The following is a 115343-nucleotide window of genomic DNA, read 5'->3' on the forward strand; positions in this document are numbered from 1 at the left end:
GGCAGGTTCTGTGGGTATTGGCGGATCCCAAACGGGGGTCTATCCGCTTTCCACGCCAGGTGGATGGCAATTGATTGGCCGTACCTCCGTTGCGTTATTTGATCCAAAACGGCAGGAGCCGATTCTGTTACGGGCTGGCGATACCGTGCGTTTTGTCCCGCAGAAGGAGGGGATATGTTAAACATCATTCGCGCTGGCATGTACACCTCTGTACAGGACGGGGGACGCCATAGTTTTCGTCAATCCGGAATCAGTCACTGTGGCGCGCTGGATAAACCGGCGCTGAACGTTGCTAACCTGCTGGTGGGTAATGATGCGAATGCAGCTGCGCTGGAAATCACACTGGGGCAGTTGGTGGTGGAATTTGAAACCGATGGCTGGTTTGCCCTGACCGGTGCGGGATGTGAAGCGCACCTGGATCGTACTCCCGTATGGAGCGGATGGCGGCTACCGGTGAAAGCCGGGCAACGTCTGACGCTAAAACGTCCACATCACGGCATGCGCAGCTATCTGGCGGTAGCTGGCGGTTTTGATGTGCCCGAAGTAATGGGCTCGCGCAGTACCGATCTCAAAGTCGGAATTGGCGGGCTGGAAGGGCGTCTGCTGCGCGATGGCGATCGGCTTGCAATTGGCGCATCGACCCGGCAATTCAGCGGGCCGCAGGGCGTAAAACAGCTGATGTGGGGCAACCACATTCGTGCGCTCCCCGGGCCTGAATACCAGGAGTTTGACGAAGTATCGCAGGCTTCTTTCTGGCGCTCCCCGTGGCAGCTGAGTCCGCAAAGCAACCGTATGGGGTATCGCCTGCAGGGGCAGTCGCTGACGCGCACGACCGATCGCGAGCTATTGTCGCATGGTTTGCTCCCTGGCGTAGTGCAGGTTCCGCATAATGGTCAGCCCATCGTGCTGATGAACGATGCTCAGACGACGGGCGGCTATCCGCGTATCGCCTGTATCATCGAAGCAGATATGTATCATCTGGCGCAGATCCCGCTCGGCCAGCCGATCCATTTTGTGCAGTGTTCGCTGGAGGAAGCGCTTAAGGCGCGCCACGATCGGCAGCGTTATCTGGAACAGTTAACATGGCGACTTAACAATGAAAATTGATCTCAACGCAGACCTCGGTGAGGGATGCCCTAACGATGCAGCGCTGCTGCAACTGGTGTCATCAGCCAACATCGCCTGTGGGTTTCACGCCGGTGATGCGCAGACGATGCTTTTAAGCGTGCGCGAAGCGCTAAAAAATGGCGTAGCGATAGGCGCGCATCCGAGTTTTCCGGATCGGGAAAATTTTGGCCGTAGCGCCATGACCCTGCCTGTGGAAACGGTGTATGCGCAGACGCTGTATCAAATTGGTGCGCTGGCTGCCATCACGCGTGCGCAGGGCGGCGTAATGCGTCATGTTAAACCGCACGGTATGCTTTATAACCAGGCGGCGAAAGATCCTCAGTTGGCGGATGCTATTGCTAAAGCGGTGTATGCCTGCGATTCGTCGCTGGTTCTGGTAGGACTGGCGGGAAGCGAACTGATTCGTGCCGGAGAACGCTATGGTCTGGTAACACGTCAGGAGGTTTTTGCCGATCGGGGTTATCAGGCGGATGGCAGTCTGGTGCCGCGCAGCCAGCCGGGCGCATTGATTGAGGATGAAGAGCAGGCGCTGGCGCAAACGCTAGAAATGGTGCAATCCGGCAGAGTAAAAAGCCAGAGTGGAACGTGGGCGAGCGTGACAGCCCAGACGGTATGCATTCACGGGGATGGTGAGCACGCACTCGCTTTTGCCCGTCGCTTGCGAGCCGCATTCAATGCATGCAATATTCAAATTAGCGCATAAATTTATTCATAAAAAACAATAAGATATTACACAACAACATATACAGGACTGAATTATGGGAGAGGTAATTTCTCTCTGGCCATTGACGGGGATCGCCGTCATCGTGGTCGGATTTCTTTTACGTTTTAACCCGGTATTGGTGGTCATTATTGCCGGGATCGTCACGGGGCTGGCGGCGCATATGCCGATCGCCACTATCCTTGAGAAGCTGGGTGAAGGTTTTCTTAACACCCGCAACCTGCCATTTATCCTGCTGATCCCGCTGGCGGTTATTGGCCTGCTGGAACGCCACGGACTCAAAGAGCGTGCTCAGGCGTGGATTGCAAAAATCCGCAGCGCCACCAGTGGCCGTCTGCTTATTGTCTATCTGTTCATTCGCGAAGCGACCGCTGCGTTAGGGCTGACCAGTCTGGGGGGGCATCCTCAGATGGTGCGTCCGCTGCTGGCGCCGATGGCGGAAGGAGCCGCAGAGAAAAATCACGGCGAGATACCTGGGGCGGTACGCTATCGTCTGCGCGCCATGTCAGCTGCGACCGATAACGTCGGACTGTTCTTCGGTGAAGATATCTTTGTTGCCTTCGGTGCCATCATTTTTATGCACAACTTTATGTTGGAGTCTGGTGGGATCCAGACCGAACCGCTGCATATTGCCTTGTGGGGGATCCCAACGGCAATTTGTGCATTCCTGATCCACGGTACGCGTCTGTGGCGTCTGGATAGCTATTTGCAACGTGAGGTGGCGAAAGCGAATGCCGCAGCGAAAGGGGAAGCGAAATGAATTTTCAACAAAGCTATCTCTACTGGCTGGCGGGAGCGGTATTACTGATTGTGGCGCTGATGTCCTGGCAGGACAAAGCGAACCCGCGTCGCTTCACCACCGGCCTGTTTTGGGGCATATACGGCGTACTGTTTCTGCTTGGCGACTGGACATACTCGCTGTTTGGCGACAAACGCACGGTGCATATTGCCGTTGGCGTCGCGGTGGTCGTGCTGGCCCTGATCGCCGGTTTTGGCGGCGTGAAGCTGGGAAGCTACCATCAACGAACGCAGCAACAGCGCGAAGAAAGCGCCAGTCGTCTGGGTAATCGCCTGTTTTTCCCGGCGCTGGCAATTCCGGTGGTAACGGTTATTGGCGTGCTGATGTTCAACCATATTCCGGGCTTACAGGATGCGCTGTTTGGGCCGGGTAATCACGCCACTCTGGTGACGCTCTTTTCCATGACCGCAGGCTCGTTGATTGGTCTGGCGATGGCGATAAAAATGACCCATGAGCGGGTTCATCAACCGATTCAGGAGGCGCGCCGTCTGCTGGACTCCATCGGCTGGGCGTTCATCCTGCCGCAGATTTTGGCCACGCTCGGGCTGTTGTTTACGGCAGCGGGCGTAGGCAGCGGTATTTCCTGGCTGACGCAAGAATACCTGGCGGTGGATAGCCGCTTTATCGCAGTGGCGGTGTACACCCTCGGCATGGCATTGCTGACGATGGTCATGGGCAATGCGTTTGCCGCTTTCCCGATCGTGACCGCTGGAATTGGGATTCCGATCCTCGTGCTGCAGCACGGCGGCAATCCGGCAGTAATGGCGGCAATTGGTATGTTCTCTGGCTATTGCGGGACGTTAATGACGCCGATGGCGGCAAACTTTAACATTGTTCCTGCAGCGCTGCTGGAGCTGCCGGATAAAAACGCGGTGATTAAAGCGCAGGTGCCAACCGGCATACTGCTGCTGCTGGTCAACGTGTTCCTGATGTATTTCCTGATGTTCTTGTAAGGTGACAGGATGAAAACAGTACTCATCACGGGATTTGAACCCTTTGGCGGCGAGTCAGTTAACCCTTCCTGGGAAGTGGTCTCGGGCCTCGACAATGCTATCATCGGCGGATGCCGCATCGTTGCTCGCCAACTGCCGTGCGTCTTTGGTGAGTCTCTTGCCGTACTCAATGGTGCGATTGACGCGCTGTCGCCATCACTGGTGCTGGCGGTGGGGCAGGCGGGTGGACGCACGGATGTCACCGTGGAGCGCGTGGCGATCAACGTTGACGATGCGCGTATTGCGGATAATCAGGGTCAACAGCCGGTAGATGTGCCGATTGTGGCCGATGGTCCGGCGGCGTGGTTTAGTTCGTTGCCGATCAAAGCGATGGTTGTTGCCATGCGCAACGCGGGAATTCCGGCTTCGGTTTCCCAGACCGCGGGCACTTTCGTTTGTAACCACGTGATGTATGGCCTGCTGCATAAACTACGTGACGTTCCGGCGGTGAAGGGAGGATTTATTCATATCCCTTATTTGCCGCAACAGGCTGCACAGCACCCCGGGGCGCCAAGTATGGCAGCGGACACGGTGCGCCGGGCGCTGGAAGTTGCGATTGCCACCGCATTGCAGGTGGAGAGTGATATCGCAGTGACGGGCGGTGCAACACATTAAAAAAGGACAGTATTATGCCTGAAGGCCCGGAGATCCGCCGCGCGGCGGATAACCTGGAGGCGGCAGTCAAAGGCAAACCCCTGACCGATGTCTGGTTTGCCTTTGAGCAGCTAAAACCGTATCAATCTCAACTGATTGGGCAGAGTGTTACCCAGCTTGAAACGCGGGGTAAAGCATTGCTGACCCATTTTTCTAATGGATTGACGCTGTACAGTCACAATCAGCTCTATGGCGTGTGGCGAGTGGTGGATACCGGCAAAATACCGCAGACTTCGCGGGTTCTGCGTGTCAGGTTGCAAACACACGACAAAACTATTCTGCTCTATAGCGCCTCTGATATCGACATGCTGACGCCGGAACAGCTCGCTACCCATCCGTTCCTGCAACGGGTTGGGCCGGACGTTCTGGATTTACGTTTAACGCCCGATGACGTGAAAGCGCGTCTGTTATCCCCGCGTTTTCGCAATCGCCAGTTTTCTGGCCTGCTGTTGGACCAGACGTTTCTGGCGGGATTAGGTAACTACCTGCGAGTAGAGATTCTCTGGCAGGTAGGGCTGACCGGGCAGCATAAAGCGTCGATGCTCGGAGATGAGCAGTTGGATGCGCTGGCGCATGCGCTGCTTGATATTCCTCGTTTGTCCTATAACACCCGCGGGCTGGTGGATGAGAATAAACATCACGGCGCGCTGTTTCGCTTTAAGGTCTTTCACCGGGATGGTGAAGCCTGTGAGCGCTGTGGCGGAACCATCGAAAAAACGACGCTCTCTTCACGACCCTTTTACTGGTGTCCAGGATGTCAGCACTAAGCGGGATGCTTTGGCGCGTGTAGCGAAATAAACCGCGCCACCGCCGGGCCAGTCAATAAAATACTGAATAGCCGCAGGGTTTGCATCGCCATGATCAGCGCCATATCGGCGTGATTCCCCGCGGCAATCACCGCAACAGAATCCACGCCGCCTGGACTGGTCGCCAGATAGGCGGTAAGAAAATCTATCTGCATGTAATGCGCCAGTCCCCAGGCCATAGCGGCGCAGATCGCCATCAGTGAAAAAATGGACAAGAGGATTTGCGGTAAGGGGCGCAACGCCATTAAAAAGATCTGCTTGTCAAAGCCCAGGCCAATTTGCCAGCCGATGGCCATATAGGCAATCGCGAGCAACCATTCCGGTAGTTCGATCACCATCACGCCACCAGCATTCAGCAATGCGCCTGCCAACATCGGTAGCAACATGACGCCAGAGGGGATACGCAATAGACGCCCGGCCGTACCGGCAACGGCGGCCAGCGCCAGGGTACTGAACAGATTGCTGCTCAGCGGCGGAAACCAGACGATTTGCTCACTGACCGTTTGGGCCTGGTCGCCCATCATCACTCGGGTGACCAGTGCCGCCGCACCAACCACCAACAGTACGCGCAGATACTGCATAAACGCCACCAGCCGGATGTCGGCACCATATTCCTGCGCCATCGCCACCATTGCCGCCGCACCGCCAGGTGACGAGCCCCATGCACCAGTGTTTCCCGGTAGGTTACTGTAGCGAACCAGTAGCCAGCCGATTATCGCGCTGCTGATAAGGGTCGCCAGCAGGATGATAATCACCATCGGCCAGTGGGCCGTAAGGGTCGTTAAGATTGAGCCCGTCAGGTTTTGGGCAATCATGCAGCCGAGAATCGCCTGCGCGCCAAGAAATGTGCAGCGGGGAGGGTGCAGTGAGATGCCGCGCATACTGAATATGATGCCGACGATCATCGAACCGAGCAGCAGCGGTCCTGGAAGGTGTATAAACAAAAAGAACAGGGAAAGAAGGAGCGATAGCAGAAACAACAGGCTCCACTGCAAAACAGGCATCCCATGCTCCTGAGTGAAATGACGGAAATCTCAGTAAATCATAGAGAAAGCATGATGAGAATAAAATAATATGCATCAAAAAAAACAGGTCGGATTCTGGCTTCAATGCCTTGTCCGACCCGGGAGAATTAATGGCTGTAAGCCGGACAGGCGCTGGCGCCATCCGGCAGACAATTAACGCTTAATATCAGACTTAAAATCGCGCTTATCGTAGCCGGTGTACAGCTGACGCGGACGAGCGATTTTCATGCCGTCGGTGTGCATTTCGTTCCAGTGTGCAATCCAGCCCACGGTACGCGCCATGGCGAAGATAACGGTGAACATGGAGGACGGAATACCCATCGCCTTCAGGATGATGCCGGAGTAGAAATCTACGTTCGGGTAGAGTTTCTTCTCGATGAAGTACGGGTCGTTGAGCGCAATGTGTTCAAGTTCCATCGCCACTTCCAGCAGATCATCTTTGGTGCCCAGTTCTTTCAGAACTTCATGGCAGGTTTCACGCATGACGGTGGCGCGCGGGTCATAGTTTTTATAAACACGGTGACCAAAGCCCATCAGGCGGAAGGAATCATTCTTGTCTTTCGCGCGGCGAACAAATTCCGGAATGTGTTTAACAGAGCTGATTTCTTCCAGCATTTTCAGCGCAGCTTCGTTTGCGCCGCCGTGTGCTGGTCCCCACAGGGAAGCAATACCGGCCGCGATGCAGGCAAACGGGTTAGCGCCAGAAGAACCGGCGGTACGAACGGTAGAGGTTGAGGCGTTCTGTTCGTGGTCAGCGTGCAGGATCAAGATACGGTCCATTGCGCGTTCCAGAATCGGATTCACTTCGTATTTTTCGCACGGCGTGGAGAACATCATGTTCAGGAAGTTACCGGCGTAGGAGAGGTCATTACGCGGGTACACGAACGGCTGCCCGATGGAGTATTTGTAGCACATCGCTGCCATGGTCGGCATCTTGGACAGCAGACGGAAGGCGGCGATTTCACGGTGACGCGGATTATTCACATCCAGCGAGTCGTGGTAGAACGCAGCCAGCGCCCCGGTAACACCACACATAACGGCCATCGGGTGAGAGTCGCGGCGGAAACCGTGGAACAGGCGGGTGATCTGCTCGTGGATCATGGTATGGCGAGTGACTGTGGTTTTGAACTCGTCGTACTCTTCCTGCGTCGGTTTTTCGCCGTACAGCAGGATATAACACACTTCCAGATAGTTCGACTCGGTCGCCAACTGATCAATCGGGAAGCCGCGATGCAGCAAAATACCTTCGTCACCGTCGATGAAAGTAATTTTGGATTCGCAGGATGCGGTAGAGGTGAAACCTGGGTCAAAAGTAAACATCCCTTTTGAGCCAAGACTACGAATATCAATAACATCTTGACCGAGCGTACCTTTCAGCACATCCAGTTCAATAGCAGAGTCACCATTTAGAGTGATTTTTGCTTTAGTATCAGCCATTTACGGTCTCCTTAGCGCCTTATTGCTTAAGACTGCTGGAACTCACATTTGCCTTCGTACATCAATGAACCGTTACCAGTTTGTTATTTGGCTCGCCGCTCTGCGAAAGAGGGGATAACCTGGGTACAGAGCTATGGGCGCTTGCAGGTAAAACGGTCTTTTCATGGCGAATAAACTGCAAATCAAGAACTTAGCAATCCGAATTATTAAACCTGTCTATCACTAATAACTGTCCTGACTGTATTGGTCAATACTTCCACACTGTTACATAACTAAATGTCCGGTGAAAGAGTGACCCCATAACTTTTACGCATTATATGCTTTTTCTGGTGTCGTTTGTAACAACTTTGTTTAATGATTGTCAAATTAGATGGTTAAAAATTAAAATAATGTTGTTATCGTGACCTATGTCACTGTTCGGGATAAAACCCGACAAACTATATGTAGGTTAATTGTAATGATTTTGTGAACGTCCTATACTGCCGCCAGGTCTCCGGAATACCCTGCAATCCCGAGCCAACCAGCGTTGTAACGTGTCGTTTTAGCATCTGGAAGCAGTGTTTTATATGACGCGTAGTTATAGTAAGGACGCTGTCTGACCCGCACGCAGACCGGAGGAAGGAAATCCCGTCGTCTTTCAGGCTACAGGTGTCTTCATCTTCTGTACCCGAAGTCCAAAGGGAATAATAAGAACAGCATGTGGGCGTTATTCATGATAAGAAATGTGAAAAAACAAAGACCTGTCAATCTGGATCTACAAACGATCCGGTTCCCAATCACGGCGATAGCGTCCATTCTCCATCGCGTATCCGGAGTGATCACCTTCGTGGCGGTCGGGATTCTGTTGTGGTTATTGGGTACCAGCCTGTCCTCCCCTGAAGGTTTCCTCGCGGCGTCATCCATTATGAATAACTTCTTTGTGGAGTTAATTCTGTGGGGGATCCTGATTGCGCTGGCATATCACGCCGTAATGGGCATTCGCCATCTGTTGATGGATTTTGGCTATATCGAAGAAACCCTCGAAGCAGGGACACGTTCCGCCAAAATTTGTTTCGTTATCATTGTCGTGCTTTCACTTCTCGCAGGAGTCCTCGTATGGTAAGCAACGCCTCCGCATTAGGACGCAACGGCGTACATGACTTCATTCTGGTCCGTGCTACCGCTATCGTTCTGACGTTATACATCATCTATATGGTCGGCTTCTTCGCCACCAGCGGCGAACTGACGTTTGAAGTCTGGACCGGTTTCTTCTCATCGGCATTCACCAAAGTCTTCACCCTGCTGGCTCTTTTCTCCATCTTGATTCATGCCTGGATCGGCATGTGGCAGGTGTTGACCGACTACGTTAAACCGCTGGCCGTGCGCCTGATTCTGCAACTGGCTATCGTCGTTGCGCTGGTGGTTTACGTCATTTATGGATTTGTTGTGGTGTGGGGTGTGTAATGAAACTGCCAGTCAGAGAATTTGATGCTGTTGTGATTGGTGCCGGCGGCGCAGGTATGCGCGCGGCGCTGCAAATTTCCCAGAGCGGTCAGACCTGTGCGCTGCTCTCCAAAGTGTTCCCAACCCGTTCCCATACCGTATCTGCGCAAGGTGGCATCACCGTTGCGCTCGGTAATACCCATGAAGATAACTGGGAATGGCACATGTACGACACCGTGAAAGGGTCGGACTACATTGGTGACCAGGACGCTATTGAATATATGTGTAAAACCGGTCCGGAAGCGATTCTGGAGCTGGACCACATGGGGCTGCCGTTCTCTCGCCTCGATAATGGCACAATTTATCAACGTCCGTTTGGCGGTCAGTCGAAGAATTTCGGCGGCGAGCAGGCGGCACGTACCGCGGCAGCGGCAGACCGTACCGGCCATGCGCTGTTGCACACGCTGTATCAGCAGAACCTGAAAAACCACACCACCATCTTCTCCGAGTGGTACGCGCTGGATCTGGTCAAAAATGCCGATGGCGCGATTGTTGGTTGTACCGCGCTGTGTATCGAAACCGGTGAAGTGGTTTACTTCAAAGCCCGCGCAACCGTGCTGGCGACCGGCGGTGCTGGCCGTATTTATCAGTCCACCACCAACGCCCACATCAACACCGGTGACGGCGTCGGTATGGCTATCCGCGCTGGCGTGCCGGTGCAGGATATGGAGATGTGGCAGTTCCACCCAACCGGTATCGCTGGCGCGGGTGTTCTGGTAACAGAAGGCTGTCGTGGTGAAGGTGGCTACCTGCTGAACAAACACGGTGAGCGCTTCATGGAGCGTTATGCCCCGAATGCGAAAGACCTGGCGGGTCGTGACGTGGTGGCGCGTTCCATCATGATCGAAATCCGCGAAGGTCGCGGCTGCGACGGTCCGTGGGGGCCGCACGCCAAACTGAAACTCGACCACCTGGGTAAAGAAGTGCTGGAGTCCCGTCTGCCGGGTATTCTCGAACTGTCCCGTACCTTTGCTCACGTTGACCCGGTGAAAGAGCCGATCCCGGTTATCCCAACCTGCCACTATATGATGGGCGGTATTCCGACCAAAGTCACCGGCCAGGCGCTGACCGTGAATGAGCAGGGCGAAGATGTGGTGATCCCAGGGCTGTTTGCCGTCGGTGAAATCGCCTGCGTATCGGTTCACGGTGCTAACCGTTTGGGCGGCAACTCACTGCTTGACCTAGTGGTATTTGGTCGTGCTGTGGGTCTGCATCTGCAGGAATCTATCGCAGAGCAGGGTGACCTGCTGGATGCAACCGAAGATGAAATCGACGCTTCTCTGGCGCGTCTGAATCGCTGGAACGGTAACCGTAACGGTGAAGACCCGGTGGCAATTCGTAAAGCGCTGCAGGAATGTATGCAGCATAACTTCTCGGTATTCCGCGAAGGCGATGCGATGGCGAAGGGTCTGGAAGAGCTGAAAGCGATTCGCGAACGCCTGAAAAATGCCCGTCTGGACGATACCTCCAGCGAGTTCAACACCCAGCGCGTTGAGTGTCTGGAGCTGGATAACCTGATGGAGACCGCGTACGCCACTGCAGTATCTGCAAACTTCCGTACCGAAAGCCGTGGCGCGCATAGCCGCTTCGACTTCCCGGAACGTGATGACGAAAACTGGCTGTGCCATTCCCTGTACCTGCCAGAGTCGGAATCCATGACGCGACGTCAAGTCAATATGGAACCGAAGCTGCGCCCGGCATTCCCGCCGAAGATTCGTACTTATTAATGCGGAGACAGGACAATGAAACTCGAGTTTTCAGTTTATCGCTATAACCCGGATGTTGACGACGCTCCGCGCATGCAGGATTACACCCTGGAGGCGGAAGAAGGGCGCGACATGATGCTGCTGGATGCGTTGATGCAGCTGAAAGAAAAAGATCCGTCGCTGTCGTTTCGTCGCTCATGCCGTGAAGGGGTTTGCGGCTCCGACGGTCTGAACATGAACGGCAAAAATGGACTGGCCTGTATCACACCTATTTCTGCGCTGAATCAGCCGGGCAAGAAAATTGTCATTCGCCCGCTGCCAGGTTTACCGGTTGTGCGCGATTTGGTGGTAGACATGGGGCAATTCTACGCACAGTATGAGAAGATTAAGCCTTACTTGTTGAATAATGGGAAAAATCCTCCGGCTCGTGAGCATTTACAAATGCCAGAGCAGCGTGAGAAGCTCGATGGGCTGTATGAATGTATTTTGTGTGCATGCTGCTCAACGTCCTGCCCATCATTCTGGTGGAACCCGGACAAGTTTATTGGCCCGGCAGGCCTGTTGGCCGCGTATCGCTTCTTAATTGATAGCCGCGATACCGAGACCGACAGCCGTCTGGAAGGTTTAAGTGACGCTTTCAGCGTATTCCGCTGTCATAGCATCATGAACTGCGTCAGCGTATGTCCTAAAGGGCTGAACCCGACGCGCGCCATCGGACATATTAAGTCGATGCTGCTCAAACGTAGTGCATAAGTAGTTGTAGTTGCCGGGGAAGAGATTCCCCGGCCGTGCAGGGAAACCTCTAAAAACTGCCACATTGATAGCAATAATCGCAGCCTGAACGACGACGATTATTAGACAGTTTTTAAAGGTTCCTTAGCGGACGCAGATGACACGACAGTCCGCAACAAGTGAACCCCGGCACGCACATCGGTGTGCGTGGTAGTATCCACGGCGAAATAAGCATACAAATGCTTAAGGGATCACGATGCAGAACAGCGCTTTGAAAGCCTGGTTGGACTCTTCTTACCTCTCTGGTTCTAACCAGAGCTGGATAGAACAGCTCTATGAAGACTTCTTAACCGACCCTGACTCGGTAGATGCTAACTGGCGTTCGACGTTCCAGCAGTTACCTGGTACCGGAGTCAAACCGGATCAACTCCACTCAAAAACACGTGATTATTTCCGTCGACAGGCGTTGATTACCCCACGTTACTCTTCTTCTATTTCCGACCCTGATGCCAATGTGAAGCAGGTTAAAGTCCTGCAGCTCATTAACGCCTATCGTTTCCGCGGTCATCAGCATGCGAATCTCGATCCGCTGGGACTGTGGCAGCAAGAAAATGTGGCCGATCTGGATCCCTCCTTCCACGATCTGACCGATGCGGATTTCCAGGAAAGCTTTAACGTGGGTTCTTTTGCCGGTGGCAAAGACACGATGAAGCTGAGCGACCTGGTTGTCGCGCTGAAACAAACCTACTGCGGCCCGATTGGCGCCGAGTATATGCACATCACCAGCACCGAAGAAAAACGCTGGCTTCAGCAGCGTATCGAGTCTGGTCGTACTGCGTTCAGTAGTGAAGAGAAGAAACGCTTCCTCAGCGAACTGACTGCAGCGGAAGGTCTGGAACGCTACCTGGGCGCGAAATTCCCGGGCGCGAAACGCTTCTCGCTGGAAGGCGGTGATGCGTTAATCCCAATGCTCAAAGAGATGATCCGCCACGCCGGTAACAGCGGTACCCGTGAAGTGGTACTGGGTATGGCGCACCGTGGTCGTCTGAACGTCCTGGTTAACGTGCTGGGTAAAAAGCCGCAGGATCTATTCGACGAATTTGCGGGCAAACATAAAGAACACCTCGGTACCGGTGACGTGAAGTACCACATGGGCTTCTCATCGGATATCGAAACCGAAGGCGGTCTGGTGCATCTGGCGCTGGCGTTTAACCCGTCGCACCTGGAAATCGTTAGCCCGGTGGTTATCGGTTCCGTACGTGCACGCTTGGATCGTCTGGACGAGCCGAGCAGCAATAAAGTGCTGCCAATCACTATTCATGGTGATGCGGCAGTAACCGGGCAAGGCGTGGTTCAGGAAACCCTGAACATGTCGAAAGCGCGTGGTTACGAAGTGGGCGGTACCGTTCGCATCGTTATCAACAACCAGGTGGGCTTCACCACCTCTAACCCGCTAGATGCACGTTCTACACCGTACTGCACCGACATCGGTAAGATGGTTCAGGCGCCGATTTTCCACGTGAACGCGGATGACCCGGAAGCGGTCGCTTTCGTAACGCGTCTGGCACTGGATTTCCGTAATACCTTTAAACGCGATGTCTTCATCGATCTGGTGTGCTACCGCCGTCACGGCCACAACGAAGCCGACGAGCCAAGCGCAACCCAGCCGCTGATGTATCAGAAAATCAAAAAGCATCCGACCCCGCGCAAAATCTACGCTGACAAGCTGGAAGCGGACAACGTCGCTACGCTGGAAGATGCGACCGAAATGGTCAATCTGTATCGTGACGCGCTGGACGCAGGCGAATGCGTGGTGAAAGAGTGGCGTCCAATGAATATGCACTCCTTCACCTGGTCTCCGTACCTCAACCACGAATGGGATGAAAACTACCCGAACAAAGTTGAGATGAAGCGTCTGCAGGAGCTGGCAAAACGCATCAGCACCGTGCCTGAAGCGGTGGAAATGCAGTCGCGTGTTGCCAAAATTTACGGCGACCGTCAGGCCATGGCCGCAGGCGAGAAGCTGTTCGACTGGGGTGGCGCAGAGAATTTGGCTTACGCCACGCTGGTTGATGAAGGTATTCCGGTACGTCTGTCGGGTGAAGACTCTGGCCGTGGAACCTTCTTCCACCGTCATGCGGTTATTCATAACCAGGCGAATGGTTCAACGTACACTCCGCTGCAGCATGTGCATAACGGGCAGGGCACGTTCCGCGTATGGGACTCCGTGCTGTCTGAAGAAGCGGTGCTGGCATTCGAATACGGTTATGCCACGGCAGAACCGCGCACTCTGACTATCTGGGAAGCGCAGTTCGGTGACTTCGCCAACGGTGCGCAGGTGGTTATCGACCAGTTCATCTCTTCCGGCGAGCAGAAATGGGGCCGTATGTGCGGTCTGGTTATGCTGCTGCCACACGGCTATGAAGGTCAGGGTCCGGAGCACTCTTCCGCGCGTCTGGAACGTTATCTGCAACTTTGCGCTGAGCAAAACATGCAGGTTTGCGTCCCGTCTACCCCGGCACAGGTTTACCACATGCTGCGTCGTCAGGCGCTGCGCGGAATGCGTCGTCCGCTGGTAGTGATGTCACCGAAGTCGCTGCTGCGTCATCCGCTGGCGGTGTCCACGCTGGACGAACTGGCAAATGGCACCTTCCTGCCAGCCATTGGCGAAGTAGATGAACTTGATCCTAAAGGCGTGAAGCGTGTCGTGATGTGTTCTGGTAAGGTTTATTACGACCTGCTGGAGCAACGCCGCAAGAACGACCAAAAAGATGTCGCCATTGTGCGTATCGAACAGCTCTATCCGTTCCCGCATAAAGCGGTGCAGGAAGCGCTGAAACCGTTTGCTCATGTACATGATTTTGTCTGGTGCCAGGAAGAGCCGCTCAACCAGGGCGCATGGTACTGCAGCCAGCATCATTTCCGTGAAGTAATTCCATTTGGGTCAGCTCTGCGTTATGCAGGTCGCCCGGCCTCTGCCTCTCCGGCAGTAGGATATATGTCCGTTCACCAGAAGCAGCAACAAGATCTGGTTAATGACGCGCTGAACGTCGATTAAATAAAGGATAAATAATGAGTAGCGTAGATATTCTTGTTCCCGACCTGCCTGAATCCGTAGCGGATGCAACGGTTGCAACCTGGCACAAAAAACCGGGCGATGCAGTACGTCGTGATGAAGTACTGGTAGAAATCGAAACTGACAAAGTGGTACTGGAAGTACCGGCATCAGCGGACGGTATTCTTGATGCGGTTCTGGAAGATGAAGGGACAACCGTCACTTCTCGCCAGATCCTCGGTCGCCTGCGTGAAGGCAACAGCTCTGGCAAAGAGACCAGCGCCAAGTCTGAAGAGAAAGATTCTACTCCGGCACAACGCCAGCAGGCGTCTCTTGCTGAACAGAACAACGATGCCCTGAGCCCGGCGATCCGTCGCCTGCTGGGTGAGCATAACCTCGAAGCCAGCGCCATCAATGGCACCGGCGTCGGTGGTCGTATCACGCGTGAAGATGTTGAAAAGCATCTGGCCAAAGCACCGGCTGCGAAAGCAGAAGCCAAAGCGCCGGCCGCCGCGCCTGCGCCACAGGCTCAGTTGGGCGCTCGTGGCGAAAAACGTGTTCCGATGACCCGCCTACGCAAACGCGTAGCTGAGCGTCTGCTGGAAGCGAAAAACTCCACCGCCATGCTGACCACGTTCAACGAAGTCAACATGAAGCCAATCATGGATCTGCGTAAGCAGTACGGTGACGCGTTCGAGAAACGTCACGGTATCCGTCTGGGCTTTATGTCTTTCTACGTGAAAGCGGTTGTTGAAGCGCTGAAACGCTATCCGGAAGTGAACGCGTCCATCGACGGCGATGACGTGGTGTACCACAACTACTTTGATGTCAGCATGGCGGTCTCCACGCCGCGTGGCCTGGTCACGCCGGTCCTGCGTGATGTGGATCTGCTGGGTATGGCTGACATCGAGAAAAATATTAAAGAGCTGGCAGTTAAAGGTCGCGACGGCAAGCTGACGGTCGACGATCTGACGGGCGGTAACTTCACCATCACTAACGGTGGCGTGTTCGGTTCCCTGATGTCTACCCCGATCATCAACCCACCGCAGAGCGCCATCCTGGGTATGCATGCCATCAAAGATCGTCCGATGGCCGTAGACGGCAAGGTTGAAATCCTGCCGATGATGTATCTGGCGCTGTCTTATGACCACCGTTTGATCGATGGTCGTGAGTCAGTAGGCTTCCTGGTAACCATTAAAGAGTTGCTGGAAGATCCGACGCGTCTGCTGCTGGACGTGTAGTAAATAAGAGTATCACCTGCCCCGTAGGTCTGGAGGCTTATCAGGCCTACGGGTAAAAGATAACGATTACCTGAAGGATGGACAGAACACATGAACTTACATGAATATCAGGCAAAACAACTTTTTGCCCGCTATGGCTTACCGGCACCGGTGGGATATGCCTGTACTACTCCGCGTGAAGCTGAAGAAGCTGCATCTAAAATCGGCGCAGGCCCGTGGGTAGTGAAATGTCAGGTTCACGCTGGTGGCCGTGGTAAAGCGGGCGGTGTGAAGGTTGTGAACAGCAAAGAAGACATTCGCGCTTTTGCTGAACACTGGCTGGGTAAACGTCTGGTCACTTACCAGACAGACGCCCATGGTCAACCGGTAAATCAGATTCTGGTTGAAGCAGCGACCGACATTGGTAAAGAACTTTACCTCGGCGCAGTTGTTGACCGTAGTTCCCGTCGCGTGGTCTTCATGGCCTCTACCGAAGGCGGCGTGGAAATTGAAAAAGTGGCGGAAGAAACGCCGCACCTGATCCACAAAGTAGCGCTCGATCCGCTGGCCGGTCCGATGCCTTATCAGGGTCGTGAACTGGCGTTCAAACTGGGTCTGGAAGGTAAACAGGTTCAGCAGTTCACCAAGATCTTCATGGGTCTGGCGACTATCTTCCTTGAGCGCGATCTGGCGCTGATCGAAATCAACCCGCTGGTGGTGACCAAGCAGGGTGATCTGATCTGCCTCGACGGCAAACTGGGCGCTGACGGCAACGCGCTGTTCCGCCAGGCTGACCTGCGTGAAATGCGCGATCAGTCTCAGGAAGATCCGCGTGAAGCACAGGCTGCACAGTGGGAACTGAACTACGTCGCTCTGGACGGCAACATCGGTTGTATGGTTAACGGCGCGGGCCTGGCAATGGGCACCATGGACATCGTTAAACTGCACGGCGGCGAACCGGCTAACTTCCTTGACGTTGGCGGCGGTGCGACCAAAGAGCGTGTAACCGAAGCGTTCAAAATTATCCTCTCTGACGACAATGTTAAAGCCGTACTGGTTAACATCTTCGGTGGTATCGTACGCTGCGACCTGATCGCGGACGGTATCATCGGCGCGGTAGCAGAAGTGGGCGTTAACGTTCCGGTCGTGGTACGTCTTGAAGGTAACAACGCTGAACTCGGCGCGAAAAAATTGGCTGATAGCGGCCTGAATATTATTGCAGCGAAAAGTCTGACGGATGCAGCTCAGCAGGTTGTTGCCGCAGTGGAGGGGAAATAATGTCAGTTTTAATTAATAAAGATACCAAGGTTATCTGCCAGGGCTTCACCGGTAGCCAGGGGACATTCCACTCTGAACAAGCGATTGCTTACGGTACGCAAATGGTCGGCGGTGTTACGCCGGGCAAAGGCGGCACCACGCATCTGGGTCTGCCGGTGTTCAACACCGTACGTGAAGCGGTAGAAGCGACCGGCGCAACCGCCACCGTTATCTACGTTCCGGCTCCGTTCTGCAAAGACTCCATCCTGGAAGCTATCGATGCAGGCATCAAGCTTATCATCACCATCACCGAAGGTATCCCAACGCTGGATATGCTGACTGTGAAAGTGAAGCTGGATGAAGCTGGCGTACGCATGATCGGCCCGAACTGCCCAGGTGTTATCACCCCTGGCGAATGTAAAATCGGCATCATGCCGGGTCATATTCACAAGCCTGGTAAAGTCGGTATCGTTTCTCGTTCCGGTACGCTGACCTATGAAGCGGTTAAGCAGACCACCGACTACGGTTTTGGTCAGTCTACCTGTGTGGGTATCGGCGGCGACCCGATCCCTGGCTCTAACTTCATCGATATCCTGAAGCTGTTCCAGGAAGATCCGCAGACTGAAGCGATCGTCATGATCGGTGAGATCGGCGGTAGCGCGGAAGAAGAAGCGGCGGCGTACATTAAAGATCATGTGACCAAGCCGGTTGTGGGTTACATCGCGGGTGTGACTGCGCCGAAAGGTAAACGTATGGGTCATGCTGGTGCGATCATCGCAGGTGGTAAAGGTACGGCGGATGAGAAATTCGCTGCGCTGGAAGCCGCTGGCGTGAAAACCGTTCGTAGCCTGGCCGATATCGGCGAAGCGCTGAAAACAGTGATTAAGTAAGAAAAAAAACAGCCCTGACTCTCTGCATAGTCAAGGGCTGGTCCCGTTTCGACATGGTTGGCCATCTGATGATGGCCTTTTTTTTGGCCTGTAATTCAGCTTTCAGCCAGTGTTTTCAACCAGCGAATTCCGCTTTCCGGCGAGGTCATTACCGGCACCGGCGGGGAAGGGAGCTGCTGTAAAACGCGCGCCATCGAGGCTTGCGCCAGCATCACAACATCCGCCTGGGTAAAGGCGCTCTGTAACCCTTCACTGACGATACGGTCATGAGTATCCATGTCTCCCGCCAGCAGCGCGTGGAATGCCTCCTCCATTAATATAGGCGTGATGGTTCGCGATTTACCGCTCTGCTGCACTTTGCGCTGTACGTAATCCAGCGTTGGCTTCAGCGTGGTTGCCACGGTCGCCAGTACGGCGATCCGCTCACCTTTTTCAATCGCCTCTTCCACCATTGCGCAGTCAATGCGCGCGAGCTGCAGTGGGGTCATAAACTGGCATTGCTCCACCGCAGTACCAATTGAGGAGCAGGCGGTAATAAAGATATCGCAGTCCGCCTTTTCGGCAATATGTACATAGTCGGCGATGCGGGCGGCAATATTGGGCGTCACGCCCTGGGCCTTCATTACCTGCTTGATCATGGATTCTTCCACCAGGTGCATGACTTCAACATCCGGCATGATGTCGGCAATCAGCTGTTGCATCATCGTAAGCGTGGCGGCACTGGTATGCAGCATGGCGACCTTTTTCATTGGGCAATCTCCTTAAGTAACGTTTCCGCGACGGCCAGCGCCGCATCATGATCTTCCTGCGCGGATAAACCGCCTACCGCGACGGCCCCAAGGCATTTTCCTTGGTGCAGAATCGGGATCCCGCCCGGCAGCGCCGTAAACAGCGGGTCGGCAAAATAACCAATATCCAGTTGCTCTTTCTGCAGTCGCTGTAAAAATGCCTGCGTGGTACAGCCCAGGCGGCTACTGGTGCGTGCTTTGCGCTGGGTTAACTCGATGGTTAACAGTTTGGCGTTATCCATCCGCACAAAGCTGAGTAGTTCGCCATTGGCGTCGCATACGGCCACGCTTAACGGGCGTTTTGCGTAACATGTTTCGGCGAGGTCGAGCGTAGAGGCCACGGCGCGCAGGGCATGCCCCAGAGTGAGAGTTGTCATCGTGATTATCCTTTTGACAGATTTTCGCAAGCGGGTTGAACGGGATCTTTGGCTGCGGCGGCCTGCGCCTGTCTGGCGTCTTTCTTGCGCCAGTAGTTCGCGAGCAGCGAGCCGCTGACGTTGCCAAGCGGAGTCATCACCGCCGAGGCCAGGCCAACCGTTGCCAGTTTGCCCATCGCTGCGGCAAGCCCGGACGCCATGCCGCCGTTTTGCAGGCCGACTTCAAAGGCTACGGTGCGGGCAGACTGTACGTCCATGCGGAAGATCCAGCGGCTCATCAGATAGCCAATCAGGAAGCCGCCGAGGTTATGCATCAACATGGCGAAGCAGAGCAGGAAGCCGACCTGCACCAGGTTCTCGCGCCCGGCTGCGGCTGCGGTGGTCGTAAAGAAAATGATCCCCATCATTGAGATGGTCGGCATGATTTTCTTCACGCCCGCCACGCGGCCATACAGCCAGTTGTAGAACAATGCCCAGACGAGACCGCCTGCCACGAAGTTGAGCACCACCGCGTACATTTGCGCGTCGGCGCTGGCGTGACCAAACAGCGCGTCCCAGCCGCCAGCAATCATATACAGCAGCCAAAGAGCGCCGATCCCGGCCAGCATCTGGACGACACGGCGGCCTCGCACGCCCGCATAGGTTTTCAGATAGTCATGCAGAATTGCCGCGCCGATGGGGATTAATACGATTTTCACCACATCCATTACCATCGCGGTGAGCTGGATATCGATCATCGACCCCGCCAGCAGATTAACCCACAGCGGCGTCATCACCGTCGCCGCCAGCGTTGAGACTGCGGCGATCGAGACCGCCAGCGCCAGGTTGGCGTTCGCGATATAGACCATGACGGTAGAGGAGAGTCCGCTTGGGCAGGCGCCAATCAGCAGAATCCCGACCGCCACCTCAGGCGGAAAGTTAAAGATAAGCGTAATGCTCAGGCCGAGCAGAGGCATGATGACGAAGTGGCAGAAGGTGCCAATAAACACCGCCCACGGCATTTTGGCGACGTCAATAAAATCCTGGATCGTTAGCTTAGTGCCCATGCTAAACATGGTGGCCTGAATGACGAGGAACACGATCCATTTATGGGTGATATTGAAACCGCCCCAGACGATTAGATCCGTAGACCAGGTTATGGCGGCGACAAACCCTGCGATGATCCATAGCGTAAACTGATAGCTGCGTAGACCCGGCCAGTAGCCTGCACCGGCGGCGAATCCGGCGGTGAACATCACCAGCCCTGGCTGCCAGAGCGCCGCGGACTGGATTAACGCGCCGATAATCGCCAGCGCCGCGCCCGCAACGCTGACGCCGAGTCCGGTTTTGTGAATAACAGTGGTCATAGTCATGTTGAAATGTCCTTGCTGTTGTTATTGCTGCCGGGATGGAATAGATAACATGTGCCGCGCAATTTCTGGCGTGGCGACTTTTTTATCCATGCTGCGAATGAGCGTGGCGAGTTTGGCAACCTGCTGGTAATTATGCTGTGCTTTTTCTTCAGCGCTTAAATAATAGCTATCCTCAAAGCCGATTCGTACTTCACTGGCCCCCATGCCGACGGCGGCGGCAATAATATCGAAGTTCTTTCTGCCAAAATGAGTAATACCCCATAAGGCATCGCGCGGGATCATGCTACGCAGAGCAATTAAAGCGTCAATGGTTGCTGGCGTACTGCCGCGATGACCGAGGACGATATTAAAGAGCATGGGTTTTTGGAATTTTATTTTATCTTCAAGGTTCAGGATGTTATTAATCATGCCAATTTCAAAAACTTCAAACTCGGGAATGATATTGCGCTCGACTATTTGCCGGGAGCAATATTCCACGTCCGGACCGGGATTAAAGTACACCGCATCTCCGAGGTTGACGGAACCGACGTTCAGCGAAGCCATCTCTACGCCGGGGCAGGAGAGTGGCGCGCAGCGTTCGGCGATGGACATTGAAGAGACGCCGCCGGTAGATGCCTGAATAATCAGGTCTGAATGGCGCATGACGCTATCAATGGTCGCCTGAAAATCGGTGGTATCCGGCGTCAGGCGACCCTGTTTATCGCGAACGTGTAAATGCACGATGGACGCGCCATGCTCTACGCTGGCGAGTATTTCCTGCGCCAGTTCTGCGGGTATAACTCTGGGGCAATCCGCGGCAACGGGTGCCAGCGAAATAATAACAGTATCCGACATATTTTCCTCCGGTACAGAGATATTTAAATTATAGGTAAGGCGTTATCCAGTTTAATGAGTCGGGCCCTGATGTTGATGGTTGATATTCACAGCCAATCCAGCCCTGGTAATTCATTTTTCTAATAAAATCGAATAGCCATGTTTCATTTAATTCACCTGTTCCCGGTTCATGGCGATAGGGGACAGAAGCAATTTGAAAATGTTTAATTAAGGTGAAGTAGCGTTCAATATTTTTTGCCACATTGCCATGAATTTTCTGACAGTGGTAAATATCAAACTGTAAACCGATATTTTTCTTGCCAACCTCTTGAATAATAGATTCGGCCAACGGAAAGCTGTCAATAAAATAACCGGGCATATCCTGCGAATTTAACGGTTCAATCAGCACATCGATTTCCGCTTCAGCCATCATATCGCAGGCGATACGCAGCCGGTTGGTCAGGAGAGTGCGCTGAGCGTGAAGCGTCAGATCGCCGCAGCGCGAACCGGCCATAACGTGAACCCGACGACAGCCCAGCGCCGTGGCGTAATCACGCGCCACGTTGAGGCTATGGTGAAATTCCTGGTCTCGACCGGGCTGCGCGGCCAGTCCCCGCTCACCTTGTGCCCAGTTACCCGCCGGTGCGTTCATCAGCACCACCGGCAGGGACATTTCCCGCTGTGCAGCGTGCAAATGCGCCAGCGGGTGCTGCCAGAGAAATAGCCCTTCAACGCCGCGAAAACCAGCCGCCTGCGCCGCCGCAAATCGCGCCGCTATCGGTAAATCTGTAAACAACCAGTCGAGGTTAGCCGCTAACTTCAGCATGGCGCGCACCCTCCCGGTTATCAACCAGATGCAGCTTAACGCCCTGGCTGGCAATAGTTTGCTGGGCGTTTTCCGGTAACCGGTTATCAGAAATAATGTCGGTTAACTGTTCCAGCCCACAGATATGGAACATGCCGTATTTGCCAAACTTACTGCTGTCGCAGACCAGCACCCGACGCCGGGAAACGGTGAGTACCGCTTCTTTAACCGAGGCTTTCCCTTCGCTCGGCGTCGACATGCCGCGTTCGGTATCCCACGATGAGGAGCTCAGAAACGCCACGTCAATATTAATGGTGCGCAGAAAACTGGCGGCGCTTTTTCCAAGGCATGAGCGGTTACGCTGATCCACCAGACCACCGGTGTGATAGAGCGTGATGTGCGGCATATCCATCAGATAGTGGCTGATGGAAAAATCGTTGGTTACTACCGTCAGATTGAAACAGTGGCTGGCGGCGACCGCTTTCGCCACTTCAAACAACGACGTTCCGGCATCCAGATACAGCGTTTGTCCGGGCTCAATGAGCATGGCGGCGAGCTGGCCCATTTTACGTTTCACGTCATGATTCAACTCGGCTTTTTCCCGCCATGGCAGCTCGGATTTCAGCAGGTTATTCAGCTTCACTCCGCCGTTAATGGCGATAACTTTGCCTTCTTCTTCCAGCAACTGGATGTCGCGACGCACGGTCATATGCGACACGCTCATCAAATCTGCCAGTTCATTAAATGAGGCGGCATTTTTTTCGTGCACGTAGCGGTAGATAAAATCACGTCGTTGCTCGGGGATCATTATGTCACCTCACGCTTGCCGGGAATGTTCAAGTTCGGCCACCGCTTCTTCTGAGAGCGGAACATAGCCAAGCGGTTTTAACGTCAGCCAGATGCGGGCGCTGTCTTCCAGTTCTTCAGCGTTAAACACCGCCTCACGCAGCGAGCGACCGCTTACTACCGGCCCGTGATTGGCCAGCAGCGCGGCCGTATGGTCTGCCGCGATTTCACTCAGTGCGCTGGCAATGCCTTCATGGCCAGGCTTGAAATAGGGCAGCAGCGGTAACTGCCCGACGCGCATCACATAGTACGGCGTTAACGGCGGCAGGCAGTTTTTCGGCGTGGTGCACGGCAGGCAGGAGAGCGCGGTCAGCCATGGAGAATGCAGGTGCACGACAGCACCGCAGGATGGCCGATGTCGATACCACGCCAGATGCATGGGCACCTCTTTTGAGGGTTTGTCGCCGCTAAGATGAACGCCGTTGGCATCCAGTCGACTTAGCGTGGCAGGATCAAGCTCGCCCAGACAAGAGTTGGTCGGGGTCACCAGATAGCCGCCATCTGGCATTTTGACGCTAAGATTGCCGGAACCGCCGCTGCTGTAACCGCGCATAAACAGGGAACGGCCATAGTGGACGAGTAGTTCGCGCAGTTGGTGTTCACTCACCGAATTCATAATGCGTACTCCTGGGCAGTAAAAAAGAAATCGTCGTCACCAAAGTTGCCTGACTTCAGCGCCAGCGCCAGACCGGAGGAAAATACCCACGGCACGCCTGGCGCAATGGCTTTGCCGACGGACAGACGCTTCACCTGCAAGGCTTCCACAACGGTGCCGGAGGTTTCTCCGCCCGCGACGATAAAGGTGTTTACACCCGCAGTTCGTAGCTTTGAACTCAGCCGGGCAAAAGCGTGTTCGATTGCCTGGCTGGCGACCTGTTCGCCGTGCTCCTGTTGAATACGTTTGAGTACGTCTGGCGGCTGGGTGGCGTATATCAGTGGCGCTAATGAGTCGCTGATATGCGTCATCGCCCAGGCGCTCAGTTCATCAGTGTAGCGTTCGGCATCAGACAGGCAGCGGGACACATCAAGCAAACGAGAACGCTGCTGCGGCCTTATAGCGATTAACCTGACGATTGCTCATTGCCGAACAGCTACCGGAGAACACCACCGTTTTGGCAGGCAGTGGAAAAGAGTCCGGCGGCATGGATTGCTGGCCTCCGCTGCAGGCGGCCAGCGCGCCGCCGAGCCCGGAGCCACCGGCTAACAGAGGGCTGGCATGGAGAGCTTGCGCCAGCGTGTTGAGATCTGCTTCATCCAGCGTATCGACGATAACGTGACGCGTACCTTCAGCCTGAAGTTGGGCCAGGGCGTAAGTGACCGCTTCCACACCTTGACGCAGGGTCGTGAGGTTGATGCAACCAACCGCGCCTGGCGTTTGCGCGCTCAGCAGGCGCGGCAGGCTGGCATCGTTCATTGGATTGAGCGGATGCTTTTCCATCCCGGATTCGTTAAGCAGTATGCCGTGTACAAAAAGATGACCATGCACCACCGTGCGTCCGTTTTGCGGCAGAGCGGGGCAGTGGACGATCAGCGGAACCTGCAGGTCGTTCATCAATGCATCGCTGACCGGGCCAATATTGCCTGTTGGCGTGGAGTCAAACGTCGAACAATATTTAAAATAAATCTGGCGGACACCTGCATTTTGTTTCAGCCAGCGGGCACAGGACAGGGATTGGGTGACGGCCTGTTCTGCGGGTAATGAGCGGCTTTTCAGCGAGATGACGATAGCGTCAACCTCTTCATTCCAGCATTGCGCGGTATCGGGCATACCGGGCAGAAGCGCGACGCGCCACCCCTGCTGCGCCATAAAGCTTGCAATGTCCGTTGCGCCGGTAAAATCGTCGGCGATAACGCCTGTGGTGACGGCCATGGATCAACTCCGTTCAGATTGTTTGCTAATTGAACATATTATTCAGGAGGGCCTTTCACATTCACATGATGATTATCACAAATAAGCACATCATCGATTCAGATTAAAAACGGGTAATTTATTGAAAATAATGAGGTTAGGTGTTGAGTGTTGCGAAAAGAGTCTCACAAGAGAGTGTGAAGATTCGTTAATCTTTGAGAAAGCGGAGTCGGTGGTGTGCTGCAGAGTATTATCGTGGTCGCTATAATTTTCTTGCCAATTGATCATAATCATCTGCACAAATGAGATTATTTTTTGCGGTGAGCATCATTCTTTCCTGAGGCTAATTTTAGCATATTAGCGGCCTTAATATTATTAATGCCGGAGGATAACGTGCCGCTGAAAATCCAGGATGACTATTTACACCGTTTTTTCTCTATCGCAGAACTCTTCTCCCGAGCCACTGGGTTAGCCACAGTCGTCGTTGATATTAACGGTATAGCGTTGTCTGAACGTCATAATTTTAATTCGTTTTGCACATTAATGCGTGCGGATGAGCGCTATCGAGCAGGTTGCCAAAAGTGCGACAAGTACTGTGCTTTTGAGGCATTAAAACAGCTCAAACCCAGAATACTCACCTGTCATGCAGGGCTAAGCCTGTTCTCGATGCCATTAATCCATGAGGGACACCTTCACGGTTTTATTATCTGCGGGCAGGTGCGGGTAAAATATCAGGAATATAAAACTATCGCTATTGATAACAAAAACTCATGGATTAATAACCCCGAAATTAAAGCTGAGTGGGGCCAGTCTGCGGTGGTGGATAATAATGTACTGGTGGCGTCGGCAAATTTGTTAAGTTTTATTGTTGATAATTTTGAGAAAGAACAATTGATCTCTGAGAAGATTGTAGTTCCGGCAACCCGTTACGCTCATCATTATTTCACTGAGCCTTCACGTCACGAGAAAAAACTTATGGCGGCGCTGCGTTATATTGACGAGAATTTGTATGGTGAATTGTCTTTGGAATCTGTCGCGGCTCATGTGTGCTTAAGCGCGAACTATTTCAGCCGGTTTTTCAAGAAACGCCAGGGTGTTAATTTTAAAACCTGGGTGAGTCAGAAAAAAATGCAAAAAGCAGGGGAGTTATTACACGATCCGGTTCATTCCATAGACAGTATTGCCAGGAAATTGCAATACGCGCAAACCAGTTACTTTTGCCGCGTTTTCCGGGCGGCGCATCAAACGTCGCCCCAGTCTTTTCGTCACGCCAGACTTTCGCAGTAAAGATTGTCTGGCAGCGTGATGGCTTCAGGTATAAAAGAGAGCCGATCGCTCAGGGTCACCACATCTCCGATTACAATCAACGCCGGTGGAACAATATTAGCTTCCTGTGCCTTGCTCAATAATGAACCGAGCGTGCAGGTCAGGCGACGTTGATTTTCTCGGGTCGCGGACATAATTAGCGCGGCGGGCGTGTCTGCTGATTTTCCGCCCATCAACAGCTCTTCACAGATAAACGCCAGATTGGCGATACCCATGACGATGACCAACGTGCCGTTAAGTTTCGCCAGTTGACGCCAGTCCTGCTGCTGATTGCCTTCCCGCGTGTGGCCAGTCACCACGTGAAAGCCGGAGGCAAAATCGCGATGCGTCACCGGGATACCGGCATAGGTCAGGCCGCCAATCGTAGAACTAATACCCGGTACAACTTCAAAAGGGATGCCCATTTCAACCAGATCCTCCACTTCTTCAGCCCCACGGCCAAATACATACGGATCGCCACCTTTGAGGCGCACAATGTTGTGGTGTGTTTGGGCATACTGGACCAGCAGTGCGTTGATTTCATCCTGGGGAACGCAATGGAAGCCTGGATTTTTGCCGACATTGATAAGCAGGCAGTCAGGTAATGCCCATTCCAAAATTTTAGGATTGACCAGCCGATCGTAAATAATGACGTCGGCCTGTTTAATGCACATCATTGCTTTGAGGGTCAGTAATGAAATATCACCAGGACCTGCTCCAACGAGCCAGACCTTTCCGAAAGTTTTCACAATGTGTCCTTTATCACGTCTGTCAAAAAATGGCACAAACGACATCAATAAATGATTAAAAGCAGTCGTTTGCCCGTAAGTTATAACGTGAAATTATCCAGGATTAGCGCATGGATAATATTGATTAATCTCGCAAAGTTTTTTCTGCAATAAACAAGAAGACTTGAAAAATTATTAAGAACTTATTGGCACTATTTACTTAGGTTTAACCTTATTTAAATTGTGTTTATTGTTGTGCTTGAGTATTATTGGTTAATATTTATCCGCCATCAGTGTGAGCAAATCATGGATTGGATCAATGACATCAATGGAGAAAATAAAATATAACTCTCGGTGCTTATCTGGGTGCCTTGAATTATTTTTTATAAATTAAACTATTTTTGTACGCTGCATATGGAAGAGGTTATGAGAGGAAAAATACCCAAGACGGAGTTGCTGGTAACTTTTGAAGTGGTTGCGCGTCACGAAAGTTATACCCGGGCAGCTGAAGAGTTGGCGTTAACACAAAGTGCTGTTTTCCGCCAGGTGAATGCACTGGAGGATTTTCTTAATACCGCGCTATTTAATCATGCCAAAAAACGTATTTTTTTAAATGCGGCCGGCAAACACTATTTAAGTATCGTTAAAGAAACGTTAAATAAACTCGAGCGCGATACGACCACAATAATGACCTGGCAACCGACCGTACAGGTTATTGAGCTGGCGGTAAATCCGACGTTCAGTACGCATTGGTTGATCCCCAACCTGCGCGAGTTTAACAAACTCAATCCTGATATTATCGTGAACATCCATTCGCTGGCGAATATCGGTGATTTTCTTAATCGTGAGTATGATGCGGCAATTATGCGCGAAGATTTCTACTCACCGTGGTCAGAGGTTGAGTACCTGTTTGAAGAGGAAATTCTGCCAGTATGCAGCCGCTGTCTGCTGGCTGAACCGGAACGGAAACTGTCAGTCCACGAACTGCTGAACGAATACCCGCTGTTGCACCAGAGTACGCGAATCAAAGGCTGGCAGGAATGGTTTGCGCTGTCCAACGTCAGCAGCCCGCTGGTAAATAAAGGCCCGAGATTTGATCTGTTGTCGATGTTGATTGCGGCGGTCCGTTCTAATCTGGGGGTTGCGCTGCTTCCTCGTTTTGCCATTCAGCACGATCTGGACAATGGAGATATGGTCATTCCTTGCGATGTTCCGATGCGCACCGGGAACCGTTTCATTATGACGTGGCGTGAAGAGAAATCGGAGTCTGCGCATTTACAGACATTTCGTAACTGGTTGCTCAGCAAGTCCGTGGTGTCGGCTACCTGATGGTGGTTTGCGCTTTATCAGGCCTACAACGATTGGTAGGCCGGATAAGACGCGTTAGCATCGTTATCCGGCAATAGAACTGCTACCAGTCGATTCCAATCTGTGCCTGAATCCCGCGGTCAAACGCGTGCTTGACCGGGCGAATTTCACTGACCGTATCGGCCAGTTCCAGTAACAGCGCATGGCATCCGCGCCCGGTCACGATGACGCTTTGCTCCGCAGGGCGATTTTCGATGGCGCTGATAACCTCCTGGGTGTCCAGATAGTGGTAAGCCAGCATGTAGGTAAGCTCATCCAACACCACCAGATCGTACTGCGGATCAGCCAGCATGCGCTTACTTTCCTGCCAGACTACCGTTGCCGCCTCGATATCCGCTTGCCGATTTTGGGTTTCCCAGGTAAATCCGGTGCCCATAATATGAAATTCGACACCGAGCGGTTGCAGCGTGTTGTACTCGCCATTATCCCACTGGCCTTTAATAAACTGCGCGATGCCAACGGTTTTTCCGTGACCAACCGCGCGCGTTGCCGTACCAAAGGCTGCGGTGGATTTTCCTTTACCGTTGCCGGTGAAGACAATCAGGATCCCTTTCTTCTCCGTTGCTGCCGCCACGCGGGTATCAACCTGTTCTTTCAGTTTCTGCTGACGCTGGCGGTGTCTGTCATTATTGGCTCGCGCTTCCATGGTGACTCCTTAATGTCCTGCCGGACAGGTTGCGCAGCGGTGCTGCTGCTCAAACTGGCTAAAGAAGTTATTGCCTTTGTCATCCACTAATACGAAGGCCGGCATATTTTTAACTTCCATCATCCACACCGCTTCCATTCCCAGCTCGGGATATTCAAGGCAGTGCAGGCTCTTCACGTACTGCTGCGCCAACAAGGCTGCGGCGCCGCCAATGCTGCCAAGGTTAAAACCACCATGTTTGCGACACGCATCCGTGACTTGCGCGCTGCGGTTGCCTTTCGACAACATGATCAGACTGCCGCCCGCGGCCTGGAAAGCATCGACGTAACCGTCCATGCGCCCGCCGGTTGTAGGACCGAGCGAACCGCAGGCCAGATTACTGGGGGTTTTAGCCGGGCCCGCGTAATAGACGATATGGTTTTTCATGTAATCTGGCATCGGTTCGCCGTTATCCAGGCGCTCTTTGATTTTGGCATGCGCGATATCGCGAGCCACAACAATCGGGCCGTTTAACGATAAACGCGTCCCAATTGGCAGAGTGGTGAGATCCTGCAGGATCTCGCGCAGTGGACGATTCAGATCCAGTTGTACGGTCTGGGCGCCATTTTCCACCCGCTGTGAATCGGGAATAAATTTGCCCGGATTATGCTCGAGTTTTTCCAGCCAGATTCCGTGTTTGTTGATTTTGGCCTTGATGTTGCGGTCGGCTGAGCAGGAGAGAGCCATGGCGATAGGGCAGGAGCCGCCGTGGCGTGGCAGGCGGATCACCCGGATATCGTGGGCAAAGTATTTGCCGCCAAACTGCGCGCCGATGCCAAACTCGCGGCTGGCGTTGAGCAGCTCGGCTTCCAGCACCGTATCGCGGAATGCCTGACCCAATTCGTTCCCGCTGGTGGGCAGGTTATCGTAATATTTAGTTGAAGCCAGTTTAGCAACTTTCAGCGTCTGGTCGGCGGACAAGCCTCCAACGACGAAAGCGATGTGATACGGCGGGCAGGCGGCTGTACCCAGTGATTTCATTTTTTCGATCAGAAACGCGGTGAGCTTTTCCGGCTGCAGAATAGATTTGGTTTCCTGGAACAGCGCCGCTTTGTTAGCAGAGCCGCCGCCTTTGTTGACGAACAGGAAACGGTATTCGTTACCCGGCGTGGCGCTGATGTCGATTTGCGCCGGCAGGTTAGTCTGGGTATTGACCTCGGTATACATGTCCAGCGGGGCATTTTGCGAGTAACGCAGGTTGTTTTCGGTGAAGGTGGTGTACACGCCTTTGCTTAATGCTTCTGCGTCATCGCCGCCGGTCCAGACATGCTGTCCTTTGCAGGCCACAATGGTTGCCGTCCCGGTATCCTGGCAGTTGGGCAGGACGCCTTTGGCCGAAACCTCAGCATTGCGTAGCAGTTGCAATGCGACGTACTTATCGTTACTGCTGGCCTGCGGATCGTGCAGAATGCTGGCTATCTGTTTTAAATGTCCGGCGCGCAGGAAAAATGAAGCCTCATAAAATGCCTGCTGGGCTAATAAGGTTAGCGCTTCTGGCGCAACCTTAATCACTTCCTCTCCGTCTAACTCCGTTACCGCAACGTGCTGGTTACTCAGTAATTCATATTCGGTATTATCTTTACTCTGAACAAAGAGTTCCTGCCAGACAAATGGTTTAGACATGTTTACATCTCACCTTTTAGTTAATATGTCGGATGGCGCTCACGCCATCCGTAATTGCTTAATGCGCTAAAAAGACATTGGCTTTTGTCGCTTCGGCGACATATTCGATCGTTTTCTGGGCGCGAACGCTGTTACCGGCTTCATCCAGCGGCGGAGAATAGACGGCAATCGCATATTCGCCCGGGACAACGGCGACCATGCCGCCGCCGACGCCGCTTTTTGCCGGAATGCCCACGGTGTAGAGCCATTTACCGCTGCCGTCGTATAGTCCGGCAATCGCCATTTCTGCCAGCACCTGCGGAACATATTTTTCATTCAGCAACTGCTTGCCGTTGAATGGAGATTTGCCTTTGTTCGCCAGTACCGCCCCCATTTTGGCCAGTTGCTCAACGGTGATATCCACCGAGCACTGACGGGTATAAATTTCGACAGCTTCGTCGGTATTGCCATAGAAGCTGTTATAGGACTCCATCAGCTTCGCCAGCGCCTGATTGTGCTGGTTGGTTTCCATCTCGGATTTAAAGACCGGCTCATTAACCGTGAGCGTGGCGTCGGCCCAGACGTTCAGGTTGTCGAGGATTTTGTTCCAGCGATCGGTTTTGTCTTTAGCTTCAATCAGGCTAACGGTGCTCATCGCCCCGGCGTTTACCAGCGGGTTCTCAGGTGCGCCTTTGGTCAGCTCAACCGCTAAACCGGAGTTGAAGGGCATGCCGGTGGCATTGGCCCCGAGTTTATCCAGCACCACCTGAGGGCCGTGCTGTTCCATGGCGAGCGCCATGGTGAAGACTTTGCTCAGGGATTCCATGGGGAAGGGTTTGTTAACATCGCCAACCTGGTAGATCTTGCCGTCCACCGTGGCAATGGTGATGGCAAAGTTATTCGGGCTGTAGGTCGCCAGGGCAGGGATGTAGTCGGCGACTTTTCCATCGTGGTTACTTTTATATTTTTGATGTGCCTGGTCGATAAGCTTTGCGTAATCCGGCGTGGTTTGCGCGAGAGTCGTTGCGCTAAACAAAACGCTGAAGGAAAAAATACTCACGCCGAGAAGAGTTTTAGTCATGGTGCAATCCTGTTGGTGTGCTCATCATGGTGCCGGATGGCGGCTTACCGCCTTATCCGGCCAACGGATAGTTAAACGTTATGTAGGCCGGATAAGCGCAAGCGTCATCCGGCAATAACGTCGTATCAGGACAACGCGACTTCTGTTTCGGTAACCGGACGTTCTTGTTCCGGGGTCTTCACTGGTGCAGTGCCACGACAACCCTGGCCGAAGTGTTCACCTTCCCAGCGACCTACAATGGCAGCACCCATTGCGTTACTCATGACGTTGGTAGCAGAACGACCCATATCAAGGAACGGATCGACGCCCATCAACAGGATCAGACCAGCTTCAGGAATGTTGAACTGGTTCAGAGTTGCGGCGATAACCACCATTGATGCACGCGGTACGCCCGCCATCCCTTTAGAGGTCAGCATCAGGATTAACAGCATGGTAATTTGCTCGCCCATGCTCAGCTCAATGTTGCACGCCTGAGCAATAAAGACGGTGGCAAATGAGCAGTACGCCATGGAGCCGACCAGGTTAAAGGAGTAACCGATAGGCAGAACGAAGCTGGCGATTTTTGAAGAAACGCCGAATTTTTCCAGCTTGTCCAGGGTGCCCGGGAAGGCGGCTTCTGAGCTGGAGGTAGTAAAGGCCAGCAGTGCAGGCTCGAGGATTGATTTGGTCAAACGCGCGATGCAAGGCCCGACTATCATGGTTGACAGGCCAATCAGGATTGCCCACAGCATACCCAGGGTCAGATAGAATTCACCCATGAAGATCCCGGCGCTGACCATCACCCCCAGACCACGTTCGGCAATCAGACCAGAAATAGCGGCAAATACGGTCAGTGGTGCAAACAGCATGACGTAGCCCGTCAGCTTCAGCATCACGTGTACCAGTGAATCCAGAACCTTCACGATAGGCTCGGCTTTTTCACCAATCGCGGCCAGGCTGCAACCGAGGAAAATTGAGAACACCACGATCTGCAGAATTTCATTACGCGCCATCGCATCGACAATACTGGTCGGTACCGCGTGCGAGATAAACACTTTCAGCGTGAATGGCTCTGACTTAACGGCGGCAACAGCCCCGACGTCATGTGGCACGAAGTTGATCCCCGCGCCTGGCTGGAAGATGTTCACGATAACCAGACCCAGTGCAATTGACACCAGAGAGGCGCAAATAAACAGGAAGAAGGTTTTCGAAAATATACGTCCCAGCGTTTTGGCATCGCCCATTTTGGCAATACCAACAACCAGAGTTGAAATAACCAATGGCGCGATAATCATTTTTACCATGCGTAAGAATATGGTGGTAAAAATAGAAATATCTGCTGCATAGGATTTTGCGGTTTCAGCCGCGGCCATATTATTTATGGCCACCCCGGCAATCATGCCGAGTATCAGGCCTAATATGATCATCTTCGTTAAACTTATTTTCTTCATGTGTACTCCATCGGATAAAGGCTGGTAATTGGAATTGTGTAGGGTGGTGTGCGCCTGAGCCTGGACAGCAGCTCAGACGCACGCCTGTTGTGACCAACCGCATGAATAATTCGAAGCACTGTGATACCGCTGAATTCTGTGCTCCAATGGTTGTTATTGTGTTTTTTGTTACAAGTCGAACTCAATACTTAATAATGGAGCGTGTTGCTGAGCACCATAAACATCATTATCACCGACGTTGCCGGAAATAATATCGCGCGGCATGACGATTTTTACGGCATTCGCCGGATCGAACCACACGATATTGTGAATGAAGTCAGGTTCAACATTATATAAACTGGCAATGAGCTGCGGTGTTAATTGCTCGCAGGCTTTTACCCGCTGATAGTCTTCCCTGGTTTTAAATAAAATATCTAAAACCAGTTCGTACGGTCCGGCGTTTTTGGAGCGAATAACCTGCGCCAGTGAACAAATTGAGTGTTTCATGCCTGAACTCCTTCTGGCGTCACCTGTTCAATGTGGAAATCAAATCGCAGCGCATCGCTCGCTTCAATCAGGTGATAGATCGAGAACTCATACACCGGTCCACTTTGAATATCAGATGGCGAGAACGGGAAGGCGAGGTTGCCCGCAGTCGCAATGCGATTTTCATAGCCGTAGTGCAGCAGGGTAGAGCGTACCAGCGAGCAAACGCTGTTGGCGATATCCTGCGTCGGCGCAACGACATCCAGTAAAATCCCCAGCTCATGACCGGCGGTTTTCATCGGTTCATGGTTGCCCATCACACCGTTCTTACCATACAGGTGGAACGTCATGCGGATACTGTCGTCATTCAGTGAGAGGTTACGCGCCACGCTTGCCTGTACCTCTTCGAGAATGGTGTCAATCCCGGCAATCATAATTGGGTCGCGCGTTCCGGCGATGGTCAGGCAACGGAAGCCAACCTGACGCGCGCCTTCCAGTTTCAACGCATACGGTGTTTCTTCATGACGTGAACCACTGACATACACTTCGCCCTCGTTAACCTGGGTAAAGGTGCACGCTTTCAGGTTCAGCACGCCGCCTGGTCCTGGCAGGAAGTACGGATCGGACTTCTCATACAGGGTGTGCGCCGCAGCGGAAGTTTCAGTGAACTTACGCTTGGGATTGAACGCCTTCAGCGTAAAGCCGTTGTCATCAATGATCCCCATCGCACAATCTGAGCCGGAGCCAGGGGTGGCGGCAATGGCAGCACACTCAAGGATCTTCCCGCAATGAAGTGCCAGACCTTCATCAAAGCCCTGCATTATTGGCAGCGCGGCGAAGCAGGCCGGATCGTAGGCACGTCCGCCCAGCACCACCTGCGCGCCAGCTTCGAGCGCACGCTGAAAAGGCTCGACGCCCATCTGCGCGACAATGTAGGTGCTCTCTTCAATTGCATCGTGAGTCAGTTCAGGCACAAAATCGAGCGCGGTGATTTTGCCGTTATCCAGCGCTTGATGAACGATTTCTTTGTCGACATCAGACGGGATTAACGCCATTGAGAAGGACAGTTTTTCTTCCTGTGCGATCTCATGGATTATCTGGCGACACCACTCCAGATGCGGAGCTGCGCCAGAACCACCGGCCGTGCCGATCACTACCGGGATGTTGTTCTTCACGCCTGCCACGATCATATAGCGCAGATCGCGTTTCACACCGGCCCGGTCGGTAAAGGGTTTACCCGCCCCCAGATAGTGGGGGCCTGGATCGGAGGAACCTGCGTCAACAGCAATAAGATCCGGTGACTCTTCCATGGCTTTACGAAAACTTTCTTCCGGGAAGCCATAACCCAGGATAGCCGTAGGCGATAAGATCTTAAATGTGCGTGCCATCTCTTAATCCTTAGTTTGCAACAGCGCGATGGTGCGGTTCATTTCGTTAAACACGATGTTGAGACCTTCATCGAAACCCATACCTGGCTTGATCAGCATGCGCATTGGACGCGCAGCCAGCGCGACGTGTACGCAGGTACGCGCACTGATTTCCGTTTCGTTACAGGTACCGCCCTGATAGGCTTCCATTCCGTGTTTGTTGCAATACAGCACCGCATCGACGATGTTGTGAATACCGCCCAGATCCGGGGTCTTGATCTGCACCATGTGGCAACTGCCCGCGTCGGTGAAGTCCACGATATCCTGATAGGTGTTACACCATTCATCCGCAACAATTTTCACGCCGGAACCCAGACGGGTGAGCTCCTGAGTGATCTCGGTGAGCATGCGGATCTGATCCGGCTTGTTACCGGCATCTACCGGGCCTTCAATGTACAGCGGCAGGCCTTGAGCTTCGGCTTCCAGGCTGGCGATGTATTCGGCGCAACGCACCGGATCCATATCGAAGATCAGACCGATGGTGCCGTAGACATCAATATGCAGCGTCGGGTGATAGGTTTCGTTGGTGCGCAGGCTCAGGATGCGGTTTGATAACCAGCGGACGTACTCACGCAGTTTTTCGCCTTTGAAGCCCAGCTTCTCTTCTACGTTATTGATCAGCGCATGCGGCAGGACGTCCACACCTTTGAGGATCATCTTGTCGACGGCGATATAACGGTCGTCGCCGCTCTGGCCAAATAATGGAATGGCTTCCGGGACGCACGGCAGTTGCCATTCATCACAAACCACTTCTGCTTTCAGACGACCGGTAGCCAGTGCCGCCGCGTCGAGCAGCGCCTGAGACAGACCATAACGTACGGCGGTATGCAGCAGATGGCCGTCAATACGCAGTTCGTCAAAGAAACGGGCGTTGGTCAGGAACGAATCAACGTCGCGGCCTTCCAGCAGCGGTTTGATGTGATCGTTAAGGAACGGAATGAAGTTTTCAGCCAGGAACAGCGGATCGCGTCCACCTGCACCTGAATATTGCACCGCTGCACAATCGCCCACTGCTACTGCGCCGTTTTCCAGAATCAGCTGTACGGATACGCATTCACCCGCCTGACGAACAGACGTAAATCCAGGCGTTACCGGAGCGCCGGTATAGATAAACCCGTCATGACCGGCGCCGTTTTTGATGGCCTGCTGATCGTCAAAATAAAATGAGGAGTAGCCAGCTGTGAAAAGGGCCTGTTTAATTTTCATTATGGTCTTCCTATTAATTTACTGTGGGATACGGCGTTGATGTCATCAATGACCATCTGGAAAGAAGGCTTGCGGCCTTCGAAATGCGCGCGCTCTGCGACGTAGTCGTGGTGCAGGGCGAGAATGTCTTTCGGCAGCGGAACGGAGCCAGCTTCGAGAATACGGATGGCGCCTGTGTTATCGCGAACAGGCAGGATCTTACCGGCGTTACAGGCGGCGGGCGCGAAAGGTACATCCAGTACGCCTGCTTCAAAGGCCAGCACTGTACCGCGCGCAATGTCGCCATTGCCCAGTTCGAAGACTTTCTTCAGCACCGCGCGGACTTCGCTCTTAATCAGATCAACTTCCTGCTCCACGGCAGCGCACTGCGGGAATTTCTGGTCGCTGACCATGTTGAGCATCTGGCGTGAAGCTTTCAGACCCTGGGCGTTCGCTGCCGCCGTTGGGATACCGAACGCTTCGTGCGGGCTTTTGGTGATCACTTTGGTGGCACCTGACATACCGGCAACCGCTGCGCCCCAGGCGATAACGGAGAAGGCTTTTGCTTCATCTTCCGGGAATCCGCCCATCCACTGGTGGAAAACGGTACTCAGTTCGTAATCGTCGAAGCCGTGGTTATGGAAATATTCGTGGGAAAGTTCGCGCAGCGCCTGAATCGCTGCAATATCCTGCGTTAGGCTACCGACCTGGCCGTAGCCAACGGTAATTGACTTCACGCCTTGTTCCAGAGCCAACAGACCTTCGATAATCGCCACCGAGTGGGACATAAATGGCGGGATCAGGGTGCCGGTCAGTGGGCCAAATGGTTCACGGTTGATACGAATACCGTTCTCTTCGTACAGGCCCATCAGGCGGTCGCAGTACTGCCAGTCGCGGATGGATTTTTCCAGAGTGACACGTTTAGCGTAAGGAATGTTGTAGGAGATGCCGCCGCCTTCGTAGCTGGTAAAGCCACTGGCCATGGCGATTTCTGCCAGCAGGCGCGCATCCGGCGTGCCGTGACGAACCTGGATCGGTTTTTCCAGCGCTTCAGTCATACGACGGCAGGCAGCAACCCCGTGATTGACGACCGGTAAACCATTCAGCTTGGAAGTACCTGCTTCGATAGATTTCTGGATCCCGACGGCGGCTTCTTCATAGCGGTTCAGACGGGTATAGGCATCGATCGTACTCGGCAGGAGGTCGCACTCTTCCTGCAATGTTTTGAGCAGCGCAATATGCTCATCCATTAATGCTACGCCTGCGCGCGGCTGGCTCAGGGTTTTCCCTTCCTGATCGGCCTTCAGCAGAGCAAGGGAGAAGCGCTTTTTATCCGGAATTGATTGCTGGTACTTCACGCCATCTTCGAAGTTCTCAACGTCTTTGCCGGTTTCCCAGGTTTGTAATACCTGATGCCTTTCGGTCATGAATTCGTCATGGGTCAATTTTTTATTTCGAAGTTCCATTCGTAGCTGCCTTAAGTTTTATAGGGTTAAACACTGAATGCTGGTGCGAGCAGCGGCTTGCGGGTACAGCCTGGCGACGTTTGCCAGTAGCGGGAGCAGGCCATTTGAATCGCGGTAATACTCAAACTGATTCGGTAACAAAATTCTTTTACCCTGGTCGTCCAGCTCCCGGTATTTGAGCCAGTTATGGATATCGAACTGACTGGCGCGAGAGAGCCATCCCCCTGAACCGACGACTTTGCGTACGGTGGTGAGATCGCGACCCATCTGTAAATCCACGTTACCCACGCAGGTGCAAACCTGCTTTTTAGTGCCCGCGTGGCGCTCAGCGGCATAGCCCACGCACAAACCTGCCAGCAGGGTGTCGAAATATTTCTCCTCCTCGCTGAGCGGCAGGTAATCCGGTTGCCCAACCAGATGACGCAGGTAGCGGTAAAACGCTTCCTCGCGCTGCGGTTGTTGGGCGAAGATGACTTTCACCATATCCTGCGTACTTTCTCCCACCACGACGGCGGAAACGCGCATTCCCAGGTCGCCTTCAACGGTACGTTTGACGAACGGTTCAGGAACACCATGCAGGACGGTATCGGGGGAGAGGGTATTCGCGCTGGCCGAATAGACATCCGTGGTGGCTCCGCCCATATCAATCAGCATGAATTCCTTCCATGCGCTGTCGTAATCGCTAATGGCTTTGACTAACTCATATACCGTCCATGGCGTCGGCATTGGCTCTTCGCCGGTTTCGCCGACGATGACGTCCAGACCTTTACCTTTGACAATGCGTGACAAGAACACATCGCAAATCGCCTTGCGCGCGGCAAACGGATTCGGGTGATCGAGGTCAGGCAGAATGTTGTCTACCGTGGTCAGATCTTTATGTCCCAGAATCGTTTGTATTTCGTCCTGAATGTCCCGATTTCCAGCGTAGATAATGGCGCAATCAAGCGTTGAGCCTGCCAGCGCGTGCGCATTCGCCAGGCCGTAGCTTTCTTCGCCACCGTCTGTACCGCCGGTAAACAACAGAATATCTGGCGGTGATGATTCCAGCTCTTGGATGTCATGCCGGTTCAGTTTGTACGAATAATATTGCGCGATTTTCGCTCCTGCCGAATGGGCGGTAACTTTTGCTGATTCCAGCGTAATGGAAGGCACCAGCCCCATTGCTGCAACGGCGAGTCCACCCTTGGCCGAGGAGGAGTATTTCAACTGCACTTCACCACTTTTCAGTAACGGGCGAGCATCGGCAACGTTCAGCACCTGATTCAGGCTGGCAAAAAAACCGTCTGCCAGATGATGTGTGGTGGTTGGGGTCAGGACATGGTTTACCAGGGTTAATTCCTCGCCTTCATGGGCGAAGAGGGCAGCCTTGGTCCATGTCGAGCCGATATCGACAGAAACTGTTTGCATCAGATAGCCTCTTCCAGGCAACGCTGCTCGAGGCCATTGTGTTGGCGAATATCATTGGTGATAAGCGCGCAGACATCTTCCAGGTCGTGGCTCGGTGCGAAGACGCGGTTAAAACCCATCTCCTTAAACTTCACTTCCACATCGCCGAAGTCATGTTTACCAACTACCAGGTTGCCACCGACGTACAGCAGAATGTCGCCGAGGCCACGTTCGATGCAGCGCTCACGTAACCCGAGGCAGTCAATGTCGCCATGACCGTAGATAGAGGACACCACGATGGCATCGGCGCCTGTTTCAATCGCGGCATCAATATATTCATCCTGGCTCACCATCACCCCGAGGTTGATTACGTGAAAATCATGAGCAGTAAAAACGCGATCCAGAACTTTATTACCTACTGCATGGCAGTCAGCACCGATGACGCCAATAACAAGTGTAGATTTCTTCATGGGTAATCCTCTGTAGGGCTGATGGTCAATAAGTGAAAATTATTTTCTAATATTTAGAACATGGTTTGTGACAACCTCTTAATAGGGTCGGAGTTTCTGTGTAAGCGGAAAAGGAAGCAATTGATCTATTTTCAAAATATCCTGCGCAAAATGATTGTTATATTTTTTATTTATAAAAATCCTTGTTTATTAGGTAGTTGAATGTTGTTTTTGCGGATTTTTTTAATTTTCCAGGAAAATGACGAATAAATGACTTGCCATGTTTGTGATCGAAATCTTATTTTGTTGTGCGTCTCATTCATGTGTCATTTTTTATAATTTAAAAAATTATCTTTACTAAATAACTTGTGAACGGGATAACGGTTTTTTATTTTTTAATCTTATATGACATAATTATATTTTGTTAAATTTAAGATAAAAATGATAATGAATTGTTTGTGGCATATTTAAACGTTGCCACATAAGAGAAAAAGAGAAGTGAGTGATAACTTTCAGTGATGCTTTAAGCGAAACGCCTGCGCTGTGCTGAGGAACGTCAAACCCAATGCGTCTGTCAATGAGGGACGCTTTCGCTTCCATTTGAGATAGTTACATCTTGGTGTTAATTATAAGTAAAATTTAAATGAATAATTTGTATGAAATAACAATTCCATGACTTGCTAAACAAAAAACTGTGAGCTACCCAGCAATAGTGACTCTTTATCTGCTGGCAATTTTGTCAGTCGGGCGGGTTAAAAGATCGTGTAGATTTAAATAAATATCCTATCATTTGTAGTAACGGCAATTACTCATTGAAAAACATACCGTTAACATGGCGTTCACTAGTCGCCTGACTGTTAAACACTATTAACATTAAATTTGAAAATTGATTTAAATCAATGTTTAAAACTTGGTAAACAGCCTCAAAAGAGGTTAAATTGCTGCAGATCAAATTGGTCTGAAAGTGATAAATTAGCTATAAATTGATCACTATCGAAAAATGCAAATTTACCTCGATAAAAACCTGTTTATTGTAAGGATTTTACGGCGTAATATAATTGCGGGATCAATTTGAGTGTTTTATTAACATGTTTGTAACCTTTCATCATTGTCCTTTCTTCAAATGAGAAGAAAGAGCAGCGGCGGAGGGAAGCAGATAAATTTGTATTGGGGCATGCGTGTGACCCTTTCTAACGGGGTTCACTCTCGGAGTCTTCATGCGATGAGCAAGGAGTCATGATGTTAGATATAGTCGAACTGTCGCGCTTACAGTTTGCCTTGACCGCGATGTACCACTTCCTGTTTGTGCCACTGACGCTAGGTATGGCGTTCTTGCTGGCCATCATGGAAACGGTCTACGTCCTTTCCGGCAAACAGATTTATAAAGATATGACCAAGTTCTGGGGCAAGTTGTTTGGTATCAACTTCGCTCTGGGTGTGGCAACCGGTCTGACCATGGAGTTCCAGTTCGGGACTAACTGGTCTTACTACTCCCACTATGTAGGGGATATTTTCGGTGCGCCGCTGGCGATCGAAGGTTTGATGGCCTTCTTCCTCGAATCCACCTTTGTAGGTCTGTTCTTCTTCGGCTGGGACCGTTTGGGTAAAGTCCAGCATATGTGCGTCACCTGGCTGGTGGCCCTGGGTTCTAACCTGTCCGCACTGTGGATTCTGGTTGCGAACGGCTGGATGCAAAACCCAATCGCTGCGGATTTCAACTTTGAAACCATGCGCATGGAGATGCTGAGCTTCTCTGAACTGGTGCTCAACCCGGTAGCACAGGTGAAATTTGTTCACACTGTGGCATCTGGTTATGTTTGTGGCGCGATGTTCGTTCTGGGGATCAGCTCCTACTATATGCTGCGCGGTCGTGACTTCGCGTTTGCTAAACGTTCTTTTGCAATCGCCGCCAGCTTTGGTATGGCTGCTATTCTGTCTGTTATCGTTCTGGGTGATGAATCCGGTTACGAAATGGGCGACGTGCAGAAAACCAAACTCGCTGCTATTGAAGCAGAATGGGAAACGCAGCCTGCACCGGCTTCCTTTACCCTGTTCGGTATTCCGGACCAGGATGCGCAGGAAAACCATTTTGCGATTCAAATTCCTTATGCGCTGGGCATCATTGCCACCCGCTCTGTTGATACACCGGTCATTGGTCTGAAAGACCTGATGGTGCAGCACGAAGAGCGCATCCGTAACGGGATGAAGGCGTATCAACTGCTGGAAGAACTGCGTGCGGGTACTACCGATCAGGCCGTTCGCGACCAGTTCAACAGCATGAAGAAAGACCTGGGTTATGGTCTGCTGCTGAAACGCTATACGGATAACGTCACCGACGCGACCGAAGCGCAAATTCAGCAGGCAACGAAAGATTCTATTCCTCGCGTTGCGCCGCTGTACTTCGCTTTCCGTATTATGGTGGCGTGCGGCATTCTGATGCTGGCAATCATCGCAGTGTCCTTCTGGACCGTGATTCGTAACCGTATCGGTGAGAAAAAATGGCTGCTGCGCACCGCGCTGTATGCGATTCCTCTACCGTGGATTGCCATTGAATCCGGTTGGTTTGTTGCAGAGTACGGCCGCCAACCGTGGGCGATTGGTGAAGTGTTACCAACAGCCGTAGCGAACTCTTCGCTGACCGCTGGCGACCTCATCTTCTCGATGCTGTTGATTTGCGGCCTGTATACCCTGTTCCTGGTGGCTGAACTGTATCTGATGTTTAAGTTCGCACGCCTTGGGCCGAGTAGCCTGAAAACCGGTCGTTATCACTACGAGCAGTCCACTGTGACTTCTCAGCCGGCACGCTAAGACAGGAGTCGTCAAATGATCGATTATGAAGTATTGCGTTTTATCTGGTGGCTGCTGGTTGGCATTCTGCTGATTGGTTTCGCGGTCACTGATGGCTTCGACATGGGGGTGGGCATGCTCACCCGTTTCCTCGGTCGTAATGATACCGAGCGTCGAATTATGATTAACTCCATCGCCCCGCACTGGGACGGTAACCAGGTTTGGCTCATCACCGCGGGTGGCGCACTGTTCGCTGCCTGGCCGATGGTGTATGCCGCTGCGTTCTCCGGTTTCTATGTGGCGATGATCCTGGTACTGGCGTCTTTGTTCTTCCGTCCGGTCGGTTTTGATTACCGCTCCAAGATTGAAGACATGCGCTGGCGCAACATGTGGGACTGGGGCATCTTCATTGGTAGCTTCGTTCCACCGTTGGTTATTGGCGTGGCGTTCGGCAACCTGCTGCAAGGGGTTCCGTTCCACGTAGACGACTACATGCGTTTGTACTACACCGGTAACTTTTTCCAGTTGCTGAATCCGTTTGGTCTGCTGGCGGGTGTCGTGAGTGTTGGGATGATCATCACCCAGGGCGCGACCTATCTGCAGATGCGTACGGTAGGTGAACTGCATCTGCGTGCGCGTGCAACGTCGCAGGTTGCCGCACTGGTCACTATGGTCTGCTTCGCGCTGGCTGGTGTGTGGGTGATTTACGGTATTGACGGTTATGTTGTGACCTCAGCACTGGATCATCATGCCGCCTCTAACCCGCTGACCAAAGAAGTGGCTCGCGTGGCTGGCGCATGGATGGTGAACTTTAACAATGCACCTATCCTGTGGCTGGTTCCTGCACTGGGCGTGGTTCTGCCGCTGTTGACCATCCTGACTTCTCGTATGGAGAAAGGGGCATGGGCGTTCGTCTTCTCTTCACTGACGTTAGCCTGCATCATCCTGACGGCTGGTATCGCAATGTTCCCGTTTGTGATGCCATCCAGCACCATGATGAACGCAAGTCTGACCATGTGGGATGCAACGTCCAGCCAGCTGACGCTGAATCTGATGACGTATGTAGCTTGTGTGTTCGTTCCGATCATTCTGCTGTACACCGGCTGGTGTTACTGGAAGATGTTCGGTCGCATCACCAAAGAAGATATTGAAAGCAACACCCACTCTCTGTACTAAGTAAGGAGCTTAAAATGTGGTATTTCGCATGGATTTTGGGAACGCTTCTTGCCTGTGCATTTGGGATAATCACAGCGCTGGCGCTTGAGCACGTTGAATCAGGCAAAGCCGGACAAGAAGATAGCTGATGACCAACATTATCGCGATGCAGTATAACGCGATGGACAAGCGCCCCTTGCGGGCGCTTTCCTTTGTGCTGGCAATCGTGTTGGCTGGTTGCATATTCTGGGATCCGTCACGTTTCGCGGCCAAAACCAGTGAGCTGGAAATCTGGCATGGTCTCCTGCTGATGTGGGCGGTCTGCGCAGGCATCATTCACGGCGTTGGTTTTCGTCCTCGCGCCGTACACTGGCAGGGCATTTTCTGCCCGCTAATCGCAGATATCGTCCTGGTTGTTGGTCTGATTTTCTTCTTCTTTTGAATAAGAAACATCCTTAAATATTTATGGGCTTGCATAAGCCCATAAATTTTTACTCTCCGTTTACTTTCCCCCATTCCAAACCACCATTCCCGCGCGTATAGTAGCGAAGTTTGAAAGCATTAACCTAAGGTTGTGCCCTGGAGTTGTGTGCGGTGGCGACACTGGACCATCAGGACGCAACTTAATTGCATTACCGGGATGTAAAGTGAATACAGCGCGATATACAACGACATTCTTGAAGCATCGCGGCGGCAAGAACGCGAGTCACCAGGCGCTTACAAAGTTAAGCGACCGGTGTGAGTGGGCGAAGCCAACAAAGAGGCAGTAAGAATGAACAAGTATATGTTTCGATGGCCGGTTCGTGTCTACTATGAAGACACCGATGCCGGTGGAGTGGTTTACCACGCCAGCTACGTCGCTTTTTACGAAAGAGCACGCACAGAAATGCTGCGTCATCATCACTTCAGTCAGCAGGTCCTGTTGGCCGAACGTGTAGCCTTTGTGGTGCGCAAGATGACGCTGGAGTATTTTGCGCCTGCCCGGCTCGACGATATGCTCGAAGTCCAAACCGAAATTACGTCAATGCGTGGCACCTCATTGGTTTTCACGCAACGCATTGTCAACGCAGAGAACACCGTGCTGAATGAAGCCGAAGTTCTGATTGTTTGCGTTGATCCACTCAAAATGAAGCCTCGTGCGCTTCCCAAGTCTATTGTCGCGGAGTTTAAGCAGTGACTGACATGAATATCCTTGATTTGTTCCTGAAGGCAAGCCTTCTGGTTAAACTTATCATGTTGATTTTGATTGGTTTCTCAATCGCATCCTGGGCCATTATTATCCAGCGGACCCGTATTCTTAATGCGGCTTCACGTGAAGCCGAAGCATTTGAAGACAAGTTCTGGTCCGGCATTGAATTGTCGCGCCTGTATCAGGAAAGCCAGGGGCGTCGTGATAACCTGGTGGGCTCGGAACAAATTTTCTACAGCGGATTCAAAGAGTTTGCGCGTCTGCATCGAGCGAATAGTCATGCGCCGGAAGCGGTCGTTGAGGGGGCATCCCGTGCGATGCGTATCTCGATGAACCGTGAACTGGAAACGCTGGAAACGCATATTCCATTCCTCGGCACCGTCGGCTCCATCAGCCCGTATATCGGTCTGTTCGGTACCGTTTGGGGGATCATGCACGCATTTATCGCGTTAGGCGCGGTAAAACAGGCAACGCTGCAAATGGTCGCACCGGGTATCGCGGAAGCGTTGATTGCAACGGCTATCGGTCTGTTTGCGGCAATCCCGGCGGTTATGGCTTACAACCGACTGAATCAGCGCGTGAACAAGCTGGAACTGAATTACGACAACTTTATGGAAGAGTTCACCGCGATTCTGCACCGCCAGGCGTTTACCGTTAGCGAGAGCAACAAGGGGTAAGCCATGGCCAGAACGCGTGGACGAGGTCGTCGCGAACTCAAGTCCGAAATCAATATTGTACCGCTGCTCGACGTACTACTGGTGCTGTTGCTGATCTTTATGGCAACCGCGCCGATTATTACGCAGAGTGTGGAAGTCGACCTGCCGGATGCGACCGAATCGCAAGCTGTCAGCAGTAACGACGAACCGCCGGTCATTATTGAAGTTTCCGGGATAGGGCAATACAGCGTGGTCGTTGAGAAAGATCGTATGGATCAACTGCCGCCGGAGCAGGTTATCGCGGAAGCGAAAAGTCGCCTGCAGACCAATCCGAAAACGGTCTTTTTAATCGGTGGTGCGAAAGACGTGCCTTATGATGAAATAATTAAAGCGCTGAACTTGTTACACAGTGCAGGCGTAAAATCGGTTGGCTTGATGACGCAGCCAATCTGATGACTGCGTTTTGCTGGCTTGAAAGATAGCGCGTAACAGGCGAACAGTTTTTTGGGAACCGAGAGTGTCAAAGGCAACCGAACAAAACGACAAGCTCAAAAGGGCGATAATTATTTCAGCGGTGCTGCATGTCATTTTATTTGCAGCGCTGATCTGGAGTTCGTTCGATGAGCACATTGATGCTTCAGCCGGCGGCGGTGGCGGTTCGTCCATCGACGCCGTTATGGTCGATCCTGGCGCCGTTGTGCAACAGTACGACAGGCAACAGCAACAGCAGGCAAGTGCTAAACGTGCAGAAGAGCAGCGTGAAAAACAGGCGCAGCAGCAAGCTGAGGAACTTCGCGAGAAGCAGGCGGCCGAGCAAGAGCGACTGAAGCAACTTGAAAAAGAACGTTTAGCCGCGCAAGAAAAAGTGCGCGAACAGGCGGAACAGCAGAAACAGGCCGAAGCCGCCGCCGCGAAAGCGCAAGAGCAACAGAAACAGGCTGAAGAAGCTGCGGCGAAGGCTGCTGCAGACGCGAAGGCCAAAGCTGATGCTCAGGCGAAACAAGCGGCAGATGCCGCGAAGAAAGCCGCTGCGGACGCACAGAAAAAAGCAGAGGCTGAAGCCGCTAAAGCCGCCGCTGATGCGAAGAAAATTGCCGAAGCACAAGCTGCTAAGGCTGCCGCAGACGCTGCGAAGAAAGCTCAGGCTGAAGCCGCTAAGCAAGCAGCAGCCGAGAAAGCTGCTGCGGAGAAAGCAGAAAAAGCCGCTGCCGCGAAAGCTGCCGCTGCTGAAAAGGCTGCGGCTGATAAGAAAGCCGCAGCGGAAAAAGCAGCAGCAGATAAAAAAGCTGCAGCCGAGAAAGCCGCTGCCGATAAGAAAGCTGCGGCAGATAAAGCGGCGGCTGCGAAAAAGGCTGCGGCCGAAAAAGCAGCTGCAGCCTCTGGCGTTGACGACTTGTTGGGTGACTTAAGCTCCGGTAAGAATGCACCGAAATCAGGTGGTGGAGCGAAAGGAAACGGTCAACCGGCGAAAGATAGTGGTACAAGTGGTGCAAATGGCGGTGCATCTGGCGCTGATATCAGTGCTTACGCATCTCAAATTCGTAATGCGATCCAGAGCCGTCTGTATGGTGCCGATTTGTATGCGGGTAAATCTTGCGTATTACATATCAAGTTAGCACCCGATGGTCTGTTACTGGATGTGACCGAAGAGGGCGGAGATCCGGCATTGTGTCAGGCTGCGCTGACGGCTGCGAAAACAGCCAGAATTCCTAAACCGCCTAGCCAGGCTGTTTATGAAAAAGTAAAAGATGCCAAGCTGGACTTTAAACTGTAATAACGTCCCTGAGAATTCAGGGGAAACGGTCTAAGGTTGAGACAGTGTTCTGGTAGTTTTGTGTATTTGAGTTTGTTAACATTCTGCTAAATTATCGTGGGCTTTCCGTCCAGATAAGGGAGATATGATGAAGCAGGCATTACGAGTAGCATTTGGTTTTCTGATGCTGTGGGCAGCGGTGCTGCACGCAGAAGTACGTATCGAGATCACCCAGGGGGTGGACTCGGCACGCCCGATTGGTGTTGTCCCCTTCCAGTGGGCAGGGCCGGGTGCTGCACCTGAAGATATCGGTGGTATCGTAGGCGCTGACCTGCGTAACAGCGGTAAATTTAATCCGTTAGACCGTTCTCGCCTGCCGCAGCAGCCGGGTACCGCACAGGAAGTTCAACCTGCCGCATGGTCTGCGCTGGGTATTGATGCCGTGGTAGTAGGTCAGGTTACGCCAAATCCTGATGGTTCCTACAGCGTTGCTTATCAACTGGTAGATACCGGTGGCGCACCGGGTACCGTACTGGCACAGAACACCTATAAAGTGAACAAGCAGTGGTTGCGTTACGCGGGCCATACTGCAAGTGACGAAGTGTTTGAAAAACTGACCGGTATTAAAGGTGCATTCCGTACCCGTATCGCTTATGTTGTTCAGACGAACGGCGGCCAGTTCCCGTACGAATTACGTGTATCCGACTACGATGGCTACAACCAGTTCGTGGTACACCGTTCTCCGCAGCCGCTGATGTCTCCGGCATGGTCTCCGGACGGTTCGAAACTGGCATACGTCACTTTCGAAAGCGGTCGTTCTGCGCTGGTTATTCAGACGTTGTCTAATGGCGCGGTTCGTCAGGTAGCGTCGTTCCCACGTCACAACGGTGCACCTGCGTTTTCTCCGGATGGCAGCAAACTGGCGTTTGCCCTGTCTAAAACCGGTAGCCTGAACCTGTATGTCATGGACATTGGTTCCGGTCAGATCCGTCAGGTGACGGATGGTCGCAGCAACAACACGGAACCTACCTGGTTCCCGGACAGCCAAAACCTGGCCTTTACCTCTGACCAGGCCGGTCGTCCGCAGGTATATAAAGTTAACGTCAACGGCGGTGCTCCGCAGCGTATTACCTGGGAAGGTTCGCAAAACCAGGATGCGGATGTGAGCAGCGACGGTAAGTTTATGGTAATGGTAAGCTCAGCCAATGGTCAGCAGCACATTGCCAAACAAGATCTGGTAGCGGGTGGCGTACAAGTCCTGTCGTCAACGTTCCTGGATGAAACGCCAAGTCTGGCACCTAACGGCACTATGGTAATCTACAGCTCTTCTCAGGGGATGGGATCCGTGCTGAATTTGGTTTCTACAGATGGGCGTTTCAAAGCGCGTCTTCCGGCAACTGATGGTCAGGTTAAATTCCCTGCCTGGTCGCCGTATCTGTGATAATAAATAATTGATTAATAAAGGAATCATTGAAATGCAACTGAACAAAGTGCTGAAAGGGCTGATGATTGCTCTGCCTGTTATGGCTATTGCAGCGTGTTCTTCTAACAAGAACGCCAGCAATGACGGCAGCGAAGGCATGCTGGGTGCCGGCACTGGTATGGATGCAAACGGCAGCGGCAACATGTCTTCTGAAGAGCAAGCGCGTCTTCAGATGCAACAGCTGCAGCAGAACAACATCGTTTACTTCGATCTGGACAAGTACGATATCCGTTCTGACTTCGCTGCAATGCTGGATGCTCACGCTAACTTCCTGCGTAGCAACCCGTCTTACAAAGTCACCGTAGAAGGTCATGCGGACGAACGTGGTACTCCTGAGTACAACATCTCCCTGGGTGAGCGTCGTGCGAACGCCGTTAAGATGTACCTGCAGGGTAAAGGCGTTTCTGCTGACCAGATCTCCATCGTTTCTTACGGTAAAGAAAAACCTGCAGTACTGGGTCATGACGAAGCGGCTTACGCCAAAAACCGTCGCGCCGTACTGGTTTACTAAGAGAATTGCATGAGCAGTAACTTCAGACATCACCTGTTGAGTCTGTCGTTACTGGTTGGCATAGCGGCCCCTTGGGCCGCTTTTGCACAGGCGCCAATCAGTAGTGTCGGCTCAGGCTCGGTCGAAGACCGTGTCACTCAACTCGAGCGTATTTCTAACGCTCACAGTCAGCTTTTAACCCAACTCCAGCAACAACTCTCCGATAATCAGTCCGATATCGATTCCCTGCGTGGTCAAATTCAGGAAAATCAATATCAACTGAATCAGGTTGTTGAGCGACAGAAGCAGATATTGCTGCAAATGAATAATCTTGGCAGCGGTAGTGCGCCTGCGGCACAGTCTACAGGTGGCGATCAGAGTGGGGCGGCAACCCCTGCACCTGATGCGGGAGCAGCAGCAACGTCAGGGGCTCCCGTGCAAACTGGCGATGCGAATACCGATTACAATGCAGCGATTGCTCTGGTGCAGGATAAATCCCGCCAGGATGACGCAATTGAAGCATTTCAGAACTTCATCAAAAAGTACCCGGACTCTACTTACCTGCCCAATGCGAATTACTGGCTGGGTCAGTTGAATTACAACAAGGGTAAAAAAGATGATGCTGCGTTCTATTTTGCTTCGGTAGTTAAAAACTTCCCAAAATCACCTAAGGCTGCAGACGCGATGTATAAAGTCGGCGTCATCATGCAGGACAAAGGTGACACAGCAAAAGCTAAAGCGGTTTATCAGCAGGTTATCACTAAATATCCTGGCACTGATGGCGCGAAACAAGCGCAAAAACGCCTTGGCGCGATGTAATGACCACCATGCGACCAGAAATCGTGTTATTTCTGGTCGTGTCGTGTGATTCCTAAGCAGTTGAGTTATTTACATCGAAATTTTTGTTGCGCTAAAATCTGAAATCAGTAATATATGCCGCCGTTGCCAAGGGATATCAAACAGCCCGAAAGCGGCGAAAAAAGTGGGGCGTTAGCTCAGTTGGTAGAGCAGTTGACTTTTAATCAATTGGTCGCAGGTTCGAATCCTGCACGCCCCACCACTTAATGCAGTATCCAGCGTAGTATCGGGTGATTAGCTCAGCTGGGAGAGCACCTCCCTTACAAGGAGGGGGTCGGCGGTTCGATCCCGTCATCACCCACCACTCGGGGCGTTAGCTCAGTTGGTAGAGCAGTTGACTTTTAATCAATTGGTCGCAGGTTCGAATCCTGCACGCCCCACCAACTTTAACATTGTACTTAGGTGTTAAACGTGAAGGATAACGTTGCTTTAGCAACGGCCCGTTAGGGCGAGACGAAGTCGAGTCATCCTGCACGCCCCACCAATTCTTATATTGGTGTCGAGTAAAGAATTTTTCAGGTGACATCCGAGCGGGTCGTTAGCTCAGTTGGTAGAGCAGTTGACTTTTAATCAATTGGTCGCAGGTTCGAATCCTGCACGACCCACCATCCTGAATAATTGAAGCAGTAAACCCCATACGGGGGCGTTAGCTCAGTTGGTAGAGCAGTTGACTTTTAATCAATTGGTCGCAGGTTCGAATCCTGCACGCCCCACCAGTGTAAAAAGGCGCTCTAAAGGCGCCTTTTTGCTATCTGCGATTTATAAGATTCGAACCTGCAGCAGGTTCGGGTCGAACGCAGTGAGACAACGGAGCCGTTCACGGCGACGGCCCGAAGGGCAAGCGAAGCGAGTCATCCTGCACGCCCCACCAGTGTAAAAAGGCGCCCTAAAGGCGCCTTTTTGCTATCTGCGATTTATAAGATTGCCTGATGTCCTTTGCTTATCAGTCTACAGACGACACTACTCGCGTTGGCCGGATAAGACGTCAGACGCCATCTGGCATTTATCACACGCAATTATTGTGACTTTTCTGCGCCAATCCGCTATCTTGTTTAGCATACAAAACAAATCAAACCGAATATGGCGTGCGTCACGCTTTTAATCGGTCATTTCGTTAAGCCAGTGAAACGAGAAAGCAAATGAGCGTGATGTTTGATCCAGAAGCAGCAATTTATCCGTTTCCGCCGAAGCCAGTACCGCTAAGTGTGGATGAAAAGCAATTTTATCGTGAAAAAATCAAGCGCCTGCTGAAAGAGCGTGATGCCGTTATGGTCGCGCATTATTACACCGATCCTGAAATTCAGCAGTTAGCGGAAGAGACCGGGGGCTGTATTTCTGATTCTCTGGAGATGGCGCGGTTCGGTGCAAAGCATTCTGCCTCTACGCTGCTGGTTGCGGGCGTGAGGTTTATGGGAGAAACCGCCAAAATTCTCAGCCCGGAAAAGACCATACTGATGCCGACCTTACAGGCGGAATGTTCATTAGATCTGGGCTGTCCGATTGACGCGTTCAGCGCATTTTGCGACGCGCATCCGGATCGTACCGTGGTGGTTTACGCCAATACCTCTGCTGCCGTTAAAGCACGTGCGGACTGGGTCGTGACTTCCAGTATCGCGGTTGAACTTATTGAGCATCTTGATAGTTTGGGTGAAAAAATCATCTGGGCTCCGGACAGACATCTGGGCAACTACGTGCAAAAACAGACCGGCGCAGACGTGCTCTGTTGGCAGGGCGCCTGCATCGTCCACGACGAGTTTAAAACCCAGGCCTTAACACGCATGAAAGGGCTTTACCCTGATGCCGCGGTGCTGGTGCACCCGGAGTCCCCTCAGTCTATCGTTGATATGGCAGATGCGGTTGGCTCAACCAGCCAGCTCATCAACGCGGCTAAATCGTTACCGCATAAGCAGTTGATTGTGGCGACTGACCGGGGCATTTTTTACAAAATGCAGCAGGCCGTTCCGGATAAAGAGCTGCTTGAAGCTCCGACGGCTGGCGAGGGGGCAACCTGTCGCAGCTGTGCGCATTGTCCGTGGATGGCGATGAATGGCCTGAAAGCGATTGCTGAGGGCCTGGAACATGGCGGCGCGGCTCATGAGATACATGTTGAGGACTCGCTGAGAGAAGGGGCGCTTTTGCCGTTAAACCGTATGTTGGAATTTGCGGCTACACTTCGAGCGTAATTATTTATTTTTGCTCTGGGGGAAAAGATGGACTTTTTTAGCACGCAGAACATTCTGGTACATATTCCGATTGGCGCGGGTGGTTACGATTTGTCGTGGATCGAAGCCGTGGGAACGATCGCCGGGTTGCTGTGTATTGGCCTGGCGAGCCTTGAGAAAATCAGCAATTACTTCTTCGGTCTGATAAACGTCACGCTGTTTGCAATTATCTTCTTTCAGATCCAGCTCTATGCCAGCTTGTTGCTGCAAGTTTTCTTCTTTGCCGCAAATATCTACGGCTGGTATGCCTGGTCCCGGCAAACCAACCAGCATGAAGCGGAACTGAAAATTCGCTGGCTACCGCTTCCAAAAGCGATCGGCTGGCTGGCGGCTTGCGTGGTGGCGATCGGCCTGATGTCGATCTATATCGATCCGGTCTTTGCGTTCCTGACAGGCATTGCAGTGAATATTATGCAGACATTGGGATTACAGGTTGTTGTGCCTGAACTACAACCCGATGCATTCCCGTTCTGGGACTCCTGCATGATGGTGCTGTCGATTGCGGCGATGATCCTGATGACGCGCAAATACGTTGAAAACTGGTTGCTGTGGGTGATCATTAACGTCATTAGCGTGGTGATCTTTGCCCTGCAAGGCGTATATGCCATGTCGCTGGAATATATGATCCTGACGGTTATCGCCTTGAACGGTAGCAGGATGTGGATTAACAGCGCGCGTGAGCGGGGTTCCCACGCGCTTTCTCATTAATGGTGATGATGTGAATGGCCGGACACGCCCTGATACAGGTGACAGTCCGGCCCATTGCACGGCTGATACTCCATCTGGATTGTGGCGTGTTCAATCTGGTAGTGATGGATAAGGAAATGTTGAATACGCTCCAGCAACGCATCGTGATCGTGTGGCGGGATCACCTGAACATGCAGCGTCATTACCGGTTTTTCGCCCACCATCCAGACATGGACATGGTGAACGTTGCGGACTTCAGGGATATCCCGGCTGAGATGGCGCTGCAGTGCGGCGATATCCAGCGTCAGCGGGGCACCTTCCAGTAATTCATTAACGCTATCTTTTAGCAATCGCCAGGCGCTACGCAGCACCAGCACGGAAACCAGAATCGAGAGAATTGGGTCCGCGGGTGTCCAGCCCGTCCAGATAATAATCAGCGCAGCGATGATTGCCCCGACAGAGCCGAGTAAATCGCCCATCACATGCAGCGCCGCGGCGCGGACGTTCAGATTTTTCTCTTCACTGCCGCGATGTAAAACCCAAAAAGCGAGCACGTTGGCCAGTAGACCCGCGACAGCAATAACCATCATCATGCCGCCAGCCACGGGGCGAGGTGTCTGGAAGCGCTCAATCGCCTCCCAGACGATTAAAATGGTGATAACGACCAATGCGATGGCATTAACAAATGCGGCCAGCGTCGTGAGCCTCAGCCAGCCGAAGGTGTGTCGTATTGTGGGCGGGCGACGGGAAAACCGGACGGCCAGCAGCGCGAAAAGCAGCGCCGCAGCATCCGTGAGCATATGCCCTGCGTCGGCCAGCAAGGCCAGTGAACCAGAAAGTATTCCACCCACCACTTCAACCAACATAAATCCGGCTGTAATGCAGAATGCGAACATCAGTCGGCGGGCATTATTGTCCTTGGGTTGCTCAGAGGAAGTATGAGTATGTGCGTGCGCCATTATGCCATCCCTTTGTTATTCTCATCTTTACTGTATGCCATCATACCGTTTTTGGGATGATAAAATTAAAAAGGAGAGCTATTGCTCTCCCGTTATTAGCTTTAATTTCAGCGTTACTGCGTGGTGCCATCAGTTTTTGTGTCAACATCATTGTTGATGCCGTTTCCGGTCTCAACCTTCTTATTCACATCAGGGCAGCGACCGTCCTTACACATCGTGTTTTTGTGCATCTCATCTTTGGTCATCCCTTCATGGTTCATTGATGAACCGTCCGGGTGCAGCATTGTGCCACCTGAATTCACGTTACTGTTGTCGACATTATTTGGCGCCACGTTTTCGCGGGCGTCTGGGGCGATTTGTCCTGCATCAGCCGAGGAATTTGCCTGACCGTTATTGGACTGCGCGTTGCTTTCAGCAGCCAGTGCCGCGCCGCTGGCGAGGCTGAGTGTAGCGGTAAGGAAGAGTGAAGCCAGCTTTGTCATATGCATAATATGCTCCTGTTAAGGTCGATATGTCGGATAACGTCTTCCAACAGTGCATGTGCCAGTTACATCATTAATATGTGGTTAATCGTTTTGCTATGGAAATTAAAACCAGCATAGAATCTTGAAATCTATGAAAATTAAAGCTGTTACAGTTAGAAATTGTAGTTTGGATCTCGTTTTTCGCTACTTTATTGCGTTTTTTTGGCCAATTCCAGGATTAATCCGTCCAAAGTGTAAAACCCCGTTTACACTTTATGATTGAAGATATAGATTGGAGGGATTGCATTCATTTATATAAGTATGGCAACGCTGGAATAATCATGAATTATCAGAACGACGATTTACGCATTAAAGAGATCAACGAGTTATTACCACCAGTCGCACTGCTGGAAAAATTCCCCGCTACTGAAAATGCCGCCAATACGGTGGCTCATGCCCGTAAGGCGATTCATAAAATTCTGAAAGGGAGCGACGATCGCCTTCTGGTGGTGATTGGGCCGTGCTCTATTCATGATCCGGCAGGTGCCAAAGAGTATGCCACTCGTCTGCTGGCGCTGCGCGAAGCGTTAAAAGGTGAGCTTGAAATCGTCATGCGCGTCTATTTTGAAAAACCGCGTACCACCGTTGGCTGGAAAGGGCTTATCAACGACCCGCACATGGACAACAGCTTCCAGATCAATGATGGGCTGCGCATTGCGCGTAAACTGCTGCTGGATATCAACGACAGCGGATTGCCGACTGCGGGTGAATTCCTCGATATGATCACCCCACAATATCTCGCCGATCTGATGAGCTGGGGCGCGATTGGGGCACGTACAACAGAATCTCAGGTGCACCGCGAGCTGGCATCGGGTCTGTCCTGCCCGGTTGGTTTTAAAAACGGTACCGATGGCACCATCAAAGTGGCGATTGATGCAATCAACGCTGCTGGGGCACCGCACTGCTTCCTGTCTGTCACCAAATGGGGTCATTCAGCGATCGTGAATACCAGTGGTAATGGCGATTGCCATATCATTCTGCGCGGTGGCAAAGAGCCGAACTACAGTGCTCAGCACGTTGCGGACGTGAAAGAAGGCCTGGTCAAAGCAGGACTCTCTGCGCAAGTGATGATCGACTTCAGCCATGCCAACTCCAGCAAGCAGTTCAAAAAGCAGATGGATGTTGCTAAGGATGTTTGCGGACAAGTCGCCGGTGGCGAAAAAGCAATTATTGGCGTGATGATCGAAAGCCATTTGGTGGAAGGTAATCAGAATCCGGATAGCGGTGAGCCGCTGACCTACGGTAAGAGCATCACCGACGCCTGCATTGGTTGGGAAGATACCGATGCGGTGTTGCGTCAACTGGCGGATGCGGTAAAAGCGCGTCGCGGTTAACCAAGTCCCGTAGGCCTGAGAAGCGTAGCGCCATCAGGCATTCCGGTGCAGACTATCGGATGGGGCGATGCCTTATTTGGCCTACATTTTCTGGTAGGGCCGAAATAAAAAAGCGTGGAGAAATCCACGCTTTGTCTTCAACTTACCGCGAAAATTACTTCGCTTTACCCTGGTTCGCTACGGCCGCCGCTTTTGCTGCGATCTCGTCAGCGTTACCCAGATAGTAGTGTTTGATCGGCTTGAAGTTTTCGTCGAACTCATACACCAGCGGTACGCCGGTCGGGATGTTCAGTTCAAGGATCTCATCTTCGCCCATGTTATCCAGGTATTTAACCAGCGCACGCAGAGAGTTACCGTGAGCGGCGATAATTACGCGCTCACCGCTTTTCATGCGCGGCAGAATGGTTTCATTCCAGTAAGGGATAACGCGATCGATGGTCAGCGCCAGGCTTTCGGTAACCGGTAACTCTTTGTCGGTCAGCTTCGCATAACGCGGATCGTGACCCGGGTAACGCTCGTCGTCTTTGGTCAGTTCCGGCGGGGTAACCGCAAAGCCGCGACGCCACTGCTTAACCTGCTCATCACCGTATTTTTCCGCGGTTTCTGCTTTGTTCAAACCCTGCAGCGCACCGTAATGGCGTTCGTTCAGTTTCCAGGATTTCTCAACCGGCAGCCAGGCCTGATCCAGTTCGTCCAGTACGTTCCACAGGGTGTGGATGGCACGTTTCAGCACGGAGGTATAAGCAAAATCAAAGCTGTAGCCTTCCTCTTTCAGCAGTTTTCCTGCCGCTTTTGCTTCGCCCACGCCTTTCTCGGACAGATCAACATCATACCAACCGGTAAAACGGTTTTCGTTGTTCCACTGACTTTCACCGTGACGTACCAGAACCAGCTTAGTTACAGCCATACATTCACTCCTATAAATCATATCGAATGATAATAATTCTCATTATATTGCCGTAATGTGTAAGCGGCAATGCTTACGCATAACCATAGCGAAAATAGCGCTACAGTGTAAGGTTCTTGTGAACTCAAGGTTGCGATTTTGTCTTTGAGTGGTGGGGATTTGAGCGGTTCTACTGTGATTAACAAGCACCAGGCCCGAAAAGATACGTCATCGGGCCTGGGAGGGGAAACGATCAAGCTGGAATAAACTGATATTCCGTCACGCTGGCATACTCTTCACCCGGACGCAGGAAGCAATCCGCCTGTGGCCACTCAGGGTGGTTCGGGCTGTCCGGCAGAAATTCACTTTCCAGTGCCAGGCCTTGCCAGTCTTCGTAGGCCTCTGGCCCGCGGGAAGGCGTACCACCGAGGAAATTACCGGAGTAAAACTGCAATGCCGGGGCCGAGGTGTAGACCACCATCTGCAGTTTTTCATCCTGCGACCACAACTGAGCGACCGGCGTACGCGCATTGCCCTGTGCCTGAAGCAGGAAGGCGTGATCGTAACCTTTCACCTTACGCTGATCGTCATCGGCCAGAAATTCACTACTGATGATTTTAGGGGTGCGGAAATCGAACGTGCTACCGGCGACGGATTTCAGTCCATCATGCGGGATACCCATTTCGTCAACCGGTAAGTACTCGTCCGCCAGAATTTGCAGCTTATGCTGGCGCACATCCGTTTTATCGCCGTCGAGGTTAAAATAGACGTGATTTGTCAGATTCACCGGGCAGGGTTTATCGACCGTGGCACGATAAGTTATCGAAATACGATTATCATCAGTCAGGCGATACTGCGCGGTGGCGCAAAGATGGCCTGGGAAGCCCTGATCGCCATCGTCAGACGTTAAGGCGAACAGCACCTGACGGTCATTCTGATTGACTATCTGCCAGCGACGTTTGTCGAAACCGTCTGGTCCGCCGTGCAGTTGGTTATTGCCCTGACTCGGCAGTAATTCAACGGTTTCGCCAGCAAAGGTATAGCGGCTGTTGGCGATACGGTTCGCGTAGCGGCCAATCGAAGCCCCCAGAAATGCAGCCTGTTCCGGGTATTGTTCCGGACTGGCGCAGCCGAGTAATGCTTCGCGCACGCTACCATCGCTAAGCGGAATACGCGCAGAGAGCAGGGTCGCGCCCCAGTCCATGAGCGTGACTACCATCCCTGCGTCATTGCGCAGGGTGAGCAGGCGAAACGGTTGACCGTCCGGAGCCTGCACGGGGATTTCGTTTAACATTGTCCGGCTCCTTGTGAAGGTTTGCAGACGTAGAATGTTTCTTTAATACCGGTTTTTGCCTCGTACTGTGCGGCGACAGCCTGCTGTACGGCAGGAACCAAATCTTGCGGGATCAGCGCCACGATGCAGCCGCCAAAACCGCCGCCGGTCATACGCACGCCGCCTTGATCACCGATGGTCGCTTTGACAATCTCTACCAGCGTATCAATTTGCGGCACCGTGATTTCAAAGTCATCGCGCATTGAGGCGTGAGATTCCGCCATCAGCTGGCCCATGCGCAGCAGGTCGCCTTTTTCCAGTGCCTGTGCGGCTTCAACGGTACGCGCATTTTCCGTGATGACGTGGCGCACGCGTTTGGCAACAATCGGATCCAGCTCGTGGGCGACAGCGTTAAACGCTTCGAGGCTGACATCACGCAGCGCTGGCTGCTGGAAGAAACGCGCGCCAGTTTCACACTGTTCGCGACGGGTGTTGTATTCGCTACCGACCAGCGTGCGTTTAAAGTTGCTGTTGATGATCACCACCGCTACACCCTCGGGCATAGAAACGGCTTTGGTGCCCAGCGTACGGCAGTCGATCAGCAGCGCATGATCTTTCTTGCCAAGTGCGGAGATCAGCTGATCCATGATGCCGCAGTTACAACCGACAAACTGGTTTTCAGCTTCCTGGCCATTCAGGGCAATCTGCGCGCCGTCGAGCGGCAGATGATAGAGTTGCTGGAATACCGTACCAACAGCGACTTCCAGTGAGGCAGAAGAGCTTAAGCCCGCACCCTGCGGGACGTTACCGCTGATCACCAGATCCGCGCCGCCAAAGGCGTTATTGCGCTTTTGCAGATGCTTTACCACGCCACGCACGTAGTTTGACCACTGCTGGCTGTCGTGGGCGATAATCGGCGCATCGAGAGAGAACTCATCAACCTGATTGTCGTAATCAGCGGCGATGACGCGTACTTTTCGATCGTCGCGTGCCGCGCAGCTGATGACGGTTTGATAGTCGATGGCGCAGGGCAGAACGAAGCCGTCGTTATAATCGGTATGTTCGCCGATCAGGTTTACACGACCCGGTGCCTGAATAGTATGGGTGGCAGGGTAGCCAAACGTTTCTGTAAACAGAGATTGTGTTTTTTCTTTCAGACTCATTATTTACACTCCGGATTCGCGAAAATGGATGTCGCTGACCGCACGCAGTCGCTCAGCCGCTTGTTCTGCAGTCAGATCTCGCTGGGTTTCTGCCAGCATTTCATAACCGACCATAAATTTACGCACGGTCGCGGAACGCAGCAGCGGCGGGTAAAAGTGCGCGTGCAACTGCCAGTGTTCGTTTTCTTCACCGTTAAACGGCGCGCCGTGCCAGCCCATGGAGTAGGGGAATGAGCACTGGAACAGGTTGTCGTAACGACTGGTCAGTTTTTTCAACGCCAGCGCCAGGTCAGCACGCTGCTCGTTGGTCAAATCGGTAATACGCAGCACATGCGCTTTCGGCAGCAGCAGCGTTTCGAACGGCCACGCGGCCCAGTAAGGGACAACCGCCAGCCAGTGCTCAGTTTCAACGACCGTACGGCTGCCGTCTGCCAGTTCACGCTGGACGTAATCAACGAGCATCGGCGCGCCCTGTTCGGCGAAGTATGCTTTCTGTAGGCGATTTTCACGTTCAGCTTCGTTGGGCAAAAAGCTGTTGGCCCAAATTTGACCGTGCGGGTGCGGGTTCGAGCACCCCATCGCCGCGCCTTTATTCTCAAATACCTGCACCCAGGGATAGGTTTTCCCTAAGTCTTCGGTCTGCTCCTGCCACGTTTTTACGATTTCTGTCAGCGCAGGGACGCTGAGTTCTGGCAGCGTTTTGCTGTGATCGGGCGAGAAGCAAATTACGCGGCTGGTACCGCGCGCGCTCTGGCAACGCATCAACGGATCGTGACTGTCTGGCGCGTCCGGGGTATCGGACATCAGCGCCGCAAAATCATTGGTAAAAACATAGGTTCCGGTGTAATCCGGATTTACATCACCGGTAACGCGCGTATTGCCAGCACACAGGAAACAGTCCGGGTCATGTGCAGGCAGTACCTGCTTAGACGGGGTTTCCTGTGCGCCTTGCCACGGGCGTTTGGCGCGATGCGGTGATACGAGGATCCACTGCCCGGTGAGCGGGTTAAAACGGCGATGTGGATGATCGACAGGATTGAATTGCGTCATGATTGGTCCTTAATCCGAATATCCTTGCGGGTGGCGTGACTGCCAGTGCCAGGTGTCTTGTGCCATTTCATCCAGTGTGCGGGTCACGCGCCAGTTGAGCTCGCGATCGGCTTTGCTGGCATCTGCCCAGTAAGCCGGAAGATCGCCGTCACGGCGCGGGGCGAAATGGTAATTAATGGGTTTACCGCAGGCTTTGCTGAAGGCGTTGACCACGTCCAGTACGCTGCTGCCGATGCCTGCTCCGAGGTTGTAAATATGCACACCCTGTTTGCCCGCTAGTTTTTCCATCGCGACGACGTGGCCGTCGGCGAGATCCATCACGTGGATGTAGTCGCGAACGCCGGTGCCATCTTCAGTTGGGTAGTCGTTGCCAAATATGGCAAGCGACTCGCGGCGGCCCACGGCAACTTGTGCGATGTAAGGCATCAGGTTGTTGGGAATACCTTGCGGATCTTCCCCCATATCGCCCGACGGATGAGCACCAACCGGGTTAAAGTAGCGCAGTAAGGCGATACTCCAGTCGGGGTGTGCTTTTTGCAGGTCGGTCAGGATTTGTTCTACCATCAGCTTGCTTTTGCCGTACGGACTTTGCGGCGTGCCGGTGGGGAAGCTTTCAACGTAAGGAATTTGTGGCTGATCGCCATAGACGGTCGCGGAGGAACTAAAAATGAAGTTTTTCACGTTGGCAGCGCGCATTGCATTCACCAGACGCAGGGTGCCATTGACGTTGTTGTCATAGTACTCCAACGGCTTGGCAACCGATTCACCAACGGCTTTTAAACCCGCAAAATGAATGACCGTGTCAATGGCATGATCGTGCAGAATCTCGGTTATCAGCGCTTCGTTACGGATATCCCCTTCCACGAAGGTCGGCTGCTTGCCACCTAAACGCTCAATGACGGGCAAAACGCTGCGTTTGCTGTTGCAGAGATTGTCCTGGATCACCACCTCGTGACCGTTTTTCAACAACTGCACGCATGTGTGGCTTCCAATGTAACCGCTACCACCTGTAACCAATACTCTCATAATTCGCTCCGTTAAGCCTATGGTATGCAATAACCATAGCATAACAAAGATGCGAAAAGTGTGACATGGAATAAATTAGTGGAATCGTTTACACTCCATAAGTTTCACGCATTTTTAATGGTTATTTTATTTTAAATCATTATGTTAGGTTGCTATTTCAGCGTTTGTCTGAAAAAAAGCAGAAAAAAAGGGCGTGATAAACGCCCTGCAATGAAAACTAACGCAGAGACGTTAGTCGATAGGCGTAGATGTCGTTCTCGGGCACAAACTCCAGTCGATGGGTTATGCAGGCTGGGGCATCTTCGGCGTGGTGAGAGACGAACAGCAGTTGAGTTTCACCTTCACCGATTAGCACATCCACAAAACGGCGAATCAGTTGGCGATTGAGCGGATCTAACCCTTGCAAAGGCTCGTCAAGGATCAACAACGTCGGGTGTTTAACCAGCGCGCGAACAATCAGTGCCAGCCGCTGCTGTCCCCAGGAAAGACTATGAAATGGCGCATCCGCGGTACGTTTATCGAAGCCAAGAATATCCAGCCACTGTTGCACCAGCTTGTGCTGCCTGTCGGAAACGGCCTGATAGATGCCGATTGAATCAAAATAACCAGAGAGAATAACGTTGCGAACTGTGGTACTCACCCGGTAATCCAGATGCAGACTGCTGCTGACGTAGCCGATGTGTTTTTTGATATCCCAGATAGTTTCACCGCTGCCACGGCGACGGCCAAACAGGGTCAGGTCGTTGCTGTAGCCCTGGGGGTGATCGCCGGTGATTAAACTGAGCAGAGTTGATTTTCCCGCACCGTTGGGGCCGACGATTTGCCAGTGTTCCCCCGGATTTACCTGCCAGCTCAAATGGTGAAGGATAGGGCGATCGTTATACGAGACCGTGCCATCGTTAAGCACAATTCGCGGCTCGTTATCTGACAACGTACGGCGCACCGAAGGCTCGTCCGGTTCAGGTAACTGAATTCCTTCCAGCCGCTCGCTATGGGCAAGCTGAGCGATTAATGCCTGTTGCAGAAGGTCGGTTTTTGCGCCGGTTTCTGTCAGCGTGCAATCGGCAAGTACGCCAGCAAACTGCACGAATTCGGGAATTTCATCAAAGCGGTTAAGTACCAGCACCAGCGTAAAGCCGGCCTGATGCAACTCCGCGAGCAGTTCTGCTAACTGACGGCGTGACGCCACGTCCAGCCCGTCAAAGGGCTCATCAAGGATCAGTAAATCCGGCGCGGACATTAACGCCTGACAGAGCAGGGTTTTGCGTGTTTCACCGGTGGAAAGGTATTTGAAACGCCTGTTGAGCAGGGAAGAAATGCCAAACTGCTGCGCCAACGCAGCGCAGCGGGCGGGATCGTTGACCTCATCCTGGATGATTTCGGCGGTGGTGCGCCCGGTGTCGTCTTCACCGGGACTAAGAAGATCGGTGTTGTTTCGCTGCCACTCGTCGCTGACTAGCTTTTGTAGCTGCTCAAAGGAGAGTCGGGTAATACGCGTGAACTGACAGTGACGCTCGCCTTTCAGAAGCGGCAGCTCACCCGCCAGTGCGCGGGCCAGCGCGGATTTCCCGCTCCCGTTAGCGCCAACAAACGCCCAGCTATCACCCGCGTTTAACGTCAACGCATCTAACTGGAGCGTTTTTGTGTCGCTAAGACGAAACGTGCCTTGCGAAATTTGCAACGATGACATTTTGTATCCCATTATTTGCAGCGATTAATAACAGGGATACGTGTTCTTCAGGCTGATGTCAATCTACTCAGCACAGCGTGGCGATAATCACTCTGTCTGCATTAAACCAGGCGGTGACGTTAGCGCCTTCTTGCAGTGTTGCGGCGTCTTGGGCCGGAACGGTGGCGCACAGCGTCTGGCCGTCTGGTAACGTCATCAGCACTTCACACTGTTCCGCACCGCGTTCAATATGGCTAATCGTGCCCTGCAACTGGTTATCGGCGGCCTGAGCGATGGCGTCGTCCTGAGTGATTCCCACCCACGGCGCTTTCAGCAGAATCAGTACTTCTTTACCTTCCTCAAGACCCAGACGCTCGCCGCTTTGCGCAGTGATCGCCACTTTCAGGCGCGTTTCGCCATCGGCCAGCAGGACGTCGACATGCTGCTGGACCTGATCGTGGTCGCGGGCGGTGATTGTGCCAAACCATTGGTTACGGGCGCTGGTTTGCAGTGAAAATCGAGAGATAGCCGCCAGCAGGCTATTGAGCGGTAGCGCATCGTCATCGCTCAAAACATCAAAGGCTTTTTGTTGGATCTGCGCCAGCAAATCATACAACTGGATTAAGCGTTGGCCGTAGCGCGTTAACACTGCGCCGCCGCCGCCTTTGCCGCCTGTGGCGCGCTCAACCAGCGTCTGCTCGCTGAGTTGGTTCATTTCGTTAATCGCATCCCAGGCGCTTTTGTAGCTAATACCTGCATCCTTCGCGCCCTGACTGATAGAGCCGGAAAGCGCAATATGCTTAAGCAGAGAAATGCGACGGGGATCGGCAAACAGTTTTTGCTGAAGTTTCAGCGTAAGAAGGATTTCGGCCTGCATCACAAGCTCCTGGCAAAAAAGGGTATTGTGACGGAAAACCGTGCCTGAGCAAAGCCGACCGCACAAAAGGGGAGTGCTTTTCTGCGTTATGTGGTTAGAATACAGCTAAGGACTACATCTGGAGTTGACCATGTTAGAGTTATTGAAAAGTCTGGTATTCGCCGTAATCATGGTACCTGTGGTAATGGCCATCATTCTGGGTCTGATTTACGGACTGGGTGAAGTGTTCAACATTTTCTCCGGTATCGGTCAAAAAGACCAGTCCAGACAGAATCATTGATTCCCCAAACGCCCGCTCAGTCGGGCGTTTATATTTTTTATGCCTTCCAACCCGTTTTCTCTGTCTACCGTTTCTCAAGATCCTGCTTTCCCTGCCGATATTTTCTTCGTGTAACCTCAAATTGGTATCAATAACCACTGGGAAAATCCTTGTTTACTCGTTATATTTGCGACTACATAACGAAACGCAAAGGAGTTACAGATGGCACGTACATGGTTACGCTTGTTTGCCGGGGCAACACTTTCTCTTACTGTTGCCGGGCATGCGCTGGCGGATGAAGGAAAAATTACTGTTTTCGCAGCGGCTTCACTGACTAACGCGATGCAGGATATTGCGACGCAATACAAAAAAGAGAAGAACGTTGACGTTGTCTCTTCTTTTGCGTCTTCTTCCACGCTGGCGCGCCAGATTGAAGCAGGCGCTCCGGCCGATCTGTTTATCTCTGCCGATCAGAAATGGATGGATTACGCAGTAGACAAAAAATCGATTGATACCGCCACGCGTGAAACGCTGTTGGGTAACAGCCTGGTGGTTGTCGCACCGAAAGACAGTGCGCAGAAAGACTTCACCATCGACAGCAAAACCAACTGGACCCGTTTGTTAAATGGTGGGCGTCTGGCTGTTGGCGATCCGGAACATGTTCCGGCGGGCATTTATGCTAAAGAAGCGCTGCAAAAACTGGGGGCATGGGATACCCTGGCCCCGAAACTGGCACCTGCCGAAGATGTGCGCGGTGCGCTGGCGCTGGTAGAGCGTAACGAAGCGCCGCTGGGGATCGTCTATGGTTCCGATGCTGTCGCCAGTAAGGGCGTAAAAGTTGTTGCGACTTTCCCGGAAGATTCACACAAAAAAGTGGAATACCCTATCGCAATTGTTGATGGGCACAAAAACGCAACGGTCAGAGCGTTCTATGATTACCTGAAAGGACCGCAGGCTGCTGAAATCTTTAAACGTTATGGATTTACGACCAAGTAATGATACTGACCGATCCTGAATGGCAGGCCGTCATACTGAGCCTGAAAGTTTCCTCCCTGGCTGTGTTGTTTAGTCTGCCGTTTGGGATCTTCTTTGCCTGGCTGCTTGTGCGATGCAAGTTCCCGGGCAAAGCGCTGCTCGACAGCGTTCTGCATTTGCCGCTGGTACTGCCGCCGGTCGTGGTGGGCTATCTGCTGTTGGTCGCCATGGGACGCCGCGGATTCATTGGCGAATGGCTGTACGACTGGTTTGGCATTACCTTTGCCTTTAGCTGGCGCGGTGCGGTACTGGCTGCGGCGGTGATGTCTTTCCCGCTTATGGTACGGGCTATTCGTCTGGCGCTGGAAGGTGTCGATGTCAAGCTGGAGCAGGCGGCCCGCACGCTGGGCGCTGGACGCTGGCGCGTATTTGTCACGATTACTTTACCGCTGATGCTACCTGGCATTATTGTCGGTACGGTGCTGGCGTTCGCGCGTTCCCTCGGGGAATTTGGCGCAACGATTACCTTTGTCTCCAACATTCCTGGCGAAACCCGCACTATCCCATCGGCGATGTATACCCTGATCCAGACCCCCGGCGGCGAAAGCGCGGCGGCAAGGTTATGTATCATTTCTATTGTGTTAGCGCTGATTTCACTGCTGATTTCTGAATGGCTGGCGCGTATTAGCCGTGAACGGACGGGGCGGTAATCATGCTGGAACTTAATTTCTCCCAAACGCTGGGGACGCATTGCCTGACGCTCAACGAAACGCTGCCAGCCAGTGGGATCACCGCTATTTTTGGCGTTTCCGGTGCGGGTAAAACCTCGCTGATTAACGCCATCAGCGGCCTGACGCAGCCGCAGTCCGGGCGCATCGTGCTTAACGGACGGGTTTTGAACGACGTCGAGAACGGTATCTGTTTAACGCCCGAAAAACGCCGGGTGGGCTATGTTTTCCAGGATGCGCGCCTGTTTCCGCATTATAAAGTGCGCGGCAACCTGCGTTACGGTATGGCGAAAAGTATGGCCGGACAGTTTGATAAGCTGGTGGCCCTGTTGGGCATTGAATCGCTGCTTGACCGTCTGCCCGGCGGGCTTTCTGGCGGTGAAAAACAGCGCGTAGCCATCGGTCGGGCGCTGCTTACCGCGCCGGAACTGTTGTTGCTTGATGAGCCGTTAGCCTCGCTGGATATCCCGCGTAAGCGCGAACTGTTGCCTTACCTGCAACGCCTGGCGCGTGAAATTAATATTCCGATGCTGTACGTCAGCCACTCGCTCGATGAAATCTTGCACCTGGCAGACAAAGTGATGGTGCTGGAAAACGGGCAGGTCAAAGCGTTCGGTTCGCTGGAAGATGTCTGGGGCAGCAGCGTGATGCACCCGTGGCTACCAAAGGAACAGCAAAGCAGCATTCTGAAAGTCAGCGTGCTGGAACATCATCCACATTACGCAATGACTGCACTGGCGCTTGGCGATCAGCATCTATGGGTCAATAAGCTGAATCAACCGCTGCAAACTGCGCTGCGTATTCGTATTCAGGCATCTGATGTTTCGCTGGTGCTTCAACCGCCGCAGCAGACCAGTATTCGTAACGTGCTGCGGGCGAAAGTCGCGCAGTGCTATGACGATAATGGTCAGGTGGAGGTTCAGCTTGAAGTGGGCGGTAAAACGCTGTGGGCGAGGATCAGCCCGTGGGCCAGGGATGAACTGGGTATCAAACCTGGCCTGTGGCTGTACGCGCAAATTAAGAGCGTATCGATTACCGCGTGATTACAGCAGGTGGGAGTAGATAAATTTCGCGATGCTGTCGGTGGTGTTGTCACCAATTACGATGTTGGCGCGCGCTTTGACCGCGTCGTCCGCATTACCCATCGCCACGCCGGTACCTGCGGCTTCCAGCATGCTGATATCGTTAAAGTTATCACCAAAGGCAATGACGTTTTCCATTGACCCGCCCTGTGCTTCAATCCACTGGGTAAGGCGTCGTCCTTTGCTGTTGCCTTTACGGGCAATGTCGACCTGATCGTGCCAGGACCATTCACACTCCAGCCCCAACTGTTGTTCAACATGCTTACCAAACTGCTGCAGTTTCGGAATATCTTCGTCGGTGAGGGCAAATTTCCAGACGGCGTTAACGTCATGTGCGGCCTGCGCCAGCGAAGGGACCTGGGTGAAGGTCGGGCGCTGTTCCGGCGGCAGGGTTTGCGCCCAGTTAGCTGTACGCACCACATGCCCGGTTGGGCGCTCATACAGCATGGCCTCATCCACATACATCAGCCCGTGGATCTGATGTTCATCCAGCATTTCGATCAGCTGTAATGCCTGGTTTACCGGAAGGGGATCGGATTCCAGTACCGTTTTTGCCTGATAATCATACAAGTAGGTGCCGTTGCAGCAAATTGCAGGTGTATCCAGCGCCAGTGCCTGATAAAAAGGATGAATAGCAACGTGATGGCGACCTGTGACAATGATAAGTTGGTATCCTGCTTCTCTGGCGCGCGCGAGCGCTTCAAGAGAGGATGGCAGTAAGGTTTTTTTCGGAGTCAACAGGGTACCGTCTAAATCCAGGGCAATCACGCGTGCGGTCATAGTTATTTCCAGATTAAGGTTGAGAATTTTATCTGCTGGAATGGTACACCGAGACGGGAGCCGGACAAAATTCTGCGCCTTAATTAAGCATTCACCGTTAAAAGCGTCTACCTTAGGCGTGTGTCAGGCAATTGCAGCCACCTGCCAAAAAGCAAAGGAGTATTCATGAAGCAAACCGTTTATACCGCCAGCCCTGAAAGTCAGCAAATCCACGTCTGGAGCCTGAATCATGATGGTTCTTTGACGCTGACGCAGGTGGTTGATGTGCCGGGTCAGGTACAGCCGATGGTCGTCAGCCCGGATAAGCGCTACCTCTATGTTGGCGTGCGCCCGGAGTTTCGCGTGTTGGCTTACCGCATTGCGCCTGATGACGGTGCGCTGACCTTCGCGGCGGAGTCTGCGCTGCCGGGTAGCCCGACGCATATTTCTACCGATCATCAGGGACGTTTCGTGTTTGTCGGCTCTTATAACGCCGGGAGCGTGAGCGTCACGCGTCTGGAAGATGGCCTGCCGGTGGAACAGGTTGACGTGGTTGAAGGTCTGGACGGCTGCCACTCGGCCAACATCTCACCGGATAACCGTATCCTGTGGGTTCCGGCGTTGAAACAGGATCGTATCTGTCTGTTTGAGGTAAGCGATGATGGACATCTGGTGGCGCAGGAACCGGCGGAAGTGACCACCGTTGAAGGTGCTGGCCCGCGTCATATGACGTTCCATCCGAATAAGCAATTTGCCTACTGTGTGAATGAGCTGAACAGCTCCGTTGACGTCTGGGCGCTGAAAGATCCGTACGGCAAGATTGAGTGTGTGCAGACGCTGGATATGATGCCGGCTGATTTCACTGATACCCGTTGGGCAGCGGATATTCACATTACACCGGATGGTCGTCATCTGTACGCCTGTGACCGCACCGCAAGCCTGATTACGATCTTTAGCGTGTCTGAAGATGGCAGCGTGCTGACCAAAGAGGGTTTCCAGCCTACTGAAACTCAGCCGCGCGGTTTTAATATCGATCACAGCGGTAAGTACCTGATTGCCGCCGGGCAAAAATCGCACCATATCGCGGTGTATGAGATTGCTGGCGAGCAGGGGCTGCTGGCAGAGAAGGGGCGTTATGCAGTGGGGCAGGGACCGATGTGGGTCGTGGTGAACGCCTACTAACGCCATCAGTCAGAGCAGGAAAAGCCTGTTTAAAGATAAAAGCGAGGTTTACATCCGTGTGAACCTCGCGGGTAACAAATTAACTCATACGGCGCAGACGCCGCCGGTCAGCTATTAATAGCGCGTCTTGTAGGCACATATCTTCTTCAGATAACTTTCACTGGTTTCCCCAGCAGGGACGACTACATATTCAGGGAGTTCCTTAGGGCCTGATGAACATTTCCAGTCATATTTGCGAAGTTTAACCCCTACTCCACCGATACCCGAACCCATGTAATTATCCCTTGCCATGGGGGCGCGGGTGCCACCATCATGTATCTCCATATGGGCGACAGATTTAATGTCCACCTCCAGATAGTCAATATTTCTGAAATCCAAAATGCGACCGTATCCGTCGCTGTCGTTACGTTCCGGTTCATTCAAGTGGAGGTCGGACGCCACTGGGTTCATGTTTCTGAAAGAGGTAAAACCTTTCTCATAAAACGATTTCAGAATAGGGGGCGGATTCGAATCACCCGAGTCATTCGTTGAGGAGTCATTCGTTGAGAGAAATTCCATCTCATAGTTTTCTGGACTCACGCTGGTATATTTTATCGCTATAATGGGGAAAGTATAAAGAGAACCCGGATTACCCCGTTGAGCTTCAAACCCCATTACCTCAATAACCATATACTCCAGATTATTACTGGGGATATAGATATAGCCGCTGGGTTTACCTCCCGCAGCACCAGGACGTTGATAACCACCACAGTACAAGGAACCCGCATCTTCGCAGAGTTCTGGATCTTGCGTATTGAACATAGCAGAAAGCTGGACATCATTATCAGGCTCAGGCATGTCTGCTTTGTCCTCTATGTTATTTCCGCAATCTTTATATCCCAAATAAAACCCCCGAAAAAATCGCGTTCTCCTACTATAATCAGTTCTATAATACTTTGGGTCGTAGCAATATATGTCATCGTTAGCTTTGGGTGAACCAAGCCAAGTGGATCCAGTAGCCGCACCGGTGTTAGAATAAACCCAGACTAACCCTTCCAGATGCTCCGATGATCCTAGTTGAAACAGTTTTCTATTACGGGCTGTGCTCTCATCATCGCCTTCAGCATTAGCCAAAGTAACGCTACACGGCGCACCGAACGAAAATGGACAATTTGGCAGATTCGGTCCAATAAAAGAAAATCGCGGACGCCCCCGCTCCTGATCGACGCCCTTGGTTTTCCAGTAAACATTCACGCCTGTGGTCTGATAGCGACCAAGCGATGGCATACCCAGACTGTTAAAATCACTCGAAACCTTAACGAGAAAATAATGTGATCCCGGCAGTTTCAGCGGTGGCTGCGGAGGCAGAAAGCCAAAATGCCCTTTGCTGTTCTCTGGCTCCTGAGTGTCGTCACTTGCCAACACTCCTGGGTTAAAAAGCAGCGCTGCCGCCAGCAACCCCGCCGATAAAGCGATCCTTTTCTTTTTTTCCATTGTGTAGCTCCTTGTTATACAGCGGAAATAATCTGATATTTACCACTGCGCAACAGCACGACCTGATAGTCGCCAAACACCATACTGCCTGGTGCCACGGTGCGCGTTTTGTTGTTAAACCGGACGGTAATCCGGGTTCCGCCCGGTCCCTGAGAAACCAGCACGACCCGAGGCTGAGCGTCGGATTTTTCTTCCGTGGACGCCCGCCCGGCGCGCGCCAGCATCGGGGTGTTGTTCAGCAAGGGCTGCGGGTCGAGCGCCACGCCCCGCCAGGCAATTTCCAGATGCAGGTGCGGGCCGGTGCTAAAACCGCTGCTGCCGGATGCGGCGATCTCTTCGCCCGCCGTCAGCTTTTCGCCCTTACGCACCCGCGCAGAGGCGAGATGAAAATAGCGACTCAGCCAGCCGTCTGCATGACGGAGAGTGATAAAGTATCCGGTGCCGCGACCGTAGCCGCTCTCCACCACTTCGCCGTCGGCAATTGCATGCACGCTGCTGCCGAATGGCACAGGAATATCCATCCCTTTATGCTGCATCATGCGCCCCAGCACAGGGTGCAGGCGTTGTCCAAATCCTGAGCTGATCTGGCGCTTCGCCACGGGCCAGATAAAGCGTACCGGCGCGTTATCATCAACCACCGCCGCAGCGCTGGACGGCATCCTCAGGTTCTCTTCTGACCACACTTGCGCCGCCTGTAATGACGGAACGAAAGCCTGCTGCCAGGCCTGCTCGCAGCTGGTCGTCGCCAGCGGCGACATTGTCAGCCATATGCTCCATATCAGACACGACACGATCGACCCCCGTCAGAGCAGCAGTAAAAACGCGACCAGCGCGATAGCCGGACCGAACGGAATATAAAAGCGATGTTTGTCATCCTCTTGCGTATAAAAGCACCGCACGCAGGCGTAAAACAGCAGCCCGGCCAGCGCCGAAAAACAGAGTAATTCCGGCAGGCGCTGCCAGCCAAGCCATGCCCCGCAGGCGGCGTAGAGCTTGACGTCGCCGTAGCCCAGACCGTCGCGTTTGCACAACGTCTCCCACAGCTTCATCACGCCCCACAGCAGCAGCCAGGCGACGGCGACGCCATAAACCGCGTCCTTCACCCGCACCATGGAGTAGCCCGATGCGGCAAGCAGTAGCCCGCCCCAGAGCACGGTGAAGACCAGCGCGTCCGGCAGAATCAGATGTTTAAAATCGATAACCGCCGCGCTGTAGAGCACCATAAACAACAGTGCATACGCCAGCGCGAGCTGAGGAGACCATTGCGGCAGGTAAAACCAGGCCAGCGCCCCCCATACCAGCCCCATCGCCAGTTCAGAAACCGGATAAATAACCGGGATCGCAATGCCGCACTGGCGGCATTTGCCCTTCAGTAACAGCCAACTGAGAACCGGAATATTATCCCAGGGCTTAATATCCGATTTACAGGCAGGGCAGTGCGACGGCGGCCACCACAAATTAACAGCCGCCCCTTCTGAATCATCCTCATCTATTACGCCAAGCATCAGCGGCAGACGATAAATAATCACGTTGGCTAAGCTGCCAAACAGCAATCCAAGTGGGATAAAAATAGCCACCATCCATGGCATTAACAGATCCATGCTTTAATTTTCCTAAAAAGAACCGCTGGCACCCATCGCCGCCAGCTTGTCGCTGAGCGAAAACAACGCGGCAAAAACCCAAATAACGCAACCGCCTAATATCAGCGTGGAGAGCGCTTTTAATAACCCGGAAAGTTTAGTGATATATTCCCGAATGTGTTCACGTGATTTATTTGATACCGCCAGCAGCACCTCATTAAACGAAGGTAGCGCGGCGTAAAGGCTGATATTGAGCAGCGTTTCCGTGTTCAGTAAACCCGAATTGAGCGCCTCCCCATAGCTGACGCCTGCCGCCATTTTCTTCTGCATCCCGGCCAGGTGCCAGCGCAGCCAGCGGCTGGAGTTCAGGTTAATAATGCTGAGTGCATCATTGAGCGGAATGCCGTTTTTTAACATCAGCGCCAGGTTGTTGAGAAAAATAGAGGCGGTCAACTGCTTATACGTTGAGAACGGCATAATTCGGTCAAGAAACTGATTACGAATATTCCCGGTCATTTTACCCATCGCCGTTTTTATCACGGTAACCAGCGCAATAAAACCAATGAGGATATATATCCACAGCCCATTACACAGCGCCATCCCCAAAATATAGAGCGCGCTGGTGACGCCAGGCCATTTTTCAACCGGTACAACGCCTTCAAAAGCCGGGAACACTTTATAAGCATAACCCGCAATTACCACCAGCGACAGGACCAGCATAATGAGCGGGAAGGTGATGGCGCCGACGATTTTCTTGCGCAGTTCATCGTTATAATTAATCACGTTTACCAGGGTGATAAAACCGTCGGCCAGGCTGCCGCTGCGCTCCGCCGCGTTAATCACGCTCAGTTCTGATTCAGGGACCAGCCCCTCGAAAACCATTGCAATGGAGGTGGTTTTCGCCATTTTCGCGGTCAGCTCTTCCAGACGTTTAGCAAATCCTTTGCCGAGCAGTTTTTCCCCTTCCGCGCGTAATTTTTGCAACGCGTCATACAACGGAAGTTCAGCGTTAATCATGTCCGCGCAAAACTGATAAAGATAAATACGCTGTTTCTTACCGAATTTTTTCAACTATTACCTCCAGCTCTTCCTGAACGATTTGCCCAAACTCCATTTGAAACCAGGTCGCGCACACGCGTCCCTGAAGTACCGCCGCCATCGTTTTTTCTTTAATTTCGAATCCTTCGCTCAGGCCGGTCTGTTTTAATCGCTTCGCGCGCCAGACGGTATAAACTTTAAGCCACCTCTGTTCAGCAATGGCCTCCAGCTCGTCATACACCGGCAGCAAATACTCCATCACCAACTGGCGTCCGCCAATACCGGTATGTTTGCAGGCCGGACAGCCTTCAGCGTTTTTTTCATAAAGCTGGAATTCGCGTCCCTTAATGGCGGTGGTCCGTAACGACGTTTTACACTGCGGGCACAGTACCGGTATTAGCTTCTGGCACTGTAAGCCCGCAATAAAGCCCGGCGTTGAAAGCTTATCGCTGGTAATACCGAGCGCGGATAAGCGTTGTAATAACGAAACGATGTTGCCTGCGTGCACGGTGGTAAAGCAGTAGTGACCACTTTCCACCGCCCCGGCCAGCGCGTTAGAAGAGATATTGTCGCGAATTTCCCCTACCATCAGTACGTCCGGGTCGCGACGCAGCGAGGATTTGATCGCCGAATGGAATCCTCCGGATTCGCCGCTTAATACCGAACTTTGCGTCGCGCCATAGATCTGATATTCGACCGGATCTTCTACGGTCAGAAAACAGCCGCGATTGTCATAGCGGTTGATCTGCATCCACTCCATCAGATTTTTCAAGGTAGTGGATTTTCCCGAACCGGTTGTTCCGGCAATAATATAAGCCCCGTAGGGGTTGCTCAGGATCCTTTTGAGGTCGCTAATTTCCTCATCGGAAACGCCAAGCTTATCCAGACTCGCGACGCTGGCTCTGTCCAGACCCGATGGAATTATTCGCAATACCGCGTGGTAGCAATCGCTGGTCTCGCCAAATATCGGATAGTGCGCATAGCGGAAGCGGTAGCTTTTCCCCGCCAGCGAATAGAGGATATTGGCGTTTTGCGCAATATTGCGGTTCCAGGTGGTGTCGCGGGTGCTTGCCTCAACGTTGTAGAGCACGAACACCAGCTCATCGCAGCGTGACGCCTTCATCTGTATAAACGGACAAAGCACGCCGTTAATGCGCAGCTCAATATTCGCCACCATATCATTACGCGTGATATGCAGGTCGCTGGCCTTCAACGCCACGGCCTTTTTCAGCATCTCTTCCAGCGCAAGCTGTGTGTTACTGCTTTCCTGTTCAAGCAGCTTACTTCCCGCCGACAGCAGTTGTTCAACGATCAGGTAATAATTTTTCTCAGTAACCTGCGCTATTCCCTTAACCTGAATATTATGGGAAACCTGCAGGCGGTGGCACACCGCCTGCATTGGTGCCAGATTATCAATCAAAGGCGTGGATACCAGTAACCAGGCTTCATCCGCATGTTCAGCAACCAGAATATCGCCGTCATACTCCTGGAATTGCCACTCCTGAGAATGAATGTTCTCCTCGTTAAACTGGATATAATCGATCACTTACCCACAACCTCGACCGTCACGTCATTTGCCTGGTTATGACGCGCAATATAGTCATAACCGCCGTAGCTAAAACGCTGATTCAGCGGCACCATCTTCACGCCGCCGTCGGCGCCGGCAATCGCCACGCGTTTTTGACCCGCGATTTCGGAAATCAGCAGCGGCCGCAGCCCAGGCGCAGATTCTGACGTTGCTCCTGGGGAAGCGCTAATATCATCCATTGTGCTGGCGGTGCTCACCGGCATAACCGCTGCGCTATCCGCCTTTTTCTCACCGCGCAGCTTACGCAGCTCGCTGCGGACTTTTTCCAGCGCAAGCTGATTCGCCAGCTCGCGGTACTGGCTCTCGAAGTTGAAATCTTTTTCTATCATCTCAACAACGTGATCCTGCATCGGCGATACGTCGCTTAACGGCGGCGTGCCTTCCGCTTGCACAACCTGCTGCGCGGGGATGATTTCTGCCGTATCTGCGGCGTAAAGAGCAGGTGAAAGCGTCAACACTATTCCCGCAATGATTAATTTCCCTTTTTGCATGCCAGTCCTCCGGTAACGAGCGTTGAGTTTTCATTGAATACGATTGATTTGATAATAAACGCGTCGGCAAAGGGTTGTTTATTCAACACCAACGACACGCCTGAGAAATCCATTTTAGTCGGTGAGGTGATCGTCCAACCGGCGAACAGCATGCCGAATGACGTTACCGCACTTTTCAGCGCGCTTTCATTTTGCCCAACGGCAGAGGAGGGCATTCCCGTTAATACCAGTTCGGTATTTCGTCCGCCTAATGAGTTCCAGGTGCTGATATAACTTAATACATCGGTACAGACCGGCAGATTGACCGTATTTTTACTCTGCCACGCGCTGAGCCATGGGTGTTTATTCATCCCGGACTCAACGCCCGTATAGTCCAGCGTGTTTTTTGAAAAACTGGGCGACCAGGTTTTGCCCCAGAGATTAATATCGGCCACGCTAAATATCCGCCCTGGATTCAGCGCATAGCTGAGTGAACAGCCCGTACTGGTACATTCAATACTTTTTGGCGCAAAGCCTACCTGCGACAGTTTTTTATTCGCCAGCAAGAGCTGCTCCAGCAGCAGGCTGGCATCAGAAATGCTGCCGCCCGTGAGCGAGTTGCGATAAAAATCTTCGATAGCTTTGATTTTTTGCTGGCGGGCAGCCTGTTCAGCCTGGACTCTGGCCAATCGTTCCTGCTCCGGTTTCCAGATAAAATAGTAATAGCCCGCCCCGCCGCCGCCAGCTAATAAAATCAGTAGCGTAACGACCCAGACGATAATATTACCTCCTCGCCCGGTAGAACCGCCCCCTATAATATTACGACGTTTCCAGAAATAGAGATTTTCAGAGACCGCCACGTTCTCATCCTTTTATAAATAATTTCAGCAGTGTCATAAACACCAGTAAAAATACGATGCCGCCTGCTAACAGAGCGCCGATCATCATCTGTCGCCGTTTTTTCTGCCGCCGCTGATGTTCAGTACAGCCTTCAATCACCGCCTCAAAGTGCTGTTCCGTTAACTGAATTAACGGTAGCTCCGCATACTGTGACGATTCTTTCAGCTGCTCTTTCAGCTTCATCCAGAAGCGTCTGGAGACCTGACGATCGCTGCCCGAAACGGGAGCACCGCGCGAGATAATCAGGAAATAGTAGCTTTCCGCCTGCTCATAGTAATAAATACCGTCACCGTACAGGGCTTTCATCCACAGGGCGAAAGGCTCATATAAGGTGGAGTGTTTAGTACAGAAACCCGTAACCATTTCCCCTTCATCCGACAAGATCGTTAACTGGCGATGGGTTCGCCGTATATGTGCCAGCCAGTCAAGATAATAAGGTTCGTGAGAGGTGGGCTCGTAGCTCCAGACCAGATCAATTAATACCCGATTTTCTGATAAGTGCTTAAGCATGATGCCCTCATCGGGTCTGCGTTGGGGCACGGTAATTATCAATACCGACTACCATAACCACCGTTTCGACATGATCGTTGTTGGTGACCGAGCCTGCCAGCACCGACCATCCCTGACCGTCAGAATCCTCTTTCGCTTCGTATTTGCTGACCAGCAGCAGGCTACCCGGCGTAATTGTGGAAATGTTAAACATTTCCGTCGTGCTTACCGACGGCAACTGAACTTCATCAAAGGTATCGATTGAGTTGAGGTAGCGCTTGGTAAAGCCGCTGGCCACTTCAATTCGCCCGTCGGTTAAGATACGCGGGGTAAGAATAAAGCTGGTGCCGGTGACCAGTTCCGTGGTTTCCACCTCCGTACTGACGTCTCCTGTATTGGAATCTTGTTCCCTGGTACGGCTGGAGACATAATATTGCGACGTGGTCATGTTGAGCGGAATAGGGATGTTATTACGGGTAATAAACGAACCGCTCTGGATCACCTTACTGCCGGTGAGTTCGTACAGGGCATCCAGTTGAGAGCTGATATTCATATGCTGATTGGTCCAGCCTGCGGTTAAGCCGCCGGAGAGCTTCATCAGCATTTCTGAGCTGTCGATACCAAAAGAGGAGGTCCCGTCGTTGAAGGTCATATTGACCCCACCGCCCAGCTCTTTCGTTTTGCGCTTATCAAGGGTAAATATTTTGTAAGTCACGACAAACTGTCGGGTATTATCCGCCTGGAATTTCTTCAGCGACTCATTCAGCGCGTGATATTCCGAAGGACGCGCGGTGATCGTCAGAATCGAGGCGTCTTTGAAAATACTGTAAACGCCGCTGGAGACAAATTTTTCCGCCATATCCTCAACGTCGTCCCAGAAGCTGGATTCAAACTTGGTTTCGGCTTTGCCTTTCAGACCGCCGCCGGAAGTGGCTTCATTACCGGACAGATCGAGACTGGTCTCAAACTTGTTGTCTTCGCCGTAAAAATCGAGCTTCAGCACATAGTTCTGGAAATAAGAGACGACCAGCACGCCGTTGTTATCCAGCAGTGGATTCACGTCATACAGCGCGGAAATATAGCGGGTAAATTCCTCAAACGTTCCGTTGAACTTAACGCTGCGGAACTCCGGTTCCCCCGCATCCGATTTTCCACCGGGAACGGAAGTATTAATACGGTAGCTAATACCGGTTTGCGCGGTTACCGCCTCAAGGATTGTCGCCAGATCGGTAGGCTCGTAAGACTGAATACTCACCTGCTTACGCAGCAGCGCCTGTTTACGGGAGTTATATTCAACCTTTTTGCCCAGATAGGGCTCGTTATATTTCATATAACCGGTCGTTTTCATCTCATCCGGAGTGGTCGGGTTGCCGGTTTCCTGCTGGACAATACTTTTATCGTACTTGGTATCAATAGACGTACAACCCTGAAGAGCCAGCGTCAACGCCAGAAGCGAAACTTTAATTTTCATAGCATTATTCCCTTGCGTAATTACTGCTCATCAATGATCAGTACGTTATTCGCCTGGTAGTCTTTAATCACCAGCCCGTAGTTTTCTGACGTAAATACTTGTCCAAGTTTAACCAGCACATCCTGTATTGATTTACCCTGCAAATGAATTGCCTTGTAAATAACAAAATCAGTTGAGCTGTTCCAGAGCAGCTTATAGCCATTTTGCTGCGCCCATTTTGAAAGCTGCTGGCTTAATAACTCCTCTTCCAGTAAATCAATTTTTATTTCCACCACTGGCGCACTGACAGGCGCGACGCTTTTCACCGTATCATCTCCGGAAAAGGGATTTCGCGGCGTGGTTGTACTTTCTTTCACTGGCGTGGTGGTTAACATCCCTGCGTCAATTTTTTGCCCGGCTGGCGCGCTGGCGGCAAAACTTCCCTGGCTGCCTAATAATGCGGACACGGCAGCCCCAATTATCCATGTTTTTTTCATCTTACTCTTCCAATGATTAATAGGTGTTTCTTTCATGGTCCGGAATCTTAAGTTCATCACCGTTTTCTTTATAAAATTTAAGATCGTTATCTTCCGCAACAAGAGAATGGAGCACATACTTATTCGGCTCCGCCTCAGTCCAGGCGTAACCTTCGGATGAAATCATTCCCCCCTGCGGGATTGTGCTGCACCACTGGTTAATTACCACCGAGAGAGACTGTGGGTTTATTTTATTCACATCTTTTTTGCCACCTGGGGTAATTGTTGCCGACGCGGCGCTGATTAACCAGAAGGGCTCGTCCAGATTATTACCTGTGCCTTTAAACCATTTCTCCGCGATCCAGTCCTCAAAGATTCCGTTTACGTCCACTTTATCCGGGACGTTGGCAGAGACAATATCTTTGTTCACCACGATGTTGGCCTGGATCGCCACAGCGGCTACCGCGCCCAAAGGTTTCGGATCGTTCTTACTCTTGTAGCTATTCGTCCGGGTTGCCCCCTGCTGGGTATAGTCGAAATAGCCACCGGTTTTGTTTGCCCCATCATCCTCATCTGCCGCGACAGATGATATGGCGACCGACAGGCGGGGATAGAGGCTACGCAGCTTGGTTTTACGGTCTTTATCGATACTGGTGACTTTAGGACACGTTTGCAACGGTAAACGAATCACGCCCGGCTCACTTAAGAGCTTGTTGTAATTTGTACTATCATTTGCGGCTGTATAAACAGGATCAGCTCCTGTCGGACCTTTACCCTGCGGGTAATCGTTTTTGAATGACTGATAAAAGGTGGTGGTGGGCGTCACCAGCTCATACTGACCATGGAAAGCATCTGCAAATTGGTTAGGTAAGCTACTGGTATCATCATCATCCTGGGTACCGTTTTTAAGCCTGTCAGCATCAGTTCCATTGTAAGCCACATACCATTTTTCCGGATGCTTGCGCGAGGTATTTTCCATCACGATATTGGCGTACAGCGTGCCGGTGGTGCCTTTGAGCGAGCTCGGCGAAGCAGGATCTACTTCGCTACCGTCTGTTTTATCCGCGCTGGTACGCAGATGCAGAATGCGATCGTCCGGATTATACGGCGTGCCGTCTGGATTAAGCCTGCCATCCGGATTGACGCCGTTGCTGTTCATTGCCGCCAGGCACAGCGTGCTCTTGTTTTGCTCTCTGCTCCAGCACATCGCCGGTTCGTTTTTATCTTTGCCCGTTGCATCGCTGCTGGTAATCAGCAGGCGGTCTTCATCAATCGCCGTAATACACGGTCCGGCCTCGCCTTTGGCATCGTTCCAGCACAGTTTGGCAGCCGGAACAGAACCATCGGCCGCAATATCTTCACTGTTTTTGTCTAAGCTTAAGCGAATGCCGTAACGTTTATTCGCATCGAGCTTGTCCAGATTATTGGGAACGTCCCCCATCTGCAGCGGTTGGTCTGCGGCCGTTGTTACCAGGTTAAAATTACCGCTATTGTTGACTTCAAACACCACCGCCTGCAGATAACCGAGATCGACGCTTTTCAGCGCTTTTTCCAGCGGCTTAATAAATCCGGCAAAATGGAGGCCTTCGTTCTCGACCTCGTTCTGGTAGACGAGATAGAAGTCGACACGTTCAATGCCCAACCCGCTGGTGCGATTGTTGTTGACGAAGTCCACGCGTTCCAGCACTAGCTCCAGCGATTCTGCTCCAGGGCGTAGTTCACACGGCAGCATGGATTCCGTCAGCTTGAAGGGCAGTTTCCCTTTCTCAATATTGCCATTTCTACATTCGCTACCCAGAAACAGATAGCGAGAACCCCGGGTGGGCGATACATCGGTTTGTGTTGACACAGCAGCAGACCAACCGGAATAAAAATTATTATCATCCCTGTCGGGTGAATCCTGTAATGTCCTGTTAGTGACGCGGTTATCATAATTCGCGATATTGACGTGAGTATTTTTTCCGTATAGTGGGTTGGCTTGTTGTGCGCTATTTGTGGTAGCCAGCTTGTCTTGTGCCACAAAGCGCATCACGCCGGAAATATCACGGGCGATCATATCAGCGACAATCAGTTGGTGACTTTGCTGGGCTTCTTTTCGTTTATAATTGGCATAAGTCATCAGGCACATGCCGATAATGGCAAGCACAACAATCATTTCAAGAAGGGTGACGCCTGCCTGACGGCCGTGAGCATTCGTGCTGTGCTTACTTATCATTTATAAAGTCCATTTAGAAGGACTGCCCTCTAATAAAGAGGGCAGAATAAGTACAACAAATTAAAAAAATATTGCCAGTATTTATTAACGGCTACCTAAAACGATAGCGTTAGTTGGACCAGTTGGATCAGTGTCACAGACACCAGTTGCGACGATATTGGCAGGCGTTAACTGATCAGCAGTCGTTGTTTTCAAAATACCACTAGCAGGGTTAGCAGCAACACTGATATCAATTGCTGCAGCACCTACACCAGACATTGCACCTGCAGCCGCTGTAGTGGTCGCCACATAATCCCATTGAGAACCAACCTGTGACACAATGTTACGGCAATCTTCCATCTCCAGTCCGTTGATTACCATAAAGAAAGCCTTATTCTTCGTGGCATCAGCGGCAAGTTTTGCAGGTCCAATTTCAAAAGCATCGTTAGAGAATCCATTGAACGCTTCACTAGGACCGATTTTACCCATCTTGACCAGACCAACGATTGCGGATAATCCAGTTGATGTCTCGATCCCAGCTTTTGTTTCTGCATTTGAATCCTGGCGAGCCGGATATTGATCGGAGTCTTTATACGCCTCTGTCATCGCAACACGGACAGAGTTCGTATTATCGGTCAGGTCTGAAATATCCTGAGATGTAAACGCACGCTGTGCCAGAATAACCACGCCTGCGGCAATAATACCGATAATGCCCAGTACAATGATAATTTCAAGCAGCGTTACGCCTTTCTGCTTTTTCAGCTCACGATACTGCGCTGATTTCCTTTTCCATGAATGAATCATGCTTTTCATATCCATAAATCCTTAGATATTAGTTGCTGTAAAAAATTAACCCTGCACACATTGTGCCAAAACATTATATGCGGCATTTTTCGTAAAGCACCAGAAGCTAAAGGTTGTGACGGGATAATTAGGAAAAAAGGTGACTGGTCAGATGAGTTTTTTTTGAATCATTTTTTTCATATATATTTTATATATAACAAATATCCTAAGTTTTTTTGAGTTATTTTTAGATAACGTTACGGTAATTTTCCTTTTCCGGAGAGTGATATATATTGATGGGGTTAATGTATTAAAATTAATATAGATTGGCTTTTATCTATTTTGGGTTAAAAATTGAGTTTAGCGGCAGAATAATATTTATCCAGTTAAGCGTTTCTGTAACTTACTTATGTTAGCGCCTGGGCTTGCCTTCATACAACTCGAATTATTTTGGCTATAAATAAATTGATTCACGCGATCGATTTCAAACCTGCGTTGGTGAAAATATGACCTGTGTGAAGAAAAGACGTTGAAAGCGGTGAAGGGGGCTGGCGGGAGTGTTCCCGCCAGCGGTTTGATGGCTGTGATTACTGCTTCGGTTCGGCAACCACTTTGCTACCGATACCGCGGTTGTTGTATTCCCACATGCGGTTGAAGTTGGTGTCGTTCAGGTTGCGCTGGATTTCACCTTTGTCATCTTGTGCACCGGTATTACCGGCAAAAGGACGCTTCGAGATAACGCTGTCAGCCCATGGTTTTGCCATGTTAAAGCCTTCGTTGATCACGCTGTCGCGGATAACGACCTGACCGTTTGTGTTTGAATCGACATCCAGCGAGCGGCCCAACTGTGCCACGCCATCACCACTCGCCGTGAAGCGGCTATTTGTGGCGAGGAAGCCGTAGTAGATGTTTGACAGCGTCGCTGGTGCAAACACATAGGCTTCCTGCTGCGTACGGGAGTTCACAACGCGGAAATCGGTGTTATCGAACACCACGGCGCCGCGACCGGAAACAATATCCACATCCCCTTCAATGTAGCTGTTGGTTACCAAAGTACGCGGTTGACGATCGTTTTCCAGACGGTTTTGTACGCCGCTGTTAGTCACGAAAAACGTATTCTGGCGACCGAGGATGTTGACCTTATTGATCTGCACTTTATCGCCATCGGTACGTAGCGCAACGGCCGGGTGATTACCCGCATCAACGCTGTCACCCAGATTGTTTTCGATGGTCAGGTTCTGCAATTGCAGACCGTTATTTTGCGACCAGACGACGGCAGAACACATCACGCCAATATTTGTGCCGCGCTTGTTCTGGCAATTATCAAACATATACCACGCCGGTTTACCCGGCATGTATTTACCGCCCGGGTTCACCGTACGACGCCAGTCTGCGGTGCTCATGTCACCATCAATAGCCTGGCCAATTTTCACATCCAGCGGTTTTTCGCCCATACCGTACAGCGTCAGACTCCCCGTTGCTGCCGGGATATATACCGTGCCCTGATACTCGCCCGGCATAATCGCGATGTACTGACGTTTGTTAGTACGTTTGATGATTGCCGCATCAACCGCAGCCTGAATGCTGGTATGGGTGACGCCCTGAGTCCCAGCCGGGCCAACCACGAAGTCAGGCTGTGCAGGCAGAGAAATAGCAGAAGGGCTCCACGGCGCGGTGTTTGGCGTCAGCGCGGAAAAATAGTGTGCAGCAACGAAGTTATTCGCTTCATTGGCCGACAAGATCGGGCGCGAAGAGGTACCTGGCGCGGTCTGATCGGAAGGAATTTGATCGGGCGGCGTAGAGCTACAGGCGGTCAGCGTCACGCCAAAAGCCATTGCCAGCGCCAGACGGGAAACTGATGATATGTTCACAGGTTGCTCCGGGCTTTGAAAGTTATCCATTGAAGCCTGCTTTTTTATACTAAGTTGAGCGAAACGGGAAGGTTAAAAGGTAAAAAGTTGTTTTTATCGCCGTAATGCCCGGTGCGGAGAGTTCTTATATCACAAATACATAACAATTACGGTCCTTCAGGTTGACAACATCCGTATAATCAAAAATAAATGTCTATACAACCTATGACAAGTGGTGAGTCGAATGCAGCAATTCTTCCCTGATGATGTTATCTGGCGCAATGTTCGTCTGGCGACCATGGATCCCGAACGTAACACCCCGTATGGGCTGGTAGAGGGTCATGCGCTGATCGTCCGCCAGGGGAAGATTCGCGATATCGTCCCGGAGTCATCGCTCTATCTCACACATGACAACACCTTTGATATGCAGGGCAGGCTAATTACACCTGGCCTGATTGACTGTCATACGCATCTGGTCTTTGGTGGAAACCGCGCAGGTGAATGGGAGCAGCGGCTAAACGGTGTCTCCTACCAGCAGATAAGCGCCCAGGGCGGGGGTATCAATGCCACGGTATCAGCAACCCGCAGCGCCAGTGATGAGCAACTCTTACATCTAGCGCATCAGCGTATGGAACAGCTGATCAAAGAAGGCGTTACGTTGCTGGAAATAAAATCCGGTTACGGCCTGGATTTGCAGACAGAAGAGAAAATATTGCGCGTGGCAGCAGCGCTGGCGGCGGAGAATATCATTGAAATAAGCCCCACGCTGTTGGCTGCCCATGCGACTCCAGCAGAATACCGGGATGATCCTGACGGCTATATTACGCTGGTGTGTGAGACCATTTTGCCGCAGCTGTGGGAACAAGGGCTGTTCGAGACCGTCGATCTGTTTTGTGAAAGCGTGGGTTTTACGTTGGCGCAGAGCGAGCGGGTGTTTCAGGCCGCGCAGGCGTTGGGCATCCCGATTAAAGGTCATGTTGAACAGCTGTCATTGCTGGGTGGCGCACAGCTGGTAAGCCGCTACCACGGGTTATCCGCCGATCATATTGAATATCTCGATGAAGCGGGCGTAGCGGCGATGAGCCAAAGCGGTACGGTCGGCGTGCTGCTGCCCGGCGCATTCTATTTCCTTAAAGAGCAACAGCGTCCGCCGGTGGCATTGCTGCGTCAGTATCAGGTACCGATGGCGGTGGCGACAGATTTTAACCCAGGTACCAGCCCGTTTATCAGCCTGCACTGGGCGATGAATATGGCCTGCGTTCAGTTTGGCTTAACGCCGGAAGAAGCATGGGCGGGCGTCACCCGTCATGCGGCCCGGGCGCTGGGACGTCATGCCACTCATGGTCAATTGAAGGCCGGGTTTGTGGCCGATTTTGTGGTGTGGGATGCAACTCTCCCGGTCGAGATCCTGTATGAACCGGGGCGTAACCCGATCTACCAACGCGTATTCAAAGGACAAATAGTATGACTCACTGGCAACCTGTTTCACCTGCGCTGTGGCAGGGACGTGATGACCGCGCCGAATCGCCGAATGCGCTGCGCCTGTTTCAGACTATCACGCTGAGCCCGACATTTAGCCCAGAAATGTATCGCGAGCAGATAGCGCTGCTTGGGTTTGCCTGCGACGAAGGCGTGAAACGTAATCAGGGCCGGACGGGAGCCGCCGGAGCGCCTGATGTGCTGCGCAAGGCGCTGGCGAATTTAGCCAGCCACGATGGGCATCATCGGCTGGTGGATCTGGGAAATATTGTGGCCCAAGCCCCCGACCTTGAGGGCGCGCAGCAGGCGCTACGCAATGCGGTGCAGCGCTGTCAGCAGGAGAATATACGTACCTTTGTTCTGGGAGGAGGACACGAAACCGCATTTGCGCACGGCGCAGGCGTGCTGGATGCGTTCCCGCAGGCGAAAGTGGGGATCGTCAACTTCGATGCGCACCTCGATTTGCGCCATGCCGATCAGGCTACTTCCGGCACACCGTTTCGCCAACTGGCGCAGCTTTGCGATGAACAGCAGCGTGAATTTCACTATGCCTGTATCGGCGTCAGTCGGGCGGCAAACACCCTGGCGTTATGGGATGAGGCGCAGCGGCTCGGTGTGACCGTGGTTGAGGATCTGTACTGTGCAACGGCGCAGGCGCAGTTAGCGCAGTTTGTCGCCAACCTGGATGTTATCTATCTGACTATCGATCTCGACGTGCTGCCGGTGTGGGAAATGCCCGGCGTGTCGGCACCCGCTGCGCTGGGCGTACCGTTGGCGACGCTGCTGAATCTGATTGAACCCCTGTGTCGTAGCGGTAAACTGCAGGCGGTGGATATGGTTGAATTTAATCCACGCTTTGACGATGATGGCAGAGCGGCGCGCGTTGCGGCGCGATTAGGTTGGCAAATCGCGCACTGGTGGCACTGATATACCTGATGGCGTTGCGCTTATCAGGTTCGGGTAATGTCTGTAAACTGTACCCACTCACATTCTCAGCTTAAGGAAGGCTTACGCATGCTCCCATCCCGTTCTGCTCCGGCACCTTTTTACGAAAAGGTCAAACAGGAGATCAGCGAAAAGATTGCCAGCGGTATCTGGCAACCTCACGATCGCATTCCCTCTGAGGCGGAGCTGGTGGCGCAGTATGGTTTCAGCCGCATGACCATCAACCGGGCGCTGCGTGAGTTAACGGATGAAGGGTTACTGGTTCGTTTGCAGGGCGTAGGGACGTTTGTCGCCGAGCCGAAGGGCCAGTCTGCGCTGTTTGAAATTCGCAGCATCGCGGATGAAATCAACGCCCGTCAGCATCAGCACCGCTGCGAGGTGATCACGCTGGAACGAACCCAGGCAAGCGCGCAGCAGGCTTTGGTGTTAAACGTCAAAGAAGGCACCTCCATTTTTCACTCTGTCATGGTGCACTACGAGAACGAACTGCCGGTGCAGATTGAAGATCGCTGCGTGAATGCCGAAATTGTGCCGGCGTATCTGGCGCAGGATTACAGCCAGACTACGCCGCACGCGTATCTGTCGCTGATAGCCCCTTTAACGGAAGGCGAGCATATTGTTGAAGCGGTCCGCGCCAGTGCCGAAGAGTGCGCGCTGCTGAATATCAAAGAACACGATCCCTGCCTGTTGATCCGCCGTAAAACCTGGTCTGCGTCATCCATTGTCTCTCATGCCCGTTTGCTCTTCCCGGGTTCCCGCTATCGCCTGCAAGGGCGGTTTATGTCCTGAAAAGCGTGATTGCTGCCGCAGTATAATAAAATTGTATCTTTTTTGTTAAAAGCACGCTTGCGACAACTTGTATAGACAAGTATATGTTGCTTATCTGTCCGATCGTTCGCGAGGAGTGCTCTACCATGTCTCATAGCAAGTACCGTCAGCAGGATATTCGTGCCCCACGCGGCACTACTTTAACGGCCAAAAGCTGGCTGACCGAAGCGCCGCTGCGCATGTTAATGAACAACCTGGATCCCGATGTGGCGGAAAATCCGCATGAGCTGGTGGTATACGGCGGGATTGGTCGCGCCGCGCGGGACTGGGAATGTTATGACGCCATCGTCAACGCGCTGACCAAACTGGAGACCGATGAGACCCTGCTGGTCCAGTCCGGTAAACCGGTTGGCGTTTTCAAAACCCATGACAATGCGCCGCGCGTGCTGATTGCCAACTCCAACCTGGTGCCACATTGGGCTACCTGGGAACACTTCAACGAGCTGGACGCCAAAGGGCTGGCGATGTATGGCCAGATGACCGCCGGGAGCTGGATCTACATCGGTAGCCAGGGCATCGTGCAGGGGACTTATGAAACCTTCGTTGAGGCCGGGCGTCAGCATTATCAGGGTAACCTGAGCGGACGCTGGGTGCTGACCGCCGGGTTGGGCGGCATGGGTGGGGCGCAACCGTTAGCCGCAACGCTGGCAGGTGCTTGCTCGCTGAATATTGAGTGCCAGCAAAGCCGGATCGATTTCCGTCTGCGTACCCGCTACGTGGATGAGCAGGCGACATCGCTTGACGACGCGCTGGCGCGTATCGAAAAGTACACCCGTGAGGGGAAAGCGGTCTCCATTGCGCTATGCGCTAACGCCGCCGACGTTGTGCCGGAACTGGTGAGGCGCGGTGTGCGCCCGGATATGGTCACTGACCAGACCAGCGCCCACGATCCGCTGCATGGTTATCTGCCGTCCGGCTGGAGCTGGGAAGCGTATCAGGAGCAAGCGGTGTCCGATCCGCAGGGCACGGTACAGGCGGCGAAACGCTCAATGGCAACGCACGTCGAGGCAATGCTGGCGTTCAGCAAAATGGGCGTGCCGACGTTTGATTACGGCAACAACATTCGCCAGATGGCCAAAGAGATGGGCGTGGAAAACGCCTTTGATTTCCCCGGTTTCGTCCCTGCTTATATTCGCCCTCTGTTCTGCCGCGGCATTGGCCCATTCCGTTGGGTGGCGCTTTCCGGCGATCCGCAGGATATTTATAAAACGGATGCCAAAGTGAAAGAGATCGTCGCTGACGATAAACATCTGCACCACTGGCTGGATATGGCGCGTGAGTGGATTAACTTCCAGGGATTACCGGCGCGTATCTGCTGGGTCGGTCTGGAATGGCGTCAAAAACTGGGGCTGGCGTTTAATGAAATGGTGCGCAGCGGCGAAGTGTCTGCGCCGATTGTTATTGGCCGTGACCATCTGGATTCCGGCTCCGTCGCCAGCCCGAACCGCGAAACCGAAGCCATGCGCGACGGTTCTGATGCAGTATCCGACTGGCCGCTGCTGAACGCGCTGCTTAACACCGCCAGCGGTGCAACCTGGGTGTCACTGCATCACGGTGGCGGGGTAGGAATGGGCTTCTCCCAGCATGCCGGGATGGTGATTGTTTGCGATGGCACTGATGAAGCCGCAGCGCGTATCGCCCGGGTATTACATAACGATCCGGCTACCGGGGTGATGCGCCACGCCGACGCCGGGTATGACATTGCGGTGGAATGCGCCGTCGAAGAAGGGCTGAATTTGCCGATGGTCGCGGCGACGCAGGAGAAACGTTGATATGAACACCATGACATTAACGCCGGGTCATCTGAGCTTTGCGCAACTGCGCGACATCTGGCAGCAGCCGGTCAAACTGAGCTTGGATGCCGGGGCGATTGATGCGATCAACGCAAGCGTCTCCTGCGTCAATAATATTGTCGCTGAAGGCCGTACGGCGTATGGCATTAATACCGGCTTTGGCCTGCTGGCTCAGACCCGTATCGCCACGGAAGATTTGCAGAATTTACAGCGTTCGCTGGTGCTTTCCCATGCGGCAGGCGTTGGTGAGGCGCTCGATGACGCGATGGTTCGCCTGATTATGGTGCTGAAAATCAACAGCCTGGCGCGGGGTTTTTCGGGTATTCGTCTCAGCGTGATTGAAGCGCTGATTGCGCTGGTGAATGCCGGGGTGTATCCACTGATCCCGGCGAAAGGGTCAGTGGGCGCATCGGGCGACCTGGCACCGCTGGCGCATATGTCTCTGACGCTGCTGGGCGAAGGTAAAGCGCGCTGGCAGGGGGAATGGCTTCCGGCGACCGAAGCGCTGAAAAAGGCCGGGCTGGAGCCGATTACGCTGGAGGCGAAAGAAGGGCTGGCGCTGCTCAATGGTACCCAGGCTTCCACAGCCTTTGCGCTGCGCGGGTTAATTGAAGCCCAGGAGCTGTTCGCGTCTGCGACGGTGTGTGGGGCGCTGACCACCGAAGCCGTATTGGGCTCTCGTCGTCCGTTTGATGCCCGTATTCATGCCGCACGAGGACAGCGTGGGCAGATTGATGCCGCAACGCTGTACCGCCACGTGTTGACCGACACCAGCGCGCTTTCCCAGTCGCATCATAACTGTGAAAAAGTGCAGGATCCGTATTCTTTGCGCTGTCAGCCGCAGGTGATGGGGGCGTGCCTGACGCAAATGCGTCAGGTAATGGAGGTCCTGCTGGTAGAAGCCAACGCGGTTTCCGACAACCCGCTGGTGTTTGCCGAAGAGGGCGATGTCATTTCCGGCGGCAACTTCCATGCTGAACCGGTGGCGATGGCGGCAGATAATCTGGCGCTGGCGATTGCGGAAATCGGGGCGTTATCAGAGCGACGGATTGCGCTGATGATGGACAAACATATGTCGCAGTTGCCGCCGTTCCTGGTGAAAAACGGCGGGGTGAACTCCGGCTTTATGATTGCTCAGGTAACCGCGGCCGCGCTGGCGAGCGAGAACAAAGCGCTGGCGCATCCGCACAGCGTTGACAGCCTGCCGACCTCCGCCAACCAGGAAGATCATGTGTCTATGGCACCGGCAGCGGGCCGCAGGTTGTGGGAGATGGCGGCGAATACGCGCGGCGTGATTGCCGTGGAGTGGCTGGCGGCGTGTCAGGGGATTGACCTGCGTGAAGGGTTAACCTCAAGCCCGCTGCTGGAGCAGGCGCGCCAGGCTCTGCGCGAGCAGGTTGCCCACTATACGCAGGATCGCTTTTTTGCTCCGGATATTGAGTGCGCAACCGAACTGTTAGCCCAGGGGGCATTGTTGAAATTGTTGCCTGAATTTCTGTAGATAAGCCTTGTTTAGTAGGCCGGATGCGGCGAAGCCGACATCCGGCACAACACAGCTTAACTGAACATCGCTGTAATCGAGGCGCTGGCGAGCGAGTGGAAGTGAACGTTAAAGCCAACCATCGCGCCGCTGGCGTCCTCATCGACATCAATACGCTCCACATCCAACGCGTGAACCGTAAAGATATAGCGATGGGTTTCCCCCTTCGGCGGCGCAGCACCGCCATAACCTGCTTTCCCAAAATCCGTACGGGTATGAATCACCCCATCCGGCAGCGCAACCAGCCCGGAGCCGAAGCCTTGCGTGAGTACGCGGGTATCTGCTGGCAGATTTACCACCACCCAGTGCCACCAGCCGGAGCCGGTTGGCGCATCAGGATCGTAGCAGGTCACGACAAAGCTTTTGGCCCCTGCTGGCACGTCATCCCACGCCAGATGCGGGGAAATATTATCCCCGTCATATCCCATGCCGTTAAAGACGTGGCGATGCGCAAGCTTTTCGCCATCGCGCAGATCGTTACTGATTAGTTTCATGCTGACTCCTCTCGTAAGCCAAAAAGTGTAGCCAGGAACCGTATGTAGCGTGGCGAAATATTCTGGACTGTTTTGCGTTCAATCAAGGGTGGCAAATCCGGTTTCGTGCAAACCAAGGTATGTGAGAATGTCGGCAATAGTGTTCTTGCTGATAATGTCACGACCAACAGAAGTTAAATCAGCCAGCGCTGCCTTATCCTCTCCGGTGAAGTAGGGTACTTTATTCGCACTGGTGACCAGTCCAGCCAGTGCGGCATCGAGTAAACTCCAGATACTCCTTCTCGGCGGTGTCAGGGAAAATCTGGCGAATAATCCAGCCCTGATAGGCGTAGAGATCGTCCGCCACGCCTGATACAGCATTAGCCCGGACGGCGTAGTCGCTGTCGCTGCTGGTGTCGACGTTCTCATCGGGTAGCGTGTTCTGCATATCGCGTAACTGGCGGTCGGTACTTTCCGCAACGGTCGGGACGGGAAATGTCATTAAATAATCCTTACTGGGTGCCGGAACGTGTGCGGGGTGCCGGTGCTGTCGGTTAAACCCACTGCATGAGCGGTTATTGTGTGGTGTTGAGTATTCAGGGAGCGGCTGCGGCACGAAAAATCAAAGGGAAGCGGAGGAAAGGACCCGGCCATATTGACCGGGTTAATTATCTTACTTAACCTGACGGGCTTTGTCTGCTTTCCATTCCTCATATGTTGCTTCGAGGAACCACAAGCAGCGAGCGCCCTTATCAGTGCTTAACAACGCAGGACGTGTCCGCTGATAAAAATCCTCAACGGTTGCTGGAGCTTCAACAGGCACTCCGCAGACAATATCAGTCCCGATCATGTGCGGCCATTTTCCCGCGTCAATGACGCTGAGCGCATCAAGAGCGCCGGTTGTATTTGCTGTTAGGGCAGCAGATAAAGCATCTTCCAGTTTAATGGCCTGCTTAACATCTGCCGCAGCCGCGAGTTCTGGCGTTTTATTCAGCCACGCTTGATCGCCCGTAGCCACGCCTTTCAGCGCATCGGGCCAGTTCACTTCGCCAACTGCTGAAGTGGCCACAATAAACGGAAGTAGTAGCAATAATGCGAGCCGTTTCATCGTACAACCTCAAGCGGGCCGTCTTCACGTCCATGAACATCGACGGAACCTTTGATATCAGCGCCGCCGTCATCTTTGAGCCATAAATAAGCTGGAATAGCCATTTTCTTAAAACTCCATTTAAGGAAAATCTCATAAAATCCTTTCACTTTAATCACTTACGTGACAAATTCACGCTATCGCTTATTAAATCACCCGTCAATTTTTGCTCAGCATCGATATAAAACGATTTACAATTTCTTTGATGCAAATAAAAAAAGGCCGGAATAATCCGGCCTTCATGTCTAAATATTGTTACTTAATCAGTCATCGAATAATCCGGGCTGTACCACTTTTCCACGTCCGGACCGGGCGCTGATTACTCGCTAAAAAATGTTGCACTGCGCACAGCCTCGTTTACGGCCTGGGTCAGACGACGCAACTGATCGGGCTGAATAATGTACGGCGGCATCAGATAGATCAGTTTGCCAAACGGTCGTACCCACACGCCCTGTTCAACAAAGAACTTCTGTAACGCCGCCATATTCACCGGATGCGTGGTTTCGATCACGCCGATGGCGCCGAGTACGCGCACGTCGGCTACCCAACTGGAGTCTGCCGCCGGGGCGAGTTCTGTCCGCAGTTGCGCTTCAATAGCCGCTACCTGTGAGCGCCACTCGCCGGTTTCGAGTAACGACAGGCTGGCGGAGGCGACGGCGCAGGCCAGCGGATTACCCATAAAGGTTGGACCGTGCATGAAGCATCCGGCTTCACCGTTGCTGATGGTTTCCGCGACCTGACGCGTGGTCAGGGTGGCGGAAAGGGTCATCGTTCCGCCGGTTAACGCTTTGCCGAGGCACAAAATGTCCGGAGTTATGTTGGCGTGTTCACAGGCAAAAAGCTTGCCTGTACGACCAAATCCGGTGGCGATTTCATCGGCAATCAGCAGGATCCCTTCACGGTCGCACATCTTACGGATGCGCTTTAACCATTCGGGATGATACATGCGCATGCCGCCAGCGCCCTGCACAATCGGCTCAAGGATCACCGCCGCAATCTCGTGGCGATGCGCGGCCATCAGGCGGGCAAAAGGCACCATATCCAGTTCGTCCCACTCGCCGTCCATGCGGCTTTGCGGGGCGGGCGCAAACAGGTTCTCCGGCAGATAACCCTTCCACAGACTGTGCATCGAGTTGTCGGGATCGCAGACCGACATCGCGCCGAAGGTATCGCCGTGATAACCGTTTCGAAATGTCAGGAAACGCTGACGGGATTCGCCTTTGGCCTGCCAGTATTGCAGCGCCATTTTCATTGCTACTTCTACGGCGACCGAACCTGAATCCGCGAGAAAAACGCACTCCAGCGCCTCTGGCGTCATCGCCACCAACTGGCGGCACAGAGCAATGGCCGGGGCATGGGTAATGCCGCCAAACATCACATGTGACATGGCATCAATCTGCGTTTTCATCGCGGCGTTCAGCTGTGGGTGATTGTAACCGTGGATCGCCGCCCACCAGGACGACATGCCGTCTATCAGCCTCTCACCGCTGGCTAAAATCAGTTCGCAACCTTCGGCACGCGCCACCGGATAAACCGGTAACGGGGAGGTCATGGAGGTGTAAGGGTGCCAGATATGGCGTTGGTCAAACGCAAGATCGTCCGTTGTCATAATCGACTTGTAAACCAAATTAAAAAGATTTAGGTTTACGAGTCTACACCAAACTCATAACGAAACGTATACCAATATGGCTCATTCTTCTCGCTGGACAATGTCGCAAGTCACCGAATTATTTGAAAAACCGCTGTTGGATCTGCTGTTTGAAGCGCAGCAGGTTCACCGTCAGCACTTCGATCCGCGGCAGGTTCAGGTCAGTACGCTGCTGTCGATTAAGACCGGTGCCTGCCCGGAAGACTGCAAATACTGCCCACAAAGCTCCCGCTATAAAACCGGTCTGGAAACGGAACGTTTGATGGAGGTTGAACAGGTACTGGACTCTGCGCGTAAAGCGAAACAGGCCGGTTCAACGCGGTTTTGCATGGGCGCGGCGTGGAAGAATCCACACGAACGCGACATGCCTTACCTGGAACAGATGGTTCAGGGCGTAAAAGAACTGGGGCTAGAAGCGTGTATGACGCTGGGTACGCTGAACGAAAATCAGGCCCAGCGGCTGGCCAATGCGGGTCTGGACTACTACAACCATAACCTCGACACCTCGCCGGAATTCTACGGCAATATCATCACAACCCGGTCGTACCAGGAGCGTCTGGATACGCTGGATAAAGTGCGTGAGGCGGGCATTAAAGTTTGCTCCGGCGGGATTGTGGGACTGGGGGAAACGGTGACCGACCGCGCGGGTCTGTTGCTGCAATTAGCAAATCTGCCAACGCCGCCAGAAAGCGTGCCGATCAACATGCTGGTGAAAGTGAAAGGCACGCCGCTTGCCGATAACGACGATGTGGATGCCTTTGATTTTATTCGTACTATCGCCGTGGCGCGGATCATGATGCCGACTTCATATGTCCGTCTTTCAGCCGGACGCGAGCAGATGAACGAACAAACTCAGGCGATGTGCTTTATGGCCGGGGCTAACTCGATTTTCTACGGCTGCAAACTGCTGACCACGCCGAATCCGAACGAAGATAAGGATTTGCTGTTGTTTCGCAAGCTGGGTCTCAATCCGCAGCAAACGGCGGTGCTGGCGGGCGATAACGAACAGCAGCAACGCCTGGAACAGGCGCTGCGTACCCCAGATACCGACGAATACTACAACGCGGCAACCGTATGACCTGGCAGCAAAAAATAGACGATGCGTTAACGGCGCGTCGTCGTGCTGATGCGTTGCGTCGGCGCTATGCGGTGACGCAGGGCGCCGGTCGCTGGCTGCAGGCCGACGGTCGCCAGTATCTGAACTTTTCCAGCAACGACTACCTTGGCTTAAGCCACCATCCGCATATTATCTGCGCGTGGCAGCAAGGCGCTGAGCGTTTTGGCGTCGGCAGCGGCGGCTCGGGTCATGTCAGCGGTTATTCCGTTGCTCATCAGGCGCTGGAAGATGAGCTGGCGCAATGGCTCGGCTATTCACGGGCGCTGCTGTTTATCTCCGGTTTTGCCGCTAATCAGGCGGTCATTGCCGCGCTGATGGGCAAAGAGGACCGGATTGTTGCTGACCGGCTCAGCCATGCCTCACTGCTGGAAGCTGCCAGCCTTAGCCCTGCCGTGCTACGTCGCTTTACCCATAACGATCCCCAACATCTGGAACGTCTGCTGACCACCCCCTGTCCGGGGCAACAACTCGTGGTCACTGAAGGTGTGTTCAGCATGGATGGCGATAGCGCACCGCTGGCGGAAATTCACGCGGTAGCAGAGCGGCAGGGCGCGTGGTTGCTGGTGGATGATGCGCACGGGATTGGCGTCAGCGGTGAGGAAGGGCGCGGTTCGTGCTCCCGACAGCAGGTGAAACCCGAGCTGTTAGTGGTGACGTTTGGCAAAGGGTTTGGCGTCAGCGGCGCGGCAATCTTGTGCTCAGACAGCGTGGCCGATTATCTGCTGCAGTTTGCCCGTCATCTGATCTACAGCACCAGTATGCCTCCGGCGCAGGCCCAGGCCTTGCGTGCCGCGCTGGAGGTGATCCGCAGCCGCGAAGGCGATGAGCGCAGAGAAAAACTGGCGATGCTGATCCAGCGTTTTCGCGCTGGGGTGAATACGCCGGACTTTACGCTGGCGCAGTCAGACAGCGCCATTCAGCCACTGATCGTGGGCGACAATCATAAAGCCTTGCAGCTGGCGGAGGCATTACGTCAACAGGGATGCTGGGTGACGGCTATTCGCCCACCGACGGTGCCGGTTGGTACGGCCAGGCTGCGGCTTACGCTGACCCAGGCGCATGAAGTCCAGGATATCGATCGCTTACTGGAGGTGCTGCATGGCTCAGGTCAATAAGCAGGCGATTGCTGCCGCGTTTGGTCGCGCGGCTACTCACTATGAGCAACACGCGGAACTTCAGCGTCAGAGCGCCGATGCGTTACTGGCGCGACTCGATGGTCGGGCATTCTCTCAGGTTTTAGATGCGGGCTGCGGACCCGGGCGTATGAGCCGTTACTGGCGGGAGCAGGGGAGCGAGGTCTGCGCGCTGGATCTGTCGGCGCAAATGCTGACTGAAGCGCAGCGTCACGATGTCGCCCACCGCTATTTGCTGGCGGATATTGAAGCCATTCCGCAGGCTGCTGCTACTTTCGACCTGGCCTGGAGCAATCTGGCCGTACAGTGGTGCAGTGACCTGCGCGGCGCGTTACGCGAGCTTTACCGGGTGGTGCGTCCTGGCGGGACGGTGGCGTTTAGTACCCTGGCGCAGGGGTCAATGCCGGAACTTCGTCAGGCGTGGCGAGCGGTTGATGAGCGGGAGCACGCCAATCGTTTTTTGCCCGTGGAGCAACTGGAAAACGCCCTGCATGGGTGGGACGTTGAATACCAGTCTCATGCCGTCACGCTGTGGTTTGACGATGCGCTGAGCGCCATGCGCTCGCTGAAGGGCATTGGCGCGACGCATTTGCATGATGGCCGCGAGCCGCGCGTCCTCACCCGCTCACAGTTGCGCCAGCTACAGCTAGCCTGGCCCTGCCAGCAGGGGAAATATCCGCTGACCTATCATCTATTTTTGGGAGTGATTCAACGTGACTAACACTTTTTTTGTCACCGGGACGGATACCGAAGTGGGGAAAACTATCGCCAGCTGCGCGTTGCTACAGGCGGCGGGGCAGAGGGGATTGCGAACCGTCGGCTATAAGCCAGTGGCGTCGGGCAGTGAAATGACGGTTGAAGGTCTGCGTAATAGCGATGCCCTGGCATTACAGCGCAACAGCGTTGTGACGGTGGATTATGCGGCTATCAACCCCTATACCTTCGCAGAACCTACCTCACCGCATATCATCAGCGCGGACGAAGGTCGCCCCATTCAGGCCTCTGTAATGTCTGCGGGTTTACGCGCGCTGGAACAACAGGCTGACTGGGTGCTGGTGGAAGGTGCCGGCGGGTGGTTTACGCCGCTTTCGCCAACGCTGAGTTTTGCTGATTGGGTGAAAACAGAGCAACTGCCGGTTATTCTGGTGGTTGGCGTTAAGCTCGGCTGTATCAACCACGCTGTGCTGACCGCCCAGGCGGTGCAGCAGGCCGGACTGATGCTTGCCGGATGGGTCGCTAATGATGTGACGCCACCTGGCAAGCGTCATGCTGAATATATGGCAACGCTCAGGCGTGTGCTTGCGGCTCCGCTGCTGGGGGAAATTCCCTGGCTGGCAGAAGAGCCGGAGCGGGCATCGACAGGACGTTATATCGATCTTAGCGTTTTGTCTGTGGCGTCACCTAATAGTTGATTAGCGGGTTGCTGAGCTGTGTGATTTGCCCCTGAGCCACGTTGCGCCCACGGTGTAACAGGCAGTAGCAGTCAGCGACCCGACGAATAAACGGCAGGCTCTGCTCCGCGAGCATTATGGCGATGCCGAGCTCCTGGCTTAATCTTACAACCAGGTTCCCCAGTTTGTGGATATATGCCTGGCCACTTCCCCGCGTGGGCTCATCGAGGATCAGCAGGCGCGGGCGTGTGACCAGCGCGCTGGCGAGCGCAAGCTGGTGCTGATCATCTTCCGATAATGCCGCCCCTTTGGCCTGACGCAGTACGAACAACTGTGGAAACAGGCGGTAAATATCACTGCTGTTCATCGTTTCGCTTTCCTCAACCGCCTGGCGCGCAATATGCAGATTTTCCTCTACCGTCAATTGCGAAAAAATCCGTCTCTCTTGTGAAACGTAGTTAATGCCCAGCGCGATGCGATTTGCCGCCGGAATGGGACTCAGGTCGCGCGGCGGTGCGCCAGCCTGATGCCAGAACATGGTGCCGCTTTCGATCGGTAAATTGCCGATAATGCAATTGGTCAGCGTAGTCTTTCCCATTCCTGGAAGCCCCAGCACACCGGTACATTTACCGGGCAGCAGGTCGAGATCCACATCCCATAGGGAGTGTTGATTACCGTAATAATGATTCACTGCGCGAAGACTCAACATAGATTCCTCCAGCATGATGCTATCCGCCCCACGTACAGGTCGTCGGAAGAAAATTGCAATTCTCTTGCCAGAAGAGGGATTGGGGTCAAAAAACAGCAGGAGAGTGTGCCGCGCAGGCGGTAACGTCTGGCTGGCCGGAGGGCTGGCGTTGTTTTGTGCACATTGCCAGTGCCTGGCGGTGTCGTAATGGTGCATGCAAGAAAATGATGAAAATGCGAGCAAGATCCCGGCCATTCCAGGCCGCTTCGTTAGCTGATAAATATCAAAAAATAGCGATAAATTTTTTTTATCCCTCCGGAAAAGGGAGTGAGGGCGTTTTTGCCAGGCTACAGTCCATACGGGCTGGAGGCAGTTATCCACTATTCCTGTGGATAACCTTGTGTATTAGAGTTAGAAAACACAATGTAAGCGAGAGAAGACGCGGCCTGCGACTAAATTGATGCGAAAGACGGCTCGGGATAATAGTCATTAAATTACAGAATGTTAGATAAAATCAATGGCTGTCGCAGAAGTGTCATGCGTTGCCACAAAACTTTCATCGGGCGGCTTGACAAATGTTAAAAAAGTCATTGCTTTGGGGATAACACGTTTTTGCTGGTGTTTTATCTTGTCTGAGGCCAAATTTTAGCCTGCGGTCACGGTCATTCTGATGGCGTATCAGAAATATTCTGGTGCGTTACTGTTTTTTCATCCAGTATATTTTACTGGCAAAATATACGACTGCGAGTAAAATTACACACCTGCCCGCCCATTGCTTCAGGTAGCTGCTCATGAGTAAACCGTTCAAACTAAATTCCGCTTTTAAACCCTCTGGCGATCAGCCTGAGGCTATTCGCCGTCTGGAAGAAGGGCTGGAGGATGGTCTGGCGCATCAGACGCTGCTGGGGGTGACGGGCTCGGGGAAGACATTCACCATCGCTAACGTAATTGCGGACTTGCAGCGGCCTACCATGGTGCTGGCTCCCAATAAGACGCTGGCCGCGCAGTTGTACGGTGAGATGAAAGAGTTCTTCCCGGATAACGCGGTGGAGTATTTCGTCTCCTACTACGACTATTATCAACCGGAAGCCTACGTACCAAGTTCTGACACCTTCATCGAGAAGGATGCCTCGGTTAACGAACATATTGAGCAAATGCGTCTGTCGGCGACCAAAGCGCTGCTGGAACGTCGGGATGTCGTTGTCGTCGCGTCAGTTTCCGCTATCTATGGTTTGGGCGATCCGGATCTGTATCTGAAAATGATGCTGCACCTGACGGTGGGGATGATTATCGACCAGCGTGCGATTCTGCGCCGCCTGGCGGAACTGCAATATACCCGCAACGATCAGGCATTTCAGCGCGGAACCTTCCGCGTGCGTGGTGAAGTGATCGACATTTTCCCGGCTGAATCCGACGATATCGCGCTGCGCGTGGAACTGTTTGATGAAGAGGTCGAACGTTTATCGCTGTTTGACCCGCTTACCGGGCAGGTTGAATCCACGATTTCGCGCTACACCATCTATCCTAAAACGCACTACGTGACGCCGCGCGAACGTATCGTGCAGGCGATGGAAGAAATCAAAGTTGAGCTGGCAGAGCGGCGTAAGGTCCTGCTGGCAAATAACAAACTGCTGGAAGAACAGCGGCTAAGTCAGCGTACGCAGTTCGATCTGGAAATGATGAATGAGCTGGGTTACTGCTCGGGGATTGAAAACTACTCCCGCTATCTGTCCGGGCGTGGCCCCGGCGAGCCGCCGCCGACGCTGTTTGATTACCTGCCTGCCGACGGCCTGCTGGTGGTGGATGAATCCCACGTCACTATCCCGCAAATTGGCGGAATGTATCGTGGTGACCGGGCGCGTAAAGAGACTCTGGTCGAATACGGATTCCGTCTGCCGTCGGCGCTGGATAACCGTCCGCTTAAATTTGAAGAGTTTGAAGCGCTGGCCCCGCAGACCATCTACGTCTCAGCGACGCCGGGCAACTATGAACTGGAGAAATCCGGTGATGACGTCGTCGATCAGGTAGTACGACCGACCGGCCTGCTGGATCCTATCATTGAGGTACGCCCGGTGGCGACGCAGGTTGACGATCTGCTGTCTGAGATCCGCATCCGTGCGGCGATTAACGAACGTGTGCTGGTCACTACGCTCACGAAACGGATGGCAGAGGATCTCACCGAATACCTCGAAGAGCACGGTGAGCGGGTGCGCTATCTGCACTCAGACATCGATACCGTGGAACGTATGGAAATCATTCGTGACCTGCGTCTGGGCGAGTTTGACGTGCTGGTGGGTATCAACCTGTTACGTGAGGGTCTGGATATGCCTGAGGTCTCACTGGTGGCGATTCTGGACGCAGACAAAGAAGGGTTCCTGCGTTCTGAACGTTCGCTTATTCAGACCATCGGTCGTGCGGCGCGTAATATCAACGGGAAGGCTATTCTCTACGGCGACAAAATTACCGCCTCAATGGCTAAGGCGATAGGTGAAACTGAACGCCGTCGTGAGAAACAGCAGCTCTACAACGAAGAACACGGTATTACGCCGCAGGGGCTGAACAAGAAAGTGGTCGATATTCTGGCGCTGGGTCAGAATATTGCGAAGACTAAGGCGAAAGGCAAAGGGAAGTCACGCGCAGGCGCGAAGTCTGAAATTGTCGAACTGGATATGACGCCAAAAGCGCTGCAGCAGAAGATTCATGAGCTGGAAGGGCAGATGATGCAGCATGCGCAGAATCTTGAATTTGAAGAGGCTGCGACGATCCGCGACCAGTTGCATCAGCTGCGCGAGTTGTTTATCGCGGCATCGTAAGATTGTTTCCACTTTCCAATTCGCCATCGCGTAAATGCCATGGCGATTGGAAAAATACAGAATGTATTATCATTTATAATTATATTATTCGTTTTTCTATTGCCATTTATTTTTCTTAAAATTAATGCACTCACTCTAATTGATTCTTTGCTGAATTGATTTTTGTTTTTCAGCTTTGTGAACCTCATCGTTTTATTCTTTACATTTCTGACGATTCTTTCAGCATTTTGGCAGCAAGCAAAAGGCTGTCATTGTTCCTTTTTTTATAATTGTCCTGTTATAGAAATTTCCCTGACGAAAATATAAAGGAAAATTATGAAAGAGATAATATGCAATTACGCTGAGAATGATTATGCCGTTCAGGACGCCATGATATGTTCTGGCGTTGGTGAACAACACCAGAAAAATTTTGGTGCAGTCAGCCCTCCGCTAGTAAAAACCAGTCTGTTTGTGCAGCAGAGCTATCAGCAATACTGTGATGATATGCAGCACGAAGCTGAACGTTACATCTATTCCCGGGGGCTTAACCCAACAACGGAACTGTTAGAGCATAAACTGGCAGCGTTGGAGCGTGGCGCGGCCTGCAAAGTTTTTGGCTCGGGCATGGGCGCGATAAGTGCAACATTGTTTGGCCTGCTGAAAAGTGGCGACCATATTATTCTGGTGAATAATGTTTATGGTCCAACAGTTGTGCTGGTGAAGCAAATGCAACAACGCTTTGGTATTGACTATGACATTGTTCTCAGTGGCGATGTCGAGGATATTCGGCAGAAAATAAAGCCGAATACTCGCATGATATACACGGAATCCCCAGGAACAATGACCATGCGAGTTGTGGATCTGCAGATGATAGCAGAGTTGGCGAAAGAGAATAATATTATTACTGCCATTGATAATACATGGGCTACGCCACTCTTCCAAAAGCCATTGACTCTTGGTTTCGATTTAGTGCTCCACTCTTGTACTAAATATATCGGCGGTCACAGTGATTTAACGGCGGGTGCTGTGGTAGGCGCAAAAGTCTATCTTGATATTATTCGTGATTTTTCACATCAGCTTCTTGGCGCAGTGCTGGCCCCGGATAGTGCATGGCTAGTGATTCGCGGTTTACGAACGTTACCGCTGCGCATGAGACAACATCAGAATAATACCTATGCAATTCTTACTTTTCTCAATAGCAGAGCAGAGGTTGAGAATATCTGTCACCCCCTTATGGCAGATGCAAAACAACGTGAAATTGTTTCACAACAAATGTTTGGTACTTCTGGTCTCATTAGTTTTGAACTTAAAGATGGCAGTTTTGAAAAAGTTAAAGCCATCATTGATAGTTGTAGAATTTTCAAACCGGGGTGCAGTTGGGGGGGATATGAAAGCCTGATTATTTCTCCAAATCGCGGTTATAACCAGGATGTAATATGCAAAGATGGGATGGCGCCTGGTTTAATTAGGATTTCAATTGGACAGGAATCTCCAGAGATGTTAATCGCGGACTTAGAGAATGCGTTTGATTCTATAAAAACATATTAATAGCGGGAAAATAACATGGTAAGCACAAATAAGCAACCGAGCTTTTATGCAGCATTGATGTTATTAGTGGCTATTTTTCTGGTTTTCTTTATAGGTATTGGGATTTTAAATTATCCAGTTGAATTTATCTTAATTGTTATTACGATTATTACAGGTTTTTTTGCCAGATACTATGGCGCGGGCTGGAAGGAAATTCTCCAGACTTTTATAGAAAAAATAAAAGATGCCGTCCCTGCGATGTTAATTCTACTGTCGATCGGTATGTTGATTGGATGCTGGATGGTTAGTGGTACCATTCCGTTAATGGTCTATTATGGCCTGGAAATTATCAACCCAGCTTACTTATATCTTACAGCTTTTTTAGTGACGGTTTGCATCTCGACATTTACAGGCACTTCATGGGGTTCCGCAGGAACAATTGGTGTGGCGTTGGTTGCCGTTGCTGCGGCGATGAATGTGTCATTGCCGATTACTGCTGGAGCCGTTATCTCCGGTGCCTATTTTGGTGATAAATTATCTCCTTTATCAGATACCACAAACATGGCCGCGTTAGCTGCGGGGGCTGAGCTTTATCAAAGTATTAGAAATATGTTGTATACATCGGTTCCTGCTTTTTTGTTTGCCTGCCTGGGGTTTTATATCGCGGGGTTAGATTTAAATGTGGTAAATTCAATCCAACTAGATACTATCCCGGTCATGAAAAAAGCGCTAAACTCATTATTCTGGCTTAACCCTTTATTAATATTACCGACATTGCTGGTCTTTATTGGTGCGATAAAAAAATGGGATACCATTATTGTTTTGATCGCATCTTCTTTTTTTGCTCTGGCAATATGCGCAATTTTTCAGCCGTTTACCATGATGGACCTTGTTCAAGCATCGATTAATGGCTTTAATACCAATATGATCAGCAATTTTTCAGATGTCGCGATGAATGAATCTACGACTAAAAATATTAATATATTGCTTAATCGTGGCGGTATGTATTCAATGGTTAGCCCAATTGTGGTTATGCTTTGTGCATTTATGTTCGCTTCGGCACTTGATGTTTCTGGTGGCCTTAATGTACTGCTTGGGCGACTGGTTCAGAAATTAAAAACGGTGACCAGTACTCTGTTGGCGACAATGTTCACAAGTTCTTTATTAGTTGCCTGCACTGGCAATGCAGTCATCAGTTTCTTTCTGGTGAAGAATATTTATGATCCTTGTTTTAAAAACAAAAAATTGCATATGGTTAATATGTCCCGATCAATGGAGTCTGGAGCCACGCTACTTGAAGGGCTTTTCCCTTGGACAATATCTGGTATGTTCATGGCGAAGACGCTGGGGGTAGCGACGCTGGATTATGCACCCTGGGTTTTGTTCAATTTAAGTTGCCTGGTTATGGCCGTATTCTTTGCCATTCTTGCCCGGTGGTCTAATTTTGGCACAAGATACGAAGAGCCAATATCCGCCGAGCAGGTACCTGTGCTGAGAGGTTAATGCAGTAAGCTACAAGTACAATCCTCATTACGATGAGGATTGTATGCTAATCACGCACTTGAGATTACCCCAGCGCCTGTACCGCTTTCTCCAGCGCGTAATGCAATAGCTGGCGGTCATGGCGGTAGGGAATGTCGCTGGCTTCCAGCACTTCCTGAATAACAACGCGGTCGGTAACGGTGGATACATCCACTTTCGGGCCCACAACCACCGCATCAATCACTTTCCTGCCAACGTACTGTTCAATGATTGCCAGCTTATCGTTAAGCGTCAGGCTGGCTGCTGGCAGGCTTAATTCACGACCCAGATTGCCGATGTAGACCATCGGGGCAGGTGTGCGACGTAATGCCTGCGCCAATTCGTCGAGCAGCAGGAGCGGCATCAGGCTGGTGTAAAAACTGCCGGGTCCGATCAAAATCAAATCCGCTTCGGCGATAGCTTCAACTGCCTCCCGCGTGGTGGGGACTTTTGGCGACAGCATCAGTTCCTGAGGCGGGATGGTGAGCTGATCGATATTCACTTCGCCATAGACTTCATGTCCCTGATCGTCGATAGCCATCAGATCCACCGGCAGCTCCGACATCGGAATTAAATGCGCGTCAACTTTCAGCAGACTACGAATTAAATTGATGGCTTCCAGAGGCCGCACGCTGAGGTGATCGAGCGCCTTTAACATCAGATTTCCGAGGTTATGCCCGGAAAGCTCACCATTACCGCCAAAACGATACTCAAACATGGCGGATGCAACGCTGGGTTGAGTAATTAACTGGTTCAGACAGTTACGCATGTCTCCCCAGGCAATGCCTCCTTCAGAGCGACGAATACGACCTGTCGACCCGCCATTATCGGTCGTGGTGACGATCCCCGTCAGGCGTGAGCCTAAAGGGGAAAGAGAGGAGAGAACGCGTCCCAGTCCATGCCCTCCGCCGAGAGCGACAACGCGGTCCAGATCTGCCAGCGTGCGAGTGCGCATATATTTTCCTGATATCAATTGATCGGCGCTACAGTAACGTAAATAGTGTGTTTTCAGCAATTATCCAGGCGGAATCTGGCGTAATTTTTTTCTGCGATCTACTCCTTTCTGACGAGATGCACCTGCCGGCAAGATGATGTATATCAATGCAAAACTGTGGTTTTTGCTTATTCTGTAGCGAAATTGCACGATCATGTCGCTATGTATGTGTTTATACAGCGAAAGTGTACATGGCAAAAGCGTCATTTACACGCTAGTATCGGCATAACCACAATGTACTCTGAATAATTTGAGTTGCAGGAAGGCAGTGAGGGAGAGAATCCCCCGTAAGCGGACATAAGTACGTGACTGGGGTGAACGAATAAAGCCCACGCTTCTGCAATTTGAAGTATGACGAGAATAAACACTCTAGCCTCTGCACCTGGGTCAAATGATACGGTGCTTTGGCCGTGACAATACTTGAATAAGTTTGTCACCAGGGCGTAGGAAGAAATGACTACGTCTCCCGTATTTGGAAAGGTGTACATGGGCTCTCAACTTACCGATGCTTTCGCACGTAAGTTTTACTACTTACGTTTGTCGATTACCGATGTGTGTAACTTTCGTTGCACCTACTGCCTGCCGGATGGCTATAAGCCCGGCGGTGTCACCAATAACGGCTTTTTGACCGTTGATGAAATTCGCCGCGTCACGCGCGCGTTCGCCAGTCTGGGAACGGAAAAAGTGCGTCTGACAGGGGGCGAACCTTCATTGCGTCGCGACTTTACCGACATTATCGCCGCCGTGCGCGAAAACCACGCCATCCGTCAGATTGCGGTGACCACTAATGGTTATCGTCTGGCGCGTGATGCCGCTGCCTGGCGCGATGCCGGACTGACCGCACTGAACGTCAGCGTCGACAGCCTCGATGCCCGTCAGTTTCACGCCATTACCGGGCAGGACAAATTTCAGCAGGTGATGGCAGGCATTGACGCCGCCTTTGATGCGGGTTTTGAAAAAGTGAAAGTCAATACCGTGCTGATGCGCGACGTAAACCATCATCAACTGGACACCTTCCTGGCGTGGGTTCAGCCCCGTCCTATCCAACTACGCTTTATTGAACTGATGGAAACGGGCGAGGGCAGCTCTCTCTTCCGTAAACACCATATCTCAGGCCAGGTCCTGCGCGATGAGCTGCTGCGTCGCGGCTGGATCCACCAGATCCGACAGCGCAGCGACGGCCCGGCTCAGGTTTTCTGTCATCCTGACTATGCTGGTGAAATTGGTCTGATCATGCCTTATGAGAAAGACTTCTGCGCCACCTGCAACCGTCTGCGCGTTTCCTCTGTCGGCAAACTGCATCTGTGTTTATTTGGTGAAGGCGGCGTAAGCCTGCGTGATTTGCTGGAAGATGACGCTCAGCAGTCGGCGCTGGAAGAACGCATTTCAGCCGCGCTGCTGGAGAAAAAGCAGACTCATTTCCTGCATCAGAACAATACCGGTATTACGCAAAACTTATCTTACATTGGCGGCTGATCGCTAAAAGGAGTTTTTCATGAGTCAGGTAAGCGCTGAATTTATCCCGACACGCATTGCTATTCTTACTGTTTCCAACCGTCGCGGCGAAGAAGATGACACCTCCGGCCATTATCTGCGTGACTCGGCGCAAGAGGCGGGGCATCAGATTGTCGACAAGGCGATTGTCAAAGAGAACCGCTACGCCATTCGCGCCCAGGTTTCTGCATGGATTGCCAGTGAGGATGTGCAGGTTGTGCTCATTACAGGCGGCACGGGCTTAACCGAAGGGGACCAGGCGCCAGAAGCGCTGCAACCGCTATTCGACAGAGAAGTCGAAGGGTTTGGTGAAGTATTCCGTATGCTGTCGTTTGAAGAGATTGGCACCGCGACGCTGCAATCCCGGGCGATTGCCGGAGTGGCCAACAAAACGCTGATTTTCGCCATGCCGGGGTCGACTAAAGCGTGTCGTACCGCATGGGAAAATATCATTGCGCCGCAGCTCGATGCCCGTACGCGTCCGTGTAATTTCCACCCACATTTGAAGAAATAAGTATGTCGCAACTGACTCATATTAACGCCGCTGGCGAAGCGCATATGGTGGATGTCTCCGCCAAAGCGGAAACCGTACGCGAGGCGCGTGCAGAAGCATTCGTTACCATGCGTAGCGAAACGCTGGCGATGATTATCGACGGCAGCCACCATAAGGGCGACGTTTTCGCCACGGCGCGTATTGCCGGTATTCAGGCCGCCAAACGGACCTGGGATCTTATCCCGCTGTGCCATCCGCTGATGTTGAGCAAGGTTGAAGTTAATCTGCATGCCGAGCCGGAACACAACCGCGTACGCATTGAAACGCTGTGTCGCCTGACCGGGAAAACCGGCGTCGAAATGGAAGCGTTAACGGCGGCCTCCGTGGCAGCGTTGACCATCTACGATATGTGCAAAGCGGTGCAAAAGGATATGGTGATTGGTCCGGTGCGTCTGCTGGCTAAAAGCGGCGGCAAATCGGGAGATTTTAAGGTGGATGCGCATGATTAAGGTTCTTTTCTTTGCTCAGGTACGGGAATTGGTGAACACGGATGCGATAGAAGTCGCCGCTGAGTTTGCAACGGTAGAAGCGCTGCGCCGGAGTCTTGCGGCAAAAAGCGATCGCTGGGCGTTGGCGCTGGAAGACGGCAAGCTGCTGGCCGCGGTAAACCAGACGCTGGTCAGTTTTGACCATCCCCTTAATGCGGGTGACGAAGTGGCTTTCTTCCCACCGGTAACCGGAGGCTAAGATGGCTGAAACGCGAATTGTTGTTGGTCATGCGCCGTTCAGCGTCGGGGAAGAGTATCCCTGGCTGGCCGAACGCGATGAAGATGGCGCGGTGGTCACTTTCACCGGTAAAGTCCGCAATCACAATCTCGGCGATAGCGTGCAGGCGTTAACGCTGGAACACTATCCGGGAATGACCGAAAAAGCGCTGGCGGAGATTGTCGACGAAGCACGTGCGCGCTGGCCGCTGGGACGAGTAACGGTCATTCATCGCATTGGCGAACTGTGGCCGGGTGACGAAATCGTTTTTGTTGGCGTGACCAGTGCGCATCGCAGCAGCGCGTTTGATGCCGGGCAGTTCATTATGGATTATCTGAAAACCCGCGCACCGTTCTGGAAGCGCGAGGCCACGCCAGAAGGTGAGCGCTGGGTTGATGCCCGCGACAGCGATAAGCTAGCAGCAAAACGCTGGTAGAGTACAATTGGTGTAGGCTCATACTGATTCAGGAGATTGTCATGGACCGATTCCCACGATCCGATTCTATTGTACAGGCCCGTTCCGGCCTGCAAACGTATATGGCGCAGGTGTACGGCTGGATGACCTGCGGACTGTTGCTGACGGCGTTTATCGCTTGGTATGCGGCAAATACGCCCGCGGTGATGATGTTTGTCTTCTCCAGCAAAATCACTTTCTTTGGACTGATCATCGCCCAGCTAGCGCTGGTGTTCGTCCTGTCCGGCGTGGTGCAAAGGCTCAGCGCGGGAATGGCGACCACGCTGTTTATGCTCTATTCGGCATTAACCGGGCTGACGCTATCAAGCATTTTTATCGTCTATACCTACTCGTCTATCGCCAGCACCTTCGTGGTCACCGGCGGGATGTTCGGGATCATGAGTTTGTACGGCTACACCACCAAACGCGATCTCAGCGGTTTCGGCAATATGCTGTTTATGGCGCTGATCGGTATTGTGCTGGCCTCGCTGGTTAACTTCTGGCTGAAGAGCGAAGCGCTGATGTGGGCGGTGACCTATATTGGGGTGATTGTGTTTGTCGGCCTGACCGCTTATGACACGCAGAAGCTGAAAAACATCGGTGAGCAGATCGACCTGCGTGACAGCTCCAATCTGCGTAAATACGCGATTCTTGGGGCCTTAACGCTGTATCTGGACTTCATCAACCTGTTCCTGATGCTGCTGCGTATCTTCGGCAATCGTCGTTAATTCTCTGTTGCCGGATGGCGTAAGCCGCCATCCGGTGAATCATTTCGCCATCGCCTTCTCGTTTTTTACCCGCAACTTTTTCGCCCGACTCTCCAGCAGCAAATAGCACATCAGCGCCAGCAGCAGCGGAATAAAATAGTACAGCACGCGATACGCGAGCAGGGCGGCAATGATTGTCCCCTGAGAGGTATTCTCTCCTGCCAGCAGCGCCATAAAGACCGCCTCCAGCACACCAATCCCCGCCGGAATATGCACGATAACACCGGCGATACTGCTCACCAGCAGCACGCCCAGCACGAAGAAATAGTTGATATTCTGACCCAGCAACAGCCAGATAATCGCCCCCATTACCATCCAGTTAGTACCGGATATCGCCATTTGCGCGAGGGCAAATTTCCAGGAGGGCAGTACCAGTTTTTGGCCCTTGATGGTGATGTGGCGATGTTTAGCGAAAGCGCAAAACCACAGATAAACAACAATCATCAGCAGCAGCGCAATGCCTAAGAGGCGTAGCGTACCTTCATCGATATACCAGTGCGCGGGCAGTTCAACAACGCCGAAGGTGAAAATAAAACCGCCCAGCAGAATATAGCCCAGCCAGTTGGTGGTAATGCTCAGTGAAAAAATTCGCGTAATTGTGCTCCCCGGTAACCCGAGACGCGAGTAGAGACGATAACGCATCCCAATACCGCCCACCCATGTGCTTAACGTCAGGTTGAAGGCGTAACAGATAAACGACACCAGCATGACCTGGCGTTTTGCCAGCTTGTGCCCGCAGTAGTAGCGCCCGAGCAGGTCATAGCAGCCGTAAAGTAAATAACTGACGATCACCAGCCCTACGGCGCTGAGCAGGGCGATCCGATTGTAATCGCGAATTACCGTCCATACTTCCTGCCAGTTGACCTTACTGGCATAAACGACCAGCAATACGATGACTGCAATAAAAAATAGCCATGTGAGGATCTTTTTCGCTAAGCGCCAGCGTCGGTGGTTTTTTGGCATCAGGTTTCCCCTCCTGCATCCTCAGTTGGAATACGATCCTGGGTTTCCAGAGTTGGCTGTGCGGGTGGTTCTACCTCGGCCAGATGCGGGGTATGCGCCGGTAGCCAGCCGACCAGCGCCGGGAAGTGGCGTAAAAAGTGGAAGGCCAGCACGCTTTTGGTCAGGTTCCACCAGGTGCGTTTTGGCAGCATTGATTCATCAACTCGCTTGCAGTCCTGCGCAATAATGGGGTTCAGGTTGTCACGCAGGGTCTGGTTAAACGTGCGGTCATGAATAATAAGATTCGCCTCCAGATTGAGCGACAGACTGAGCGGGTCGAGATTGCTGGAACCTACCGTCGCCCAATGATCGTCCATCAGCGCGACTTTACCATGCAGGGGCTTACGCCGGTATTCATAGACATGGACGCCGCCTTTAACCAGATAGTTATACAGCAGGCGGGCACCCACTTTCACAATCGGCATATCCGGTTCACCCTGGACGATGAGTTTTACCCGAACGCCGCGTCGCGCAGCTTTTCGTAGGGCATGCAGCAGGCGATAACCCGGAAAGAAATAGGCATTGGCAATGATCACTTCCCGCCGGGCCTGGGTCAGCATTTTCAAATAGTGGCGTTCAATATCATCGCGATGCTCTTCGTTATCGCGCCAGACAAACAGCGCCTGCGCTTCGCCAGGCCGATGATTCTCAATTGCCCGGTGATGACGTCGCCACCAACGTCGTACGGCGCTCTGTCCCGGTAAGTTCTCCAGCACGAATTTCAGGATGTCGGCCACGACTGGACCTTCCACGCGAACGGCGTAATCCTGCTTGGCCTCGGGACCGTAATCAGACATGTGTTCAGCGGAATAATTGATGCCGCCGACAAAGGCAACACGGTCATCAATGACCACAATTTTGCGATGCATACGGCGAAAGAGATTGGTACGCATACCGAACAGACGCGGGCGCGGATCGTAGTAGCGGAAAACAACGCCAGCTACGGTCAACTCTTCGACAAAACTGTCGCTAAGATCCGGCGAGCCGTAACCGTCCAGCAGCACCTCTGCTTTGATTCCGCGCTGGGCGGCTCCGAGCAAGGCGGCATGCAGCTGTTTTCCGACCGCATCTTCAAACCAGATAAAGGTCTCAAGGATAATTTTTTGCTGTGCCTGTTCAATGGCGTCAAAGACGGCGGGATAGTATTGATCGCCGTTTTCCAGCAGTTGAATTTGATTGCCTTCACGCCAGCCATTTTTCATAAATGAATCTCCGCACTCAGGGGGGCATGATCGGACAAATGTCGCCAGTGACGCAGCGCCAGCGTCGTTGGGGTACTGGCATTCGCGTTTTTCACGTAGATCCTGTCCAGACGCAGCAGGGGAAACTGCACCGGAAACGTCCGCGCCGGGCGACCGTGGGCGCGGGTAAAAATCTCGTCAAGGCCGGCCCTGGCTTTCAGCGGGTGATTGGCCGTTTGCCGCCAGTCGTTAAAATCTCCGGCGATCACCACAGGCTCCGCGTCGGGCAGGGCATTGACCCAGTCAGCCAGCATAGCGAGCTGGGCCTGACGGTGTGCTTCACGCAAACCGAGATGCACGCACATGACATGAATTGGGTGCGAGAGCATTGGCGGCACGATGCGGCAGTAGAGGACCCCGCGCTTTTCACTCGCGCCGACGGACACATCGCGATTTTCATAATGTTCAATAGGATAACGCGACAACACCGCGTTACCGTGATGCCCTTGCGGGTACACGGCGTTACGCCCGTAGGCGAAGTCGCTCCACATGGTGTCCGCCAGAAATTCGTAGTGGGTGGTATCCGGCCAGTTCTCAATCTGCAGCGAGTGAGCATCGTGCGCGCCCATAACTTCCTGTAGGCACACAATGTCTGCACCGACCGTTCTGACAGCCTCCCGTAGCTCAGGCAAAATAAAACGCCGGTTGAAGGCGGTGAACCCTTTGTGAGTATTAATGGTGAGCACATTGAATGAAAATTGAACTCCCGATCCGCTCATGAGCCTCCCGTTGGCGTCACTTCCTAAATAAAATAGTGTAGTCGTCGTCACAAAAAGATGCGGTGTTGCGGAATTTTCCGTAAAGTCCGGTACTCTGAATAATTAGTTGAAAATCCTTCAGGAGAAAAGCCATGAGGTGGCAACAACGTGTTCGTGTCGCAACGGGTCTAAGTTGCTGGCAGATTGTGTTGCATTTACTGGTAGTGGCGTTGCTGGTAATGGGCTGGATGAGCGGTACGCTGGTGCGCGTCGGCCTGGGATTATGCGTCGTTTACGGCGTAACGGTTTTATTAATGCTGGCCTTGCAACGTCACCATGAGCAGCGCTGGCGCGACGTAGCTGATGTGCTGGAAGAACTGACTACCACGTGGTATTTCGGTGCCGCGATGATCGTACTGTGGTTGCTGTCGCGCGTGCTGCAAAACAACGTCTTGCTGGCCCTGGCGGGGCTGGTGATCCTTGCCGGACCCGCCGTGGTCTCGCTGTTGGCGAAAGACAAAAAGCTACATCACCTTGCGTCTAAACATCGCATACGCCGCTGAGCCGGTCGTGGCCGCTATTACCAACAGCGGCCACAAACTTCCCCACACAATCTGCAGACTCGCATCCTTCAGGTAAATCTGTTTCGTGATGTCCGTAAAATGGCGGATTGGGTTTATCCACGTCAGATTCTGTAGCCAGACCGGCATATTTTCGACCGGCGAGACGTAGCCTGAAAGTAAAATCGCCGGCATCATAAACACAAACACGCCGATAAACGCCTGCTGCTGGGTGGCGCACAGTGATGAAATCAGCAGACCAAAGCCGACCAGCGACAGCCCGTAAATCACCATCGTGAAATAGAACAGCCCCAGTGAACCGGCAAAGGGGATGTGATAAGCCCAGATGCCGATCGCCAGCACAATGGTGGCCTGAAACGTTGCCACAATTAACGCGGGCACCGCTTTACCGATGAATATCTGCCAGGTGGTAAGCGGGGAGACCAGCAGCTGATCCAGCGTGCCTTGCTCGCGCTCGCGGGCAACCGAGAGCGAAGTGACGATCATGACGCCGATGGTGGTGATCATGGCGATCAGCGACGGAACCACAAACCATTTGTAATCCAGATTCGGGTTATACCAGTTACGCACCACCAGCTCGCTGTTGTTCGGTTTCGGCTTGCCGTCCATCAGCTCCTGCTGATACTCCTTAACGATCTGCTGCAGATAATTCGCGGCAATTTGCGCACTGTTAGAGTTACGCCCGTCGAGAATAATCTGCATGGGAGCCTGCTGGAAGGTATCCAGATTACGCGAAAAGTTGGCCGGGAAGCGCACCAGCAACAGGGCTTTTTGCGTGTCGATGGTGGGCTGGATCTCCTGCGGGCTTTTCAGCAGCAGAACGTGCGTAAAGGCGCTGGCGCGAGCGAAGCGCTGGGTTAGTTCCACCGAATGTTTACCGTTGTCTTCGTTATAGATAGCGATAGTGGCGTTGGTGACTTCCAGCGTGGCCGCGAACGGGAACAGAATAACCTGAATCAGCACCGGTAAAATCAGAATGGCTCGCGTCTGCGGTTCACGTAACAGCGATTGCAGCTCTTTACGAATTAATGTCCATAAGCGATGAAACATGCCCGTCCCCTTAATCCAGCCGACGTTTGGTTTTAAGCCACGTCAGGCCAATAAACATCACCGCCGAAGCGATTAAAAACAGCACGTTGATAATCAGCACCACCGGAATATTTCCCGCCAGAAACAGGCTTTGTAGGGTGCTGACGAAATAACGAGCCGGAATAATATAGGTTACTGCCCGGATAATCGCCGGCATGCTGTCTATCTGGAAGATAAAACCCGACAGCATAATCGAGGGCAGGAAGGCGGCGTTTAGCGCGACCTGCGCGGCGTTAAACTGATTGCGGGTGATGGTGGAGATAAGCAACCCCATGCCGAGCGTGCTGAGCAGAAACAGGCTGGTAATAAAAAACAGGATCAGCAACGAACCGCGATAGGGCACGCCGAGAATAAACACCGACACCAGCATACACAGCAGCATCGCCAGCATGCCCAGAAAGTAATAGGGGATCAGTTTGCACAGCAGCAGTTCTACGCGGGTGACTTCGGTAGACAACAGCGCTTCCATGGTTCCGCGCTCCCATTCGCGCGCCACCACTAATGAGGTGAGGATAGCGCCAATGACCGTCATGATGATGGTTACCGCCCCGGGAATAATAAAATGTTGGCTGATGGCCGCCGGGTTAAACCAGTAGCGGGTCTGCACGTCGATCAAAGGTTCAAATGATTCTCCGCGATCTTCCGCCCGCTGTTGTTGCCAAACCTGCCAGATGCCTTCGACATAACCCTGTACAAAGTTAGCGGTATTCGGTTCACTACCGTCGGTGATCACCTGAATTGGCGCCACGTCGTTGGGTCGCGCCATCTGCTGGGCGAAATCCACCGGGATCACCACCAGCCCGCGAATGCGCCCGGCCTGCATTTTCTCAATCAATTCCTGACGGTTATCGCTGATGGTGGCGTCAATATACGGTGAACCGGTCATGGTATGGGTAAAATCCAGCGCCTCTTCGCTTTGCTGTTCGAGCAAAATCCCTACCCGCAGCTTGCTGGAGTCGAGGTTGATCCCGTAGCCGAAGATAAACAGCAGCAGCAGCGGGATCACCACCGCAATCAGCCAACTGCTGGGATCGCGGACGATCTGGCGCGTCTCTTTCACACACAGCGCGCGTACGCGACGCCAGGAGAGAACGGAGTTACTCATGCGTATGCTCCTTATCCCAGTCATTGATTAGCGTGATAAAGGCCTGTTCCATGGTCGGGTCTGGCGTCTCACTGTCAGCTGCCTGAGCTTTCAGGTCGTCCGGCGTACCGCTGGCAATCAGTTTTCCGCGATACACCAGCCCGATGCGATCGCAGTATTCTGCCTCATCCATAAAGTGGGTGGTCACCATCACCGTGACGCCTTTTTCCACCATGCTGTTGATATGTAACCAGAACTCCCGACGGGTGAGGGGATCGACCCCGGAAGTGGGTTCATCGAGGAACAGAATGTCGGGTTCATGCATCAGCGAACAGGCCAGCGCCAGGCGCTGTTTAAAGCCCAGCGGCAGTTCGTCGGTGGCGTGGGAGGCGATACTCTTCAGGCCGAATGCCTCGCTCATCCGCTCGATTTTCTCCTTCTGCGCCCGACCGCGCAGGCCGTAGACGCCGGAGAAAAAGCGCAGATTCTGTTCAACCGTCAGGTTGCCATACAGGGAGAATTTCTGTGCCATATAACCCAGATGCTGGCGCGCTTTACCGGAGCTGACCTTCAGGTCCATGTCCAGCACCAGCGCTTTACCCGAAGTGGGGACCAGCAGGCCGCACATCATTTTAAAGGTAGTGGATTTGCCCGCGCCGTTGGGTCCTAACAAACCAAAAATCTCGCCGCGCTGCACGGCAAAGTCTACGTGGTCGGTAGCGGCAAAATTGCCAAATTTTTTGGTCAGCGCTTTGGCTTCGATCACCGTTTCACCTGGCGTGCCTTCCACGGTATGCAGGATAGCGCCCAGCGGGGACTCCGATGTTCCGGCCCCGCCGAGTAAATCGATAAAGGCATCCTCGAAGCGGGGGGCGGTTTCGTTGATGGTTATCTCCGGCATGCCGTCAGCGTTTTGAATCTGCTGGGCCGTCGCTTCTTTTTTCAGGATTAAGCGGACGGATTTCCCCTGAATCATCCCGTCGCTAACCTGCGGCAGTTTTAACGTGCGTTGCAGCAGTCGGCGGTTATTTTCCTGCGAACTGCTCATCAGGAAGCTGCGACCCGACATGGTTTGCGTAAGCTGAGTGGGATCGCCCTGATACAGCAATTCACCTTCGTTCATCAGCAGCACATCACGGCATTGTTCAGCTTCATCCAGATACGAAGTGCTCCAGAGGATCAGCATGCCGTCCCCGGCCAGCTCATGAACCATTTGCCACAGTTCGCGACGGGAAATAGGGTCGACGCCTACGCCAGGCTCATCCAGCAGTAACACGCTGGGTTCACCGACCAGCGTACAGGCAAGTCCGAGCTTCTGTTTCATGCCGCCGGAAAGCTTGCCGGCCAGGCGTCCGGTAAACGGCCCCAGCGAGGTAAATTCCAGTAGTCGGGCAAAGGTTTTTTCTCGCGCTTCACCGGTAACGCTACGTAAATCTGCATAGAGATTAAGGTTCTCCATGACGGTCAAATCTTCATACAGACCAAATTTCTGCGGCATGTACCCCAGTACCGCATGCAGCGCGCTGTCGTCTTTGATGGGATCAAAACCAATTACCGTTGCGCTACCGGCGTCGGGTTTCAACAGCCCTGCCAGCATTCGCATCAGCGTGGTTTTGCCAGCGCCATCCGGCCCGACCAGCCCGGTCACGTAGCCCGCATGAACGGTACAGTCGAGCGGGGCGACGGCCGGTTTATCCATTCCGGCAAAGTTTTTCGTCAGTCCATTCAGCGTAATGACGGCGTCATTCATGCCGTGCCTCATCGCTGAACTTTATCGTTACCGGCATTCCCTGGCGCAGCGCATCGTCCGCGTCGGTCACCACAATACGCAGGCGATAAACCAGGTCGGTGCGCAGGTCAGGGGTCTCGACTGTTTTTGGGGTAAACTCGGCGGTGGGCGACACGAAGCCGATTTTACCGTGATACGGTTTGTCCGGACGGCCATCGGTGTAAAGCAGGATTTCGCGTCCTGGCTGCGCCTGGCTCAGATTTCGTTCATCAACGTAGGCGCGAACCCATACCGGACGCGTG

The 115343-nt window shown here is 52.7% G+C and carries 110 protein-coding genes, 5 tRNA genes, 1 other RNA gene, 3 pseudogenes and 1 riboswitch (2 of these 120 running past the window's edge); of the genes and pseudogenes, 61 read left to right on the plus strand and 58 right to left on the minus strand.

Annotated elements, in window-relative coordinates:
- The 7 genes in view from pxpB to nei are tightly spaced (at most 55 nt apart) and all read left to right on the plus strand, a layout consistent with a single transcriptional unit that may run on beyond the window.
- Positions 1-181: the 3' portion of a 5-oxoprolinase subunit PxpB gene (gene pxpB / locus GPJ68_RS07300; RefSeq protein ID WP_046274709.1), read on the plus strand. The gene continues 476 nt to the left of window position 1, outside the view; only the last 181 of its 657 coding nucleotides appear in the window; the start codon falls outside the window, past its left edge; it ends in the stop codon at positions 179-181.
- Entirely contained in the window at positions 175-1107 is a 933-nt protein-coding gene (gene pxpC / locus GPJ68_RS07305) for a 5-oxoprolinase subunit PxpC (RefSeq protein WP_047359481.1), read from the plus strand. Before pxpB ends, pxpC begins: the two co-directional genes overlap by 7 nt.
- A complete protein-coding gene (gene pxpA, locus GPJ68_RS07310; RefSeq protein WP_104651690.1) occupies positions 1097-1831 on the plus strand; it encodes a 5-oxoprolinase subunit PxpA in 735 nt (244 codons plus the stop codon). Before pxpC ends, pxpA begins: the two co-directional genes overlap by 11 nt.
- 55 nt (positions 1832-1886) lie before the next feature.
- Positions 1887-2609, plus strand: coding sequence for a DUF969 domain-containing protein (locus GPJ68_RS07315; protein ID WP_003831395.1), 723 nt, complete (start codon positions 1887-1889; stop codon positions 2607-2609).
- Positions 2606-3601 (plus strand): DUF979 domain-containing protein, encoded by a 996-nt coding sequence (locus tag GPJ68_RS07320; RefSeq protein WP_016152277.1) that lies wholly within the window; start codon positions 2606-2608, stop codon positions 3599-3601. The genes GPJ68_RS07315 and GPJ68_RS07320 overlap by 4 nt, the downstream gene beginning before the upstream one ends.
- A gap of 9 nt (positions 3602-3610) precedes the next feature.
- Positions 3611-4255 (plus strand): pyroglutamyl-peptidase I, encoded by a 645-nt coding sequence (gene pcp, locus GPJ68_RS07325; RefSeq protein ID WP_103929026.1) that lies wholly within the window; start codon positions 3611-3613, stop codon positions 4253-4255.
- 14 nt (positions 4256-4269) lie between these two features.
- Positions 4270-5061, plus strand: a complete 792-nt coding sequence (nei, locus tag GPJ68_RS07330; RefSeq protein ID WP_104651689.1) for an endonuclease VIII — start codon at positions 4270-4272, stop codon at positions 5059-5061.
- Here the strand turns inward: nei and GPJ68_RS07335 are convergent.
- Both GPJ68_RS07335 and GPJ68_RS07340 read right to left on the minus strand, forming a co-directional pair.
- Positions 5058-6104 (minus strand): AbrB family transcriptional regulator, encoded by a 1047-nt coding sequence (locus GPJ68_RS07335; protein WP_180837213.1) that lies wholly within the window; start codon positions 6102-6104, stop codon positions 5058-5060. The genes nei and GPJ68_RS07335 overlap by 4 nt on opposite strands.
- A 174-nt stretch (positions 6105-6278) precedes the next feature.
- Entirely contained in the window at positions 6279-7562 is a 1284-nt protein-coding gene (locus GPJ68_RS07340) for a citrate synthase (protein ID WP_016152281.1), read from the minus strand.
- Between the two features lie 697 nt (positions 7563-8259).
- On the opposite strand from GPJ68_RS07340, the gene sdhC reads away from it, so the two are divergent.
- From sdhC to sucD, 8 genes are all read left to right on the plus strand, one after another.
- Complete coding sequence (gene sdhC, locus GPJ68_RS07345) at positions 8260-8664, plus strand: succinate dehydrogenase cytochrome b556 subunit (RefSeq protein ID WP_016152282.1); 405 nt, start codon at positions 8260-8262, stop codon at positions 8662-8664.
- A complete protein-coding gene (sdhD, locus tag GPJ68_RS07350) occupies positions 8658-9005 on the plus strand; it encodes a succinate dehydrogenase membrane anchor subunit (RefSeq protein ID WP_005122550.1) in 348 nt (115 codons plus the stop codon). Before sdhC ends, sdhD begins: the two co-directional genes overlap by 7 nt.
- Positions 9005-10771: a succinate dehydrogenase flavoprotein subunit gene (gene sdhA / locus GPJ68_RS07355; protein WP_003022919.1), complete on the plus strand. Its 1767-nt coding sequence runs from the start codon at positions 9005-9007 to the stop codon at positions 10769-10771. Before sdhD ends, sdhA begins: the two co-directional genes overlap by 1 nt.
- A gap of 15 nt (positions 10772-10786) precedes the next feature.
- The gene (gene sdhB / locus GPJ68_RS07360; RefSeq protein WP_003022921.1) at positions 10787-11503 is read left to right on the plus strand and encodes a succinate dehydrogenase iron-sulfur subunit SdhB; all 717 of its coding nucleotides are present in this window, start codon (positions 10787-10789) and stop codon (positions 11501-11503) included.
- Between the two features lie 235 nt (positions 11504-11738).
- Positions 11739-14540, plus strand: coding sequence for a 2-oxoglutarate dehydrogenase E1 component (sucA, locus tag GPJ68_RS07365; RefSeq protein ID WP_016152283.1), 2802 nt, complete (start codon positions 11739-11741; stop codon positions 14538-14540).
- A 14-nt stretch (positions 14541-14554) separates the two neighbouring features.
- On the plus strand, positions 14555-15778 hold the full coding sequence (gene odhB, locus GPJ68_RS07370; protein WP_016156001.1) for a 2-oxoglutarate dehydrogenase complex dihydrolipoyllysine-residue succinyltransferase: 1224 nt from the start codon (positions 14555-14557) through the stop codon (positions 15776-15778).
- A 90-nt stretch (positions 15779-15868) separates the two neighbouring features.
- The gene (gene sucC, locus GPJ68_RS07375) at positions 15869-17035 is read left to right on the plus strand and encodes an ADP-forming succinate--CoA ligase subunit beta (protein ID WP_003022927.1); all 1167 of its coding nucleotides are present in this window, start codon (positions 15869-15871) and stop codon (positions 17033-17035) included.
- Positions 17035-17904: a succinate--CoA ligase subunit alpha gene (gene sucD / locus GPJ68_RS07380; RefSeq protein WP_003022929.1), complete on the plus strand. Its 870-nt coding sequence runs from the start codon at positions 17035-17037 to the stop codon at positions 17902-17904. Before sucC ends, sucD begins: the two co-directional genes overlap by 1 nt.
- Before the next feature lie 95 nt (positions 17905-17999).
- Here sucD and GPJ68_RS07385 read toward each other — a convergent pair whose 3' ends face one another.
- The 8 genes and pseudogenes from GPJ68_RS07385 to otnK form a co-directional block, all read right to left on the minus strand.
- The gene (locus tag GPJ68_RS07385) at positions 18000-18653 is read right to left on the minus strand and encodes an aspartate/glutamate racemase family protein (RefSeq protein ID WP_046274716.1); all 654 of its coding nucleotides are present in this window, start codon (positions 18651-18653) and stop codon (positions 18000-18002) included.
- Positions 18650-19069, minus strand: a complete 420-nt coding sequence (locus GPJ68_RS07390) for a heme-binding protein (protein WP_180837214.1) — start codon at positions 19067-19069, stop codon at positions 18650-18652. The genes GPJ68_RS07385 and GPJ68_RS07390 overlap by 4 nt, the downstream gene beginning before the upstream one ends.
- A 5-nt stretch (positions 19070-19074) precedes the next feature.
- Positions 19075-20421 (minus strand): bile acid:sodium symporter family protein, encoded by a 1347-nt coding sequence (locus tag GPJ68_RS07395; protein ID WP_180837215.1) that lies wholly within the window; start codon positions 20419-20421, stop codon positions 19075-19077.
- Between the two features lie 21 nt (positions 20422-20442).
- Positions 20443-21255: a 3-keto-5-aminohexanoate cleavage protein gene (locus tag GPJ68_RS07400; protein WP_049269273.1), complete on the minus strand. Its 813-nt coding sequence runs from the start codon at positions 21253-21255 to the stop codon at positions 20443-20445.
- Positions 21256-21283: 28 nt separating this feature from the next.
- Entirely contained in the window at positions 21284-22060 is a 777-nt protein-coding gene (locus tag GPJ68_RS07405) for a hydroxypyruvate isomerase family protein (RefSeq protein WP_104651686.1), read from the minus strand.
- Positions 22041-22847, minus strand: a complete 807-nt coding sequence (locus GPJ68_RS07410; RefSeq protein WP_016156008.1) for a DeoR/GlpR family DNA-binding transcription regulator — start codon at positions 22845-22847, stop codon at positions 22041-22043. Before GPJ68_RS07410 ends, GPJ68_RS07405 begins: the two co-directional genes overlap by 20 nt.
- 9 nt (positions 22848-22856) lie before the next feature.
- Entirely contained in the window at positions 22857-23501 is a 645-nt protein-coding gene (locus GPJ68_RS07415) for an aldolase (RefSeq protein WP_016152294.1), read from the minus strand.
- Positions 23498-24755: pseudogene (gene otnK / locus GPJ68_RS07420) on the minus strand (3-oxo-tetronate kinase). The gene GPJ68_RS07415 and the pseudogene otnK overlap by 4 nt, the downstream one beginning before the upstream one ends.
- A gap of 372 nt (positions 24756-25127) precedes the next feature.
- Between otnK and GPJ68_RS07425 the strand changes: the two are divergent.
- Positions 25128-26021, plus strand: a complete 894-nt coding sequence (locus tag GPJ68_RS07425; protein WP_104651708.1) for a PocR ligand-binding domain-containing protein — start codon at positions 25128-25130, stop codon at positions 26019-26021.
- Here the strand turns inward: GPJ68_RS07425 and cobA are convergent.
- Complete coding sequence (gene cobA / locus GPJ68_RS07430) at positions 26000-26788, minus strand: uroporphyrinogen-III C-methyltransferase (protein WP_019076302.1); 789 nt, start codon at positions 26786-26788, stop codon at positions 26000-26002. The genes GPJ68_RS07425 and cobA overlap by 22 nt on opposite strands.
- Positions 26789-27193: 405 nt before the next feature.
- On the opposite strand from cobA, the gene GPJ68_RS07435 reads away from it, so the two are divergent.
- Positions 27194-28096 carry a LysR substrate-binding domain-containing protein gene (locus GPJ68_RS07435; protein ID WP_016152298.1) on the plus strand — a complete coding sequence of 301 codons (903 nt, stop codon included), beginning with the start codon at positions 27194-27196 and terminating at the stop codon, positions 28094-28096.
- 82 nt (positions 28097-28178) lie between these two features.
- Here GPJ68_RS07435 and cobO read toward each other — a convergent pair whose 3' ends face one another.
- The 10 genes and pseudogenes from cobO to glmS form a co-directional block, all read right to left on the minus strand.
- Positions 28179-28781 carry a cob(I)yrinic acid a,c-diamide adenosyltransferase gene (cobO, locus tag GPJ68_RS07440; RefSeq protein WP_016156012.1) on the minus strand — a complete coding sequence of 201 codons (603 nt, stop codon included), beginning with the start codon at positions 28779-28781 and terminating at the stop codon, positions 28179-28181.
- Positions 28782-28790: 9 nt separating this feature from the next.
- Positions 28791-30443, minus strand: coding sequence for a class I fumarate hydratase (locus GPJ68_RS07445; protein ID WP_180837217.1), 1653 nt, complete (start codon positions 30441-30443; stop codon positions 28791-28793).
- A gap of 58 nt (positions 30444-30501) precedes the next feature.
- On the minus strand, positions 30502-31503 hold the full coding sequence (gene glsA / locus GPJ68_RS07450; protein WP_016152301.1) for a glutaminase A: 1002 nt from the start codon (positions 31501-31503) through the stop codon (positions 30502-30504).
- Positions 31504-31651: 148 nt separating this feature from the next.
- Positions 31652-32933, minus strand: a pseudogene (locus GPJ68_RS07455) (dicarboxylate/amino acid:cation symporter); the annotation flags it as partial.
- A gap of 168 nt (positions 32934-33101) precedes the next feature.
- Positions 33102-33419 carry a DUF4387 domain-containing protein gene (locus tag GPJ68_RS07460; protein WP_016152303.1) on the minus strand — a complete coding sequence of 106 codons (318 nt, stop codon included), beginning with the start codon at positions 33417-33419 and terminating at the stop codon, positions 33102-33104.
- Positions 33416-34786, minus strand: coding sequence for an acyclic terpene utilization AtuA family protein (locus GPJ68_RS07465; RefSeq protein ID WP_016156013.1), 1371 nt, complete (start codon positions 34784-34786; stop codon positions 33416-33418). The genes GPJ68_RS07460 and GPJ68_RS07465 overlap by 4 nt, the downstream gene beginning before the upstream one ends.
- 3 nt (positions 34787-34789) lie before the next feature.
- Positions 34790-36031 (minus strand): methylaspartate ammonia-lyase, encoded by a 1242-nt coding sequence (locus GPJ68_RS07470; RefSeq protein WP_016152305.1) that lies wholly within the window; start codon positions 36029-36031, stop codon positions 34790-34792.
- Positions 36031-37476 carry a methylaspartate mutase subunit E gene (locus tag GPJ68_RS07475; protein WP_016152306.1) on the minus strand — a complete coding sequence of 482 codons (1446 nt, stop codon included), beginning with the start codon at positions 37474-37476 and terminating at the stop codon, positions 36031-36033. Before GPJ68_RS07475 ends, GPJ68_RS07470 begins: the two co-directional genes overlap by 1 nt.
- A gap of 18 nt (positions 37477-37494) precedes the next feature.
- Positions 37495-38883, minus strand: coding sequence for a methylaspartate mutase accessory protein GlmL (gene glmL, locus GPJ68_RS07480; RefSeq protein ID WP_104651684.1), 1389 nt, complete (start codon positions 38881-38883; stop codon positions 37495-37497).
- Complete coding sequence (gene glmS / locus GPJ68_RS07485) at positions 38883-39332, minus strand: methylaspartate mutase subunit S (protein WP_016152308.1); 450 nt, start codon at positions 39330-39332, stop codon at positions 38883-38885. Before glmS ends, glmL begins: the two co-directional genes overlap by 1 nt.
- A 1218-nt stretch (positions 39333-40550) precedes the next feature.
- On the opposite strand from glmS, the gene cydA reads away from it, so the two are divergent.
- The 19 genes from cydA (at position 40551) to pnuC (ending at position 52612) form a co-directional block, all read left to right on the plus strand.
- Positions 40551-42119, plus strand: a complete 1569-nt coding sequence (gene cydA / locus GPJ68_RS07490) for a cytochrome ubiquinol oxidase subunit I (protein ID WP_016152309.1) — start codon at positions 40551-40553, stop codon at positions 42117-42119.
- A gap of 15 nt (positions 42120-42134) precedes the next feature.
- On the plus strand, positions 42135-43274 hold the full coding sequence (gene cydB / locus GPJ68_RS07495) for a cytochrome d ubiquinol oxidase subunit II (protein ID WP_016152310.1): 1140 nt from the start codon (positions 42135-42137) through the stop codon (positions 43272-43274).
- A 14-nt stretch (positions 43275-43288) separates the two neighbouring features.
- Positions 43289-43402 (plus strand): cytochrome bd-I oxidase subunit CydX, encoded by a 114-nt coding sequence (gene cydX / locus GPJ68_RS07500; protein ID WP_003022970.1) that lies wholly within the window; start codon positions 43289-43291, stop codon positions 43400-43402.
- Positions 43402-43695 carry a cyd operon protein YbgE gene (gene ybgE, locus GPJ68_RS07505; protein ID WP_016152311.1) on the plus strand — a complete coding sequence of 98 codons (294 nt, stop codon included), beginning with the start codon at positions 43402-43404 and terminating at the stop codon, positions 43693-43695. Before cydX ends, ybgE begins: the two co-directional genes overlap by 1 nt.
- Before the next feature lie 330 nt (positions 43696-44025).
- Positions 44026-44430 (plus strand): tol-pal system-associated acyl-CoA thioesterase, encoded by a 405-nt coding sequence (gene ybgC, locus GPJ68_RS07510; protein WP_003831439.1) that lies wholly within the window; start codon positions 44026-44028, stop codon positions 44428-44430.
- Entirely contained in the window at positions 44427-45119 is a 693-nt protein-coding gene (gene tolQ, locus GPJ68_RS07515; RefSeq protein WP_016152312.1) for a Tol-Pal system protein TolQ, read from the plus strand. Before ybgC ends, tolQ begins: the two co-directional genes overlap by 4 nt.
- Positions 45120-45122: 3 nt before the next feature.
- Positions 45123-45551, plus strand: a complete 429-nt coding sequence (tolR, locus tag GPJ68_RS07520) for a colicin uptake protein TolR (RefSeq protein ID WP_003022978.1) — start codon at positions 45123-45125, stop codon at positions 45549-45551.
- Positions 45552-45615: 64 nt separating this feature from the next.
- Positions 45616-46872: a cell envelope integrity protein TolA gene (gene tolA / locus GPJ68_RS07525; RefSeq protein WP_016152313.1), complete on the plus strand. Its 1257-nt coding sequence runs from the start codon at positions 45616-45618 to the stop codon at positions 46870-46872.
- Between the two features lie 127 nt (positions 46873-46999).
- Positions 47000-48292, plus strand: coding sequence for a Tol-Pal system beta propeller repeat protein TolB (gene tolB, locus GPJ68_RS07530; RefSeq protein WP_003022981.1), 1293 nt, complete (start codon positions 47000-47002; stop codon positions 48290-48292).
- Positions 48293-48326: 34 nt separating this feature from the next.
- Positions 48327-48845 carry a peptidoglycan-associated lipoprotein Pal gene (gene pal, locus GPJ68_RS07535; protein ID WP_003022983.1) on the plus strand — a complete coding sequence of 173 codons (519 nt, stop codon included), beginning with the start codon at positions 48327-48329 and terminating at the stop codon, positions 48843-48845.
- A 9-nt stretch (positions 48846-48854) separates the two neighbouring features.
- Positions 48855-49643 carry a cell division protein CpoB gene (cpoB, locus tag GPJ68_RS07540; RefSeq protein WP_016156016.1) on the plus strand — a complete coding sequence of 263 codons (789 nt, stop codon included), beginning with the start codon at positions 48855-48857 and terminating at the stop codon, positions 49641-49643.
- A 165-nt stretch (positions 49644-49808) separates the two neighbouring features.
- Positions 49809-49884 (plus strand) — tRNA-Lys (locus GPJ68_RS07545).
- 26 nt (positions 49885-49910) lie between these two features.
- Positions 49911-49986: transfer RNA gene (locus GPJ68_RS07550), tRNA-Val, on the plus strand.
- A 3-nt stretch (positions 49987-49989) separates the two neighbouring features.
- Positions 49990-50065, plus strand: a tRNA-Lys gene (locus tag GPJ68_RS07555).
- A 149-nt stretch (positions 50066-50214) separates the two neighbouring features.
- Positions 50215-50290: transfer RNA gene (locus GPJ68_RS07560), tRNA-Lys, on the plus strand.
- A 32-nt stretch (positions 50291-50322) separates the two neighbouring features.
- Positions 50323-50398, plus strand: a tRNA-Lys gene (locus tag GPJ68_RS07565).
- 29 nt (positions 50399-50427) lie between these two features.
- A non-coding RNA gene (locus GPJ68_RS07570) (RtT sRNA) lies at positions 50428-50553 on the plus strand.
- Between the two features lie 268 nt (positions 50554-50821).
- Positions 50822-51865: a quinolinate synthase NadA gene (gene nadA, locus GPJ68_RS07575; RefSeq protein WP_016152315.1), complete on the plus strand. Its 1044-nt coding sequence runs from the start codon at positions 50822-50824 to the stop codon at positions 51863-51865.
- Between the two features lie 27 nt (positions 51866-51892).
- A complete protein-coding gene (gene pnuC / locus GPJ68_RS07580) occupies positions 51893-52612 on the plus strand; it encodes a nicotinamide riboside transporter PnuC (RefSeq protein WP_104651683.1) in 720 nt (239 codons plus the stop codon).
- Here pnuC and zitB read toward each other — a convergent pair.
- Both zitB and GPJ68_RS07590 read right to left on the minus strand, forming a co-directional pair.
- The gene (gene zitB, locus GPJ68_RS07585; protein ID WP_019076308.1) at positions 52609-53550 is read right to left on the minus strand and encodes a CDF family zinc transporter ZitB; all 942 of its coding nucleotides are present in this window, start codon (positions 53548-53550) and stop codon (positions 52609-52611) included. The genes pnuC and zitB overlap by 4 nt on opposite strands.
- 113 nt (positions 53551-53663) lie before the next feature.
- The gene (locus GPJ68_RS07590; protein ID WP_016156018.1) at positions 53664-54038 is read right to left on the minus strand and encodes a YbgS-like family protein; all 375 of its coding nucleotides are present in this window, start codon (positions 54036-54038) and stop codon (positions 53664-53666) included.
- 317 nt (positions 54039-54355) lie between these two features.
- Here GPJ68_RS07590 and aroG point away from each other — a divergent pair, with 317 nt between their 5' ends.
- Positions 54356-55408, plus strand: coding sequence for a 3-deoxy-7-phosphoheptulonate synthase AroG (aroG, locus tag GPJ68_RS07595; protein WP_104651682.1), 1053 nt, complete (start codon positions 54356-54358; stop codon positions 55406-55408).
- 154 nt (positions 55409-55562) lie between these two features.
- Here the strand turns inward: aroG and gpmA are convergent, their stop codons facing one another.
- From gpmA to modE, 7 genes are all read right to left on the minus strand, one after another.
- Positions 55563-56315: a 2,3-diphosphoglycerate-dependent phosphoglycerate mutase gene (gpmA, locus tag GPJ68_RS07600; protein WP_003022999.1), complete on the minus strand. Its 753-nt coding sequence runs from the start codon at positions 56313-56315 to the stop codon at positions 55563-55565.
- Positions 56316-56547: 232 nt separating this feature from the next.
- Positions 56548-57588: a galactose-1-epimerase gene (gene galM / locus GPJ68_RS07605; protein ID WP_019076309.1), complete on the minus strand. Its 1041-nt coding sequence runs from the start codon at positions 57586-57588 to the stop codon at positions 56548-56550.
- A complete protein-coding gene (galK, locus tag GPJ68_RS07610; RefSeq protein WP_019076310.1) occupies positions 57582-58730 on the minus strand; it encodes a galactokinase in 1149 nt (382 codons plus the stop codon). Before galK ends, galM begins: the two co-directional genes overlap by 7 nt.
- Positions 58731-58733: 3 nt before the next feature.
- Positions 58734-59780 (minus strand): galactose-1-phosphate uridylyltransferase, encoded by a 1047-nt coding sequence (galT, locus tag GPJ68_RS07615; RefSeq protein ID WP_016156021.1) that lies wholly within the window; start codon positions 59778-59780, stop codon positions 58734-58736.
- Between the two features lie 9 nt (positions 59781-59789).
- Entirely contained in the window at positions 59790-60806 is a 1017-nt protein-coding gene (galE, locus tag GPJ68_RS07620; protein ID WP_180837219.1) for a UDP-glucose 4-epimerase GalE, read from the minus strand.
- A gap of 217 nt (positions 60807-61023) precedes the next feature.
- Positions 61024-62496: a molybdate ABC transporter ATP-binding protein ModF gene (gene modF, locus GPJ68_RS07625; RefSeq protein ID WP_049042046.1), complete on the minus strand. Its 1473-nt coding sequence runs from the start codon at positions 62494-62496 to the stop codon at positions 61024-61026.
- A gap of 67 nt (positions 62497-62563) precedes the next feature.
- The gene (modE, locus tag GPJ68_RS07630; RefSeq protein ID WP_016152325.1) at positions 62564-63352 is read right to left on the minus strand and encodes a molybdenum-dependent transcriptional regulator; all 789 of its coding nucleotides are present in this window, start codon (positions 63350-63352) and stop codon (positions 62564-62566) included.
- A 130-nt stretch (positions 63353-63482) separates the two neighbouring features.
- Here modE and GPJ68_RS07635 point away from each other — a divergent pair, with 130 nt between their 5' ends.
- From GPJ68_RS07635 to modC, 4 genes are all read left to right on the plus strand, one after another.
- Complete coding sequence (locus tag GPJ68_RS07635; RefSeq protein ID WP_003023026.1) at positions 63483-63632, plus strand: AcrZ family multidrug efflux pump-associated protein; 150 nt, start codon at positions 63483-63485, stop codon at positions 63630-63632.
- 201 nt (positions 63633-63833) lie between these two features.
- A complete protein-coding gene (gene modA / locus GPJ68_RS07640) occupies positions 63834-64607 on the plus strand; it encodes a molybdate ABC transporter substrate-binding protein (protein ID WP_104651681.1) in 774 nt (257 codons plus the stop codon).
- On the plus strand, positions 64607-65296 hold the full coding sequence (gene modB / locus GPJ68_RS07645; RefSeq protein ID WP_016152327.1) for a molybdate ABC transporter permease subunit: 690 nt from the start codon (positions 64607-64609) through the stop codon (positions 65294-65296). Before modA ends, modB begins: the two co-directional genes overlap by 1 nt.
- A gap of 2 nt (positions 65297-65298) precedes the next feature.
- Positions 65299-66357 carry a molybdenum ABC transporter ATP-binding protein ModC gene (modC, locus tag GPJ68_RS07650; protein WP_104651680.1) on the plus strand — a complete coding sequence of 353 codons (1059 nt, stop codon included), beginning with the start codon at positions 65299-65301 and terminating at the stop codon, positions 66355-66357.
- Here the strand turns inward: modC and GPJ68_RS07655 are convergent, their stop codons facing one another.
- Positions 66358-67176, minus strand: coding sequence for a pyridoxal phosphatase (locus GPJ68_RS07655; protein ID WP_016152329.1), 819 nt, complete (start codon positions 67174-67176; stop codon positions 66358-66360).
- A gap of 165 nt (positions 67177-67341) precedes the next feature.
- Between GPJ68_RS07655 and pgl the strand changes: the two genes are divergently transcribed.
- On the plus strand, positions 67342-68337 hold the full coding sequence (gene pgl, locus GPJ68_RS07660) for a 6-phosphogluconolactonase (RefSeq protein WP_049042052.1): 996 nt from the start codon (positions 67342-67344) through the stop codon (positions 68335-68337).
- A 114-nt stretch (positions 68338-68451) separates the two neighbouring features.
- On the opposite strand, the gene GPJ68_RS07665 is transcribed toward pgl, so the two are convergent.
- The 13 genes from GPJ68_RS07665 to GPJ68_RS07725 form a co-directional block, all read right to left on the minus strand.
- The gene (locus tag GPJ68_RS07665; protein WP_019076316.1) at positions 68452-69810 is read right to left on the minus strand and encodes a hypothetical protein; all 1359 of its coding nucleotides are present in this window, start codon (positions 69808-69810) and stop codon (positions 68452-68454) included.
- Between the two features lie 14 nt (positions 69811-69824).
- Positions 69825-70601 carry a M23 family metallopeptidase gene (locus GPJ68_RS07670; protein ID WP_230330197.1) on the minus strand — a complete coding sequence of 259 codons (777 nt, stop codon included), beginning with the start codon at positions 70599-70601 and terminating at the stop codon, positions 69825-69827.
- 12 nt (positions 70602-70613) lie between these two features.
- Positions 70614-71411, minus strand: a complete 798-nt coding sequence (locus tag GPJ68_RS07675; RefSeq protein WP_172860554.1) for an A24 family peptidase — start codon at positions 71409-71411, stop codon at positions 70614-70616.
- Positions 71412-71423: 12 nt separating this feature from the next.
- The gene (locus GPJ68_RS07680) at positions 71424-72461 is read right to left on the minus strand and encodes a type II secretion system F family protein (protein ID WP_104652276.1); all 1038 of its coding nucleotides are present in this window, start codon (positions 72459-72461) and stop codon (positions 71424-71426) included.
- Positions 72445-73974 (minus strand): ATPase, T2SS/T4P/T4SS family, encoded by a 1530-nt coding sequence (locus GPJ68_RS07685; protein ID WP_104652275.1) that lies wholly within the window; start codon positions 73972-73974, stop codon positions 72445-72447. The genes GPJ68_RS07680 and GPJ68_RS07685 overlap by 17 nt, the downstream gene beginning before the upstream one ends.
- Positions 73971-74507, minus strand: a complete 537-nt coding sequence (locus GPJ68_RS07690) for a hypothetical protein (protein ID WP_053389688.1) — start codon at positions 74505-74507, stop codon at positions 73971-73973. The genes GPJ68_RS07685 and GPJ68_RS07690 overlap by 4 nt, the downstream gene beginning before the upstream one ends.
- The gene (locus GPJ68_RS07695) at positions 74489-75346 is read right to left on the minus strand and encodes a hypothetical protein (protein WP_104652274.1); all 858 of its coding nucleotides are present in this window, start codon (positions 75344-75346) and stop codon (positions 74489-74491) included. The genes GPJ68_RS07690 and GPJ68_RS07695 overlap by 19 nt, the downstream gene beginning before the upstream one ends.
- A gap of 4 nt (positions 75347-75350) precedes the next feature.
- On the minus strand, positions 75351-75896 hold the full coding sequence (locus GPJ68_RS07700) for a hypothetical protein (protein WP_104652273.1): 546 nt from the start codon (positions 75894-75896) through the stop codon (positions 75351-75353).
- A gap of 7 nt (positions 75897-75903) precedes the next feature.
- Positions 75904-77346 (minus strand): type II and III secretion system protein, encoded by a 1443-nt coding sequence (locus tag GPJ68_RS07705; protein ID WP_080859031.1) that lies wholly within the window; start codon positions 77344-77346, stop codon positions 75904-75906.
- Positions 77347-77366: 20 nt separating this feature from the next.
- Positions 77367-77822, minus strand: a complete 456-nt coding sequence (locus GPJ68_RS07710; protein ID WP_016156036.1) for a TcpQ domain-containing protein — start codon at positions 77820-77822, stop codon at positions 77367-77369.
- Positions 77823-77838: 16 nt separating this feature from the next.
- On the minus strand, positions 77839-80016 hold the full coding sequence (locus tag GPJ68_RS07715) for a type II secretion system protein (protein WP_104652272.1): 2178 nt from the start codon (positions 80014-80016) through the stop codon (positions 77839-77841).
- An 84-nt stretch (positions 80017-80100) separates the two neighbouring features.
- Positions 80101-80808 (minus strand): type IV pilus major pilin, encoded by a 708-nt coding sequence (locus tag GPJ68_RS07720; RefSeq protein WP_104652271.1) that lies wholly within the window; start codon positions 80806-80808, stop codon positions 80101-80103.
- A 557-nt stretch (positions 80809-81365) separates the two neighbouring features.
- Positions 81366-82649 (minus strand): putative acyl-CoA thioester hydrolase, encoded by a 1284-nt coding sequence (locus tag GPJ68_RS07725; RefSeq protein ID WP_046274669.1) that lies wholly within the window; start codon positions 82647-82649, stop codon positions 81366-81368.
- A 223-nt stretch (positions 82650-82872) separates the two neighbouring features.
- Here GPJ68_RS07725 and hutI point away from each other — a divergent pair, with 223 nt between their 5' ends.
- The 5 genes from hutI (at position 82873) to hutH (ending at position 89174) form a co-directional block, all read left to right on the plus strand.
- The gene (hutI, locus tag GPJ68_RS07730) at positions 82873-84096 is read left to right on the plus strand and encodes an imidazolonepropionase (RefSeq protein WP_104652270.1); all 1224 of its coding nucleotides are present in this window, start codon (positions 82873-82875) and stop codon (positions 84094-84096) included.
- The gene (gene hutG, locus GPJ68_RS07735) at positions 84093-85034 is read left to right on the plus strand and encodes a formimidoylglutamase (protein ID WP_104652269.1); all 942 of its coding nucleotides are present in this window, start codon (positions 84093-84095) and stop codon (positions 85032-85034) included. The genes hutI and hutG overlap by 4 nt, the downstream gene beginning before the upstream one ends.
- A gap of 87 nt (positions 85035-85121) precedes the next feature.
- On the plus strand, positions 85122-85841 hold the full coding sequence (locus GPJ68_RS07740) for a histidine utilization repressor (RefSeq protein WP_016152334.1): 720 nt from the start codon (positions 85122-85124) through the stop codon (positions 85839-85841).
- A gap of 125 nt (positions 85842-85966) precedes the next feature.
- Entirely contained in the window at positions 85967-87652 is a 1686-nt protein-coding gene (hutU, locus tag GPJ68_RS07745) for a urocanate hydratase (RefSeq protein ID WP_180837221.1), read from the plus strand.
- A gap of 1 nt (position 87653) precedes the next feature.
- Complete coding sequence (hutH, locus tag GPJ68_RS07750; RefSeq protein WP_104652267.1) at positions 87654-89174, plus strand: histidine ammonia-lyase; 1521 nt, start codon at positions 87654-87656, stop codon at positions 89172-89174.
- 56 nt (positions 89175-89230) lie between these two features.
- On the opposite strand, the gene GPJ68_RS07755 is transcribed toward hutH, so the two are convergent.
- From GPJ68_RS07755 to bioA, 5 genes and pseudogenes are all read right to left on the minus strand, one after another.
- Positions 89231-89707: a kinase inhibitor gene (locus GPJ68_RS07755; protein ID WP_180837223.1), complete on the minus strand. Its 477-nt coding sequence runs from the start codon at positions 89705-89707 to the stop codon at positions 89231-89233.
- A gap of 99 nt (positions 89708-89806) precedes the next feature.
- Positions 89807-89959 (minus strand): annotated as a pseudogene (locus tag GPJ68_RS25100) (phage tail protein); the annotation flags it as partial.
- A complete protein-coding gene (locus tag GPJ68_RS07760) occupies positions 89928-90188 on the minus strand; it encodes a hypothetical protein (protein WP_104652265.1) in 261 nt (86 codons plus the stop codon). The pseudogene GPJ68_RS25100 and the gene GPJ68_RS07760, both read right to left, overlap by 32 nt.
- Positions 90189-90359: 171 nt before the next feature.
- Entirely contained in the window at positions 90360-90794 is a 435-nt protein-coding gene (locus GPJ68_RS07765) for a hypothetical protein (RefSeq protein ID WP_049043076.1), read from the minus strand.
- A gap of 358 nt (positions 90795-91152) precedes the next feature.
- Positions 91153-92442 (minus strand): adenosylmethionine--8-amino-7-oxononanoate transaminase, encoded by a 1290-nt coding sequence (gene bioA / locus GPJ68_RS07770; RefSeq protein ID WP_172860553.1) that lies wholly within the window; start codon positions 92440-92442, stop codon positions 91153-91155.
- Positions 92443-92518: 76 nt separating this feature from the next.
- Here bioA and bioB point away from each other — a divergent pair, with 76 nt between their 5' ends.
- Genes bioB through bioD form a run of 4 tightly spaced genes read left to right on the plus strand, consistent with a single transcriptional unit; the run spans position 92519 to position 96143 of the window.
- Positions 92519-93559, plus strand: a complete 1041-nt coding sequence (gene bioB, locus GPJ68_RS07775) for a biotin synthase BioB (protein ID WP_029139462.1) — start codon at positions 92519-92521, stop codon at positions 93557-93559.
- The gene (gene bioF / locus GPJ68_RS07780; protein WP_104652263.1) at positions 93556-94713 is read left to right on the plus strand and encodes an 8-amino-7-oxononanoate synthase; all 1158 of its coding nucleotides are present in this window, start codon (positions 93556-93558) and stop codon (positions 94711-94713) included. The genes bioB and bioF overlap by 4 nt, the downstream gene beginning before the upstream one ends.
- A complete protein-coding gene (gene bioC, locus GPJ68_RS07785) occupies positions 94697-95452 on the plus strand; it encodes a malonyl-ACP O-methyltransferase BioC (RefSeq protein ID WP_016156049.1) in 756 nt (251 codons plus the stop codon). The genes bioF and bioC overlap by 17 nt, the downstream gene beginning before the upstream one ends.
- Positions 95445-96143 (plus strand): dethiobiotin synthase, encoded by a 699-nt coding sequence (bioD, locus tag GPJ68_RS07790; RefSeq protein WP_104652262.1) that lies wholly within the window; start codon positions 95445-95447, stop codon positions 96141-96143. The genes bioC and bioD overlap by 8 nt, the downstream gene beginning before the upstream one ends.
- Here the strand turns inward: bioD and GPJ68_RS07795 are convergent.
- A complete protein-coding gene (locus GPJ68_RS07795; protein WP_172860552.1) occupies positions 96133-96831 on the minus strand; it encodes an ATP-binding cassette domain-containing protein in 699 nt (232 codons plus the stop codon). The genes bioD and GPJ68_RS07795 overlap by 11 nt on opposite strands.
- A gap of 770 nt (positions 96832-97601) precedes the next feature.
- Here GPJ68_RS07795 and uvrB point away from each other — a divergent pair.
- From uvrB to nhaC, 3 genes are all read left to right on the plus strand, one after another.
- Positions 97602-99623, plus strand: coding sequence for an excinuclease ABC subunit UvrB (gene uvrB / locus GPJ68_RS07800; RefSeq protein ID WP_016152344.1), 2022 nt, complete (start codon positions 97602-97604; stop codon positions 99621-99623).
- A 315-nt stretch (positions 99624-99938) separates the two neighbouring features.
- Positions 99939-101150: a PLP-dependent aspartate aminotransferase family protein gene (locus GPJ68_RS07805; RefSeq protein ID WP_047501285.1), complete on the plus strand. Its 1212-nt coding sequence runs from the start codon at positions 99939-99941 to the stop codon at positions 101148-101150.
- Between the two features lie 15 nt (positions 101151-101165).
- On the plus strand, positions 101166-102632 hold the full coding sequence (gene nhaC / locus GPJ68_RS07810) for a Na+/H+ antiporter NhaC (RefSeq protein WP_049043054.1): 1467 nt from the start codon (positions 101166-101168) through the stop codon (positions 102630-102632).
- Positions 102633-102696: 64 nt separating this feature from the next.
- Here nhaC and yvcK read toward each other — a convergent pair whose 3' ends face one another.
- Positions 102697-103605, minus strand: coding sequence for a uridine diphosphate-N-acetylglucosamine-binding protein YvcK (gene yvcK, locus GPJ68_RS07815; protein WP_016152345.1), 909 nt, complete (start codon positions 103603-103605; stop codon positions 102697-102699).
- A 392-nt stretch (positions 103606-103997) separates the two neighbouring features.
- Positions 103998-104143, plus strand: a riboswitch (molybdenum cofactor riboswitch).
- Between yvcK and moaA the strand changes: the two genes are divergently transcribed.
- The 6 genes from moaA (at position 104131) to GPJ68_RS07845 (ending at position 107578) form a co-directional block, all read left to right on the plus strand.
- On the plus strand, positions 104131-105120 hold the full coding sequence (gene moaA / locus GPJ68_RS07820; RefSeq protein ID WP_016152346.1) for a GTP 3',8-cyclase MoaA: 990 nt from the start codon (positions 104131-104133) through the stop codon (positions 105118-105120). It overlaps the preceding riboswitch by 13 nt.
- Positions 105121-105139: 19 nt before the next feature.
- On the plus strand, positions 105140-105652 hold the full coding sequence (gene moaB / locus GPJ68_RS07825; protein WP_016152347.1) for a molybdenum cofactor biosynthesis protein B: 513 nt from the start codon (positions 105140-105142) through the stop codon (positions 105650-105652).
- Positions 105653-105654: 2 nt separating this feature from the next.
- Positions 105655-106140 carry a cyclic pyranopterin monophosphate synthase MoaC gene (gene moaC, locus GPJ68_RS07830; RefSeq protein WP_003035188.1) on the plus strand — a complete coding sequence of 162 codons (486 nt, stop codon included), beginning with the start codon at positions 105655-105657 and terminating at the stop codon, positions 106138-106140.
- On the plus strand, positions 106133-106378 hold the full coding sequence (gene moaD, locus GPJ68_RS07835) for a molybdopterin synthase sulfur carrier subunit (RefSeq protein WP_016152348.1): 246 nt from the start codon (positions 106133-106135) through the stop codon (positions 106376-106378). Before moaC ends, moaD begins: the two co-directional genes overlap by 8 nt.
- A 1-nt stretch (position 106379) precedes the next feature.
- Positions 106380-106832 carry a molybdopterin synthase catalytic subunit MoaE gene (gene moaE / locus GPJ68_RS07840; RefSeq protein WP_016152349.1) on the plus strand — a complete coding sequence of 151 codons (453 nt, stop codon included), beginning with the start codon at positions 106380-106382 and terminating at the stop codon, positions 106830-106832.
- Positions 106833-106873: 41 nt separating this feature from the next.
- Entirely contained in the window at positions 106874-107578 is a 705-nt protein-coding gene (locus GPJ68_RS07845) for a Bax inhibitor-1/YccA family protein (protein ID WP_104651550.1), read from the plus strand.
- Positions 107579-107617: 39 nt separating this feature from the next.
- Here the strand turns inward: GPJ68_RS07845 and GPJ68_RS07850 are convergent, their stop codons facing one another.
- Genes GPJ68_RS07850 through GPJ68_RS07860 form a run of 3 tightly spaced genes read right to left on the minus strand, consistent with a single transcriptional unit; the run spans position 107618 to position 110579 of the window.
- Entirely contained in the window at positions 107618-108580 is a 963-nt protein-coding gene (locus tag GPJ68_RS07850) for a YbhN family protein (protein WP_016152350.1), read from the minus strand.
- Positions 108580-109821, minus strand: a complete 1242-nt coding sequence (gene clsB, locus GPJ68_RS07855; protein ID WP_080859036.1) for a cardiolipin synthase ClsB — start codon at positions 109819-109821, stop codon at positions 108580-108582. The genes GPJ68_RS07850 and clsB overlap by 1 nt, the downstream gene beginning before the upstream one ends.
- Positions 109818-110579: an endonuclease/exonuclease/phosphatase family protein gene (locus GPJ68_RS07860; RefSeq protein ID WP_016156057.1), complete on the minus strand. Its 762-nt coding sequence runs from the start codon at positions 110577-110579 to the stop codon at positions 109818-109820. Before GPJ68_RS07860 ends, clsB begins: the two co-directional genes overlap by 4 nt.
- A 131-nt stretch (positions 110580-110710) precedes the next feature.
- Between GPJ68_RS07860 and GPJ68_RS07865 the strand changes: the two genes are divergently transcribed.
- Complete coding sequence (locus tag GPJ68_RS07865) at positions 110711-111121, plus strand: YbhQ family protein (protein WP_016152353.1); 411 nt, start codon at positions 110711-110713, stop codon at positions 111119-111121.
- On the opposite strand, the gene GPJ68_RS07870 is transcribed toward GPJ68_RS07865, so the two are convergent.
- The 4 genes in view from GPJ68_RS07870 to hlyD are tightly spaced (at most 10 nt apart) and all read right to left on the minus strand, a layout consistent with a single transcriptional unit that may run on beyond the window.
- Positions 111083-112189 carry an ABC transporter permease gene (locus GPJ68_RS07870; RefSeq protein ID WP_008784194.1) on the minus strand — a complete coding sequence of 369 codons (1107 nt, stop codon included), beginning with the start codon at positions 112187-112189 and terminating at the stop codon, positions 111083-111085. The two genes, GPJ68_RS07865 and GPJ68_RS07870, sit on opposite strands and share 39 nt — an antisense overlap.
- A 10-nt stretch (positions 112190-112199) precedes the next feature.
- Positions 112200-113333, minus strand: coding sequence for an ABC transporter permease (locus GPJ68_RS07875; protein ID WP_046274635.1), 1134 nt, complete (start codon positions 113331-113333; stop codon positions 112200-112202).
- A complete protein-coding gene (locus tag GPJ68_RS07880) occupies positions 113326-115062 on the minus strand; it encodes an ATP-binding cassette domain-containing protein (protein ID WP_104651552.1) in 1737 nt (578 codons plus the stop codon). Before GPJ68_RS07880 ends, GPJ68_RS07875 begins: the two co-directional genes overlap by 8 nt.
- A protein-coding gene (gene hlyD, locus GPJ68_RS07885) for a secretion protein HlyD (RefSeq protein WP_016156061.1) crosses the window boundary here: on the minus strand, positions 115055-115343 show its 3' end. The gene runs 707 nt beyond the window's last position; 289 of the gene's 996 nt are visible here — the last part of the coding sequence; its start codon lies off the right edge, out of view — the gene reads right to left on this strand; it ends in the stop codon at positions 115055-115057. Before hlyD ends, GPJ68_RS07880 begins: the two co-directional genes overlap by 8 nt.

This window comes from Citrobacter sp. 172116965, from assembly GCF_013458095.1.
GTDB lineage: Bacteria > Pseudomonadota > Gammaproteobacteria > Enterobacterales > Enterobacteriaceae > Citrobacter > Citrobacter braakii.

What these genes read in the sequence shown, in the direction of transcription:
- pxpC (WP_047359481.1), top strand. Translation starts at nt 175, where the DNA reads ATGTTAAACATCATTCGCGCTGGCATGTACACCTCTGTACAGGACGGG.
- pxpA (WP_104651690.1), top strand. Translation starts at nt 1,097, where the DNA reads ATGAAAATTGATCTCAACGCAGACCTCGGTGAGGGATGCCCTAACGAT.
- GPJ68_RS07315 (WP_003831395.1), top strand. Translation starts at nt 1,887, where the DNA reads ATGGGAGAGGTAATTTCTCTCTGGCCATTGACGGGGATCGCCGTCATC.
- GPJ68_RS07320 (WP_016152277.1), top strand. Translation starts at nt 2,606, where the DNA reads ATGAATTTTCAACAAAGCTATCTCTACTGGCTGGCGGGAGCGGTATTA.
- pcp (WP_103929026.1), top strand. Translation starts at nt 3,611, where the DNA reads ATGAAAACAGTACTCATCACGGGATTTGAACCCTTTGGCGGCGAGTCA.
- nei (WP_104651689.1), top strand. Translation starts at nt 4,270, where the DNA reads ATGCCTGAAGGCCCGGAGATCCGCCGCGCGGCGGATAACCTGGAGGCG.
- GPJ68_RS07335 (WP_180837213.1), bottom strand. Translation starts at nt 6,104, where the DNA reads ATGCCTGTTTTGCAGTGGAGCCTGTTGTTTCTGCTATCGCTCCTTCTT.
- GPJ68_RS07340 (WP_016152281.1), bottom strand. Translation starts at nt 7,562, where the DNA reads ATGGCTGATACTAAAGCAAAAATCACTCTAAATGGTGACTCTGCTATT.
- sdhC (WP_016152282.1), top strand. Translation starts at nt 8,260, where the DNA reads ATGTGGGCGTTATTCATGATAAGAAATGTGAAAAAACAAAGACCTGTC.
- sdhD (WP_005122550.1), top strand. Translation starts at nt 8,658, where the DNA reads ATGGTAAGCAACGCCTCCGCATTAGGACGCAACGGCGTACATGACTTC.
- sdhA (WP_003022919.1), top strand. Translation starts at nt 9,005, where the DNA reads ATGAAACTGCCAGTCAGAGAATTTGATGCTGTTGTGATTGGTGCCGGC.
- sdhB (WP_003022921.1), top strand. Translation starts at nt 10,787, where the DNA reads ATGAAACTCGAGTTTTCAGTTTATCGCTATAACCCGGATGTTGACGAC.
- sucA (WP_016152283.1), top strand. Translation starts at nt 11,739, where the DNA reads ATGCAGAACAGCGCTTTGAAAGCCTGGTTGGACTCTTCTTACCTCTCT.
- odhB (WP_016156001.1), top strand. Translation starts at nt 14,555, where the DNA reads ATGAGTAGCGTAGATATTCTTGTTCCCGACCTGCCTGAATCCGTAGCG.
- sucC (WP_003022927.1), top strand. Translation starts at nt 15,869, where the DNA reads ATGAACTTACATGAATATCAGGCAAAACAACTTTTTGCCCGCTATGGC.
- sucD (WP_003022929.1), top strand. Translation starts at nt 17,035, where the DNA reads ATGTCAGTTTTAATTAATAAAGATACCAAGGTTATCTGCCAGGGCTTC.
- GPJ68_RS07385 (WP_046274716.1), bottom strand. Translation starts at nt 18,653, where the DNA reads ATGAAAAAGGTCGCCATGCTGCATACCAGTGCCGCCACGCTTACGATG.
- GPJ68_RS07390 (WP_180837214.1), bottom strand. Translation starts at nt 19,069, where the DNA reads ATGACAACTCTCACTCTGGGGCATGCCCTGCGCGCCGTGGCCTCTACG.
- GPJ68_RS07395 (WP_180837215.1), bottom strand. Translation starts at nt 20,421, where the DNA reads ATGACTATGACCACTGTTATTCACAAAACCGGACTCGGCGTCAGCGTT.
- GPJ68_RS07400 (WP_049269273.1), bottom strand. Translation starts at nt 21,255, where the DNA reads ATGTCGGATACTGTTATTATTTCGCTGGCACCCGTTGCCGCGGATTGC.
- GPJ68_RS07405 (WP_104651686.1), bottom strand. Translation starts at nt 22,060, where the DNA reads ATGCTGAAGTTAGCGGCTAACCTCGACTGGTTGTTTACAGATTTACCG.
- GPJ68_RS07410 (WP_016156008.1), bottom strand. Translation starts at nt 22,847, where the DNA reads ATGATCCCCGAGCAACGACGTGATTTTATCTACCGCTACGTGCACGAA.
- GPJ68_RS07415 (WP_016152294.1), bottom strand. Translation starts at nt 23,501, where the DNA reads ATGAATTCGGTGAGTGAACACCAACTGCGCGAACTACTCGTCCACTAT.
- GPJ68_RS07435 (WP_016152298.1), top strand. Translation starts at nt 27,194, where the DNA reads ATGAGAGGAAAAATACCCAAGACGGAGTTGCTGGTAACTTTTGAAGTG.
- cobO (WP_016156012.1), bottom strand. Translation starts at nt 28,781, where the DNA reads ATGGAAGCGCGAGCCAATAATGACAGACACCGCCAGCGTCAGCAGAAA.
- GPJ68_RS07445 (WP_180837217.1), bottom strand. Translation starts at nt 30,443, where the DNA reads ATGTCTAAACCATTTGTCTGGCAGGAACTCTTTGTTCAGAGTAAAGAT.
- glsA (WP_016152301.1), bottom strand. Translation starts at nt 31,503, where the DNA reads ATGACTAAAACTCTTCTCGGCGTGAGTATTTTTTCCTTCAGCGTTTTG.
- GPJ68_RS07460 (WP_016152303.1), bottom strand. Translation starts at nt 33,419, where the DNA reads ATGAAACACTCAATTTGTTCACTGGCGCAGGTTATTCGCTCCAAAAAC.
- GPJ68_RS07465 (WP_016156013.1), bottom strand. Translation starts at nt 34,786, where the DNA reads ATGGCACGCACATTTAAGATCTTATCGCCTACGGCTATCCTGGGTTAT.
- GPJ68_RS07470 (WP_016152305.1), bottom strand. Translation starts at nt 36,031, where the DNA reads ATGAAAATTAAACAGGCCCTTTTCACAGCTGGCTACTCCTCATTTTAT.
- GPJ68_RS07475 (WP_016152306.1), bottom strand. Translation starts at nt 37,476, where the DNA reads ATGGAACTTCGAAATAAAAAATTGACCCATGACGAATTCATGACCGAA.
- glmL (WP_104651684.1), bottom strand. Translation starts at nt 38,883, where the DNA reads ATGCAAACAGTTTCTGTCGATATCGGCTCGACATGGACCAAGGCTGCC.
- glmS (WP_016152308.1), bottom strand. Translation starts at nt 39,332, where the DNA reads ATGAAGAAATCTACACTTGTTATTGGCGTCATCGGTGCTGACTGCCAT.
- cydA (WP_016152309.1), top strand. Translation starts at nt 40,551, where the DNA reads ATGTTAGATATAGTCGAACTGTCGCGCTTACAGTTTGCCTTGACCGCG.
- cydB (WP_016152310.1), top strand. Translation starts at nt 42,135, where the DNA reads ATGATCGATTATGAAGTATTGCGTTTTATCTGGTGGCTGCTGGTTGGC.
- cydX (WP_003022970.1), top strand. Translation starts at nt 43,289, where the DNA reads ATGTGGTATTTCGCATGGATTTTGGGAACGCTTCTTGCCTGTGCATTT.
- ybgE (WP_016152311.1), top strand. Translation starts at nt 43,402, where the DNA reads ATGACCAACATTATCGCGATGCAGTATAACGCGATGGACAAGCGCCCC.
- ybgC (WP_003831439.1), top strand. Translation starts at nt 44,026, where the DNA reads ATGAACAAGTATATGTTTCGATGGCCGGTTCGTGTCTACTATGAAGAC.
- tolR (WP_003022978.1), top strand. Translation starts at nt 45,123, where the DNA reads ATGGCCAGAACGCGTGGACGAGGTCGTCGCGAACTCAAGTCCGAAATC.
- tolB (WP_003022981.1), top strand. Translation starts at nt 47,000, where the DNA reads ATGAAGCAGGCATTACGAGTAGCATTTGGTTTTCTGATGCTGTGGGCA.
- pal (WP_003022983.1), top strand. Translation starts at nt 48,327, where the DNA reads ATGCAACTGAACAAAGTGCTGAAAGGGCTGATGATTGCTCTGCCTGTT.
- cpoB (WP_016156016.1), top strand. Translation starts at nt 48,855, where the DNA reads ATGAGCAGTAACTTCAGACATCACCTGTTGAGTCTGTCGTTACTGGTT.
- nadA (WP_016152315.1), top strand. Translation starts at nt 50,822, where the DNA reads ATGAGCGTGATGTTTGATCCAGAAGCAGCAATTTATCCGTTTCCGCCG.
- pnuC (WP_104651683.1), top strand. Translation starts at nt 51,893, where the DNA reads ATGGACTTTTTTAGCACGCAGAACATTCTGGTACATATTCCGATTGGC.
- zitB (WP_019076308.1), bottom strand. Translation starts at nt 53,550, where the DNA reads ATGGCGCACGCACATACTCATACTTCCTCTGAGCAACCCAAGGACAAT.
- GPJ68_RS07590 (WP_016156018.1), bottom strand. Translation starts at nt 54,038, where the DNA reads ATGCATATGACAAAGCTGGCTTCACTCTTCCTTACCGCTACACTCAGC.
- aroG (WP_104651682.1), top strand. Translation starts at nt 54,356, where the DNA reads ATGAATTATCAGAACGACGATTTACGCATTAAAGAGATCAACGAGTTA.
- gpmA (WP_003022999.1), bottom strand. Translation starts at nt 56,315, where the DNA reads ATGGCTGTAACTAAGCTGGTTCTGGTACGTCACGGTGAAAGTCAGTGG.
- galM (WP_019076309.1), bottom strand. Translation starts at nt 57,588, where the DNA reads ATGTTAAACGAAATCCCCGTGCAGGCTCCGGACGGTCAACCGTTTCGC.
- galK (WP_019076310.1), bottom strand. Translation starts at nt 58,730, where the DNA reads ATGAGTCTGAAAGAAAAAACACAATCTCTGTTTACAGAAACGTTTGGC.
- galT (WP_016156021.1), bottom strand. Translation starts at nt 59,780, where the DNA reads ATGACGCAATTCAATCCTGTCGATCATCCACATCGCCGTTTTAACCCG.
- galE (WP_180837219.1), bottom strand. Translation starts at nt 60,806, where the DNA reads ATGAGAGTATTGGTTACAGGTGGTAGCGGTTACATTGGAAGCCACACA.
- modF (WP_049042046.1), bottom strand. Translation starts at nt 62,496, where the DNA reads ATGTCATCGTTGCAAATTTCGCAAGGCACGTTTCGTCTTAGCGACACA.
- modE (WP_016152325.1), bottom strand. Translation starts at nt 63,352, where the DNA reads ATGCAGGCCGAAATCCTTCTTACGCTGAAACTTCAGCAAAAACTGTTT.
- GPJ68_RS07635 (WP_003023026.1), top strand. Translation starts at nt 63,483, where the DNA reads ATGTTAGAGTTATTGAAAAGTCTGGTATTCGCCGTAATCATGGTACCT.
- modA (WP_104651681.1), top strand. Translation starts at nt 63,834, where the DNA reads ATGGCACGTACATGGTTACGCTTGTTTGCCGGGGCAACACTTTCTCTT.
- modB (WP_016152327.1), top strand. Translation starts at nt 64,607, where the DNA reads ATGATACTGACCGATCCTGAATGGCAGGCCGTCATACTGAGCCTGAAA.
- modC (WP_104651680.1), top strand. Translation starts at nt 65,299, where the DNA reads ATGCTGGAACTTAATTTCTCCCAAACGCTGGGGACGCATTGCCTGACG.
- GPJ68_RS07655 (WP_016152329.1), bottom strand. Translation starts at nt 67,176, where the DNA reads ATGACCGCACGCGTGATTGCCCTGGATTTAGACGGTACCCTGTTGACT.
- pgl (WP_049042052.1), top strand. Translation starts at nt 67,342, where the DNA reads ATGAAGCAAACCGTTTATACCGCCAGCCCTGAAAGTCAGCAAATCCAC.
- GPJ68_RS07665 (WP_019076316.1), bottom strand. Translation starts at nt 69,810, where the DNA reads ATGGAAAAAAAGAAAAGGATCGCTTTATCGGCGGGGTTGCTGGCGGCA.
- GPJ68_RS07675 (WP_172860554.1), bottom strand. Translation starts at nt 71,411, where the DNA reads ATGGATCTGTTAATGCCATGGATGGTGGCTATTTTTATCCCACTTGGA.
- GPJ68_RS07690 (WP_053389688.1), bottom strand. Translation starts at nt 74,507, where the DNA reads ATGCAAAAAGGGAAATTAATCATTGCGGGAATAGTGTTGACGCTTTCA.
- GPJ68_RS07700 (WP_104652273.1), bottom strand. Translation starts at nt 75,896, where the DNA reads ATGCTTAAGCACTTATCAGAAAATCGGGTATTAATTGATCTGGTCTGG.
- GPJ68_RS07705 (WP_080859031.1), bottom strand. Translation starts at nt 77,346, where the DNA reads ATGAAAATTAAAGTTTCGCTTCTGGCGTTGACGCTGGCTCTTCAGGGT.
- GPJ68_RS07710 (WP_016156036.1), bottom strand. Translation starts at nt 77,822, where the DNA reads ATGAAAAAAACATGGATAATTGGGGCTGCCGTGTCCGCATTATTAGGC.
- GPJ68_RS07715 (WP_104652272.1), bottom strand. Translation starts at nt 80,016, where the DNA reads ATGATAAGTAAGCACAGCACGAATGCTCACGGCCGTCAGGCAGGCGTC.
- GPJ68_RS07720 (WP_104652271.1), bottom strand. Translation starts at nt 80,808, where the DNA reads ATGAAAAGCATGATTCATTCATGGAAAAGGAAATCAGCGCAGTATCGT.
- hutI (WP_104652270.1), top strand. Translation starts at nt 82,873, where the DNA reads ATGCAGCAATTCTTCCCTGATGATGTTATCTGGCGCAATGTTCGTCTG.
- hutG (WP_104652269.1), top strand. Translation starts at nt 84,093, where the DNA reads ATGACTCACTGGCAACCTGTTTCACCTGCGCTGTGGCAGGGACGTGAT.
- GPJ68_RS07740 (WP_016152334.1), top strand. Translation starts at nt 85,122, where the DNA reads ATGCTCCCATCCCGTTCTGCTCCGGCACCTTTTTACGAAAAGGTCAAA.
- hutU (WP_180837221.1), top strand. Translation starts at nt 85,967, where the DNA reads ATGTCTCATAGCAAGTACCGTCAGCAGGATATTCGTGCCCCACGCGGC.
- hutH (WP_104652267.1), top strand. Translation starts at nt 87,654, where the DNA reads ATGAACACCATGACATTAACGCCGGGTCATCTGAGCTTTGCGCAACTG.
- GPJ68_RS07755 (WP_180837223.1), bottom strand. Translation starts at nt 89,707, where the DNA reads ATGAAACTAATCAGTAACGATCTGCGCGATGGCGAAAAGCTTGCGCAT.
- GPJ68_RS07760 (WP_104652265.1), bottom strand. Translation starts at nt 90,188, where the DNA reads ATGACATTTCCCGTCCCGACCGTTGCGGAAAGTACCGACCGCCAGTTA.
- GPJ68_RS07765 (WP_049043076.1), bottom strand. Translation starts at nt 90,794, where the DNA reads ATGAAACGGCTCGCATTATTGCTACTACTTCCGTTTATTGTGGCCACT.
- bioA (WP_172860553.1), bottom strand. Translation starts at nt 92,442, where the DNA reads ATGACAACGGACGATCTTGCGTTTGACCAACGCCATATCTGGCACCCT.
- bioB (WP_029139462.1), top strand. Translation starts at nt 92,519, where the DNA reads ATGGCTCATTCTTCTCGCTGGACAATGTCGCAAGTCACCGAATTATTT.
- bioF (WP_104652263.1), top strand. Translation starts at nt 93,556, where the DNA reads ATGACCTGGCAGCAAAAAATAGACGATGCGTTAACGGCGCGTCGTCGT.
- bioC (WP_016156049.1), top strand. Translation starts at nt 94,697, where the DNA reads ATGGCTCAGGTCAATAAGCAGGCGATTGCTGCCGCGTTTGGTCGCGCG.
- GPJ68_RS07795 (WP_172860552.1), bottom strand. Translation starts at nt 96,831, where the DNA reads ATGTTGAGTCTTCGCGCAGTGAATCATTATTACGGTAATCAACACTCC.
- uvrB (WP_016152344.1), top strand. Translation starts at nt 97,602, where the DNA reads ATGAGTAAACCGTTCAAACTAAATTCCGCTTTTAAACCCTCTGGCGAT.
- GPJ68_RS07805 (WP_047501285.1), top strand. Translation starts at nt 99,939, where the DNA reads ATGAAAGAGATAATATGCAATTACGCTGAGAATGATTATGCCGTTCAG.
- nhaC (WP_049043054.1), top strand. Translation starts at nt 101,166, where the DNA reads ATGGTAAGCACAAATAAGCAACCGAGCTTTTATGCAGCATTGATGTTA.
- yvcK (WP_016152345.1), bottom strand. Translation starts at nt 103,605, where the DNA reads ATGCGCACTCGCACGCTGGCAGATCTGGACCGCGTTGTCGCTCTCGGC.
- moaA (WP_016152346.1), top strand. Translation starts at nt 104,131, where the DNA reads ATGGGCTCTCAACTTACCGATGCTTTCGCACGTAAGTTTTACTACTTA.
- moaB (WP_016152347.1), top strand. Translation starts at nt 105,140, where the DNA reads ATGAGTCAGGTAAGCGCTGAATTTATCCCGACACGCATTGCTATTCTT.
- moaC (WP_003035188.1), top strand. Translation starts at nt 105,655, where the DNA reads ATGTCGCAACTGACTCATATTAACGCCGCTGGCGAAGCGCATATGGTG.
- moaD (WP_016152348.1), top strand. Translation starts at nt 106,133, where the DNA reads ATGATTAAGGTTCTTTTCTTTGCTCAGGTACGGGAATTGGTGAACACG.
- moaE (WP_016152349.1), top strand. Translation starts at nt 106,380, where the DNA reads ATGGCTGAAACGCGAATTGTTGTTGGTCATGCGCCGTTCAGCGTCGGG.
- GPJ68_RS07845 (WP_104651550.1), top strand. Translation starts at nt 106,874, where the DNA reads ATGGACCGATTCCCACGATCCGATTCTATTGTACAGGCCCGTTCCGGC.
- GPJ68_RS07850 (WP_016152350.1), bottom strand. Translation starts at nt 108,580, where the DNA reads ATGCCAAAAAACCACCGACGCTGGCGCTTAGCGAAAAAGATCCTCACA.
- clsB (WP_080859036.1), bottom strand. Translation starts at nt 109,821, where the DNA reads ATGAAAAATGGCTGGCGTGAAGGCAATCAAATTCAACTGCTGGAAAAC.
- GPJ68_RS07860 (WP_016156057.1), bottom strand. Translation starts at nt 110,579, where the DNA reads ATGAGCGGATCGGGAGTTCAATTTTCATTCAATGTGCTCACCATTAAT.
- GPJ68_RS07865 (WP_016152353.1), top strand. Translation starts at nt 110,711, where the DNA reads ATGAGGTGGCAACAACGTGTTCGTGTCGCAACGGGTCTAAGTTGCTGG.
- GPJ68_RS07870 (WP_008784194.1), bottom strand. Translation starts at nt 112,189, where the DNA reads ATGTTTCATCGCTTATGGACATTAATTCGTAAAGAGCTGCAATCGCTG.
- GPJ68_RS07875 (WP_046274635.1), bottom strand. Translation starts at nt 113,333, where the DNA reads ATGAGTAACTCCGTTCTCTCCTGGCGTCGCGTACGCGCGCTGTGTGTG.
- GPJ68_RS07880 (WP_104651552.1), bottom strand. Translation starts at nt 115,062, where the DNA reads ATGAATGACGCCGTCATTACGCTGAATGGACTGACGAAAAACTTTGCC.